Source organism: Citrobacter werkmanii, from assembly GCF_008693645.1.
Classification (GTDB): Bacteria; Pseudomonadota; Gammaproteobacteria; order Enterobacterales; family Enterobacteriaceae; genus Citrobacter; species Citrobacter werkmanii.
Map to the genome: position 1 here is coordinate 230,686 of NZ_CP044101.1, position 115,343 is coordinate 346,028.

Genomic DNA, 115,343 nt, shown 5'->3' on the forward strand with positions numbered 1-115,343 from the left:
GGTGACCACTTTGTCCATGGCGTCGGCGGCGTCGCCGGTGGTGAGCTTAATTTCGACGGAGGGATGCTCGGCGCGAAAACGATCGAGAATCGGCGGCAGATGGCTATAAGCCGCCGTCACCGAACAGAAAATGTGCAGTTCACCAGAAAGTGATGGCCCCTGCTGATCGAGGGTGTGGCGCAGTTGCTGATACTGCAACAACGTTTGCTGGGCAAATACCCGCAGTTCTTCCCCTGCTTCGGTCAGCGTGACCGTGCGGTTATCACGCACAAACAGCGCCTGACCGAGGTCCTCTTCCAGCCGCTGAATTTGCCGGGAGAGCGTGGAGGGGCTGACGTGCATCGCCCGCGCGCTGCGGCCAAAGTGGCGGCTTTCCGCCAGATGCAGGAAGGTTTTCAGATCGCGTAAATCCACCGATTTCACCTCACGGCTTTACATTGCAGAAATTGCAACATGACGTTGTGAATATATCAATTTCCGCAATAAATTTCCTGTTGTAATGTGGGTTTACTCTCGCTGAACAGCGAACCAAATAATAAGCACCACAACACAACATCACGGAGTACACCATCATGGCTAACTACTTTAATACACTGAATCTGCGCCAGCAGTTGGCGCAGTTGGGTAAATGCCGCTTTATGGGCCGCGACGAATTCGCCGACGGCGCGAGCTACCTTCAGGGTAAAAAAGTGGTCATCGTCGGCTGTGGCGCTCAGGGTCTCAACCAGGGCCTGAACATGCGTGACTCCGGTCTGGATATTTCCTACGCCCTGCGTAAAGAAGCCATTGCTGAGAAGCGCGCTTCCTGGCGTAAAGCGACCGAAAACGGCTTCAAAGTAGGCACTTACGAAGAGCTGATCCCGCAGGCGGACCTGGTGGTTAACCTGACGCCGGACAAACAGCACTCTGACGTGGTGCGTTCCGTACAGCCGCTGATGAAAGACGGCGCGGCGCTGGGTTATTCCCACGGCTTCAACATCGTGGAAGTGGGCGAGCAGATCCGTAAAGACATCACCGTGGTGATGGTGGCGCCGAAGTGTCCGGGTACCGAAGTACGTGAAGAGTACAAACGTGGTTTCGGCGTACCGACCCTGATCGCGGTTCACCCGGAAAACGATCCGAAAGGCGAAGGTATGGCGATTGCTAAAGCCTGGGCAGCAGCAACTGGCGGTCACCGTGCGGGTGTACTGGAATCTTCTTTCGTGGCGGAAGTGAAATCTGACCTGATGGGCGAGCAGACCATCCTGTGCGGCATGCTGCAGGCCGGTTCTCTGCTGTGCTTCGACAAGCTGGTGGCAGAAGGCACCGACCCGGCTTACGCCGAAAAACTGATTCAGTTCGGCTGGGAAACCATCACCGAAGCGCTGAAGCAGGGTGGTATCACCCTGATGATGGACCGTCTGTCTAACCCGGCGAAACTGCGTGCTTACGCGCTGTCTGAACAGCTGAAAGAGATCATGGCGCCGCTGTTCCAGAAACACATGGACGACATCATCTCCGGCGAATTCTCTTCCGGCATGATGGCTGACTGGGCCAACGACGATAAGAAACTGCTGACCTGGCGTGAAGAGACCGGCAAAACCGCGTTCGAAACCGCGCCGCAGTATGAAGGTAAAATCGGCGAGCAGGAGTACTTCGATAAAGGCGTGCTGATGATTGCGATGGTGAAAGCGGGCGTTGAGCTGGCGTTCGAAACCATGGTCGATTCCGGCATCATCGAAGAATCTGCTTACTACGAATCACTGCACGAACTGCCGCTGATTGCCAACACCATCGCCCGTAAGCGCCTGTATGAAATGAACGTCGTTATCTCCGATACCGCAGAATACGGTAACTACCTGTTCTCTTACGCTTGCGTACCGCTGCTGAAAGAGTTCATGACCACGCTGCAGACCGGCGATCTGGGCAAAGCGATTGCCGAAGGCGCGGTAGACAACGCGCAGCTGCGCGACGTGAACGACGCAATTCGCGGTCATGCTATCGAGAAAGTAGGCCAGAAACTGCGTGGCTATATGACTGATATGAAGCGCATTGCAGTAGCTGGATAAGAGGCTGCTGGAATCGCCGGATGGCGGCGTGAACGCCTTATCCGGCCTACAATAAAGTGACCATTATGTAGGCTGGATAAGCGTATCGCCATCCGATAAAAAAGCCCGGTGTTTAAACACCGGGCTTTTTATTAGTTGCGGTACAGCACTTTAATGATGTGGTAACCGAACTGAGTGTGCAGCGGGCCGGTTGGCTCCAGCACCGGGCAGGAGAAGACCACTTTGTCGAACGCCGGCACCATCTGGCCCTGGCGGAATTCACCTAAATCGCCGCCGCGTTTGCCCGATGGGCAGATGGAATGCTTCTTCGCCAGCTTGCCGAAGTCGGCGCCGTTTTTAATCTGCTCCAGAAGATCCAGTGCCAGTTTCTCTTCTTTTACAAGGATATGCACTGCTGCTGCTGTTTTTGCCATGATCGTGCCTTCAAAAGGGAATATATAAGGCTGGCGATTTTAGCATGGCTTATCGGCGATACAGCACCTTGATGATGTGATAGCCGAATTTGGTTTTGACCGGCCCGTAAGGTTTAAGCAGTGGGCAGCTAAACACGGCGGCATCAAATGGCCCGACCATCATCCCCTGTTTGAACTCACCCAAATCGCCGCCGTTGCGCCCGGATGGGCAGCGAGAGTAGCGTTTTGCCAGGTGATCGAAGCTAATACCGCGATCCAGCTTGCTCAGGATCTCCAGAGCAAGTTTTTCTTCTTTTACCAGGATGTGCAGGGCTGCCGCGCTCTTAGCCATTATTTTGTTCTCATGTCTCAAAGATATCTCGTTACTTTATCATCCGCCTTCGCCGTGAACATATACTCTTCGCCATCACGGGACAGATGTCTCGCCTGATGTATGGAAGCGAGAGATGAGCGACATTTTTATCTGTCCTGTTCCTTCTTGTCACGGACAGCCGTCCTGTCCCTACCGCTGTGGAGCGAGATAACATGGATACAATGAAAAAACCTGAATTTTCAGTCGGCTGGCTTTCCGGGCTTAGTGATATTGTTCGCGATCCACAGCTTTATGAATTACTGAAATATTGCCCTCTGGAAATCATGCAGCAATGGCGCTTTGAAGAGATCCCGCGTGGAGACTTTATTTGCCGGCAGGGGGAAATATGTCAGCGCTTTTCGCTGATTATTGCTGGCGAAGTGGATGTGTTCTATGAGGCTGAAGATGGACGTCGTTATCGTCAGGCCCGCTACCGGAAAGGCGACATGCTGGGCGAGCTCGAGATCTTTGAGTCACGTCATTACATCTGTTCGGTGGTGGCGGTAGGGCATGTGCAGCTCCTGAGTTTGTCGCAGGAATATTTTTGCCGCTGGCTGGCCTTAGATAACCATTTTAACCAGCGGATGCTGCGCTTCTTTAGTCAGCAATATTATCAGCTGTCAAAAAAGGCCAGCAGCGACAATCTTTACTCGCTGCATCAGCGAGTATGTCAGGCGTTATGGCTGCGTTATCAACAAGATGGCACCAACGCAATCTTGCTGGATAAGCTAAACCTCAGCGAGGAGCTGGCGGCGACGACCCGTAGTATTAATCGTATTTTACATGATCTGAAAGCGTTACAGATTATTGATACCGATGGTGAAAGCATTGTGTTGTTAGTCCCTGAAAAGTTAAAGCAGGAGGCTGATATCGGATAACCGCAAGAGTGAAGGAGGCGCGAGAATGTCGCTGCAACCCCATATCCAGTTAAGCAAGGAGATGACCGGCGCACGCTATGCGCTGCTGCCGGGCGATCCGTTGCGGGTGGACCGCATCGTCAATTTTCTTGATAACCCAGAACTGCTTGGTCAAAACCGGGAGTTTCGCGCCGCGCGAGGTTGGTATAAGGGCGTCGAGATTTTGGTGCTCTCTACCGGGATCGGCGGGCCGTCTACGGCGATTGCCATTGAAGAACTGCGCCAGATCGGCCTAACAACCCTGATTCGTATCGGTAGCTGTGGGGCGTTGCAGGATAATCTTGCGCTCGGTGACGTGATTATCGCCCATGCCGCAGTAACGGATGACGGGACCAGCCGTACCTATGCGCCAGCAGGCTATCCGGCCTGCGCCGACCCGCAGTTAACCTGGGAACTGATGGCGCAGGCTCGCCAGATGAATATCCCCGCCGTGTGCGGCCTGGTGCGTAGCCACGACAGTTTTTATACCGATCGGGAAGCAGAACTGGATGCGCATTGGTCGGCGCTTGGCGTTCTGGGCGCGGATATGGAGAGCGCCGCTCTGATGACTATCGGCGCGCTGCGAGGGTTACGTACGGCGTCATTACTCAACGTGGTGGTTGCCCACAACGGTTGTCTGGATAGCAGCATCAATGATTATGTCCAACAGGACGCGTTGTGCCAGCAGGGCGAAGAACGGCAAATTGCCCTGGCGCTCCGCGCCATTTATTCCGTCAGCCAGTCAGGAGGTCAGTGATGGACTTTTTTAGCATTAACAATGTGATGGTCAACATTCCTCTCGGCGAAGGCGGGTATGCGCTATCGTGGATTGAAGCCATTGGTACCGTATTTGGTCTGTTATGTATCTGGTGTGCCAGCCGGGAAAAAATCATCAATTACCTGTTTGGCTTGATTAACGTCACGCTGTTTGCCGCGATTTTCTTCCAGATTCAGCTCTATGCCAGCCTGCTGCTGCAGGTGTTTTTCTTCGCCGCTAACATTTACGGCTGGTATGCGTGGAGCCGGCAAAACGAGGCGCAGGAAGCTGCGCTCAAAGTACGTTGGCTTTCCCGCCAGCAAACCCTGGTACTGGGCGGCGTATGCGCGGTGGCGATAGTTCTGATGACGCTGTTTATCGACCCGGTGTTTTCGGCGCTCACCCGCATCATGATTGCCCTGCTGCAAACATTTGGTATGCAGGTCGCTATGCCTGACCTCCAGCCCGATGCCTTCCCGTTCTGGGATTCCACCATGCTGGTATTGTCGATTGCGGCCATGGTACTGATGACGCGTAAATATGTTGAAAACTGGCTGCTATGGGTACTTATCGATGTTATTAGCGTGGTTATATACGCGGTGCAGGGCGTTTACGCCATGTCGCTTGAGTATGTCCTCCTGACTGCGATTGCTGTCATGGGAGCGTACGGCTGGATCAAAAGTGCGCAGCGAAACGGCTATACACCGCTTGCCGCGACGGTCTCCTGATTGACCCGATTTTCTGGCTACCCGCAGAGGTAGCCAGTTACTCTTTCTCCCCCTCTTTCTGCTACAATCCACCTCCCCGTGTTTACAGATTGAGCAATCCTCTATGCGTTTGAACCCCGGACAACAACAAGCCGTCGAATTCGTCACCGGACCTTGCCTGGTGCTTGCGGGAGCTGGTTCCGGTAAGACGCGTGTTATCACCAATAAAATCGCGCATCTGATTCGTGAATGTGGCTACCAGGCACGACATATTGCGGCCGTAACCTTTACCAATAAGGCTGCGCGCGAGATGAAAGAGCGCGTGGCGCAAACGCTGGGGCGTAAAGAAGCACGTGGGTTGATGATCTCCACTTTCCACACACTGGGACTGGATGTCATTAAGCGCGAATATGCGGCGCTGGGGATGAAGTCGAACTTCTCGCTGTTTGACGATACCGACCAGGTGGCCCTACTTAAGGAACTGACCGAAGGGCTAATTGAAGACGATAAGCTTATTCTCCAACAGCTGATCTCGACGATCTCCAACTGGAAAAACGATCTGATGACCCCGGCGCAGGCGGCAGCCAGCGCGAAGGGCGAACGCGATCGTATTTTTGCCCACTGCTACGGTTTGTATGACGCCCATATGAAGGCGTGTAACGTTCTCGATTTTGACGATCTGATCCTGCTCCCGACGCTGCTGCTTCAGCGCAATGAAGAAGTGCGCGAGCGCTGGCAGAATAAAATCCGCTATCTGCTGGTGGATGAATATCAGGACACCAACACCAGTCAGTACGAGCTGGTGAAGTTGCTGGTGGGGAAACGGGCACGCTTCACCGTCGTGGGTGATGACGATCAGTCGATATACTCCTGGCGCGGCGCGCGTCCGCAGAACCTGGTGCTGCTGAGCAAAGACTTCCCGGACTTGCAGGTGGTTAAACTGGAGCAAAACTACCGCTCCTCCGGGCGCATTCTCAAGGCGGCGAATATTCTCATCGCTAATAACCCGCATGTGTTTGAAAAGCGACTCTTTTCTGAGCTGGGCTATGGTGCGGAGCTTAAGGTATTGAGCGCCAATAACGAAGAGCATGAAGCGGAGCGCGTCACCGGTGAACTGATCGCCCATCACTTCGTCAATAAGACGCAGTATAAGGACTATGCGATTCTGTATCGCGGCAACCATCAGTCGCGGGTGTTTGAAAAATTCCTGATGCAGAACCGCATCCCGTACAAAATTTCCGGCGGTACCTCGTTCTTCTCTCGTCCGGAGATTAAAGACTTGCTGGCCTATCTACGCGTACTCAGCAACCCGGATGACGACAGCGCGTTCCTGCGCATCGTTAATACGCCGAAGCGCGAGATTGGCCCGGCGACGCTGCAGAAATTGGGTGAATGGGCGATGACGCGTAATAAAAGCCTGTTTACCGCCAGTTTTGACATGGGCCTGAGCTCGACGCTGACCGGACGAGGATATGATTCACTGACCCGTTTTACGCACTGGTTGGGTGAAATTCAGCGCCTGGCAGAGCGTGAGCCCGTTGCGGCCGTACGCGATCTTATCCACGGCATTGATTACGAGTCCTGGCTGTATGAAACCTCGCCGAGTCCGAAAGCGGCAGAAATGCGCATGAAGAACGTCAACACGCTGTTTAGCTGGATGACAGAGATGCTGGAAGGCAGCGAGCTGGAAGAGCCAATGACCCTGACCCAGGTGGTTACTCGTTTTACCCTGCGTGACATGATGGAGCGCGGAGAGAGCGAAGAAGAACTGGATCAGGTGCAGTTGATGACGCTGCATGCTTCGAAAGGGCTGGAGTTCCCGTACGTGTTTATGGTGGGAATGGAGGAAGGATTTTTGCCGCACCAGAGCAGCATTGATGAAGACAATATCGATGAAGAGCGTCGTCTGGCTTACGTAGGGATTACTCGCGCGCAGAAAGAGCTCATCTTTACCCTGTGTAAAGAACGCCGTCAGTACGGTGAGCTGGTACGCCCGGAACCGAGCCGTTTCCTGTTAGAACTGCCACAGGATGACGTTATCTGGGAACAGGAGCGTAAAGTGGTAAGCGCTGAGGAACGGATGCAAAAAGGGCAGGCCAGTATTGCCAATATTCGGGCGATGATGGCAAAGGCGAAAGCGAAGCCGTAGGCCGGATAAGCGCAAGCGCCTTCCGGCAAATCAACGATTAACGTACTTCCAGCGGCCAGTGGACATAGCTTTGCCACTCGCTTTCCTGATCGATGAGCTCTTTACCTAGCGGGTGATGTTCCAGCCAGCCTTCAGGCAGTATGACCGTCAAGTGCTCATCTCTTGCATCCAGCTGAATTTCCGGCACCAAATCATCGCGGCGACGGCTGGCGAAAATAATCGCCAGACGCAGCAAACGGCAAAGGTGCTCCGCGATGCGCGGTGGCACGGCGTTTTGCTGATGGAGCGAAGAGAGATCGACCGGATTGGTCTGGTTAAGTAACAACGTGGCTAACAGTTTTTTCTGCGCCGGCGTAAAACCTGGAAGATCGAGATTGCGCACCAGATAAGCCGCATGCTGTGGTGCCTGTTTAAAATCAACGCTCAACCCAATTTCATGCAGCTGGCAGGCGCTAATCAGCAGTTCGCGGCTAATTGCTTCCAGATGCCACTTATTTTCCACTTGATCGAGGAATTTCGTTGCTAACATGGCAACGCGATGCGCTTGCTCTGTATCGACCATGAATCGACGCTGAATATTACGTAACGTGCGGCTGCGAATATCCTGATCCACCGCCAGATGTAGCATGCCATAGACCAGCCCTTCGCGTAATGCGCCGCCAGCAAGGGTCATGCACTGAATATTCAGTTCGGTGAAAATGGCAATCAGGATCGCCAGCCCGCTGGGGAAAACCAGCGCACGTTCCAGCGTTAAGCCTTCAATTTCCAGCTCTTCCAGACGGCCACAATGAATGGCTCGCTGCTTTAGCTGCTGAAGTTTCGCCAGCGTGATACGCTCATCCATGCCTTGCGCCATCATGATTTCCTGCAACGCCTGGACGGTACCAGAAGCACCAACGCAGACTTTCCAGCCATGAAAACGCAGTTTGTCAGCGACCGGACGCAGCACTTCGCGCGCAGCCTGCTCGGCCTGGTCGAAGTTTTCCTGCGCCAGATTACGATCGGTAAAATACCGTTCGAGCCAGGTGACGCAGCCCATTGACAGGCTAAACAAGGACGTCGTTTGTGCGCCGGAGCCGGTAACCAGTTCAGTGCTGGCGCCGCCAATATCAACGACCAGACGCTGATCGGCCCCGCCGGTAGTGTGGGCTACACCCTGATAAATCAGTCGTGCTTCTTCTTCGCCGCTAATGACCTGGACAGGACAGCCGAGGATATCTTGCGCTTTAGCGATAAACCCATCGGCATTTACAGCGATGCGTAATGTTGCCGTGGCGACCACGCGGATTTGCGGTTGAGGTATATCCTGCAGGCGTTCAGCAAACAGGCGCAAACATTGCCAACCGCGCTCCATCGCCTCTGCGGAGAGAACGTAGTCGCTATTGAGTCCAGCGGCCAGACGCACTTTGCGTTTAATACGCGTGAGCGTCTGGATGCTTCCCGCCACCTCGCGTACGACCAGCATATGAAAACTATTGGAGCCGAGATCGATTGCCGCATACAACGAGGTAGAGTTCATACACTTCATCCTTCAACCTGTATCTGTGTTGGCTGCGTTCTCTCACCCGAATCACTTACTTTAGTAAGCTCATCGGGATTCGTTTTCTTGCCGCCTTGATAAAGGCTGAATGATTTTGTGTATGGCATAACTTTTCTTAACCTGAACGACGACGATTACGCGGAGCGCCACCGGTACGACGTGGGCCATTACCTGTGCGCGGGCGCGTCAGGCGCAGCGGCTTCGGCAGATCGGTCATTAGCGCATCCGGGTTGTACTTGCTGACCGGAATCGAGTGGCCGATATAGGTCTCGATTGCAGGTAAATTCAGCGCGTATTCTTCGCAGGCCAGGCTGATAGAGTGACCGCTTGCGCCAGCACGACCCGTACGACCGATACGGTGAACGTAATCTTCACAGTCATCCGGCAGGTCATAGTTAAAGACGTGCGTTACGGCTGGGATATGCAGGCCACGCGCGGCCACGTCAGTCGCAACGAGAATGTCGAGATCGCCACGGGTGAACTCATCCAGGATACGCAGGCGTTTTTTCTGCGCCACGTCACCGGTCAACAGGCCGACGCGATGACCATCCGCAGCGAGGCTGCCCCAGATATCTTCACAACGATGCTTGGTGTTAGCAAAGACGATGGCGCGATCTGGCCACTCTTCTTCAATCAGCGTTTGCAATAAACGCATTTTTTCTTCGTTGGAAGGATAGAAGAGTTCTTCTTTAATGCGGTGACCTGTCTTCTGCTCTGGTTCGACTTCCACATACTCAGCGTTATTCATTTGTTCGAACGCCAGTTCGCGGACGCGATAAGAGAGGGTTGCAGAAAACAGCATGTTCAGACGTTGGGTGGTTGGCGGCATACGACGGAACAGCCAACGGATATCTTTAATAAAGCCCAGATCGTACATACGATCGGCTTCATCCAGCACCACGACCTGAATCGCGCCCAGGTTAATGTGGTTCTGCTTTGCATAGTCAATGAGACGACCGGTGGTGCCGATAAGAATATCGACGCCGCTTTCCAGCACTTTCAGCTGTTTGTCGTAACCGTCGCCGCCATAAGCCAGGCCTAATTTCAGACCGGTGGTCTGTGCCAGCGGCTCGGCATCGGCGTGGATTTGCACGGCTAACTCACGCGTTGGCGCCATAATTAACGCACGCGGTTGGTTCACCTTGCGATCGGCAATCGCGGGATGAGAGAGAAGATAATGAAACGTTGACGTCAGGAACGCCATCGTTTTTCCGGTACCGGTTTGCGCCTGCCCTGCAACATCACGACCTGCCAGCGTTAGCGGCAGCGCGAGGGCCTGAATGGGCGTGCAGTTATGAAACCCTTTATTTTCAAGGGCTTCTATCACCTTTGGGTGCAGGGCGAAGTCGGAAAACTTCTGTTCTGTTAAATGTGTTTTGCTCATAGTGTGGTAGAATATCAGCTTACTATTGCTTTACGAAAGCGTATCCGGTGAAATAAAGTCAACCTTTAGTTGGTTAATGCTACACCAACAGCCTACACCAACACGCCAGGCTTATTCCTGTGGAGTTATATATGAGCGATAAAATTATTCACCTGACTGACGACAGTTTTGACACGGATGTACTCAAAGCGGACGGAGCGATCCTTGTTGATTTCTGGGCAGAGTGGTGCGGTCCGTGCAAAATGATCGCTCCGATTCTGGATGAAATCGCTGACGAATATCAGGGCAAACTGACGGTTGCTAAACTGAACATTGACCAAAACCCAGGCACCGCGCCGAAGTATGGTATTCGTGGTATCCCGACCCTGCTGTTGTTTAAAAACGGCGAAGTAGCGGCGACTAAAGTCGGCGCACTGTCCAAAGGTCAGTTGAAAGAATTCCTCGACGCGAATTTGGCGTAAGGAAGTCTCATGATCGGGCGACCATACTTCGAATTGATTCGGATGACTGGACGCCCGACTTGAGTCGTGCTAAGTTAGTGTTGACTTCGTATTAAACATACCTTATTAAGTTTGAATCTGGTTATATCCCATACTTCCCGTAGTTTCTCGCGCGAGAAGTGGACAGATTCAGGGCCTTATCACTCAATCCGTCTTGTCGTTTCAGTTCTGCGTACTTTCCTGTGACCAGACAGCGAACAGACATGAGTCGATGGCCGTAAACAGGCATGGATGACCCTGCCATACCATTCACAACATTAAGTTCGAGATTTACCCCAAGTTTAAGAACTCACACCATTATGAATCTTACCGAATTAAAGAATACGCCGGTTTCTGAGCTGATCACTCTCGGCGAAAATATGGGCCTTGAAAACCTGGCTCGTATGCGCAAGCAGGACATTATTTTTGCCATCCTGAAGCAGCACGCAAAGAGTGGCGAGGATATCTTTGGTGACGGTGTGCTGGAGATATTGCAGGACGGATTTGGTTTCCTCCGCTCTGCAGACAGCTCCTACCTCGCCGGTCCTGATGACATCTACGTTTCTCCCAGCCAAATCCGCCGTTTCAACCTCCGCACTGGTGATACCATTTCTGGTAAGATTCGCCCGCCGAAAGAAGGTGAACGCTACTTTGCGCTGTTGAAAGTTAACGAAGTTAACTACGACAAACCAGAAAACGCCCGTAACAAAATCCTCTTTGAGAACTTAACCCCGCTGCACGCAAACTCTCGTCTGCGTATGGAACGTGGTAATGGTTCTACTGAAGACTTAACGGCGCGCGTACTGGATCTGGCATCGCCGATCGGTCGTGGTCAGCGCGGTCTGATCGTTGCTCCGCCGAAAGCGGGTAAAACCATGCTGCTGCAGAACATCGCGCAGAGCATTGCTTACAATCATCCAGACTGTGTGCTGATGGTGCTGCTGATTGACGAACGTCCGGAAGAAGTAACCGAGATGCAGCGTCTGGTGAAAGGTGAAGTTGTTGCGTCTACTTTTGACGAACCCGCCTCTCGTCACGTTCAGGTTGCGGAAATGGTCATCGAGAAGGCGAAGCGTCTGGTTGAACACAAGAAAGACGTTATTATTCTGCTTGACTCCATCACCCGTCTGGCGCGTGCTTATAACACCGTAGTTCCGGCTTCCGGTAAAGTTCTGACTGGTGGTGTGGACGCTAACGCCCTGCACCGTCCGAAACGTTTCTTCGGTGCTGCGCGTAACGTGGAAGAGGGCGGCAGCCTGACCATCATCGCGACTGCGCTGATCGATACCGGCTCTAAAATGGATGAAGTTATCTACGAAGAGTTTAAAGGTACCGGCAACATGGAACTGCACCTCTCTCGTAAGATTGCTGAAAAACGCGTCTTCCCGGCTATCGACTACAACCGTTCCGGTACCCGTAAAGAAGAGCTGCTCACCACCCAGGAAGAGCTGCAGAAAATGTGGATCCTGCGCAAAATTATCCATCCGATGGGTGAAATCGACGCGATGGAATTCCTCATTAATAAGCTGGCGATGACCAAGACCAACGACGACTTCTTCGATATGATGAAGCGTTCCTGATTCTGGCATCATCTGAAAACGCCACGTTTTTACGTGGCGTTTTGCTTTTACGATTCATCCTAATGTTTGGTCAGATAAAATTGTCAATATTATCGGCGTCATGGATTGTCACAATGTGCGGCATGACCTACAAGAGGTAGGAAGTGTAATGTTTTAGCTGCTCTCTTCAAGGGGGAGTCTTAACGCATTATACTTTAAGGAAATGATATATGCTGAGAACACATACACTGTGAATCTACTCGCTGCTTTCTCTGAGCTAGTTAGTATTTTTTTATTCACAACCATTTTTATTTTTTTGGCGCGAAAAGTAGCCATAAAAATAGGTTTAGTGGATAAGCCAAACTTCCGCAAACGTCACCAAGGGATTATTCCTTTAGTGGGCGGGATTTCTGTGTTTGCAGGGATCAATTTTATGTTTGGTCTTTCGGATTATTACATTCCCCATGCCTCGTTATACCTCTTTTGTGCAAGTGTGCTGGTGTTTGTTGGCGCGCTTGACGATCGTTTTGATATCAGCGTAAAAATTCGGGCAGTCGTTCAGGCGGCGATTGCTATTGTGATGATGGTAAAAGGTGAGCTTTACCTAAGTAGCCTGGGGTATATTTTTGGCCCGTGGGAGTTGTTGTTGGGTCCCTTTGGTTATTTTCTCACCCTTTTTGCCGTCTGGGCGGCGATTAACGCCTTTAATATGGTTGATGGCATTGATGGCTTGTTAGGCGGGCTATCCAGCGTCTCATTCGCTGCGATGGGGTTTATCCTGTGGTTCGATGGTCAGACAAGCCTGGCTATCTGGTGTTTTGCCATGATTGCCGCCATCCTGCCTTACATCATGCTGAATCTGGGCATTCTTGGACGCCGCTATAAAGTCTTTATGGGCGATGCGGGGAGTACGCTGATTGGCTTTACAGTCATTTGGATCCTGCTGGAGACCACACAAGGTGCAACACACCCTATTAGCCCGGTCACTGCACTGTGGATTATCGCCATTCCGTTAATGGATATGGTGGCGATTATGTATCGTCGTTTACGTAAAGGCATGAGTCCTTTCTCGGCAGATCGCCAGCATATTCATCATTTAGTGATGCGCGCAGGGTTTACTTCCCGACAGGCATTTGTTCTGATCACGCTGGCTGCAGCGATTCTGGCCTCTATCGGCGTACTGGCTGAATATTTTCGTTTAGTCCCTGAATGGGCCATGTTGGTGCTCTTTTTACTGGCATTCGGTCTTTACGGTTACTGTATTAAGCGGGCATGGAAGGTGGCGAGATTTATTAAGCGTGTTAAGCGCAGGCTGCGAAGGCACCGCGAAGGCAAACCAAACTTAACCAAGTGAATTGAGGATGCGATGACACAACCATTACCGGGGGAACACGCCGTGAGCGCAGAAAATGAACTGGATATCCGTGGGTTGTTTCGTGCCTTATGGGCAGGGAAAGTGTGGATTATTGGTATCGCGCTTGCCTTTGCGATAGTCGCTCTCGCCTATACGTTCTTTGCTCGTCAGGAGTGGAGTGCTACGGCGATTTCAGACAAGCCAACGGTTAATATGTTGGGCGGTTACTACTCTCAACAGCAGTTTTTGCGTAACCTGGATATTAAGGCCAGCCTCGCATCTGCGGACCAGCCGTCGGTAATGGACGAAGCCTATAAAGAATTCATCATGCAGCTCGCCTCCTGGGATACGCGTCGTGAATTCTGGCAGCAGACTGATTACTATAAGCAGCGTATGGTAGGTAACAGTAAAGCCGATGCGGCGATGCTGGATGAACTGATTGGTAACATCCAGTTTATGCCTGGCGATGCGTTACGTAATACCAATGACAGTGTGAAGCTGATTGCGGAGACGGCTCCTGATGCCAACAATCTACTGCGTCAGTACGTCGCCTTTGCCAGCCAGCGCGCGGCGCATCATCTGAACGAAGAGTTAAAAGGGGCCTGGGCTGCGCGCACTGTGCAGATGAAGGCGCAGGTTAAACGCCAGGAAGAAGTGGCGAAATCACTATTCTCCCGCCGTGTTCACAACATTGAGCAGGCACTCAAAATTGCCGAACAGCATAACATTTCGCGTACCTCCACTGATGTTCCTGCTGATGAGTTGCCGGATTCTGAACTGTTCTTACTTGGACGTCCTATGCTGCAGGCGCGACTTGAAAACTTGCAGTCTGTTGGTCCGGACTTCGATCTGGACTACTTCCAAAACCGAGCCATGCTGAACACACTGAACGTTGGGCCAACTCTGGATCCGCGTTTTCAGACCTATCGTTATCTGCGTACGCCGGAAGAGCCAGTAAAACGTGACAGCCCTCGCCGTGCCTTCCTGATGATTATGTGGGGCATTGTTGGGGCTCTGATTGGTGCTGGCGTCGCGTTAACCCGTCGCCGCGCGATTTAGCAATACCGTTGCAGTGAGGGGCTGGGCCCTTACTGCCAATCCGAAGAGAATCGATGTGAAAGTACTGACTGTATTTGGCACGCGACCGGAGGCTATAAAAATGGCACCTCTGGTTCATGCGTTGGCAAAAGATCCTGATTTTGAGGCAAAAGTTTGCGTCACAGCGCAGCATCGGGAGATGCTCGATCAGGTGTTGAACCTCTTTTCCATAGTACCTGACTACGATCTCAATATTATGCAGCCAGGTCAGGGGCTAACAGAAATTACCTGCCGAATTCTTGAAGGGTTAAAGCCAATTCTGGCTGATTTCAAACCTGATGTGGTGCTGGTTCACGGTGATACCACGACCACTATTGCTACCAGTTTGGCTGCGTTCTATCAGCGCATCCCGGTGGGGCATGTCGAGGCGGGGTTACGTACTGGCGATCTTTACTCTCCCTGGCCGGAAGAGGCGAACCGTACGCTGACCGGGCGTCTGGCTATGTATCATTTTGCGCCGACAGAAAACTCGCGGCAGAATTTGTTACGGGAAGCTATTCCTGATAATCGTATTTTCGTCACGGGCAATACGGTTATTGATGCGTTGATCTGGGTACGCGACCGCGTACTGGCGAGTGATGCATTGCGGGCTGAACTGGCCGAACATTACCCTTTCCTCGACGCTAATAAAAAGATGATACTGGTGACCGGTCATCGTCGGGAAAGCTTCGGTCGCGGCTTTGAAAACATTTGCCACGCGCTGGCGGAAATTGCCGCGGCTAATCAGAATGTGCAGATTGTCTATCCGGTACACCTGAATCCTAACGTCAGCGAGCCGGTCAACCGCATCCTGGGGCACGTTGAAAACGTGATTCTGATTGAACCGCAGGACTACATGCCGTTTGTCTGGCTGATGAATCACGCCTGGCTGATCCTGACCGATTCCGGCGGGATTCAGGAAGAAGCCCCATCCCTGGGGAAACCTGTGCTGGTGATGCGTGAAACAACGGAACGGCCTGAAGCTATTACCGCAGGCACTGTACGCCTGGTGGGGACTGACCCACAGCGTATCGTAGAAGAAGTCACGCGTTTGCTGCATGACGACAATGAATATCAGACCATGAGCCGTGCCCATAACCCATATGGTGACGGGCTGGCGTGTGGCCGCATTTTACACGCGTTAAAAAATAATCGGGTATCGCTATGAGTTTTACGACCATTTCTGTCATTGGGCTGGGTTATATCGGACTGCCAACGGCGGCTGCCTTTGCTTCCCGTCAAAAACATGTAATTGGCGTAGATGTAAATCAACATGCAGTGGATACCATTAATCGCGGCGAAATTCACATTGTTGAGCCCGATCTGGCCGCTGTGGTGAAAACGGCGGTCGAAAACGGATTTCTTCGTGCAACCACCACTCCCGTAGACGCTGATGCGTATCTGATTGCTGTGCCTACCCCGTTCAAGGGAGAGCATGAACCCGATATGGTCTACGTTGAAGCTGCGGCGAAGTCTCTTGCGCCAGTGCTGAAAAAAGGCGCGTTGGTGATACTTGAATCGACGTCACCTGTCGGGGCAACTGAACAGATGGCCGCATGGCTTGCAGAAATGCGGCCTGATCTGACTTTCCCGCAGCAGGTCGGTGAAGAGGCCGATGTGAATATTGCGTATTGTCCGGAGCGCGTGCTGCCAGGCCAGGTCATGGTCGAACTGATAAAAAACGACCGCGTGATCGGCGGGATGACCGCCGTCTGCTCCGCGCGTGCCAGTGAGTTGTATAACATCTTCCTTGAGGGCGAATGTGTCGTGACCAACGCCCGCACCGCGGAAATGTGCAAGCTGACTGAGAATAGCTTCCGCGACGTCAATATCGCCTTTGCGAATGAATTATCGCTAATTTGCGCCGATCAGGGGATTAACGTCTGGGAACTGATTCGCCTGGCAAACCGTCATCCGCGAGTCAATATTCTGCAACCAGGACCTGGCGTTGGTGGACACTGTATCGCGGTCGATCCGTGGTTTATCGTGGCGCAGAACCCGCAGCAGGCGAAACTGATCCGTACCGCACGCGAAGTTAATGATGGTAAGCCTCATTGGGTCGTCGAGCGGGTAAAAGCCGCTGTGGCCGACTGTCTGGCAGATACCAACAAACGGGCCAGTGAAGTGAAAATCGCCTGCTTTGGTTTGGCTTTTAAACCGAATATTGATGATTTACGTGAAAGCCCGGCGATGGGAATTGCGCAAAGCATCGCGCATTGGCACAAAGGTGAAATGCTGGTGGTGGAACCGAATATCCATCAACTGCCGAAAAAACTGGACGGCATTTGCCAACTGGCGACATTGGACGATGCGCTGGCAAGCGCCGATGTGCTGGTCATGCTGGTCGACCATAATGAATTTAAAGCCATTAAAGGCGATGCGGTTCTTCAGCAGTACATCGTTGATACCAAAGGGGTCTGGCGCTAATGAAACGAATTCTGGTTACCGGTGGCGCGGGGTTTATCGGCTCGGCAGTGGTACGGCATATTATTCAAGAGACCCAGGATGCGGTGGTTGTGGTCGATAAGCTGACCTATGCCGGAAACCTGATGTCGCTGACGCCGGTTGCACAGAATGACCGTTTTGCCTTTGAGAAAGTGGATATCTGCGATCGGGCATCGCTCGACAAGGTGTTTCAACACTACCAGCCAGACTGCGTGATGCATCTGGCGGCAGAAAGCCATGTCGATCGCTCCATTGATGGTCCGGCTGCTTTTATCGAAACCAACATTGTGGGCACCTACACGCTGTTGGAAGCGGCACGCGCTTACTGGAGTGCATTGGCCAGCGAGAAAAAATCGGCGTTTCGCTTCCACCATATCTCAACTGATGAGGTGTATGGCGATCTCCATTCGACAGATGATTTCTTTACTGAAAGCACGCCTTATGCGCCGAGTAGCCCTTATTCCGCGTCGAAAGCCAGCAGCGATCATCTGGTACGCGCGTGGTTGCGAACCTATGGCCTGCCAACGCTCATTACCAACTGCTCTAACAACTATGGCCCCTACCATTTCCCGGAAAAACTCATCCCGCTGATGATCCTCAACGCATTGGCTGGGAAACCGCTGCCGGTATACGGCAATGGGCAACAGATCCGCGACTGGTTGTATGTAGAAGATCATGCCAGGGCGCTCTATTGCGTGGCGACAACGGGCGCGATTGGGGAAACCTATAATATTGGTGGTCACAATGAGCGTAAAAACCTGGACGTTGTCGAAACGGTTTGTAGCCTGTTGGAAGAGCTGGCGCCGCAAAAACCACAAGGCATTGCACAGTACCGAGACTTGATCACTTTTGTTGACGATCGCCCGGGTCATGATGTGCGGTATGCCATTGACGCGTCGAAGATTGCGCGTGAATTAGGCTGGATACCGCAGGAAACGTTTGAAAGCGGAATGCGCAAAACCGTGCAGTGGTATCTGGATAATCAGGCATGGTGGAAACCCGTGCAGGATGGCAGCTATCAGGGTGAACGTTTAGGTCTGAAGGGCTAACAGCCTGGTTTTGGCTCCCGGAGGAGACAACGCATGAAAGGTATCATTCTGGCGGGCGGTTCAGGTACTCGCCTGTATCCCATTACGCGTGGCGTATCGAAGCAGCTATTGCCTATTTACGATAAGCCGATGATTTACTACCCGCTATCAGTGCTAATGCTGGCGGGGATTCGCGAAATTCTGATTATTACCACGCCGGAAGATAAAGGTTATTTCCAGCGTTTGTTAGGCGATGGCTCTGAGTTCGGCATTGAATTGCACTATGCCGAGCAACCCAGCCCGGATGGATTAGCGCAGGCATTTATCATTGGTGAAACGTTCCTTAACGGTGAACCGTCATGTCTGGTATTAGGGGATAATATCTTCTTTGGTCAGGGCTTCAGTCCAAAACTACGTCATGTAGCCGCCCGCACAGAAGGTGCGACGGTGTTTGGTTACCAGGTCATGGATCCTGAACGTTTTGGTGTTGTGGAGTTTGACGACAATTTTCGCGCTATCTCTCTGGAAGAGAAGCCGAAAGCACCGAAATCTAACTGGGCGGTAACAGGGCTCTATTTCTATGACAGTAAAGTGGTGGAATACGCAAAACGCGTGAAACCTTCTGAGCGTGGAGAACTGGAGATTACGTCGATCAACCAGATGTATCTTGATGATGGGCATCTGACGGTGGAATTGCTTGGACGTGGCTTTGCCTGGCTGGATACCGGTACGCATGACAGTCTGATCGAAGCGAGTACTTTTGTGCAGACGGTAGAAAAACGTCAGGGTTTTAAAATAGCCTGTCTGGAAGAGATCGCCTGGCGTAACGGTTGGCTGGATGATGAAGGCGTGAAACGTGCCGCCAGCTCGCTGGCTAAAACGGGCTATGGCCAATATTTGCTGGAGCTGCTCCGTGCTCGTCCGCGCCAGTATTGAGCCGCTTAGCTGGGAAAATACGTTTTTTGGCGTGAATAGCGCCATTATACGGTTTGACCAACACGCGCCGGTTCTGACGGTGGATGCGTTACATCCCTGGTCGCGGGTACAGGCAAAAATTCCTGCCGCAAATATTCATGAATTGGATGCCTTGCAGCGGTTGGGTTTCTCACTGGTCGAAGGCGAAGTGGATTTTGTACTGCCAGTGACGTGTGCCAGCGGCAACTCTGACGCGCAGATCGCGCAAACTACGGATATCCCGGCATTACGCTGCCTGGCAGAACAGGCATTCGCGCAAAGTCGTTTTCGCGCTCCGTGGTACGCCGCAGATGCCAGTTCGCGTTTTTATGCGCAGTGGATTGAAAATGCGGTGCTGGGGACGTTCGATCATCAATGCCTCGTTTTACGCACGCCGACAGGTGAAATTCGTGGTTATGTCTCGCTGCGCGAACTGAATGCGACCGAGGCGCGAATAGGCCTACTGGCTGGGCGTGGCGCGGGTGAAGAACTAATGCTGGCTGCGCTTTGCTGGGCGCAGGCCCGCGGTAAAACAATATTGCGCGTGGCAACCCAAATGGGTAACACCGCCGCGCTTAAACGTTACATACACAGTGGTGCGAATGTGGAAAGCACCGCGTATTGGTTATACAGGTGACACGATGATTCCATTTAATGCACCGCCGGTGGTGGGAACTGAACTCGATTACATGCAGTCTGCGATGAACAGCGGCAAACTGTGTGGCGACGGCGGCTTTACCCGTCGCTGTCAGCAGTGGCTGGAGCAGCATTTTGGCAGCGAGAAAGTTCTGTTGACGCCATCTTGTACCGCATCGCTTGAGATGGCGGCATTGCTGTTGGACATTCAGCCCGGCGATGAAATCATCATGCCGAGCTACACATTTGTCTCCACGGCTAACGCATTCGTTTTACGCGGGGCGAAAATCGTCTTTGTTGATATCCGTCCGGATACCATGAACATTGACGAAACGCTGATTGAAGCGGCGATCACCGACAAAACCCGCGCTATTGTGCCGGTACATTACGCGGGCGTGGCCTGCGAAATGGATACCATTATGGCGCTGGCCAGCAAACATAACCTGTATGTGGTCGAAGATGCGGCTCAGGGCGTGATGTCGACCTACAAAGGCCGGGCGCTGGGGACAATTGGTCACATCGGCTGCTTTAGCTTCCATGAAACCAAAAACTACACTGCAGGCGGTGAAGGCGGCGCGACGTTGATTAATGATAAAAAATTAGTCGAACGTGCCGAGATTATTCGTGAAAAAGGGACAAACCGTAGTCAATTTTTCCGTGGCCAGGTAGATAAGTATACCTGGCGCGATATCGGCTCCAGCTATCTGATGTCCGATCTGCAGGCTGCCTATTTGTGGGCGCAACTGGAAGCGGCCGACCGTATTAACCAGCAGCGTCTGGCGCTGTGGCAGAATTACTATGATGCCCTCGAACCGCTGGCGCGTGCCGGACGTATTGAGCTGCCTGCTGTCCCGGAAAACTGCGTGCAGAATGCCCATATGTTTTATATCAAGCTGCGCGATATCGACGATCGCACCGCGTTGATTAATTTCCTCAAAGAAGCCGAAATTATGGCGGTGTTCCACTATATTCCGCTGCATGATTGCCCGGCTGGCGATAAATTTGGCGAGTTTGCCGGTGTTGATCGTTACACCACCAAAGAGAGCGAGCGTCTGCTGCGTTTACCGCTGTTCTATAACCTGTCACCGGTTAACCAGCGAACGGTAATTTCGACCTTACTCAATTACTTCTCCTGATATGTCGCTTGCTAAAGCGTCCTTATGGACGGCGGCCAGTACGCTGGTAAAAATTGGGGCGGGTTTGCTGGTGGTGAAACTATTGGCCGTCTCCTTTGGCCCGGCAGGTGTGGGCCAGGCGGGTAATTTTCGCCAAATGGTCACCGTGCTGGGCGTGTTGGCGGGGGCTGGCATTTTCAACGGTGTCACGAAATACGTTGCGCAGCACCATGACGATCCGGCCCGGCTCCGTAAGGTGGTCGGTACATCTTCCGCAATGGTGCTGGGATTCTCTACGCTGATGGCGGCGGTTTTTCTGCTGGCGGCCGCGCCGATCAGTCAGGGGTTGTTTGGCCATACGCATTATCAGGGGCTGGTTCGACTGGTTGCGCTGGTGCAGATGGGCATCGCCTGGGCTAACCTGCTGCTGGCGCTGATGAAAGGCTTCCGCGATGCGGCAGGCAACGCGCTGTCGCTGATTGTGGGTAGCCTGGTTGGCGTAGTGGCTTACTATGGCTGCTATCGCCTGGGGGGCTATGAAGGCGCCTTGCTGGGCCTGGCTCTGGTGCCTGCGCTGGTCGTTATCCCTGCCATTATTATGCTGCTTAAGCGTGGAACTATTCCGCTGCATTACCTGAAGCCCTCGTGGGACAATGGTCTGGCAGGGCAGTTAAGCAAGTTTACGCTGATGGCGCTGATTACCTCTGTAACGCTGCCTGTGGCATACGTGATGATGCGAAACCTGCTGGCGGCACAGTACAGCTGGGATGATGTGGGGATCTGGCAGGGGGTCAGCAGTATCTCCGATGCGTATCTGCAATTTATTACCGCCTCATTCAGCGTTTACTTGCTGCCGACGTTGTCGCGGCTGACAGAAAAGCATGACATTACCCGCGAGGTCATTAAGTCGCTGAAGTTCGTGCTGCCGGCGGTTGCCGCCGCGAGCTTTACGGTTTGGCTATTGCGTGATTTTGCGATCTGGCTGCTCTTTTCCGCAAAATTTACCGCCATGCGCGACCTGTTTGCCTGGCAACTGGTCGGCGATGTACTGAAAGTTGGCGCCTACGTTTTTGGGTATCTGGTGATCGCGAAAGCGTCGCTGCGGTTTTATATTTTGGCTGAAATTAGCCAGTTCATGTTATTGACGGCGTTTGCCCACTGGCTGATCCCGGCACATGGTGCTCTGGGCGCAGCGCAGGCGTATATGGCAACATACATCGTCTATTTTTCTCTTTGTTGTGGCGTGTTTTTACTCTGGCGTAGGCGGGCATGACTGTACTGATTCACGTTCTGGGATCGGATATCCCTCACCATAACCACACCGTGCTGCGGTTTTTTAACGATTCGCTGGCTGCGACGAGCGAGCATGCGCGCACGTTTATGGTTGCAGGCCAGGATGCTGGGTTCAGTGAGAGCTGCCCGGCGTTATCGCTGAGTTTCTACGACGGAAAAAAGGCGCTGGCCCAGGCGGTTATTGCGAAGGCGAAAGCGGATCGCCAACAGCGCTTCTTCTTTCATGGTCAGTTCAACACCAGCCTGTGGCTGGCGCTGCTGAGTGGGGGAATTAAACCGGAGCAGTTTTACTGGCACATCTGGGGCGCGGATTTATATGAAGTTTCCAGTGGGCTGAAATTCCGCCTGTTTTACCCGATTCGTCGCATGGCGCAGAATCGCGTGGGCTGCGTGTTTGCTACGCGAGGCGATTTACGTTATTTCGCCGGGCAGCATCCGCACGTTCGCGGCGAACTGCTCTATTTCCCAACGCGGATGGATCCCTCGCTCAATAATATGAGCAGTGAAAGCCAGCGCAGCGGTAAGATGACGGTGTTGGTTGGCAACTCTGGCGATCGCAGCAATGAGCATATTGCCGCGCTACGTGCTGTTCACCAGCAGTTTGGTGACACGGTGAATGTGATAGTGCCAATGGGGTATCCGGCCAATAATACGGCCTATATCGACGAGGTTCGTCAGGCGGGTCTGGCATTATTTAGCGCGGATAATTTGCAAATATTGAGTGAAAAACTGGAGTTTGATGCCTATCTGGCACTATTGCGTCAGTGCGATCTGGGCTACTTTATTTTTGCTCGTCAGCAAGGGATCGGCACCTTATGTTTGTTGATCCAGGCCGGTATCCCGTGCGTACTCAACCGTGAAAATCCTTTCTGGCAGGATATGGCAGAGCAAAATATCCCGGTTCTGTTTACGACAGATCAACTCAATGAAGGTCTCGTACGCGAAGCGCAGCGGCAACTGGCGTTGGTAGATAAAAATACGATCACCTTCTTTAGTCCGAATTATCTGCAGCCGTGGCATAACGCGCTGCGCATTGCTTCAGGAGAAACTAAATGAGCCTGATGCAATTCAGCGGGCTGCTGGTGGTCTGGCTGCTCTCCACTTTGTTTATCGCCACGCTGACCTGGTTTGAATTTCGCCGCGTGCGTTTTAACTTCAACGTCTTTTTCTCGTTGCTGTTTTTGCTAACGTTCTTCTTCGGATTCCCGCTGACCAGCATCCTGGTGTTTCGTTTTGATGTGGCGGTAGCGCCCCCGGAGATCCTGCTGCAGGCTTTGCTGTCAGCCGCTTGCTTCTATGCCGTTTACTACGTGACGTATAAAACGCGTTTACGTAAGCGCGTAGAGGATAAGCCGCGCAGGCCGCTATTTACCATTAATCGCGTTGAAGCCCATTTAACCTGGGTTATTCTGATGGCGATTGCGTTGGTGAGCGTGGGCGTCTTCTTTATGCACAATGGGTTCCTGCTGTTCAGACTGCAATCCTACAGCCAGATTTTTTCCAGTGAAGTCTCTGGCGTGGCGTTAAAGCGCTTCTTCTACTTCTTCATTCCGGCGATGCTGGTGGTCTACTTTCTGCGTCAGGACAGCAAAGCGTGGCTGTTCTTCCTGGTAAGCACCGTCGCTTTTGGCTTGTTGACCTATATGATTGTCGGCGGAACGCGCGCCAATATTATTATCGCGTTTGCCATCTTCCTGTTTATCGGCATTATTCGCGGTTGGATTTCGCTGTGGATGCTGGCCGCCGCAGGCGTGTTGGGCATCGTCGGTATGTTCTGGCTGGCGCTGAAACGCTACGGGATGAACGTGAGCGGTGACGAGGCGTTCTATACGTTCCTGTACCTGACGCGTGATACTTTCTCGCCGTGGGAAAACCTGGCGCTGTTGCTGCAGAACTACCACAATATTGAGTTCCAGGGGCTGGCGCCGATCGTCCGTGATTTCTACGTCTTTATCCCCACCTGGCTGTGGCCCGGGCGGCCGAGTATCGTTCTCAACTCCGCGAACTACTTTACCTGGGAAGTGTTGAACAACCACTCGGGGCTGGCGATTTCACCCACGTTAATTGGTTCGCTGGTGGTGATGGGCGGGGCGCTGTTTATACCGTTAGGCGCGATTGTCGTCGGGTTAATCATTAAATGGTTCGACTGGCTATATGAATTAGGTAACCGCGAAACCAATCGCTACAAGGCGGCCATTTTGCACAGTTTCTGTTTTGGCGCCATTTTCAATATGATCGTTTTGGCACGTGAAGGACTGGATTCGTTTGTCTCGCGAGTGGTCTTTTTCCTCGTGATTTTTGGCGTTTGTCTGCTGGTGGCAAAACTGCTGTTCTGGCTATTCGATAGCGCGGGACTTATCCATAAACGAATTAAATCGCTGCCCCGGACACAGATTGAAGGATCGTAATGACGGATAACACAACTGCGCCACTCTATTCGCTGCGCGGACTACAACTGATTGGCTGGCGCGATATGCAACACGCGCTAAATTACCTGTTTGCCGAAGGACGCCTCAGGCCTGGGACGCTGGTGGCTATCAATGCCGAGAAAATGCTGACGGCAGAAGATAACCCTGAAGTACGGGATCTGATTAACGCCGCTGAGTTCAAATATGCGGATGGTATTAGCGTGGTGCGTTCGGTGCGTAAAAAATTCCCGCAGGCTCAGATTTCACGCGTAGCGGGGGCCGATCTCTGGGAAGCGCTAATGGCGAGAGCCGGGCAGGAGGGAACGCCGGTTTTCCTGATTGGCGGCAAGCCTGAGGTTCTGGCGCAAACCGAAGCCAAATTGCGTGCGCAGTGGCATGTGAACATTGTGGGTAGCCAGGACGGTTATTTTACGCCGGAGCAGCGTCAGGCATTGTTTGAACGTATCCACGCCAGCGGTGCGCAAATTGTGACGGTAGCGATGGGATCGCCGAAACAAGAAATTTTTATGCGTGATTGCCGGAAGATCCACCCTGAAGCGCTGTATATGGGGGTAGGGGGGACCTACGACGTCTTTACCGGTCACGTTAAGCGTGCGCCTAAACTCTGGCAAAATCTGGGGCTGGAGTGGCTGTATCGCTTACTGTCACAGCCGAGCCGTATCACCCGTCAACTTCGTTTGTTGCGCTATCTCCGCTGGCACTATACCGGCAACCTCTGATGCTCTCTCCTCTGATAAGTAGCGTGATCTGCTAATCACGCTACTTATTCACAACATAATCGCTGCTTTCTCGCACAATCTATTCATTTTTTGAATGCTTTAATTGCCATTTAAGCGATTTTAGGAAACCATTCGCAACAATCATTACAGTGCCGTGGTGTTTTTGGCGCCAACCGTTAAGCGGTCGGTGCCGTATGGCCTGTTATGGAATAACAAGATGTACCCATAACGAGAACCGGTAATACCGGACAGCATGCAAACACATCAAGAGGATTTATGGCCGAGAACAAACCTGAGCTACAGCGTGGGCTGGAGGCTCGTCACATCGAATTAATTGCCCTTGGAGGCACTATTGGCGTCGGACTGTTTATGGGCGCCGCCAGTACCCTGAAATGGGCGGGGCCTTCGGTACTGCTGGCGTATATCGTCGCGGGGCTGTTCGTCTTTTTCATTATGCGTTCCATGGGGGAGATGTTATTCCTCGAGCCGGTTGCCGGTTCATTCGCGGTTTACGCGCACCGTTACATGAGCCCCTTCTTTGGCTATCTCACCGCCTGGTCATACTGGTTTATGTGGATGGCGGTAGGGATATCAGAGATTACCGCCATCGGGGTGTACGTACAGTTCTGGTTCCCGGAAATGGCGCAATGGATACCTGCCCTGATTGCTGTCGGGCTGGTTGCGCTGGCAAACCTCGCCGCGGTTCGCCTGTATGGTGAAATTGAATTCTGGTTTGCCATGATCAAAGTGACCACCATCATTGTGATGATCGTTATTGGGTTAGGGGTCATTTTCTTCGGCTTTGGCAATGGCGGTCAGGCGATTGGCTTTGGCAACCTGACCGACCACGGCGGCTTCTTTGCCGGCGGCTGGAAGGGTTTTCTGACGGCATTGTGTATTGTCGTGGCTTCCTACCAGGGCGTAGAGCTGATCGGCATTACTGCGGGTGAGGCGAAGAACCCCCAGGTCACGCTGCGTAGCGCGGTGGGGAAGGTGCTGTGGCGTATCCTGATTTTCTACGTCGGCGCGATCTTTGTTATCGTCACTATTTTCCCGTGGAACGAGATCGGCAGCAACGGCAGCCCGTTTGTTCTCACCTTTGCCAAGATTGGTATTACCGCCGCGGCAGGGATTATTAACTTTGTGGTCCTGACGGCGGCACTGTCTGGCTGTAACAGCGGCATGTACAGCTGCGGGCGTATGCTCTACGCGCTGGCAAAGAATCGCCAGCTACCAGCCGCTGTTGGAAAAGTCTCTCGCCATGGCGTGCCGGTTGCCGGTGTAGCGATTTCTATCGCGATCCTGCTGATTGGTTCGTGCCTGAACTACATCATTCCCAATCCGCAACGGGTGTTCGTTTATGTCTATAGTGCCAGTGTGTTGCCGGGGATGGTGCCGTGGTTTGTGATCCTGATAAGCCAGTTGCGTTTCCGTCAGGCGCATAAAGCGGCGATCGCCAGTCATCCTTTCCGCTCGATTCTGTTCCCGTGGGCGAATTATTTGACGATGGCGTTCCTGATTTGCGTATTAATCGGTATGTACTTTAATGAAGATACCCGAATGTCGCTGTTTGTTGGGATTATCTTCTTACTGGCTGTGACGCTCATTTATAAGGTTTTTGGTCTGAATCGTCATGGCACAGCCCATAAATTGCGGGAATAAGCGACAAAACGCACAAACCATGACCAAACGATAATTTATTTTAAAAAAGCACTAGACAGAAGACCGAGACCTCCGTAATATCCAGCCCCGCAACGGCGCTAAGCGCCCGTAGCTCAGCTGGATAGAGCGCTGCCCTCCGGAGGCAGAGGTCTCAGGTTCGAATCCTGTCGGGCGCACCATTTAGTTAGGTGCCGGAGCTGCGGTGGTTTTAATACCGCGTAAAAGATTTGCAGTGGTGGCTATAGCTCAGTTGGTAGAGCCCTGGATTGTGATTCCAGTTGTCGTGGGTTCGAATCCCATTAGCCACCCCATTAATTTAAAGTTGTGAAATGCGAAGGTGGCGGAATTGGTAGACGCGCTAGCTTCAGGTGTTAGTGTCCTTAGGATGTGGGGGTTCGAGTCCCCCCCCTCGCACCACGACTTAAAGAATTGAACTAAAAATTCAAAAAGCAGTAAAACGGCGAGTAGCGCAGCTTGGTAGCGCAACTGGTTTGGGACCAGTGGGTCGGAGGTTCGAATCCTCTCTCGCCGACCAATTTTGAACCCCGCTTCGGCGGGGTTTTTTGTTTTCTGATTTTTCCTCCTCAGCCCTTATTCCCGCGAATTACCTGATGTCTTAAAAAGTTCGAATCCATAGTTTTTGCAGTGCAATCGTGGCATGCGTTGTGCAATAATATACGGGTAGATGCTCATTCCATCTCTTATGTTCGCCATCAGGCCTCATAAACTCAGGAATGATGCAGAGCCGTTTACGGTGCTTATCGTCCACAGACAGATGTCGCTCATGCCTCATCAAACACCATGGACATAACGTTGAGTGAAGCACCCATTATGTTGTCATACAGACCTGTTTAACGCCTGCTCCTTACCGAGCGGGCGTTTTTTTATGCATATACACGTCATCCTTCAAGCTGCCTCTTTGTTGGCTACGTCTGCTCACCCCAGTCACTTACTTATGTAAGCTCTTGGGGATTCCCAGACTTGCCGCCTTGATGCATCTTGAATGATTTTGTGTATACAATTGCCCGGTAAGCGAAGCGCCACCGGGCAAGAGGGAATTACTGCGGGGGATTGTTGTTCTGCAGCGTCAACATCAGGCCATCACGGCGCATGGTGGCGGCTTCTTCCGGCTGATGCAGTCTGTCCAGCGCGTCAGCAAGCCAGGCGTAGTCGTAGGCGTCCGGGCGCTGTTTGAGCGCAGCACGGAAGGCGAGCGTGGCTTCCTGCCATTCGCCATGCTTCATTAACGATTGCCCCAGCGTGCTCCACAGCAACGGGCGATCGCCAACGGCCTTAATCTGCTGGCGCAACACTTTTTCTATCTGTTCCGGGTTGTTGGTTTTCAGGCGCGGGATCGGCAGCACCAGACGGTCGTCATACTGACGTTTCAGACCGTCAATGATGACCTGCTGCGCCGTATCGTGATCGTCGCACTCAATCAGATGTTCAGCCATCGCGACCTGCAGGGCAACCTGATGACGGGTTTTACGGTTCTGGTTTTTCCACCACGTACGTAGCCCCTCACTGCCCTGATCGGCGCGAACCTGATCCATCAGACCCACCCATGCCTGTTGTTCCAGCATTGCGCGGTGCTCTTCATCACCCACATGCGCTTTAGCCATAGATGGAATGATATCCAGTAACGAACTCCATGCGCCGGTGCGAATGTAGGCTTGCTCAGCCAGACGCAGCACTTCCGGATGACGTGGCGTCACCTCCAGCAGCTTATCTACGCTGTGGCGCGCGGCGTGATTTTCATTACGCGCCAGTTGCAGACGAACGCGAGCGATTTCTACCGGGATCGTATCATTCCCGGCCAGTTCAGCTGCACGCTCAAGGTGTTGATTCGCACGCGCTTCATCGCCACGTTGCTGGGCCGCTTCTGCCGCCAGCAGGTAATTCACTACCGGTTGCTCAGCGTGATCGGCGTTTTTCGACATCAGCTTTTCAACCTGCTGATAATCGCCTTCTGCCAGCTTGAGCAGCGCTTGTTCAGTCTGCTTGCGGGCGCGGCGACGTTTACGGCCGACAAACCATCCGCGGGTATGCGCGCCGGTGCGGAAAATTCGGCGCAGCAGCCATTCAATCGCAAACAGGACGACCATCGCGACGATCAGGATGATCACCAGGCCCGTCACGCTGGTTTCAATGTTGTAATTATCGGTTTGGATCAGCACGTAGCCCTGATGACCGGCAATCATTGGACCAACGACGATCCCGGCAATCAACAGTACAAAGAGTAATAATACTTTTAGCATCATTATTCTCCTTGCGGCGCGGTTGCCGGGGTGTCTGCCGAAGGAGCAGGAGCGGCGGCAACCGGCGCTGTGACAGGCTGCGCCAGTAAATTACGCACGCGGGTCTGCATTAATTTGTCGAGAATAGCCTGGCTCTGCAGTGTTTCTGGCACATCCATACTGATGCTTTGTTGGCTCAGCTGGTCTACCTCTTCCAGGAAAGCTTTGGTGGTTGCATCGTCGGTGTCGTAGTAGGCGCGTACCCAGGTAGAGACATTTTCCAGCGCCTGACGGTATGTCTCTTCCTGATGACGCGGTACGGCCTGGGCGGCTACTAACAGGCGAGAACGAATGTTCTCACGTAAGTAAACGTCCTGGTTCGGTGCCAGCAGCGGGACGGCGGTTTCATCTCGACGGCGAACAGTGATAAAGCTGTCCATAAAATTCTGCCAGCTTTTTTGCAGGTTGACGCGCCATTCACTAATTGAGCTGGACAGCTCGCTGCTGTCGGAGTCCATCGGTGAATCGTCGGTGTCGTTGTCGGCCAGACGCAGGTTATCAATCTGGTTAGAGAGCTGATTCACTTTCAGGATAATGCCGTCATAGTCGACCTGAGTTACCGCGGAGAGGCTCGCGATGTCGTCAGTAATCGCGCGACGGGCGGCAATTAAGCTCGGGTCGTTCATATCCGCCAGACTGGCGTCGGCGCTTTTCAGCAGCGCCGCGGCGGTGGTAACGTCCTGATCGCTCCATAATTTACGACCAGCCAGTTTTACCAGAAAATCAGCCTGCGCCAGCAGCCATGTCCCAGCATCGCTGCCGGAGATAGTGGCGACTTTTTGCTGTACTTCATCAAGCTGTTTGACCAGCGCGGCTTGCTGGCGAGTGGCTTCATCAAGCTGCGTTGCCTGCTGTTTAATGATGCCTTCCAGCTCAGCTTTTTGGCTTTCTTGCGCTTTTTGCAGCGCCGTCAGCTGGTTCGCCAGCGCATCGCTGGTTGCCGTCTGCGTTGTTGCCTGCTGTTTCCCCCAGCCATACAGACCCACACCTGCTGCCAGCGCAATAGCAATCGCCACCGCGCTCAGAATCAGCGCCGTGCTGTTGTTACCCTTTTTTTCAGTATTGACTGGCTGTGCTGTGGTTTCCACGGCCTCCCTGGTCTCTTCAACCACGGCGGAGGATTTTTCTTGTTCCGTCATTATGGCATCCCATTATGAGAGTTATTGTAATGCGCGTAGTAGCGCATCGTTGTCGGCGTTATCAGCGACCTTAATATCTTGCCAGCCCAGTTCCCGGGCGAGGTGCGCCAGACGCTCACTGACGACCAGCAGCCGACAGCGTAGTAACCAGTGCTCACGATACCACTGCGGAATGAGCGACCAGAGCTGTTGTAACATCTCACCGCTGGTGACCACCACCGTGGTCACGCCGCGAGATTGCCAGCGCATTGCTTCTTCCGCACCATCGTAATTTTTTGCACTGCGTTGATAACATTCACAAAAATCAACATCGGCTCCGCGCGCCGTCAGGGTTTCACCTATCAGTTCCCGACCGCCGTTACCGCGTAAAATAAGCGCGCGTTTTCCCGCAATATTTTGTAATTCAGGTAATTGTAGCAAGACTTCGCTGATTTCCCGATCCAGAGGATAGTGAATATTGCAGCCGCTAACAGTATGCAGTGCCAGCGCCGTTGTACGACCAATGGCAAAATAATGCGGAAGGGAAGGCCAGCTTTTCCCTTGTTGCTGAAGTTCGGCATCGGCAAAGGTGACAGCGTGCTGCGAGAGGGCAAAAACCAGATCGTTATCCGTCAGCGCCGACAGTCGGGAGGCGAGTGTTGCCAGTTCCCGACCCGGGGAAAACTCGATGAGCGGAAAACTCCAGGCCACCTGCCCCAGTGTGCGCAGACGGCTCACTAACTCTTCCCCTGCGGGAGACGGGCGGGTGACCAGAATACTCATGCGGGTGCTTCTCCGTTATAAACTTCAGCCAGAATGGCGCGCGCACCATTCTCCAGGAGCTCTTCTGCCAGAGAGATGCCCATCTGTTCAGCATCCTGCGCGGCACCGCGACGTTCCCCGCATACCATCTGCGATCCGTCAGGCGCGCCGACCAGCGCGCGTAGCCAAATCTCACCGTTGATGAGTTCGGCATAACTGCCGATAGGCACCTGACATCCCCCTTCGAGGCGAGTGTTCATGGCGCGTTCGGCTGTTACGCGTAGCGCGGTCTCTTCGTGGTTGAGCGGCGCTAACAACGCCTGAGTACGCATATCGTCCAGTCGGCACTCTATGCCGACGGCGCCTTGCCCGACAGCGGGCAGGGAGACTTCCGGCGGCAGTGCGGTACGGACTCGCGATTCAAGCCCTAAACGTTTTAACCCGGCGACCGCCAGGATAATGGCGTCGTAATCGCCGTTATCCAGTTTGCCGAGACGCGTACCGACGTTGCCACGCAGCGAACGGATGACGAGATCCGGGCGACGCTTTGCCAACTGGCACTGGCGACGCAAACTGGATGTCCCGACAATACTACCTGCGGGAAGGTCATCCAACGTGTTGTACTTATTTGAGACGAAAGCATCACGCGGATCCTCTCGCTCGCAAATGGTGACCAGTCCAAGACCGTCAGGGAATTCAACCGGCACATCCTTCATGGAATGCACGGCGATATCGGCGCGTTTTTCCAGCAGCGCGACTTCCAGCTCTTTAACAAACAACCCTTTCCCCCCGACCTTCGCCAGCGGGGTATCAAGGATCACATCGCCACGGGTTACCATAGGAACCAGTTCCACGATCAGACCGGGGTGATTTGCCATTAAGGCGTCTTTGACATAATGTGCCTGCCAGAGCGCAAGGGGGCTTTGGCGTGTGGCAATTCTCAAAACATTGTCTAACATGCTTGTTACCGTCATTATCAATCATTGACCATCCTAACATCCTTATCAAAGGGATGTCAGCGTTACGCTCAAACGTAAGTGAGAGGAAAAGCTGCTGCATCATCAGTGGCAGTGAATAATGACGAGAAACCTTCCGACCGTATGAAGGAATTTACACGTAACGAACGGTGCTACACTTGTATGTAGCGCATCTTTCTTTACGGTCAATGAGCAAGGTGTTAAATTGATCACGTTTTAGACCATTTTTTCGGCTGTACCGCACAAAAAAATACGGGCGAAAAACAGGTAACGGTTATTTTTGACATACGGTTTATCCGAATTGATGACGATTATTGTGAGCGCTTGCGCCGCAGTAATCGACAACATGACGGATAGCAACATCAGGCGATACGTCTTGTACCTCTATATTGAGACTCTGAAACAGAGACTGGATGCCATAAATCAACTGCGTGTGGATCGCGCGCTTGCTGCCATGGGACCTGCTTTCCAGCAGGTATACAGTCTGCTGCCGACATTATTGCACTACCACCACCCTCTGATGCCGGGTTACCTCGATGGTAACGTTCCCAAAGGCATATGCTTTTACACGCCTGATGAAACCCAACGCCACTACCTCAACGAACTCGAACTGTACCGCGGTATGTCACCGCAGGAACCTCCCAAGGGCGAACTGCCGATCACCGGCGTCTACTCAATGGGCAGCACCTCTTCGGTAGGGCAAAGCTGTTCTTCCGACCTCGATATCTGGGTCTGCCACCAATCCTGGCTGGATAGCGAAGAGCGCCAGCTGTTGCAGCGTAAATGTAGCCTGCTCGAAAGCTGGGCCGCTTCGCTGGGCGTGGAAGTCAGTTTCTTCCTGATTGATGAAAACCGTTTCCGTCACAATGAAAGCGGCAGTCTTGGTGGTGAAGACTGTGGCTCGACGCAGCATATCCTGTTGCTTGATGAATTCTATCGCACCGCTGTGCGCCTCGCGGGCAAACGTATTCTGTGGAATATGGTGCCGGGCGACGAAGAAGAGCATTACGACGATTACGTCATGAAGCTCTACGCGCAGGGCGTATTAACGCCAAACGAATGGCTGGATCTCGGCGGACTCAGTTCGCTCTCCGCCGAAGAGTACTTTGGCGCCAGCCTCTGGCAGTTATACAAAAGTATCGATTCCCCGTACAAAGCGGTGCTGAAGACGCTGCTGCTGGAAGCCTACTCCTGGGAATATCCCAATCCTCGCCTGTTGGCGAAAGACATTAAACAGCGCCTGCACGATGGCGAGATCGTCTCTTTTGGTCTCGATCCCTACTGCATGATGCTGGAGCGTGTGACCGAATATCTCACGGCGATCGAAGACCCGACGCGCCTGGATTTAGTGCGTCGATGTTTCTACTTAAAAGTGTGTGAGAAACTGAGCCGCGAGCGCGCCTGCGTGGGCTGGCGTCGTGAAGTATTAAGTCAGTTAGTGCAAGAATGGGGCTGGGACGAAGCCCGTCTGACAATGCTGGATAACCGCGCTAACTGGAAGATTGATCAGGTACGTGAAGCGCATAACGAACTGCTTGATGCGATGATGCAGAGCTATCGTAATCTGATCCGTTTTGCGCGGCGCAATAACCTCAGCGTTAGCGCCAGTCCGCAGGATATCGGCGTGCTGACCCGTAAGCTGTATGCCGCGTTTGAAGCGTTGCCGGGTAAGGTAACGCTGGTGAACCCGCAAATATCTCCGGACCTCTCAGAACCGAACCTGACCTTTATCCATGTGCCGCCGGGCCGCGCCAACCGTTCGGGTTGGTATCTCTACAACCGCGCGCCAAATATGGATTCGATCATCAGCCATCAGCCACTGGAATATAACCGCTACCTCAACAAGCTGGTGGCGTGGGCCTGGTTCAACGGTCTGCTGACATCGCGTACGCATTTGTTTATTAAGGGCAACGGCATTGTCGATTTGCCGAAGCTGCAGGAAATGGTCGCCGATGTATCGCACCACTTCCCGCTGCGCCTGCCGGCACCAACGCCGAAAGCGCTCTACAGCCCGTGCGAAATTCGCCATCTGGCGATTATCGTTAACCTTGAATATGACCCGACGACCGCATTCCGTAATCAGGTGGTGCATTTTGATTTCCGTAAGCTGGACGTCTTCAGCTTTGGCGAAGAGCAAAATTGCCTGGTAGGGAGCGTCGACCTGCTGTACCGCAACTCGTGGAATGAAGTACGTACGCTGCACTTCAACGGCGAGCAGGCGATGATTGAAGCGTTAAAAACGATTCTGGGCAAAATGCACCAGGATGCCGCGCCGCCGGATAGCGTCGAAGTGTTCTGCTACAGCCAGCATCTGCGTGGGTTAATCCGTACCCGCGTGCAGCAACTGGTTTCTGAGTGTATCGAGCTGCGCCTTTCCAGTACCCGCCAGGAAACCGGGCGTTTCAAAGCGCTGCGCGTGTCTGGTCAGACGTGGGGACTGTTCTTCGAGCGTCTGAACGTATCGGTACAGAAACTGGAAAACGCCATCGAATTCTATGGGGCGATTTCACACAATAAACTGCACGGCCTTTCCGTCCAGGTTGAAACGAACCACGTGAAACTCCCGTCGGTGGTGGATGGCTTTGCCAGTGAAGGGATCATTCAGTTCTTTTTCGAAGAAACGGGCGATGAGCAGGGCTTTAATATTTATATCCTGGATGAGAGTAACCGCGCGGAGGTGTATCACCACTGCGAGGGAAGCAAAGAAGAGCTGGTACGTGATGTCAGCCGCTTCTATTCATCGTCGCACGATCGCTTTACCTACGGCTCCAGCTTCATCAACTTTAACCTGCCGCAGTTCTATCAGATTGTGAAAACCGACGGACGTGCGCAGGTGATTCCGTTCCGTACCCAGCCGCTCAACCCGGTCCCGCCAGCTAATCAGGATAACGACACGCCGATGTTGCAGCAGTATTTCTCCTGAGGCTTTTCGCCCGGTGGCGGCTACGCCTTACCGGGCCTACTGTAGGCCGGATAAGCAAAGCGTATCCGGCAAAAAATCAACGGAAGCTCACCTCTTCACCCGACTGCTGCGTTGCCGCCTGCTCCAGCAAATCCCAGAACGTTTCGCCGCTACGGTCGCAGATCCACTCGTCGCCTTTCAGGTCAAAGTGGTAGCCGCCTTGTTTGGTTGCCAGCCACACCTGGTGCAGCGGCTCCTGACGGTTAATAATGATTTTGCTGCCGTTTTCGAAGCTGATGGTCAGCACGCCGCCGTTGATCTCACAATCGATATCGCTGTCGCCGTCCCAGTCATCCAGACGCTCCTCAATGGTCATCCACAGGGTGTCGGCAAGGCGATGAAATTCACTGTCGTTCATTTTCTTATCCTGTTTTTCGTGATGACGGCAGTATAACCTGAAACAAAACGCGTTGCAGATTACAGGCTAACTCTTGCTTTTACGCCTTCTCCTGCGATGATAGAAAACAGAAAGCATGAACTTTACAGGCAATCCATAATGAAAAACGTGTTAAAGCCACTCGCTGTCATTTTAACTCTGTTCAGCCTGACGGGCTGTGGGCTAAAAGGCCCGCTCTATTTCCCGCCAGCAGATAAAACCGCGCCGCCCCCGACCAAGAGCGTTCAGCCGCAATCGCAATCCACCACGCCCGAGAAAAACGATCGTGGGATCAGCGACGGCCCTTCTCAGGTGAATTACTGACGGCAGGAATAGATTTACATTTCTGTACCCGCGTGAACGGAGTGAATGATGCAATTCTCTAAAATGCATGGCCTTGGCAACGATTTTATGGTCGTCGACGCGGTAACGCAGAATGTTTTTTTCTCACCAGAGCTGATCCGCCGCCTGTCCGACAGGCATCTCGGCGTTGGGTTTGATCAGTTGCTGGTGGTTGAACCTCCGTATGATCCGGAGCTGGATTTCCACTACCGTATTTTTAATGCCGACGGCAGTGAAGTGTCACAGTGTGGCAATGGCGCCCGTTGTTTTGCTCGCTTTGTTCGCCTGAAAGGGCTGACCAATAAACGTGATATTCGCGTCAGTACCGCGAATGGTCGTATGGTGTTAACCGTAACCGACGACGAACTGGTGCGGGTGAATATGGGGGAACCCAACTTTGAACCTTCGCAGGTTCCGTTTCGCGCCAACAAAGCAGAGAAGACCTATATTATGCGCGCGGCCGAACAGACAATATTGTGCGGCGTGGTTTCAATGGGGAACCCACACTGCGTGATTCAGGTTGATGATGTTGATACGGCCACGGTGGAAACGCTGGGACCGGTGCTGGAAAGCCACGAACGCTTTCCTGAACGCGCCAACATCGGCTTTATGCAGGTGGTAAAGCGCGAGCATATCCGGCTGCGCGTCTATGAACGCGGGGCGGGTGAAACGCAGGCCTGCGGCAGCGGAGCGTGCGCCGCTGTTGCGGTAGGTATTCAGCAGGGCCTGCTGGCAGAAGAGGTGAGGGTGGAGTTACCTGGCGGTCGACTTGATATCGCCTGGAAAGGTCCGGGTCATCCGCTGTATATGACTGGCCCGGCGGCACATGTCTACGACGGATTTATTCACTTATGAAGCAACCAGGGGAAGAACTACAGGAAACGCTCATGGAGCTCGACGATCGGGCGGTCGTCGATTACCTGCAACGTAATCCTGAGTTTTTTATCCGTAATGCCCGGGCAGTTGAAGCGATGCGCGTCCCACACCCTGTGCGGGGCACGATCTCTTTAGTTGAATGGCATATGGCGCGGGCACGTAATCATATTAATGTGCTTGAAGAGAACATGGCGTTATTGATGGAACAAGCCAACGCCAATGAAAGCCTGTTCTATCGTCTGCTAAATCTGCAAAGTCGCCTGGTGTCGGCCAGCAGTCTTGACGATATGCTGATGCGATTTCATCGCTGGGCGCGTGAGCTGGGGCTGGCCGGCGCGACGGTGCGTCTGTTTCCGGACCGGTGGCGACTTGGCGCGCCATCCAAATTTACGCATCTGGCATTAAGCCGTCAGGCCTTTGAACCGTTGCGTATTCAGCGTCTGGGGCAGTCGCAGCACTATCTTGGGCCACTCAATGGTCCGGAATTGCTGGTTATGATGCCGGAGGCGAAAGCGATAGGCTCGGTGGCGATGTCGATGCTGGGGCAAGATGGTTCCCTGGGCGTGATGCTGTTCAGCAGCCGTGACGTTAACCATTACCAGCAGGGGCAAGGTACACAATTACTGCAAGAAATCTCGCTGATGTTGCCGGAGCTGCTGGAGCGCTGGATTGAACGCGTATGACCGATTCACCCCTTTCTCAGGATGTGGCGCGCTTTTTGCGCTATCTGGGCGTTGAGCGCCAGCTTAGCCCGATCACGCTACTCAATTATCAGCGTCAGCTTGATGCCATCATCGCGTTAGCCGGAGAAACCGGTCTGCAAAGCTGGCAACAATGTGACGCTGCAATGGTACGCAGCTTTGCTGTGCGCAGCCGTCGAAAAGGGCTGGGAGCGGCGAGTCTGGCATTGCGTCTCTCCGCACTACGCAGTTTCTTCGACTGGCTGGTTAATCAGGGCGAGCTGAAAGCCAACCCGGCAAAAAGCGTTTCCGCGCCGAAAGCGCCACGCCACTTACCTAAAAATATCGACGTCGATGATGTTAATCGTCTGCTGGATATCGATCTCAACGATCCCCTTGCCGTGCGCGACCGGGCGATGCTGGAAGTGATGTACGGCGCGGGACTGCGTTTATCTGAACTGGTTGGGCTGGATATTAAACATCTCGATCTCGACACCGGCGAAGTGTGGGTGATGGGCAAGGGCAGTAAAGAACGTCGTCTGCCGATCGGCCGCAATGCGGTGGCGTGGATTGAGCACTGGCTGGATCTGCGCGGTTTATTTGGCGGGGATGACGATGCGTTGTTCCTGTCTAAACTGGGCAAGCGCATCTCTGCGCGTAACGTGCAGAAACGCTTTGCGGAATGGGGTATCAAACAGGGGCTGAACAGCCACGTCCATCCCCACAAATTGCGCCACTCTTTTGCGACGCATATGCTGGAGTCGAGCGGCGATCTGCGCGGAGTGCAGGAGTTATTGGGTCATGCCAATCTCTCCACTACTCAAATCTATACCCATCTTGATTTTCAACACCTGGCTTCAGTGTACGATGCGGCGCATCCGCGCGCCAAACGGGGGAAATAATGCGTTTTTACCGGCCTTTGGGGCGTATTTCTGCGCTCACCTTTGACCTTGATGACACCCTTTACGATAACCGTCCCGTTATCACACGCACCGAGCAGGAAGCGCTCGCGTTTGTACAGAATTATCATCCGGCGTTGAATTCGCTGCAAAATAGCGACCTGCAGCGCTTACGTCAGGCCGTTCGTGACGCCGAGCCGGAAATCTACCACGACGTTACCCAATGGCGTCACCGCGCCGTAGAACGCGCTATGCTGGAGGCTGGTCTGTCAGCGGCAGAAGCCTTGATGGGGGCGAATGCGGCGATGATGAATTTCGCCAAATGGCGTAGCCGCATTGATGTTCCGCAGGCGACGCATGACACGCTGAAGGCGCTGGCCCGCAAATGGCCGCTGGTGGCGATCACCAATGGTAACGCGCAGCCAGAACTGTTTGGTCTGGGTGATTATTTTGAGTTTGTGCTGCGCGCCGGTCCCGACGGGCGCTCAAAACCGTTCAGCGACATGTACGCGCTGGCGGCGGAAAAACTGAAAATGCCGGTAGGTGAAATTCTGCATGTGGGTGATGACCTGACGACAGACGTTGCAGGCGCTATTCGTTGTGGTATGCAGGCTTGCTGGATCAAACCGGAAAATGCCGACCTGATGCAAACCGCAGACAGCCGTTTGCTGCCGCATATTGAAATTTCACAGTTGGCATCTCTGACCTCGCTGATATAATCACCAGCAGAACTCTGTATATATACCCAGCTTTTTGGCGGATGGCGCTACGCTTCTCCGCCTTACCTACTTTTACGCGGCGGTGCCAATGGACGTTTCTTACCTGCTCGACAGCCTTAATGATAAACAGCGTGAAGCGGTGGCCGCGCCACGCAGCAACATGCTGGTTCTGGCAGGCGCGGGGAGTGGTAAAACTCGCGTACTGGTGCACCGTATCGCCTGGTTACTGACGGTAGAGAACAACTCGCCGTACTCCATTATGGCGGTGACCTTTACCAACAAAGCGGCGGCGGAAATGCGCCACCGTATTGGTCAGATCATGGGAACCAGCCAGGGCGGAATGTGGGTGGGGACCTTCCATGGCCTGGCGCACCGTCTGTTGCGCGCGCACCATATGGATGCCAACCTGCCGCAGGATTTCCAGATCCTCGACAGCGAGGACCAACTGCGTCTGCTCAAGCGCCTGATCAAAGCGATGAACCTTGACGAAAAGCAGTGGCCGCCGCGTCAGGCAATGTGGTTTATCAACAGCCAGAAAGATGAAGGGCTGCGCCCGCACCATCTGCAAAGCTACGGCAACCCGGTCGAACAGACCTGGCAGAAGGTCTATCAGGCTTATCAGGAAGCCTGCGATCGCGCGGGGCTGGTGGATTTCGCCGAACTGCTGCTGCGCGCACATGAATTGTGGCTCAACAAGCCGCACATTCTGCAGCACTACCGCGAACGCTTTACCAATATCCTGGTGGACGAATTCCAGGATACCAACAACATTCAGTACGCCTGGATCCGTCTGCTGGCGGGCGACACCGGCAAGGTGATGATCGTGGGCGATGATGACCAGTCGATCTACGGCTGGCGCGGCGCGCAGGTGGAGAACATTCAGCGCTTCCTCAATGATTTCCCGGGCGCAGAAACCATTCGTCTGGAGCAGAACTACCGTTCGACCAACAATATTCTTAGCGCAGCTAACGCCCTGATTGAAAATAACAACGGGCGCCTGGGTAAAAAACTGTGGACCGACGGCGTCGACGGCGAGCCGATCTCGCTGTATTGCGCCTTCAACGAACTTGATGAAGCGCGCTTCGTGGTCAATCGCATTAAAACCTGGCAGGACAACGGCGGCGCGCTGGAACAGTGCGCGATTCTGTATCGTAGCAACGCCCAGTCACGCGTGTTGGAAGAAGCCTTACTACAGGCCAGCATGCCGTATCGTATCTATGGCGGTATGCGCTTCTTTGAACGTCAGGAAATTAAAGACGCGCTCTCCTACCTGCGTCTGATCGCTAATCGCAATGACGATGCCGCGTTTGAGCGTGTGGTGAATACGCCAACGCGCGGGATTGGCGATCGTACTTTAGATGTCGTACGCCAGACTTCCCGTGACCGCCAGCTAACGTTGTGGCAGGCCTGTCGTGAACTGCTGCAGGAAAAAGCCCTGGCCGGTCGCGCCGCCAGCGCCTTACAGCGCTTTATGGAATTGATTGACGCGCTGGCGCAAGAGACTGCCGATATGCCGCTGCACGTGCAGACTGACCGGGTGATTAAAGATTCCGGCCTGCGCATGATGTACGAGCAGGAAAAAGGCGAGAAGGGTCAGACGCGTATCGAAAACTTAGACGAACTGGTGACGGCAACGCGCCAGTTCAGCTACAACGAAGAAGACGAAGACTTAATGCCGCTGCAGGCGTTCCTCTCCCACGCCGCGCTGGAAGCAGGCGAAGGGCAAGCGGATACCTGGCAGGACGCGGTACAGCTGATGACCCTGCACTCGGCGAAAGGGCTGGAGTTCCCGCAGGTATTTATCGTGGGTATGGAAGAAGGCATGTTCCCGAGCCAGATGTCGCTGGATGAAGGCGGCCGTCTCGAAGAAGAACGTCGCCTGGCCTATGTTGGCGTCACCCGCGCGATGCAGAAACTGACGCTCACCTACGCCGAAACGCGTCGTTTGTACGGTAAAGAGGTTTACCATCGTCCGTCGCGCTTTATCGGCGAACTGCCGGAAGCGTGCGTTGAAGAGGTGCGTCTGCGCGCCACGGTTAGCCGTCCGGTGAGCCATCAGCGGATGGGCACGCCAATGGCGGAAAACGATACCGGCTACAAACTTGGCCAGCGGGTACGCCACGCGAAGTTCGGCGAGGGCACCATCGTCAACCTCGAAGGTAGCGGTGAGCACAGTCGTTTGCAGGTCGCGTTCCAGGGGCAGGGCATTAAATGGCTGGTGGCGGCTTACGCCAGACTGGAAACGGTGTGATCGCCTGATGTCGTTGCGCGTATCAGATCTACTGACCGGGTAACATTTTGATTTGTAGGCCGGATAAGGCGAAGCCGCCATTCGGCTATCTGCCGGTTAATATTCTGAAATCATAGATAAATAATTCCCCTCTGCTAACCTTTCTGTATAAGGGGAAATTATTACTTTTTCGCCATCCGTTGCGTGTTGACGTCAAAATTTTGCTGGCGTAACATGCGCGCACGATTACGCTAAGAGGACATTCGCCTTGGACACACCCAGTAGATACTGGCTCATTATCCTGTCATCCAGGATCAACTCCTAAGGCTATCCCTTTTTGCTGATAGCCTTCGCGGTTGTCAGCGACCTTCTGTTTTTTCCCGTCGCGCTGAGTCAGGCTGTTTAATGGTCTGAAACCCAATTTGTTTCTGTGTGCCCTCCGAACTGTCCGATAATTTTTTGCATTGGGAGTCCCGGTCATGCTGAGCGCATTTCAACTGGAAAACAATCGTTTAACTCGCCTTGAGGCAGACGAGATCGAGCACCTGGCCAGTTCGGTTTGGGTCGATTTAGTCGAGCCGGATGACGAAGAACGAAACCGTGTGCAAAAGGACTTGGGCCAGAATCTGGCCACGCGCCCTGAACTGGAAGACATCGAAGCATCCGCACGTTTTTTTGAAGACGAGGATGGACTGCACATTCACTCCTTCTTCTTCTATGAAGACGCCGACGATCACGCGGGTAACTCAACCGTCGCATTTACCATTCGCGAAGGCCGCCTGTTTACCCTGCGCGAACGCGAACTGCCGGCGTTTCGTCTGTATCGCATGCGTGCGCGTAACCAGGCGATGGTGGATGGTAACGCTTACGAGCTGCTACTCGATCTGTTCGAAACCAAAATTGAACAGTTGGCGGATGAGATTGAAAACATCTATAGCGACCTGGAAAAACTCAGCCGTGTGATCATGGAAGGGCGTCAGGGCGATGAGTATGACGAAGCGCTTTCCACGCTGGCGGAACAGGAAGATATCGGCTGGAAGGTACGCCTGTGTCTGATGGATACCCAGCGCGCACTGAACTTTCTGGTGCGTAAAGCGCGTCTGCCGGGTGGTCAACTGGAGCAGGCGCGTGAGATCCTGCGCGATATCGAGTCTCTGCTGCCACATAACGAATCGCTGTTCCAGAAGGTTAACTTCCTGATGCAGGCGGCGATGGGCTTTATCAATATTGAGCAGAACCGCATCATCAAGATCTTCTCGGTGGTCTCGGTGGTATTTCTGCCGCCGACGCTGGTGGCTTCCAGCTACGGCATGAACTTTGAATTCATGCCGGAACTGCACTGGAGCTTCGGTTATCCTGGCGCGATTGTCTTCATGATGCTCGCAGGTCTGGCGCCGTATCTGTACTTTAAACGTAAGAACTGGCTTTAATGGCGGTGTCTTATCAGGCCTACAGATCCCGTAGGCCTGATAAGCGTAGCGCCATCAGGCAAAAAGCCTTCACATCCCCATACGCGTTCTGCGTTGCGTATAAATCGCATCCATCACGAAAATCGCCAGCGCCACCCAGATAAAGGCGAACGTCACCATTTTATCCGCTCCTGGCACTTCACCGTAAAAGGTGATCGCCAGCAGGAACATCAACGTGGGTCCGATATATTGGAAGAAACCCAGTGTGGAAAGACGCAGACGTGTCGCTGCGCCGGTAAAGCACAGCAACGGAATGGTGGTCACGATACCGGCGGCAATCAGTAGCAGATTGAGTGACATCGGGTTTTGCCCCATATGGCTGGTTGGGCTATCCGCAATGCCAAACAGGTAGATAGCGGCAACGGGTAAGAGCCACAGGGTTTCAATCAACATGCCGGTTTGCGCTTCAACGGCAATCTTCTTACGCACCAGACCATAAAAAGCAAAGCTGAACGCCAGTCCCAGCGCGATTATCGGCAATGAGCCGAAGGTCCACAGCTGTACCAGTACGCCGCAGGCGGCTAACAGTACCGCCAACCACTGCATGCGACGAAAGCGCTCGCCGAGGAAAAGCATCCCCAGCACGATATTCACCAGCGGGTTAATAAAATAGCCGAGACTGGCTTCCAGCATATGGTGATTATTGACCGCCCAAATGAACAGCAGCCAGTTTCCGCCGATGAGCACCGCAGAGAGCGCCAGCAGGAAGATCTTCTTTGGCGTTTGTAGCAGCGTTTTAACACCCGACCACTGGCGGCTGATGCTCATCAGCACCACCATAAAGAAAAATGACCAGATGACGCGGTGCGTCAGGATCTCATCCGCCGGGACATAGTAAATCAGCTTGAAGTAGGCGGGAGCGATACCCCAAATAAAATAGGCAGCCAGAGCGAGTAACACGCCCTGCCGCGTTTGTTTAGCATCCATCGGGAAAACTCATTGCAGAAATGTAACAGCAGTTTACCTTTTTTTAAGCGCTTACCCCACCATATAAGTGGCGGTTGCGCTGGCGATATAGAGCTGTTCTTCGTTATGCAGTTCCACGCGCGCAACGGCTACTTTATTACCCGCCCGCAGCAGGCTGCTGGTGGCGGTAAAGCGATTCCCTCTCCCCGGGCGCAGGTAATCAACGCGTAAATCGATGGTGCCCATACGTGACATGCGCTGACGCAGTTCGTCCTCACTGATCGTTTCGTGACGGGTTAGCGTACTGCCTACACACACCAGTCCGGCGGCGACGTCGAGTGCTGAGGCGATCACTCCGCCATGCAGAATGCTTTGCGCCCAGTTACCGACCATCATCGGTTGATTATTAAACGCTAATTGCGCAAATTCTTTTTCATAGCGTTCCAGTTCCAGCCCCAGCGCACGGTTAAACGGCATATGATAAACAAACATTTCACCCACTAACTTCAGGGCTTCTTCAGCGGTCAGTACAGCAGACATACGATCTTAATACCTCATTGGTTAATGAAATGTTGATATTATGCTTATTATTTGTTGTTTTCTACTTTAGGACGGGATAACTAACGAGGAACGAGCTAAGTATGTAGAATGCTTGTCAGAAAATTATACAATTCATCAATATTTTGGTTCAGGAGAACATTACCGATGCGGGCGATTCTGGGATGGTTACTACCAGCAGTCATGCTGCCGTTGACCGCGTATGCGCAGGAAGCGACAGTAAAAGAGATTCATGATGCACCAGCAGTTCGGGGCAGTATCATCGCTAATATGCTGCAAGAGCATGACAACCCTTTCACGCTTTACCCTTATGACACCAACTACCTTATCTACACCAATACCAGCGACATGAACAAAGAGGCGATCAGCAGCTATAGCTGGTCGGACAATGCGCGCAAAGATGAGGTGAAGTTTCAGCTAAGCCTGGCGTTTCCCCTTTGGCGAGGAATATTGGGTCCGAACTCGGTTCTTGGCGGTTCCTATACGCAGAAATCCTGGTGGCAGCTTTCGAACAGTGAAGAATCTTCACCGTTTCGCGAAACCAACTACGAGCCGCAGTTGTTCCTTGGTTTCGCCACCGACTATCGCTTTGCCGGGTGGACGCTACGTGATGTCGAAATGGGTTATAACCATGATTCCAACGGGCGCTCCGACCCCACTTCACGTAGCTGGAACCGCCTGTATACCCGCCTGATGGCAGAAAACGGCAACTGGCTGGTGGAAGTAAAGCCGTGGTACGTCATTGGCAGTACCGATGATAACCCCGACATCACCAAATACATGGGCTATTATCAGCTGAAAATGGGGTATCACCTGGGCGACGCCGTTATCAGCGTGAAAGGTCAGTACAACTGGAATACCGGCTACGGCGGCGCAGAGTTAGGGGCAAGCTATCCTATTACGAAGCATGTTCGTCTCTACACCCAGGTCTACAGTGGTTACGGAGAATCGCTGATTGACTACAACTTCAATCAGACCCGTGTTGGCGTGGGTGTAATGCTTAACGATATCTTCTGACAGATATTGAGAGTATTTTAATCATTGCAGTTTCTTTCTCAGGCGCTGAAAATAGCGCCTGTTTTTATTTCAGGTTAATGGGGTTAATGTGGCGCAGGCGGAAGTGTTGAATCTGGAAATGGGCGCTAAACAGGTTTTGCAGGAAACCTTTGGCTACCAACAGTTTCGCCCAGGCCAGGAAGAAATTATCGACACCGTGCTCTCTGGTCGCGACTGCCTGGTCGTTATGCCCACCGGTGGCGGCAAATCCCTGTGCTATCAAATTCCCGCATTATTACTCAACGGACTCACCGTTGTTGTTTCGCCGCTGATTTCCCTGATGAAAGACCAGGTCGATCAACTGCTGGCCAACGGCGTGGCGGCGGCGTGCCTGAACTCCACCCAAAGTCGTGAGCAGCAGCTTGAGGTGATGGCCGGCTGCCGCAGCGGGCAGGTTCGCTTGCTGTATATTGCCCCTGAACGCCTGATGCTGGATAACTTCCTTGAGCATCTTGGGCACTGGAATCCGGTGCTGCTGGCGGTGGATGAAGCGCACTGTATTTCGCAGTGGGGGCATGACTTCCGCCCTGAATACGCCGCGCTGGGCCAACTGCGTCAGCGTTTCCCAACGCTGCCGTTTGTGGCGTTAACCGCGACCGCGGATGAAACCACCCGGCTGGATATCGTGCGCCTGCTGGGCCTCAACGATCCGTTAATTCAGATCAGCAGCTTTGATCGGCCGAATATTCGCTACATGCTGATGGAGAAGTTTAAGCCGCTCGATCAACTGATGCGCTACGTGCAAGAACAACGCGGTAAATCCGGCATTATTTACTGTAACAGCCGCGCCAAAGTCGAAGACACCGCTGCGCGCCTGCAAAGCCGCGGCATCAGCGCCGGGGCTTATCATGCCGGGCTGGAAAACAGCGTGCGCGCCGAGGTGCAGGAAAAATTCCAGCGCGATGACCTGCAAATTGTGGTGGCGACCGTAGCGTTCGGCATGGGGATCAACAAACCTAACGTGCGCTTCGTGGTGCATTTTGATATCCCGCGCAACATTGAGTCCTATTATCAGGAAACCGGTCGTGCCGGGCGTGATGGCCTGCCGGCGGAAGCGATGCTGTTTTACGATCCGGCTGATATGGCGTGGCTCCGCCGTTGCCTCGAAGAGAAACCTGCCGGACAACTGCTGGATATCGAACGCCATAAGCTCAATGCGATGGGGGCGTTTGCCGAGGCGCAAACCTGTCGTCGTCTGGTTCTGCTGAATTATTTTGGCGAGGGGCGTCAGGAGCCGTGTGGTAACTGCGATATCTGTCTCGATCCGCCAAAACAGTACGACGGCTTAAACGATGCGCAGATTGCGCTTTCCACGATTGGCCGGGTCAATCAGCGCTTTGGTATGGGATATGTGGTGGAGGTTCTGCGCGGAGCGAATAATCAGCGTATCCGCGAGTTGGGCCACGATAAACTCAAGGTTTATGGCATGGGGCGCGATAAAAGCCATGAACACTGGGTGAGCGTAATTCGCCAGCTTATCCATCTTGGGCTGGTGACGCAAAATATCGCGCAGCATTCCGCACTGCAGATGACCGATGCCGCGCGTCCGGTTCTGCGCGGCGAAGTCCCGTTGCAGCTTGCGGTACCGCGAATCGTGGCGCTGAAACCGCGCGCTATGCAGAAATCCTTCGGCGGCAATTACGATCGCAAACTGTTTGCCAAATTGCGTAAGCTGCGTAAAGCCATTGCCGATGAAGAGAATATCCCGCCGTATGTGGTGTTCAACGACGCCACGTTGATTGAAATGGCCGAGCAGATGCCGGTTTCGCCGAGCGAAATGCTGAGCGTCAACGGCGTGGGAATGCGTAAACTTGAACGTTTTGGCAAAGAGTTTATGGCACTTATTCGCGCCCACGTCGATGGTGACGACGAAGAGTAGTCAGCCAGGCAAAAAAGTGCCAGGATGGTGACTCTCTGAACTATTTCCCCGCGAGTCATTTTTATGTTAACGCTATTTTTTACCGTTGCGTTGGTGCATATCGTTGCGCTGATGAGTCCCGGTCCCGATTTCTTCTTTGTTTCTCAAACGGCCGTTAGCCGTTCGCGCAAAGAAGCCATGATGGGCGTGCTGGGTATTACCTGTGGCGTCATGGTCTGGGCTGGCGTGGCGCTGCTTGGCCTGCATCTGATTATCGAAAAAATGTCCTGGCTGCACACCATTATCATGGTGGGCGGCGGCCTGTATCTGTGCTGGATGGGTTACCAGATGCTGCGCGGCGCGTTTAAAAAACAGGACGTAGCGGCCCCTGCCCCACAGGTTGAACTGGCGCAGAGCGGACGCAGCTTTTTAAAAGGCCTGTTGACCAACCTCGCCAACCCGAAAGCGATTATCTATTTTGGCTCCGTGTTCTCATTGTTTGTTGGCGATAGTGTAGGAACGGGCGCGCGTTGGGGCATTTTCGCGCTGATCATCGTGGAAACGCTGGCGTGGTTTACCGTGGTTGCCAGCCTGTTTGCATTACCGAAAATGCGTCGCGGCTATCAGCGTCTGGCGAAGTGGATCGATGGCTTTGCCGGCGCGCTGTTCGCGGGCTTCGGTATCCATCTGATCATTTCGCGCTAAGCTTCCTTTATGCCGGATAAGCGCTAACGCCATCCGGCACCGTTATCAGGCATGCCTTGCCGACGCAAGCAGGGCGCCTATCAGCATAAACAGTGAACCAAACACTTTGTTCAGCGCTTTCATTTGCTTTGGCCCTTTAATCCAGCCAGCAATGCGCGTAGCCAGCGTCGCGTAACCGATCATCACAATGATATCGACCACAATGGTCGTGACGCCAAGCACCACATACTGCATCAACTGCGGTTCCTGCGGCAGGATAAACTGCGGGAACAGGGCGGCAAGAAAAACAATGCTTTTGGGGTTGGTCAGATTAACAAAGACCGCGCGTTTGAACAGGCGGCTGCGCGATTGCGTATTCGCCATGGTGTTCAGATCGATAGCGCCCGCCGCCCGCCATTGCTGAATTCCTAGCCAAATCAGGTAAGCCGCGCCCGCCCACTTCAGCACTTCAAACGCGATCGCTGAACGTGAAAATAGCGTTCCCAGCCCTACGCCAACCAAAACGATATGAATGCCCAGTCCGGTCTGTAGACCCGCAATCGATGCGCTGGCACCGCGATAACCGTGGCTGATGGCGGTGGTCATGGTGTTGATTGCGCCAGAGCCTGGAGACAAGCTCAAAATAATAGAGGTCAGCAGGTAGGCGAACCACCATTCAAAGGTCATGAGAAACTCCCGGATTGTCTATTTTTATGCCACAATACGCTACTGTCGGTACGTTGTATCAGACATGGCAAAAAAAACGATTTTACTTGGTCAACGAGGCTGGATACCCGATGTTTCAGCAGCAAAAAGACTGGGAAACAAGAGAAAACGCGTTTGCTGCTTTTTCCATGGGACCACTGACAGATTTCTGGCGTCAGCGGGAAGAAGCGGAGTTTACGGGCGTAGATAATGTCCCCGTACATTTTGTGCGCTTTCACGCAGAGAAAAACGATCGCGTCATCGTCGTCTGTCCTGGACGCATTGAAAGCTATGTAAAATACGCTGAACTGGCGTACGACCTGTTTCATTCTGGTTTTGACGTTCTCATTATCGATCACCGTGGCCAGGGGCGTTCCGGCCGTATGCTTTCGGATCCGCATCGCGGTCATGTGGATAACTTTAATGACTATGTCGACGATTTAACCGCTTTCTGGCAGCAGGAAGTGTCACCCGGTCCGTGGAGAAAACGCTATATACTGGCGCATTCTATGGGCGGGGCGATTGCCACGTTGTTCCTGCAGCGTTACCCGAATCAGTGTGATGCCATTGCGCTTTGCGCGCCGATGTTTGGTATTGTGATGCGCTTTCCCGACTGGATGGTGCGTCAAATTCTGGACTGGGCTGAAGGGCATCCACGGATCCGCGAGGGTTATGCCATGGGGACCGGGCGCTGGCGGGCGCTGCCATTCGGGATGAATGCGGTAACCCACAGTCGACAGCGCTATCGGCGCAATCTGCGTTTCTATGCAGATGAACCTCGGCTGCGCGTGGGCGGTCCCACTTACCACTGGGTACGTGAAGGCATTCTGGCGGGTGAACAGGTCCTGGCCGGGGCGGGAGATGACGCGACGCCAACATTGCTTATCCAGGCCGAAGAAGAGCGTTTGGTTGATAACCGTATGCACGATCGCTTTTGTGAACTCCGCGCTGCAGCGGGCCATCCAGTAGAGGGAGGCCAGCCGCTTGTCATCAAAGGCGCGTACCATGAGATCCTTTTTGAAAAGGACGCAATGCGCTCAGTCGCGCTTAACGCTATTGTCGAATTTTTCGACAAGCATAACTCATCCAGCGGAAACCGCTTTGCCTAGAGGTTTAATTTTCTTATGTATCAGGTTGTTGCGTCTGATTTAGACGGTACGCTGCTTTCCCCCGACCATACGTTGTCCCCTTATGCTAAAGAGACACTGAAATTATTGACCGCACGTGGCGTTAACTTCGTGTTTGCGACTGGCCGTCATCATGTTGATGTGGGGCAAATTCGCGATAACCTTGGCATTAAAACCTACATGATCACATCCAACGGCGCGCGCGTGCACGATTCTGCCGGGAATCTGGTGTTTACCCATAACCTGGATCGCGACATTGCCAGCGACCTGTTCGGCGTGGTAAATGCAAATCCGGACATCGTAACCAACGTTTATCGTGATGATGAATGGTTTATGAATCGCCATCGCCCGGACGAAATGCGCTTCTTTAAAGAAGCGGTATTTAACTATTCTCTGTTTGAACCTGCGCTACTGGAGCCTGAAGGCGTCAGCAAAGTGTTTTTTACCACCGATTCTCATGAAAGGCTGCTGCCGCTGGAGCAGGCGATTAACGCCCGCTGGGGCGATCGCGTCAACGTCAGCTTCTCTACGCTTACCTGTCTGGAAGTTATGGCTGGCGGCGTGTCGAAAGGTCATGCGCTGGAAGCAGTGGCGAAAGCGATGGGCTACAGCCTGCAGGACTGCATCGCTTTCGGCGATGGCATGAACGATGCGGAAATGCTCTCCATGGCTGGTAAAGGCTGCATCATGGGCAACGCGCACCAACGCCTGAAAGATCTTCATCCGGAACTGGACGTGATTGGACTCAACGCCGATGATGCCGTGCCGCACTATCTGCGTAAGCTCTTTTTACAGTAACGTCATCGTTCGTTAGTTGACCAGTTGTCAACTAAAAACTTCGCTACAATGGGTGTACCTTTTGTTAAGAGACATCCATTGTGGCGTTACTCATCATTACCACAATTCTGTGGGCCTTTTCCTTTAGCCTGTTTGGCGAGTACCTTGCCGGTCATGTCGATAGCTATTTTGCGGTGCTGGTGCGTGTTGGGCTGGCGGCGCTGGTGTTCCTGCCATTTTTACGCACCCGTGGGCACAGTGTAAAAACGATCGCGCTGTATATGCTGGTAGGGGCCATGCAGCTTGGCATTATGTATATGCTGAGTTTTCACGCCTATCTGTACCTGACAGTTTCAGAACTGCTGCTCTTTACCGTACTGACGCCGCTCTACATTACGCTGATTTATGATCTCATGAGCGGACGTCGTCTGCGCTGGAGCTACGCCTTCAGTGCGTTGCTGGCGGTGATCGGTGCGGGGATCATTCGTTACGACCAGGTGACCAGCCACTTCTGGACCGGCCTGCTGCTGGTACAGTTGTCCAATATCAGCTTTGCCATTGGCATGGTGGGCTACAAGCGTCTGATGGAAACACGGCCAATGCCGCAGCACAACGCCTTCGCCTGGTTTTACATGGGGGCATTTATGGTGGCGATAGTGGCCTGGTCCATGCTGGGTAACGCGCAGAAAATGCCTGCAACTACGCTACAGTGGGGCATCCTGGTGTTTCTTGGCGTGGCGGCGTCCGGCATCGGTTACTTTATGTGGAACTATGGCGCGACGCAGGTGGATGCGGGTACGCTGGGCATCATGAACAATATGCATGTGCCGGCCGGGCTGCTGGTTAACCTGGCTATCTGGCATCAACAGCCTCACTGGCCGAGCTTCATCATTGGTGCGGCTGTGATAGTGGCCTCACTGTGGGTACATCGAAAGTGGGTCGTTCCGCACTCCGCACAAACGGCAGGTGATCGCAGGCGTGATTCCGCGCTGAGCGAATAAACGCTTCCGTGACCGGCTGTCGCTGTTCGCCATCGCGCACGGCGGCGTACAGTCGGCTCCACAATCCATCACCCAGGGTTTTGGTTACCACCAGACCCTGGCGCTCAAAACTCTCCACCACCCAGTGCGGTAAAGCCGCGATACCCATTTTGGCTGCAACCATCTGAATCAGCAGCAGGGTGTTATCCACGCTCTTCAGTGACGGGCTAACGCCCGCAGGCTGCAGGAAATGCCGCCAGACATCCAGCCGACTCCGTTGCACCGGATAAATAAGCAGCGTCTCGCTGGCTAAATCCTCCGGGGTGATTTGCGTTTTGCTGGCCAGCGGATGGTCCGGCGCCAGGACCAGGCGTACTTCAAAATCAAACATCGGCGAGTAGTGCAATCCGCTGCGCGGCAGAATGTCGGAGGTCAACACCAGATCCAATTCATCCTGCTGTAGCGCAGGTTGCGGATCGAACGTCACGCCGGATTTAAAGTCCATTTCCACCTGCGGCCAGTTGGCACGAAAATTCTCCAGCGCGGGCGTCAGCCATTGGATACAGCTGTGGCATTCAATCGCGATGCGTAGCCGGGTTTGCTGCGGTTCGTTGCAGGCCTGCAGCGCGCGACCGATTTGCGGCAACACCTGGTTTGCCAACTGGAGCAAAATTTCGCCCTGCGGCGTAAAGCGCAGAGGCTGACTTTTACGGATAAAAAGACGAAAGCCGAGGCGTTGCTCCAGATCGCTGAACTGGTGAGAAAGGGCGGATTGGGTCTGATGCAACGTCGCCGCTGCGGCTGCCAGCGAACCACTATTCCGCAACGCCTGGAGCGTTTTCAGGTGTTTAATCTCGATCATGAAAGTCCTTCACTTCGGCATGAACAAATTGCGCTTGAGGAATATACAGTAACCGCCAATTATGGATGTGTAAACATCTGGACGGCTAAAATCCTTCGTCTTTTAAATTTATGGTGCGTTGGCTTCGTTTCCTCACCCCAGTCACTTACTTCAGTAAGCTCCTGGGGATGAGCAAACTTGCCGCCTTCCCTAAATTCAAAATCCATAGGATTTACATATAATTAGAGGAAGAAAAATGACAATATTGAATCACACCCTCGGTTTCCCTCGCGTTGGCCTGCGTCGCGAGCTGAAAAAAGCGCAAGAAAGCTACTGGGCGGGAAATTCTTCCCGTGAGGAATTGCTGGCCGTTGGCCGCGAGCTACGCGCCCGCCACTGGGATCAGCAGAAGCAGGCGGGCATTGACCTGCTGCCGGTGGGCGATTTTGCCTGGTACGATCACGTGCTAACCACCAGCCTGCTGCTCGGTAACGTTCCGGCGCGTCATCAAAATAAAGACGGCTCGGTTGATATCGATACCTTATTCCGCATTGGTCGTGGTCGCGCCCCGACGGGTGAGCCAGCGGCGGCGGCAGAAATGACTAAATGGTTTAACACCAACTATCACTACATGGTGCCGGAGTTCACCAAAGGTCAGCAGTTCAAACTGACCTGGACCCAACTGCTGGATGAAGTGGACGAAGCGCTGGCGCTCGGCCACAAGGTGAAGCCTGTACTGCTTGGGCCGGTAACTTACCTGTGGCTGGGGAAAGTGAAGGGCGAACAGTTTGACCGCCTGACCCTGCTCAACGACATTCTGCCGGTTTACCAGCAGGTGCTGGCCGAGCTGGCGAAACGCGGTATTGAGTGGGTACAGATTGATGAACCTGCGCTGGTACTGGAGCTGCCGCAGGTTTGGCTGAACGCCTTCAAACCCGCGTATGACGCGCTGGCAGGGCAGGTAAAATTACTGCTGACCACTTATTTTGAAGGCGTAACGCCGAACCTGGATACCATTACCGCGCTGCCGGTGCAGGGTCTGCACGTTGATTTCGTTCATGGCAAAGATGACGTTGCCGAGCTGCACCAACGCCTGCCTGCCGACTGGCTGCTGTCAGCCGGTTTGGTAAACGGTCGTAACGTCTGGCGCGCCGATCTCAGCGAAAAATATGCACAAATTAAAGACATCGTCGGGAAACGTGCTCTGTGGGTGGCTTCTTCCTGCTCTCTGCTGCACAGCCCAATCGATCTCAGTGTGGAAACCCGCCTTGATGCCGAAGTGAAGAGCTGGTTTGCCTTCGCGCTGCAAAAGTGCGGCGAGCTGGCGCTGCTGCGCGATGCCCTGAACAGCGGCGATACGGCGGCAATTGTGGAATGGAGCGCACCGATCCAGGCGCGTCGTCACTCTACCCGCGTACACAACGCCGCAGTGGAAAAACGTCTGGCGGCGATCACCGCCCAGGACAGCCAGCGCGCCAACGCTTACCCGGTTCGCGCCGAGGCGCAGCGTGCCCGCTTTAATCTACCGGCATGGCCGACCACTACGATCGGTTCATTCCCGCAAACCACCGAAATTCGCGGTCTGCGGCTGGATTTCAAAAAGGGCAACCTGGATGCTGGTCACTACCGTACCGGTATCGCCGAACATATAAAACAGGCGATCGTTGAACAGGAACGTCTGGGCCTCGATGTGCTGGTGCACGGTGAAGCCGAGCGTAATGACATGGTGGAATACTTTGGCGAGCATCTGGATGGTTTTGTCTTTACCCAGAACGGTTGGGTGCAGAGCTATGGTTCTCGCTGCGTGAAGCCGCCGGTGGTAATTGGCGACGTCAGCCGCCCGGAAGCGATCACCGTGGAGTGGGCGAAGTACGCGCAGTCGCTGACCGACAAGCCGGTAAAAGGTATGTTGACCGGTCCGGTGACCATTCTTTGCTGGTCATTCCCGCGTGAAGACGTGACGCGTGAAACCATCGCCAAGCAGATTGCGCTGGCGCTGCGTGATGAAGTGGCGGATCTGGAAGCGGCGGGTATCGGTATTATTCAGATTGATGAACCGGCGCTGCGCGAAGGTCTGCCGTTGCGTCGCAGCGACTGGGCCGCGTATCTGGCGTGGGGGGTAGAAGCCTTCCGCATTAACGCGGCGGTGGCGAAGGATGAAACTCAGATCCACACCCACATGTGTTACTGCGAGTTCAACGACATCATGGATTCCATTGCGGCGCTGGACGCGGATGTGATCACCATTGAGACCTCACGCTCCGACATGGAGTTGCTGGAATCGTTTGAAGAGTTCGACTATCCGAATGAAATTGGGCCGGGTGTCTACGATATTCACTCGCCGAACGTCCCGAGCGTGGAGTGGATTGAGGCCCTGCTGAAGAAGGCGGAGCAGCGTATTCCGGCGGAGCGGCTGTGGGTGAACCCGGACTGCGGCCTGAAAACCCGAGGCTGGCCGGAAACCCGTGCCGCACTGGCGAATATGGTGAAGGCCGCGCAGAACTTGCGTCAGGCTTAAAAACAAAACGGAGGCTAACGCCTCCGTTTTGATGATCGGTTTACCTGGCGATACTTATTTCTTCTCGCCGTATTGCGCGAACCACTCCAGCATTCTCTGCCAGCCATCTTTGGCGGACTCTTCGTGGTAGCTCGGGCGGTAATCGGCATTAAATGCATGCCCGGCATCGGGATAAACCACAATTTCCGCTTTTGCATTAGCGGCGCGTAGCGCCTGACGCATCGTTTCGACGGTAACCTGAGGAATACTGGTGTCCTGACCACCATAAAGCCCCAGAACAGGAGCGTTAAGATCGGTGGCGATATCAACCGGATGTTTCGGCGAGTTGAGGGTCTTATCGCCTACCAGTTTGCCATACCACGCTACCGCTGCTTTTAACTGCGGATTGTGCGCTGCATACAGCCAGGTGATGCGTCCACCCCAGCAAAAACCTGTGATCATTAATCGATGCGCGTCACCGCCGTTGCGGGAGGCCCAACTGGCGACGTGGTCCAGATCGGCCAGTACCTGAGCGTCAGGCACTTTGGCGACAAGGCCGCTGAGCAGCGTGGGGATATCGGCAAAGTCATTGGGATCGCCTTCGCGGAAATAGAGCTCTGGCGCGATAGCCAGATACCCTTCCAGGGCCAGACGGCGGCAAACGTCACGAATGTGTTCATGAATGCCAAAAATCTCCTGCACGACAATGACCACGGGCAGGGGGCCATCGGTCTGTTTTGGTCGTGCGTGATACGCTGGCATATCATCGCCTTGTGAAGGTATGGACGTTACACCGGCGATAATTGCGTTATCCGGTGTGTGAACCGTAGTAGACGTCGGTGGAGATACAGCAGGTGCAAAGCCAGATTGTCGTGTGGTCATGGTATTCTCCGTACCCTTAAATATTCAGCCAAAAAGCGCATTATTAACTATAGACATATGCAACGAACCACATTGCCTTAAACGGTCTATCTTTTGTGCAAGGCGTCCTTACATCACGTCGTTTATGTGATGCGTATCACTATTTCATGGTAATCGAATGCAATTGATTTACATCATGGTGATGTCTGTCACGAAAATTTGTTTATGCCTTCGGTAAAGTGTGTTTTTGCTTCTTCTGACAAAACCGATTCACAGAGGAGTTTTTATGTCTAAGTCTGATGTTTTTCATCTCGGCCTCACTAAGAACGATTTACAAGGGGCCCAGCTCGCTATCGTCCCTGGCGACCCGGAGCGTGTGGAAAAGATCGCCGCGCTGATGGATAAGCCGGTTAAGCTGGCATCCCATCGCGAGTTCACGACCTGGCGTGCTGAGCTGGATGGTAAAGCCGTGATCGTTTGCTCTACCGGTATCGGCGGCCCGTCCACCTCTATTGCCGTAGAAGAACTGGCGCAACTGGGCATTCGTACCTTCCTGCGTATCGGTACGACTGGCGCAATTCAGCCGCACATCAATGTTGGCGACGTGCTGGTCACCACTGCGTCTGTCCGTCTGGATGGTGCAAGCCTGCACTTCGCGCCAATGGAATTCCCGGCCGTTGCCGACTTCGAGTGCACCACTGCGCTGGTGGAAGCGGCGAAATCTATCGGTGCGACTACCCACGTGGGCGTCACCGCGTCATCTGACACCTTCTACCCGGGCCAGGAGCGTTATGACACCTTCTCTGGTCGCGTAGTGAGTCGTTTCAAAGGCTCGATGGAAGAGTGGCAGTCCATGGGGGTCATGAACTACGAAATGGAATCCGCAACGTTGCTGACCATGTGTGCCAGCCAGGGCCTGCGTGCCGGTATGGTTGCTGGTGTTATCGTGAACCGTACTCAGCAAGAGATCCCCAATGCGGAAACGATGAAACAAACGGAAAGCCACGCGGTGAAAATCGTGGTGGAAGCTGCCCGCCGTTTACTGTAATTCTCACTTCTGTTCAAAAAGGCCGACGTGTTCGGCCTTTTTATTTTGCGTAGTGCCTCGCAGGAAATTCCTTTTAAACTGGACGTTTATACAGCACAATTCTATTTTGTGCGGGTAAGCCGTTGCTGTAAGGGGGCGTTGTGGATATTTCAATTATGATGAGTGCTGTGTTGGCGTTAGCCGCAGGGCTGCTGGTGGGGTGGCTGGCGACAAAAGCGCGGGCCGATCAGATCCGTGCCGACCTCATCGAAGAGCGACGTGAACTGGATATTGCGTTAAGCGCTGCCCGGCAACAACTCGCACAGGAAGCCCACTGGCGCGACGAGTGCGAGCTACTCAATAACGAATTACGCAGCCTGCACAGCATCAACACCTCTCTGGAAGCCGATCTCCGTGAAGTCACTACCCGGCTGGAAGCGACGCAGCAGCATGCGGAAGATAAAATCCGCCAGATGATCAACAGCGAACAGCGCCTGAGTGAACAGTTTGAAAACCTGGCGAACCGCATTTTTGAGCACAGCAACCGCCGCGTCGATGAGCAAAACCGCCAAAGCCTGAACAGCCTGCTGGCGCCGCTTCGTGAACAGCTGGACGGTTTTCGTCGTCAGGTTCAGGATAGCTTCGGCAAAGAGGCGCAGGAACGTCATACTCTGGCGCATGAAATTCGTAATCTTCAGCAACTGAACGCGCAGATGGCGCAGGAAGCGGTAAACCTGACGCGGGCGTTAAAAGGCGATAACAAAACGCAGGGCAACTGGGGGGAGGTGGTACTCACGCGGGTGCTTGAAGCCTCCGGTCTGCGTGAAGGTTATGAATACGAAACTCAGGTTAGCATTGAAAACGATGCCCGTTCGCGTATGCAGCCCGATGTCATTGTCCGGCTACCCCAGGGGAAAGATGTGGTGATCGACGCAAAAATGACGTTGGTTGCCTATGAGCGCTATTTTAACGCGGAAGATGAATATACCCGCGAGAGCGCGTTGCAGGAGCACATCGCCTCAGTGCGAAACCATATTCGTCTGCTGGGCCGAAAAGATTATCAACAGCTTCCCGGGCTGCGTTCGCTTGACTACGTGCTGATGTTTATTCCCGTCGAGCCTGCTTTTTTGCTGGCGCTGGACAGGCAACCTGAACTGATAACCGAGGCGCTTAAAAATAACATTATGCTGGTCAGCCCCACCACGTTGTTAGTGGCATTGCGCACGATCGCCAACCTGTGGCGCTACGAGCATCAGAGCCGTAATGCGCAACAAATTGCCGATCGGGCCAGTAAACTTTATGACAAGATGCGCTTGTTTGTGGATGATATGTCGGCGATTGGCCAAAGTCTGGATAAAGCCCAGGACAACTACCGACAAGCGATGAAAAAACTCTCTTCAGGCCGTGGAAACGTCCTGTCACAGGCAGAGGCGTTTCGCAGTTTAGGTGTGGAAATTAAGCGCGAGATAAATCCTGAGCTGGCTGAACAAGCCACTACGCAGGATGAAGAGTACCGCTTGCGCTCGGTCCCTGAGACGCAACAGGATGCGCCTTACCCTGATGACGAAGCGGTAAATCAGCAATCAAACTAGTCCGTTTGGGGTAGTTGAACGGGGTAGAAGGGTAGGGCAAATTGGCCCAATCTGTTACACTTCTTGAACATTTTTTGAATGAGCAGGCACTGAGATGGTGGATAATTCACAAGAAACGACGCACTTTGGCTTTCAGACCGTCGCTAAAGAGCAGAAAGCTGACATGGTGGCCCACGTTTTTCATTCTGTGGCCTCGAAATATGACGTTATGAATGACTTAATGTCATTTGGCATTCATCGTTTGTGGAAGCGCTTCACCATTGATTGCAGTGGCGTGCGTCGCGGTCAAACCGTACTGGATTTGGCAGGCGGTACGGGCGACCTGACGGCGAAATTCTCTCGCATGGTGGGTGAAACCGGTAAAGTCGTACTGGCGGATATCAATGACTCAATGCTCAAAATGGGTCGCGAAAAGCTGCGTAATATCGGCGTAGTGGGTAACGTTGAGTACGTTCAGGCGAACGCGGAAGCACTGCCTTTCCCTGACAACACGTTTGACTGCATTACCATTTCTTTCGGTCTGCGCAACGTAACGGATAAAGACAAAGCTTTGCGATCCATGTATCGCGTGTTGAAGCCGGGCGGACGTTTACTGGTGCTGGAGTTCTCCAAGCCGATTATCGAACCGCTGAGCAAGGCCTACGATGCTTATTCTTTCCATGTTCTGCCGCGCATCGGTTCCATGGTCGCAAGCGATGCGGACAGTTACCGCTATTTGGCGGAGTCTATTCGCATGCATCCCGATCAGGACACGCTAAAAGCAATGATGCAAGATGCCGGGTTCGAAAGCGTTGATTACTACAACCTGACGGCTGGTGTCGTTGCGCTGCATCGTGGTTACAAGTTCTGACAGGAGATTGGGGATGCCTTTAAAACCCTTAGTGACCGCAGGTGTTGAAAATCTGCTCAATACCTTTCTGTATCGTTCTCCTGCGCTGAAATCAGCCCGAACGCGTTTACAGAGCAAGGTGCTGCGTGTTGATCTTAAAGGATTTTCAACACCCTTAGTCCTGGTGTTTAGTGAGCGCCAGCTCGATGTGCTGGGGGCATGGGAAGGCGAAGCCGATTGCACAGTAATCACACATGCCAGCGTGTTGCCGAAATTACGCGACCGCCAGCAACTTACCACGCTTATTCGCAGCGGTGAGCTGGAAGTTCAGGGTGATATCCAGGTGGTGCAGAACTTTGTGGCGCTGGCCGATCTGGCTGAGTTTGATCCCGCAGAGCTGTTAGCGCCCTATACCGGCGATATCGTCGCGGAGGGGGTCAGCAAAGTCTTGCGTGGCGGCGCGAAGTTCTTGCGCCATAACATTCAGCGCCAGCAGCGCTATGTAGCCGAAGCGATCACCGAAGAGTGGCGTATGGCTCCCGGCTCGCTCGAGGTTGCATGGTTTGCAGAAGAAACGGCAGCCGTTGAACGTGCGGTCGAATCTCTGGCCAAACGGCTGGAAAAACTGGAGGCCAAATGACGCCAGGTGAAGTACGGCGCCTTTATTTCATCATTCGCACTTTCTTAAGCTACGGTCTTGATGAACTCATCCCTAAAATGCGTATCACGCTGCCGCTTCGGTTGTGGCGTTACTCGCTGTTCTGGATGCCCAACCAACATAAAGACAAACCGCTGGGAGAAAGGCTGAGACTGGCTTTACAGGAGCTCGGCCCGGTGTGGATCAAATTTGGGCAAATGCTCTCTACCCGTCGTGACCTTTTCCCACCGCACATCGCCGATCAGCTTGCGCTATTGCAGGATCGCGTTGCCCCATTCGATGGGCAGCGAGCGAAAGAACAAATCGAAGAAGCCATGGGCGGGCTGCCCGTCGAGGAGTGGTTTGATGATTTTGAGATCACGCCGCTGGCATCCGCGTCTATTGCTCAGGTCCATACCGCACGACTGAAGTCCAATGGTAAAGAGGTGGTGATCAAAGTTATCCGCCCGGACATACTGCCGGTCATTAAAGCGGATTTAAAACTGATTTACCGCCTTGCGCGCTGGGTTCCTCGTCTGCTACCGGATGGCCGTCGTCTACGGCCAACAGAAGTGGTCCGCGAGTATGAAAAAACGTTGATTGATGAGCTGAACCTGCTGCGCGAATCGGCGAACGCAATTCAGCTGCGACGTAATTTTGAAGATAGCCCGATGCTGTACATCCCGGAAGTGTATTCCGACTATTGCAGTCAGAACATGATGGTGATGGAGCGCATATATGGTATCCCCGTATCTGATGTCGCAACGCTTGAGAAGAATGGCACCAACATGAAGTTGTTGGCTGAACGCGGCGTGCAGGTCTTCTTTACTCAGGTATTTCGCGACAGTTTTTTCCATGCGGACATGCATCCTGGGAATATTTTCGTGAGTTATGAGCACCCTGAAAACCCGAAATACATTGGTATTGATTGCGGGATTGTGGGTTCTTTAAATAAAGAAGATAAGCGCTATCTTGCTGAAAACTTTATTGCGTTCTTTAACCGAGACTACCGCAAAGTTGCCGAACTGCACGTGGATTCAGGTTGGGTTCCGCCTGATACCAACGTTGAAGAGTTTGAATTTGCAATCCGTACCGTGTGCGAGCCGATATTCGAAAAACCGCTGGCGGAGATTTCCTTTGGCCACGTGCTGTTGAATCTGTTTAACACCGCGCGTCGATTCAATATGGAAGTCCAGCCTCAGTTGGTTTTGCTCCAGAAGACGCTGCTGTACGTTGAAGGTGTCGGACGACAACTCTATCCGCAGTTAGATTTGTGGAAAACGGCCAAGCCGTTTCTCGAATCATGGATTAAAGATCAGGTCGGTATTCCTGCGCTCGTCAGGGCATTTAAAGAAAAAGCTCCGTTCTGGGTCGAAAAAATGCCAGAAATACCTGAACTGGTGTATGACAGTTTGCGCCAGGGCAAATATTTACAGCACAGTGTTGATAAGATTGCCCGCGAGCTTCACGCGAATCATGTGCGTCAGGGACAATCCCGTTATTTATTGGGCATTGGCGCAACATTGTTGCTAAGTGGAACATTCCTGCTGGTAAGCCGCCCTGAGTGGGGGCTTATGCCGGGCTGGTTAATGGCGGGAGGCGTCATAGCCTGGATAATCGGCTGGCGCAAAATGCGCTGAATTTTTCATCGCCCAAGGCAGGCCGTGTAACGTATACTACGGCCTTATTAATTCATCATCTATGACAGAGGAACATGTATGGGTGGTATCAGTATTTGGCAGTTGTTGATCATTGCCGTCATCGTTGTACTGCTATTTGGCACCAAGAAACTCGGCTCCATCGGTTCCGATCTTGGCGCGTCTATTAAAGGCTTCAAAAAAGCGATGGGTGATGATGAACCTAAGCAAGATAAAACCAGCCAGGACGCTGATTTTACTGCTAAATCCATTACCGATAAGCAGGGCGAAGTGAAAAAGGAAGACGCCAAAAGCCAAGATAAAGAGCAGGTATAATCCGTGTTTGATATCGGTTTTAGCGAACTGTTATTGGTATTCGTGATCGGCCTCATTGTCCTGGGGCCGCAACGATTACCCGTGGCGGTAAAAACGGTTGCTGGCTGGGTTCGCGCTTTGCGTTCCCTTGCAACTACTGTTCAGAACGAACTGACCCAGGAGCTTAAGCTTCAGGAATTCCAGGACAGCCTGAAGAAAGTAGAGAAAGCGAGCCTGACAAATCTGACCCCGGAGCTGAAAGCATCAATGGATGAGCTGCGTGAAGCGGCGGAGTCGATGAAGCGTTCTTATAGCGTGCACGATCCTGAGAAAGCCAGCGATGAAGCGCACACTATCCATAATCCGGTGGTGAAAGACGGTGAAGCGCAGCGAGAAGGGGTCACCCCAGCTGCCGCTGAAAACCAGGCCAGTTCGCCGGAGCAAAAACCGGAATCCACGGGTGCTAAAACGCCAGAGCCGACGGAAAACACTTCCGCCACGTTGATGGATGCAGAAAAGAAAGCTGCCGCACCTGTTGTCGAATCCTCCCCCTCGTCGAGTGATAAACCGTAAACATGGCTGTAGAAGATACCCAACCGCTCATCACGCATCTTATTGAGCTGCGTAAGCGACTCCTGAACTGCATTATTGCTGTGTTCGTGATCTTTCTGGCATTGGTGTACTTTGCCAACGACATTTACCATATGGTTGCGGCGCCGTTGATCAAACAGATGCCGCAGGGCGCAACAATGATCGCCACCGATGTGGCCTCGCCGTTCTTTACCCCGATAAAGTTAACCTTCATGGTGTCGCTGATTCTGTCAGCGCCAGTGATCCTCTATCAGGTCTGGGCATTCATTGCGCCTGCTTTGTACAAACATGAACGTCGCCTGGTTGTGCCGTTGTTGGTCTCCAGTTCGTTATTGTTCTACATCGGTATGGCATTCGCCTATTTTGTCGTCTTCCCGTTGGCGTTTGGTTTCCTTGCCAATACGGCTCCGCAAGGCGTACAGGTATCGACAGACATTGCCAGCTATCTCAGTTTCGTAATGGCGCTGTTTATGGCTTTCGGTGTCTCTTTTGAGGTTCCTGTCGCCATTGTGCTGCTATGCTGGATGGGCATTACGACGCCTGAAGACTTACGCAAGAAACGCCCTTACGTTGTAGTGGGGGCATTTGTCGTCGGGATGCTATTGACCCCGCCAGATGTCTTCTCGCAAACGCTGTTGGCGATACCGATGTACTGCCTGTTTGAGGTGGGTGTGTTCTTCTCTCGATTCTATGTCGGTAAGCGACGTACGCGAGATGAGGATAACGAGGCTGAAGAAGCAAAAGAAGCTGAAGCCACCGAGAAAACTGAAGAATAAACGCAACCGCCCGTCAGGGCGGTTGTCATATGGGAGGAAGCATGTTTGATATTGGCGTTAATTTAACCAGTTCACAATTTGCGAAAGACCGGGATGAGGTCGTGGCGCGCGCCTTTGCTGCGGGCGTAAACGGTATGCTCCTGACCGGAACAAACCTGCACGAAAGCCAGCAGGCTTTAACGTTGGCGCAGCATTATCCGCATTGCTGGTCCACGGCTGGCGTGCACCCGCATGACAGCAGCCAATGGCAGTCCTCAACAGAAGCAGAAATTATTGCGCTGGCAAACCATTCGAAGGTGGTCGCTATTGGTGAGTGCGGCCTGGATTTTAATCGCAATTTCTCCACGCCGCAGGAGCAGGAGCGTGCTTTTGAGGCGCAACTGCGCATTGCTGCTGAACTGCAGATGCCGGTTTTCATGCATTGTCGGGACGCCCATGATCGTTTTCTGACGTTGCTGGAGCCGTGGCTGGACAGCCTGCCCGGTGCGGTGCTGCACTGCTTTACTGGCTCGCGTCAGGAGATGCAGGACTGTGTAGACCGCGGGCTTTATATTGGTATCACCGGGTGGGTCTGTGATGAGCGCCGGGGCATGGAACTGCGTGAGCTGCTGCCCTTTATCCCGGTTGAGAGATTGCTGATCGAAACCGATGCGCCCTACTTACTTCCCCGGGATTTAACGCCTAAACCAGCGTCACGGCGCAATGAACCTGCGCACCTACCCCATATTCTTGAGCGTATTGCCCACTGGCGCGGCGAGGATCCTCAATGGTTGTCAGCAACCATTGATGCGAACGTCAGAACGCTGTTTGAAGTGACTTTCTAAGGCGACTTAAATTTTTCGAAAGCCGGTGTTTTTCACGCTCTGCTTAACCTCTTTATTCAATAGGTTAAGCAGCAGCATGGAACGCGCTTCGCCATCGGGTTCGGTAAAGATCGCTTTCAAACCCTCAAACGCACCTTCGGTAATAATCACACTGTCCCCCGGATGAGGGGTTTCAGGGTCAACAATACCTTCAGGTTTATAGATGGAAAGTTGATGAATGACGGGAGAAGGAACGGTCGCCGGCGTCGCACCGAAACGGACGAAATGGCTAACACCACGCGTGGCATTGATGGTGGTGGTGTGGATCACTTCCGGGTCGAACTCGACAAACATATAATTAGGGAATAGGGGTTCACTGACTGTGGTCCGTTTACCGCGCACCATTTTTTCCAGGGTGATCATAGGCGTCAGGCAGTTCACCGCCTGTCTTTCCAGATGTTCCTGGGCTCGCTGAAGTTGCCCACGTTTGCAGTACAGTAAATACCAGGATTGCATAATAACTCTTATCCGCTTGTTCTGAGCGCCAGCATAGCAAAAGCCATGAGTTAAGTTAATTATACCCGCCGCAAAGCAGGCTGAAACCCAATGGGTATATACTCCCAGGCCTTATATGTATCGCCAGAGTTCACGCTAATTTAACAAAAATACAGCATCACAATGATGAACGCCGTATAATGAAGCGCTTACGAAGAGGCCACAATGGACGCCATGAAATATCACGATTTACGCGACTTCCTGACGCTGCTTGAACAGCAGGGCGAGCTCAAACGCATTTCGCTTGAGGTGGATCCCCATCTGGAGATCACTGAAATTGCCGATCGCACCTTGCGTGCCGGTGGGCCTGCGTTACTGTTTGAAAATCCTAAAGGCTATACAATGCCGGTGCTGTGTAACCTGTTTGGCACACCGAAGCGTGTGGCGATGGGGATGGGGCAAGAAGATGTCTCGGCGCTACGGGAAGTGGGTAAGCTGTTGGCGTTTTTGAAAGAGCCTGAGCCACCGAAAGGATTTCGCGATCTGTTCGATAAGCTGCCGCAGTTTAAGCAGGTGTTGAACATGCCGACTAAGCGGTTACGCGGCGCGCCTTGCCAGCAAAAAATCTATTCAGGCGATGAAGTCGATTTAAACCGTATTCCGATTATGACCTGCTGGCCAGAGGATGCTGCGCCGCTGATTACCTGGGGGCTGACCGTTACGCGCGGCCCGCATAAAGAGCGGCAGAATCTCGGTATCTATCGTCAGCAACTGATTGGCAAAAACAAGCTCATTATGCGCTGGCTTTCCCATCGCGGCGGCGCGCTTGATTATCAGGAGTGGCGCGCGGCGCATCCTGGTGAACGGTTCCCGGTTTCTGTGGCCTTGGGAGCAGACCCGGCAACAATTCTGGGCGCTGTTACACCTGTCCCGGATACATTATCTGAGTACGCATTTGCCGGGCTGTTGCGTGGCACCAAAACTGAAGTGGTCAAATGTATTTCCAACGATCTGGAAGTGCCTGCCAGCGCTGAAATTGTGCTGGAAGGCTATATCGAACCGGGTGAAATGGCCCCGGAAGGACCATATGGCGATCATACTGGTTACTACAATGAAGTAGATAGCTTCCCGGTCTTTACCGTCACGCACATTACTCAGCGTGAAGATGCAATTTATCACTCTACCTACACCGGACGCCCGCCTGATGAGCCCGCAGTGCTTGGCGTGGCGCTGAATGAAGTCTTCGTGCCTATTCTGCAAAAGCAGTTTCCGGAAATCGTCGACTTTTACCTGCCTCCCGAAGGCTGCTCATATCGCCTGGCCGTGGTGACGATGAAAAAACAGTACGCTGGTCATGCCAAACGCGTCATGATGGGTGTCTGGTCGTTTTTGCGTCAGTTTATGTACACCAAATTTGTTATTGTCTGCGATGATGACGTCAACGCACGCGACTGGAATGATGTGATTTGGGCGATTACGACGCGTATGGACCCGGCCCGGGATACTGTACTGGTAGAGAATACACCCATTGATTACCTGGATTTTGCCTCGCCGGTTTCCGGTCTTGGTTCAAAAATGGGGCTGGATGCCACCAATAAATGGCCGGGCGAAACCCAACGCGAATGGGGACGTCCGATAAAAAAAGATCCTGAAGTCACTGCACGTATTGACGCAATTTGGGATGAACTGGCCATCTTTAATGACGGCAAAAGCGCCTGAGGCGCGATCGTTTTGCCTATTGATCCGACAGAGAGAGCGCATGACAACCTTAAGCTGTAAAGTGACCTCGGTAGAAGCTATCACTGACACCGTATATCGCGTTCGTTTAGTGCCAGACGCGGCGTTTTCCTTTCGTGCCGGCCAGTATTTAATGGTCGTGATGGACGAACGAGATAAGCGCCCGTTCTCCATGGCATCTACGCCGGACGAGCAGGGGTTCATTGAACTGCACGTTGGCGCTTCTGAGCTAAATCTGTACGCCATGGCCGTGATGGACCGCATTCTGAAAGACCGGGAAATTAAGGTCGACATTCCGCATGGCGAAGCCTGGCTACGTGATGAGGACGAACGACCGTTGCTCCTGATTGCCGGCGGGACGGGATTCTCTTACGCGCGTTCCATTCTGCTTACCGCGCTGGCGCGCAATCCAAATCGCGATATCACTATTTACTGGGGCGGGCGCGAAGAGAAGCATCTCTACGATCTCTCTGAGCTGGAAGCGCTGTCAGTAAATCATCCGAATCTGCGCGTTGAGCCAGTGGTAGAACAGCCTGAAGAAGGCTGGCGTGGCCGTACGGGCACCGTATTAACGGCAGTATTACAGGATTACGGTACCCTGGCGGAACACGATATCTACATTGCCGGACGTTTTGAAATGGCTAAAATCGCGCGCGATCTGTTCTGCAATGAACGCAGTGCGCGTGAAGACCGCCTGTTTGGCGACGCGTTCGCGTTTATTTAAGCGCTGTGCGCCGGAGCCCTTCCGGCGCATTCATTACTCACCTTACTTCTACTAACAGGGTGCAAGCCCGGTCTCGTTGCCTTTCTTTCTTCACCAGTTTTTAGTAAACATTTTTTTCTATCTATTAATCATAAAAATAAGCTTTTGTGACGGAGCTCTTTTTGTTTAGTAAACAAGGTTGGCAAGCTATGCAGCATCACATTACAAGGCGCAAACGAGGGAAAAAACATGAGGCTTGGCCTGGATATTGGCGGGACTAAAATCGAAGCGGTAGTGATTGATAATACGGGGGAAATTGTTTATCGCGAGCGATGCGCAACCCCAAAGCAGAGCTATGGCGATTTTTTCCACGCCGTAACGGAGATGATTGCTAAGGCCAGGCAGGCCGTTAATCAGCCTTTCTCGGTTGGCGTTGGGGTGCCCGGTGCGGTGGATAGCGAAGGGTTAATCAAAAACTCCAACATTCTGGTGCTGAATCAGCAGAGCTTTGCGCAAGATCTTGAGCAAGCGTTAGGGATGGCAGTGCCCGTCACCAACGATGCTAACTGCTTTACGCTGTCAGAGGCGATGGACGGCAGCGGATATGGGCACAGCGTCGTTTTTGGCGTCATCCTCGGTACCGGTTGCGGCGGCGGTGTGTGTATCGATAACCGCCTGATTTCCGGTCCTAACGCCTGCGCAGGCGAGTGGGGGCATAATGCCTTGCCGCGTTATCATGAATCCCGAGATGGGGCCGCAGTGACATGCTATTGCGGACAGTTGAACTGTATCGAAAGCTTTATTTCCGGCAGCGGTCTGGAACGCCAGTATTTGAACCACACCGCGCAACATGCGGGTGTGCCACAAATTATGCGACAGGTAGAATCGGGTGATGCAGATGCCTGTTTGTTATGGGAACGCTATTGCGATCAACTGGCGCGAGCGTTGGCAAGCGTGGTGAATACGCTCGATCCCGATGTGATTGTGTTGGGGGGCGGGGTATCTAATATCGATTTACTGTATTCTGGCTTGCAGGCGCGAGTAGCACAGTACGTATTTGGTAAACAGTGCCGTACACCGATCGTTCCGGCCAGACACGGCGACAGCAGCGGCGTACGTGGTGCCGCCTGGCTGGGGGCGCAACGAGCCTGCGTAGAATCAATGAGAGTGAAATGACGAAACCTGTACGTATCAGAGACATTGCCGAAGCATGTGGGGTCTCAGTTGGCGCTGTTTCCCGCGCCCTAAAAGGGCAGCCGGGGCTGCGTGAGGATACCCGGTTGCGCATTATTTCTGTGGCGCAGCAGCAGGGTTATGATTTTTCCCGCTTGCGCAGCGACAAGATCAAACGCGTCCTGTTTTTGCTGCATCGTCAGCACAATATCAGCCGCGCATTACCGTTTTACTCCCAACTGCTGTTAGGTATAGAAGATCTTTGTCGCGAGAATGGTATTGCGCTGAGCTTTCTGTCTATCGGTCCGGGTGATACGGTGAGTGAGCAGGTGATGCTGCACCAGCCGGATGCGCTGATCTGCGCCGGATTTTTTGAGCCTGAATTGCTTGGGCTGCTGCAACAGATGAAACTGCCGCTGGTACTGGTGGATCTCTGGGCGCCTGGCCTGCCTTGTGTCAATCCGGACAATACCCAGGGCGGCTATCTGGCCACGCAACACCTGATTGCACAAGGTCGCAACCGCATCGCGTTTCTTGCCAGTACACTTTCTCACTACAGTATTCGTCAGCGTGAGAAGGGCTATCGTCAGGCATTGTATGAAGCCCGGTTGCTGATGCCGCCAGAGTACGAAGCCATCGCGCCGCCGTTGCTCGATACCGAGCAATCTTTGGTAGAGGCGGTTAATGAGCTGCTCAGGTTGCCGGAGCCACCCGATGCCATTTTTGCCTATAACGATGCGGCAGCGATGGTTGTTCAAAGAGTGTGCGCGCAGCAGGGCATACGTATCCCGGAAGACCTTGCGCTGGTAGGGTTTGATGATATTGATGCCGCAGCCTGGTCACATCCGCCGCTGAGCACTATCGCGGTTGATAAGCAACAGCTGGGTCGGGAAGCGCTGCGTTTACTGTTGGAAGAGAAGCAGGAAGAGAATCTGCTGCTGCCGGTGCAGTTAGTGGTACGTGGTAGTTCAGGGAAATAAAAAACCCGCCCCTGACAGGCGGGAAGAACGGCAACTAAATTTTCTCTCTTCGCCATTGGCACCATAACTGTGTTGGCTGCGCTCATTCACCCGAATCACTTACTACACGTAAGCTCATCGGGATTCATTCACTTGCCGCCTTGTTCTGGCACCAATGGCTTTGAGATAACATTTCGTAGGCCGGGCAAGCGAAGCGCCCCCGGCGTGCCTTGATTAAACTCGCTCGAATACCGTCGCGATGCCCTGACCTAACCCGATACACATCGTCGCCAGACCAAACTGTACGTCTTTGCGTTCCATCAGATTGAGCAGGGTAGTGCTGATACGCGCACCGGAACAACCCAGCGGGTGACCCAATGCGATCGCCCCGCCGTTGAGGTTGATCTTCTCGTCGATCTGCTCCATCAGCCCCAGATCTTTAATACACGGCAGGATCTGGGCGGCAAAAGCTTCATTCATCTCAAACAAGCCGATGTCGCTGGTGGAGAGCCCCGCTTTTTTCAGCGCCAGCTTTGAAGCCGGAACCGGACCGTAACCCATGATGGAAGGGTCGCAGCCGACAACGGCCATTGAACGAATTCGGGCACGTGGCGTCAGACCCAGATCACGGGCACGGCTTTCGCTCATGACCAGCATCGCGGCAGCACCATCGGAAAGCGCGGAAGAGGTACCGGCCGTCACCGTGCCGCTAACCGGATCGAATGCCGGGCGCAGGGTAGAAAGCGCTTCAACCGTGGTCTCCGGGCGGATAACTTCATCGTAGTTAAACTGCTTCAGCACGCCGTCTGCATCATGACCGCCAGTCGGGATGATTTCATTTTTAAATGCGCCAGACTGTGTAGCAGCCCAGGCGCGAGCGTGTGAACGTGCGGCGAAGGCATCCTGCATTTCACGGCTAATACCGTGCATGCGGGAGAGCATTTCCGCCGTCAGGCCCATCATCCCCGCGGCTTTCGCCACGTTGCGGCTCATACCCGGGTGGAAATCAACCCCGTGACTCATCGGCACATGGCCCATATGTTCCACGCCGCCAATCAGGCACGCCTGAGCATCGCCGGTCATGATCATGCGTGCTGCATCATGCAGCGCCTGCATGGATGAACCACACAGACGGTTAACGGTCACTGCCGGTACTGAATGTGGGATTTCCGCCAGTAGTGACGCGTTACGAGCGATATTGAAACCCTGCTCCAGCGTTTGCTGCACGCAGCCCCAGTAAATATCATCAAGCGCGGATGGCTCCAGCGCCGGATTACGCGCCAGCAGGCTACGCATTAAATGTGCGGAGAGGTCTTCTGCCCGCACGTTACGAAACGCTCCCCCTTTTGAACGGCCCATCGGGGTACGGATCGCATCAACAATTACAACCTGTTCCATTGTGACTCCTTAAGCCGTTTTCAGGCTGCCAACCGGGCGGGCAGGCTCAACCTGGGGATAATACGGTTCGTTATGGCGCGCTTTATCACGCAGACCGGCCGGAACTTCATACAGTGGGCCTAGGTGCTGATACTGTTGGGCCATATCGAGATACTTCGCGCTGCCGAGCGTATCCAGCCAGCGGAACGCACCGCCGTGGAACGGAGGGAAGCCCAGGCCATACACCAGCGCCATATCGGCTTCTGCCGGGCTGGCGATAATGCCTTCTTCCAGACAACGCACCACTTCGTTGATCATTGGGATCATCATGCGGGCGATAATCTCGTCATCGCTGAAGTCGCGTTTCGGTTGGCTGACCTCTGCCAGCAGACCATCAACGGCGGTATCTTCTTCTTTCTTCGGCTTGCCCTTGTTGTCTTCTTTATAACGCCAGAACCCGAGACCGTTTTTCTGTCCGAAACGGTTAGCATCAAACAGGGCATCGATCGCATCGCGATAATCTTTCTGCATACGCTGTGGGAAGCCCGCAGACATCACCGCCTGTGCGTGATGCGCGGTATCAATCCCCACCACGTCCAGCAGATAAGCCGGGCCCATCGGCCAGCCAAACTGTTTTTCCATCACTTTGTCGACTTTGCGGAAATCCGCTCCGTCGCGCAGCAACTGGCTGAAACCGGCAAAATAGGGGAACAGCACGCGGTTGACGAAGAAACCAGGGCAGTCATTGACCACAATTGGCGTTTTGCCCATCTGGCTTGCCCAGGCGACAACCTTAGCGATGGTTTCATCTGAGCTTTTTTCGCCGCGAATGATCTCAACCAACGGCATGCGGTGCACCGGGTTAAAGAAGTGCATGCCACAGAAGTTTTCCGGGCGTTTGAGCACGCTGGCCAGTTCGTTGATTGGAATGGTTGAGGTGTTCGAAGCCAGTACGGTGTCCGGGCGTACCTTATCTTCGGTTTCCGCCAGTACCGCTTTTTTCACTTTCGGGTTTTCCACAACCGCTTCGACTACCACGTCCACACGCTCGAAGCCGCTATAGTCGAGGGTTGGATGGATAGTGGAAATCACGCCCGCCATTTTCAGGCCGTCAATTTTGCCGCGCTCGAGCTGTTTGTTCAGCAGCTTGGCCGCTTCGGTCATGCCCAACGTTAATGATTTGTCGTTGATATCTTTCATCACAACCGGCACGCCTTTCCAGGCCGACTGGTAAGCGATACCGCCGCCCATAATCCCCGCGCCCAGCACCGCCGCTTGCTTTGGCGCCTCAATATTTTTGGTGAGCTTTTTGGCTTTGGCTTTCACGAACTGATCGTTAAGGAAGATCCCAACCAATGCGCGAGCTTCACTGGTGTGCGCCAGTGGAACAAAACTTTTATTTTCCAGGTTCAGTGCTTCTTCACGGCCAAAACGGGCTGCCGCCTCAATCGTTTTCACGGCAGTGATTGGTGCGGGATAATGCTTCCCGGCCGTCTGCGCCACCATACCTTTGGCGATAGTAAAGCTCATCGCCGCTTCAATTTTGCTGAGTTTCAACGGTTCCAGCTTCGGCTGGCGTTTGGCTTTCCAGTCGAGATCGCCGTTAATCGCTTGACGTAATATGGCGATCGCGCCATCAAGCAGTTTCTCGTGTTTCACGACGCCATCGACCAGGCCGATTTTCAGCGCCTGCTCAGCACCAACATCTTTACCCGCAGCAATGATTTCCAGCGCGCTGTCCGCACCCAGCATACGTGGCATACGTACGGATCCGCCAAAGCCTGGCATGATGCCCAGCTTGGTTTCCGGCAGGCCGATGCGCAGGTCCGGCGTTGCCAGACGGTAATCGGTCGCCAGCACACACTCGCAGCCGCCGCCCAGCGCATAACCATTTACCGCTGAGAGGGTCGGAACAGGTAGATCTTCCAGACGATTAAAGACGCTGTTGGCAAAATGCAGCCACTGGCTCAACTGTTCTTCAGGCACGAGGAACAATGAAAGGAATTCGGTGATATCGGCACCGACAATAAAGGCTGCTTTGTTAGAGCGCAGCAGCAGCCCTTTTAAATTCGGTTGTTTTTCCAGCACGTCAAGCGCATGGCCCAGGCTGGCAACGGTGGCTGTGTCGAGTTTATTGACCGAACCAGGGGCATCGAACACCAGTTCGGCGATGCCATCTTCCAGCCAGTCGAGGTACAGGGTGTCGCCTTTGTAAAGCATGTCAGTCTCCTGAATCCGCAAGGTGATCTGGTCATACCAGATGAATCGAAGTGTGTGTTTTATGTTAAAAAAATGCAAATGAATGATTAAAGAAATGACGATTCGATCACGCTCGGCAGAAATCACGCACTCACAAAGCGATGTGCTAAGATGCGGAGTCTTGAGGTCAAAAACAGAAGGATAGAAAATGGAATCACTGGCCGCACTCTATAAAAATCATATCGTTACCTTACAAGAGCGGGCGCGCGACGCGCTGGAACGCTTCAAGCTGGATGCGTTACTTATTCACTCTGGCGAACTTGTTAACGTCTTTCTTGACGACCATCCGTACCCGTTTAAGGTCAATCCGCAATTCAAAGCCTGGGTACCCGTAACGCAGGTCCCTAACTGCTGGTTGCTGGTGGATGGTGTGAATAAGCCAAAATTGTGGTTCTATCTGCCGGTCGACTACTGGCATAACGTTGAGCCGCTGCCGACCTCCTTCTGGACAGAAGAAATCGAGATCATCGCGCTGCCAAAAGCGGACGGTATCGGTAGCCAACTGCCAGCTGCTCGCGGCAATATCGGTTATATTGGTCCGGTTCCGGAACGTGCGTTGCAACTGGACATCGCGGCCAGCAACATCAACCCGAAAGGGGTGATCGACTACCTGCATTATTACCGCGCCTTTAAAACGGATTACGAACTGGCCTGTATGCGCGAAGCGCAGAAAATGGCGGTGAATGGACACCGTGCCGCGGAAGAAGCGTTCCGTTCCGGGATGAGCGAGTTTGACATCAACCTGGCTTATCTGACCGCGACCGGTCACCGCGACACTGACGTGCCATACAGCAACATCGTTGCGCTTAATGAGCATGCGTCGGTTCTTCATTACACCAAACTGGATCATCAGGCGCCGTCTGAAATTCGCAGCTTCCTGCTGGACGCTGGTGCGGAATATAACGGCTATGCGGCAGACCTGACGCGTACCTGGTCGGCGAAAAGCGACAACGACTATGCGCATCTGGTGAAAGATGTTAACGACGAAGAGCTGGCGCTTATCGCGACCATGAAAGCAGGTACCAGCTACGTGGATTACCACATTCAGTTCCATCAGCGCATCGCGAAGCTGCTGCGTAAGCATCAAATCATCACCGATATGAGTGAAGAGGCGATGGTGGAAAACGATCTTACTGGACCGTTTATGCCGCACGGTATTGGTCACCCGTTGGGTCTGCAGGTGCATGATGTCGCTGGCTTTATGCAGGATGACAGCGGTACCCACCTTGCTGCCCCGTCGAAGTATCCTTACCTGCGCTGCACCCGTGTTCTGCAGCCGGGCATGGTTCTGACCATCGAACCGGGCATCTACTTTATTGAATCACTGCTGGCGCCGTGGCGTGAAGGGCAGTTCAGCAAACACTTCAACTGGCAGAAAATTGAAGCTCTGAAACCGTTCGGCGGTATTCGTATTGAAGACAACGTGGTGGTCCATGAGAACAATATCGAAAACATGACGCGGGATTTAAAACTGGCGTAATGGACAGTTGGTTAATCCCTGCGGCGCCGGTTAGCGTCGTTGAAGAGATCAAAAAAAGCCGCTTCATTACGCTGCTCGCCCATACGGACGGCGTAGAAGCGGCGAAAGCATTCGTTGAGTCCGTCAAAACGGAACACCCGGACGCCCGCCACCATTGTGTGGCATGGGTGGCGGGTGCGCCGAATGACTCGCAGCAGTTGGGCTTTTCAGACGATGGCGAACCGGCGGGAACGGCAGGCAAGCCGATGCTCGCGCAGCTGATGGGCAGCGGTGTCGGTGAGATTACCGCAGTGGTGGTGCGCTACTACGGCGGTATCCTTCTCGGTACGGGTGGGCTGGTAAAAGCCTACGGTGGCGGTGTGAATCAGGCGTTGCGTCAGTTAACGACACAGCGCAAGACGCCATTAACCGAATATACTTTGCAGTGTGAGTACGGTCAGCTGGCAGGCATAGAAGCTTTGCTGGGTCAGTTTGACGGTAAAGTCGTTGCCAGTGATTACCAGGCTTTTGTTCGGCTCAGGGTGGCGCTTCCTTATGCCAAAGTGGATGAATTTTCGGCAAAACTGGCGGATTTTAGTCGTGGTTCATTGCAATTGTTAGCGATTGAAGAATAATCCCCACCTCATTTTAAAGAACTAAGGAAGCGGTAGAGATGCATTTTCGCGCCATTACCCGAATCGTTGGACTACTGGTCATCTTATTCTCGGGGACAATGATTATCCCCGGACTGGTGGCTCTCATCTATCGTGATGGGGCAGGGCGTGCATTTACCCAAACTTTCTTCGTTGCTCTGGCGATCGGCTCCATGCTGTGGTGGCCGAACCGCAAAGAGAAAGGCGAGCTGAAATCTCGCGAAGGTTTTCTGATTGTCGTCTTGTTCTGGACCGTGCTGGGTAGCGTGGGTGCGCTGCCGTTCATCTTTGCGGAAAGCCCTAACCTGACGATTACCGATGCATTTTTTGAATCCTTTTCCGGATTGACCACCACCGGGGCAACAACGCTGGTGGGGCTGGATTCATTGCCACACGCTATCCTCTTTTATCGACAGATGCTGCAATGGTTCGGCGGGATGGGGATCATCGTGCTGGCGGTGGCTATTCTGCCTATTCTTGGCGTCGGGGGGATGCAGCTCTACCGGGCAGAAATGCCGGGGCCGCTGAAAGATAATAAAATGCGCCCGCGTATTGCCGAAACGGCGAAAACCCTGTGGCTTATCTATGTATTGCTGACGGTGGCATGTGCACTGGCGCTATGGTTTGCCGGGATGCCAGCGTTTGACGCCATTGGGCACAGCTTTGCCACGATTGCGATTGGCGGCTTTTCCACGCACGATGCCAGCGTGGGATATTTCGACAGTCCCACGATCAACACCATCATTGCTATCTTCTTGCTGATCTCCGGCTGTAACTATGGCCTGCACTTCTCTTTATTAAGCGGCCGTAGCCTGAAGGTCTACTGGCGCGATCCGGAATTTCGCATGTTCATCGGCGTGCAGTTGACGCTAGTGGCTGTCTGTACGCTGGTACTGTGGATACACAATACCTACGGTTCAGCGCTCACGACCATCAACCAGGCCTTTTTCCAGGTGGTATCAATGGCGACGACCGCCGGATTTACCACCGACAGCATTGCCCGCTGGCCGCTGTTCCTGCCGGTGTTGTTGTTGTGTTCTGCCTTTATCGGCGGCTGTGCCGGGTCTACGGGCGGTGGCTTGAAAGTGATTCGTATCCTGTTGCTGTTTAAGCAAGGTAACCGCGAGTTGAAACGTCTGGTTCACCCGAATGCTGTTTACAGTATCAAGCTGGGTAACCGTGCGCTGCCGGAGCGAATTCTTGAAGCCGTCTGGGGATTCTTTTCTGCCTATGCACTGGTCTTTATTATCAGTATGCTGGCGATTATTGCGACCGGTGTTGATGACTTCTCCGCGTTTGCCTCCGTGGTGGCGACGCTGAATAACCTCGGTCCTGGGCTGGGCGTTGTCGCCGACAACTTTGCCAGTATGAACCCCGTGGCGAAGTGGATCCTGATTGCCAATATGCTGTTTGGTCGTCTGGAGGTCTTTACTCTGCTGGTACTCTTTACCCCTACTTTCTGGCGTGAATAATGGAGTAACACGTGAAAACACTGATTCTTTTTTCTTCCCGGGACGGGCAAACGCGTGAAATCGCCGAGTATCTGGCTTCTGAACTCAAAGAGCTGGGCGTTTGGACGGATGTTGTTAATTTGCATCGCACCGCGGAGCCTGACTGGCAAAATTATGACAGCGTGGTGATTGGCGCCTCGATTCGCTATGGTCATTATCATGCCGCATTTCAGGAGTTTGTGAAAAAGCATGCCACGCGGCTGAATGCGATGCCGAGTGCGTTCTACTCCGTTAACCTGGTTGCCCGTAAACCGGAGAAGCGTACGCCGCAAACCAACAGCTATGCGCGTAAGTTCCTGATGAGTTCGCCGTGGCGGCCTGATCGCAGTGCGGTTATTGCCGGCGCTTTGCTGTATCCCCGCTATCGCTGGTATGACCGTGTGATGATCCAACTGATAATGAAGATGTCAGGCGGTGAAACGGATACGCATAAAGAAGTGGTGTATACCGATTGGGAACAGGTCGCGGGTTTTGCACGGGAAATTGCCCAATTAACCCACAAAACGTTGCCAAAATAAGCGTAAAGAATAAAAAATAATCACTCGGAAAATTATTTTGAATTTCCCCTTGTCAGCCTGAAATAAGTCCCTATAATGCGCCTCCACTGACACGGAACAACGGATTACACGCCGCCGGGTCAGCGGAGAAAAGCGTAAATAAACGCTTGACTCTGAAGCGGGATAGCGTAATATGCACACCCCGCGCCGCTGAGAAAAAGCGAAGCGGCACTGCTCTTTAACAATTTATCAGACAATCTGTGTGGGCACTCGAGGATACGGATTCTTAACGTCGCAAGACGAAAAATGAATACCAAGTCTCTGAGTGAACACGTAATTCATTACGAAGTTTAATTCACGAGCATCAAACTTAAATTGAAGAGTTTGATCATGGCTCAGATTGAACGCTGGCGGCAGGCCTAACACATGCAAGTCGAACGGTAGCACAGAGAGCTTGCTCTCGGGTGACGAGTGGCGGACGGGTGAGTAATGTCTGGGAAACTGCCCGATGGAGGGGGATAACTACTGGAAACGGTAGCTAATACCGCATAATGTCGCAAGACCAAAGAGGGGGACCTTCGGGCCTCTTGCCATCGGATGTGCCCAGATGGGATTAGCTAGTAGGTGGGGTAACGGCTCACCTAGGCGACGATCCCTAGCTGGTCTGAGAGGATGACCAGCCACACTGGAACTGAGACACGGTCCAGACTCCTACGGGAGGCAGCAGTGGGGAATATTGCACAATGGGCGCAAGCCTGATGCAGCCATGCCGCGTGTATGAAGAAGGCCTTCGGGTTGTAAAGTACTTTCAGCGAGGAGGAAGGCGTTGTGGTTAATAACCACAGCGATTGACGTTACTCGCAGAAGAAGCACCGGCTAACTCCGTGCCAGCAGCCGCGGTAATACGGAGGGTGCAAGCGTTAATCGGAATTACTGGGCGTAAAGCGCACGCAGGCGGTCTGTCAAGTCGGATGTGAAATCCCCGGGCTCAACCTGGGAACTGCATCCGAAACTGGCAGGCTAGAGTCTTGTAGAGGGGGGTAGAATTCCAGGTGTAGCGGTGAAATGCGTAGAGATCTGGAGGAATACCGGTGGCGAAGGCGGCCCCCTGGACAAAGACTGACGCTCAGGTGCGAAAGCGTGGGGAGCAAACAGGATTAGATACCCTGGTAGTCCACGCCGTAAACGATGTCGACTTGGAGGTTGTGCCCTTGAGGCGTGGCTTCCGGAGCTAACGCGTTAAGTCGACCGCCTGGGGAGTACGGCCGCAAGGTTAAAACTCAAATGAATTGACGGGGGCCCGCACAAGCGGTGGAGCATGTGGTTTAATTCGATGCAACGCGAAGAACCTTACCTACTCTTGACATCCACGGAATTTGGCAGAGATGCCTTAGTGCCTTCGGGAACCGTGAGACAGGTGCTGCATGGCTGTCGTCAGCTCGTGTTGTGAAATGTTGGGTTAAGTCCCGCAACGAGCGCAACCCTTATCCTTTGTTGCCAGCGATTCGGTCGGGAACTCAAAGGAGACTGCCAGTGATAAACTGGAGGAAGGTGGGGATGACGTCAAGTCATCATGGCCCTTACGAGTAGGGCTACACACGTGCTACAATGGCATATACAAAGAGAAGCGACCTCGCGAGAGCAAGCGGACCTCATAAAGTATGTCGTAGTCCGGATTGGAGTCTGCAACTCGACTCCATGAAGTCGGAATCGCTAGTAATCGTGGATCAGAATGCCACGGTGAATACGTTCCCGGGCCTTGTACACACCGCCCGTCACACCATGGGAGTGGGTTGCAAAAGAAGTAGGTAGCTTAACCTTCGGGAGGGCGCTTACCACTTTGTGATTCATGACTGGGGTGAAGTCGTAACAAGGTAACCGTAGGGGAACCTGCGGTTGGATCACCTCCTTACCTTAAAGAACCGACCTTTGCAGTGCTCACACAGATTGTCTGATGAAAATTAGCAGTAAGAAAATCTCTGCAGGCTTGTAGCTCAGGTGGTTAGAGCGCACCCCTGATAAGGGTGAGGTCGGTGGTTCAAGTCCACTCAGGCCTACCAAATTCTTTCTGATACCGCGTTGTGAAACGACTCACATACTGAAGTATGCTTCGCCGTTCCACGCCTTGTCTCAGCAAGAATTAAGGTGAATGAGATAACTACGATGGGGCTATAGCTCAGCTGGGAGAGCGCCTGCTTTGCACGCAGGAGGTCTGCGGTTCGATCCCGCATAGCTCCACCATCTTTACTGCAACAACCCAAGAAAACTTCAGAGTGTACCTGAAAAGGTTCACTGCGAAGTTTTGCTCTTTAAAAATCTGGATCAAGCTGAAAATTGAAACGACACACTGTGTCTGTTCTCCGTAATAAGAACAGATAAAAGGTGTGTTCGAGTCTCTCAAATTTTCGCAATCAGAAGTGAAACATCTTCGGGTTGTGAGGTTAAGCGACTAAGCGTACACGGTGGATGCCCTGGCAGTCAGAGGCGATGAAGGACGTGCTAATCTGCGATAAGCGCCGGTAAGGTGATATGAACCGTTATAACCGGCGATTTCCGAATGGGGAAACCCAGTGTGATTCGTCACACTATCGTTAACTGAATACATAGGTTAACGAAGCGAACCGGGGGAACTGAAACATCTAAGTACCCCGAGGAAAAGAAATCAACCGAGATTCCCCCAGTAGCGGCGAGCGAACGGGGAGCAGCCCAGAGTCTGAATCAGCATGTGTGTTAGTGGAACGGTCTGGAAAGTCCGACGGTACAGGGTGATAGTCCCGTACACAAAAATGCACAGGTTGTGAACTCGAAGAGTAGGGCGGGACACGTGGTATCCTGTCTGAATATGGGGGGACCATCCTCCAAGGCTAAATACTCCTGACTGACCGATAGTGAACCAGTACCGTGAGGGAAAGGCGAAAAGAACCCCGGCGAGGGGAGTGAAAAAGAACCTGAAACCGTGTACGTACAAGCAGTGGGAGCACCTTAGGGTGTGACTGCGTACCTTTTGTATAATGGGTCAGCGACTTATATTCTGTAGCAAGGTTAACCGTATAGGGGAGCCGAAGGGAAACCGAGTCTTAACTGGGCGTTAAGTTGCAGGGTATAGACCCGAAACCCGGTGATCTAGCCATGGGCAGGTTGAAGGTTGGGTAACACTAACTGGAGGACCGAACCGACTAATGTTGAAAAATTAGCGGATGACTTGTGGCTGGGGGTGAAAGGCCAATCAAACCGGGAGATAGCTGGTTCTCCCCGAAAGCTATTTAGGTAGCGCCTCGTGAACTCATCTTCGGGGGTAGAGCACTGTTTCGGCTAGGGGGTCATCCCGACTTACCAACCCGATGCAAACTGCGAATACCGAAGAATGTTATCACGGGAGACACACGGCGGGTGCTAACGTCCGTCGTGAAGAGGGAAACAACCCAGACCGCCAGCTAAGGTCCCAAAGTCATGGTTAAGTGGGAAACGATGTGGGAAGGCACAGACAGCCAGGATGTTGGCTTAGAAGCAGCCATCATTTAAAGAAAGCGTAATAGCTCACTGGTCGAGTCGGCCTGCGCGGAAGATGTAACGGGGCTAAACCATGCACCGAAGCTGCGGCAGCGACACTATGTGTTGTTGGGTAGGGGAGCGTTCTGTAAGCCGTTGAAGGTGGCCTGTGAGGGTTGCTGGAGGTATCAGAAGTGCGAATGCTGACATAAGTAACGATAATGCGGGTGAAAAACCCGCACGCCGGAAGACCAAGGGTTCCTGTCCAACGTTAATCGGGGCAGGGTGAGTCGACCCCTAAGGCGAGGCCGAAAGGCGTAGTCGATGGGAAACAGGTTAATATTCCTGTACTTGGTGTTACTGCGAAGGGGGGACGGAGAAGGCTATGTTGGCCGGGCGACGGTTGTCCCGGTTTAAGCATGTAGGCGGAGGTTCCAGGTAAATCCGGTACCTTTTAACGCTGAGGTGTGATGACGAGGCACTACGGTGCTGAAGTGACAAATGCCCTGCTTCCAGGAAAAGCCTCTAAGCATCAGGTAACACGAAATCGTACCCCAAACCGACACAGGTGGTCAGGTAGAGAATACCAAGGCGCTTGAGAGAACTCGGGTGAAGGAACTAGGCAAAATGGTGCCGTAACTTCGGGAGAAGGCACGCTGATAGGTAGGTGAAGCGGTTTACCCGTGGAGCTGAAATCAGTCGAAGATACCAGCTGGCTGCAACTGTTTATTAAAAACACAGCACTGTGCAAACACGAAAGTGGACGTATACGGTGTGACGCCTGCCCGGTGCCGGAAGGTTAATTGATGGGGTTATCCGTAAGGAGAAGCTCTTGATCGAAGCCCCGGTAAACGGCGGCCGTAACTATAACGGTCCTAAGGTAGCGAAATTCCTTGTCGGGTAAGTTCCGACCTGCACGAATGGCGTAATGATGGCCAGGCTGTCTCCACCCGAGACTCAGTGAAATTGAACTCGCTGTGAAGATGCAGTGTACCCGCGGCAAGACGGAAAGACCCCGTGAACCTTTACTATAGCTTGACACTGAACACTGGTCCTTGATGTGTAGGATAGGTGGGAGGCTTTGAAGTGTGGACGCCAGTCTGCATGGAGCCATCCTTGAAATACCACCCTTTAATGGCTGGTGTTCTAACGTGGGCCCGTAATCCGGGTTGCGGACAGTGTCTGGTGGGTAGTTTGACTGGGGCGGTCTCCTCCCAAAGAGTAACGGAGGAGCACGAAGGTTAGCTAATCCTGGTCGGACATCAGGAGGTTAGTGCAAAGGCATAAGCTAGCTTGACTGCGAGAGTGACGGCTCGAGCAGGTGCGAAAGCAGGTCTTAGTGATCCGGTGGTTCTGAATGGAAGGGCCATCGCTCAACGGATAAAAGGTACTCCGGGGATAACAGGCTGATACCGCCCAAGAGTTCATATCGACGGCGGTGTTTGGCACCTCGATGTCGGCTCATCACATCCTGGGGCTGAAGTAGGTCCCAAGGGTATGGCTGTTCGCCATTTAAAGTGGTACGCGAGCTGGGTTTAGAACGTCGTGAGACAGTTCGGTCCCTATCTGCCGTGGGCGCTGGAGAATTGAGGGGGGCTGCTCCTAGTACGAGAGGACCGGAGTGGACGCATCACTGGTGTTCGGGTTGTCATGCCAATGGCACTGCCCGGTAGCTAAATGCGGAAGAGATAAGTGCTGAAAGCATCTAAGCACGAAACTTGCCCCGAGATGAGTTCTCCCTGAGACTTTAAGTCTCCTGAAGGAACGTTGAAGACGACGACGTTGATAGGTCGGGTGTGTAAGTGTAGTGATACATTGAGCTAACCGATACTAATGAACCGTGAGGCTTAACCTTACAACGCCGAAGATGTTTTGGCGGATTTGAGAAGACAGATTTTCAGCCTGATACAGATAAGATTAACCGGCGAAAAGCGGGTTAATAAACAGAATTTGCCTGGCGGCTGTAGCGCGGTGGTCCCACCTGACCCCATGCCGAACTCAGAAGTGAAACGCCGTAGCGCCGATGGTAGTGTGGGGTCTCCCCATGCGAGAGTAGGGAACTGCCAGGCATCAAATAAAGTGAAAAAGCCCATCCTGCCGGATGGGCTTTTTTGCGTCTGTGGTGAACACAGCCGTTGTGACCTGGATGTAGGCCTGATAAGCGCAGCGCATCAGGCACATTGCGGCACCGTGGTTATCTTCTTACCCATTGCATAACAAAATCAGCAAGTTGCTGTATATCATTAATATCTAATGATGGAACATCCACAGGTAACGGAACATCACTGGCAACCGCGATAACAAACTCATCCATCGCCAACTCTTCAGAACTATGCCCGCAGCCCTCGCGAAAAAGCAGGATCTTCGCAACAGGTTCATGCTTAAATCCCTCAACCAGTACCATATCCAACGTCGAAGCATCCATCCTGCTTACCAGATACGCTAAATCCAGTTCGGGTTCTTCCGGTGTTTCTACCATTAACGCCCAACGTTGCTGACTGGCGACCAGTGTTTGTGCCGCCCCTGCCTTGCGCAGCTCATAGCTATCTTTGCCGGGCTTGTCGATATCCATATTATGGTGAGTATGCTTAATCAATCCGGGTCTAATACCTCTGGCGCGCAGCTCAGGGATCAGTTTCTTTAGCAGCGTGGTTTTTCCCGTACCGCTCCATGCCGCAATGGCAAGTAATGGGATCATGATTTTTCCTGCCATTTTGCGAGTTCTTCAGGTGTGTTCACGTTTACGAATGCATCTTTATGATCGCTGAAATCGACGGCATGACCGCCAGCCTGACGCATAAAAACCATGACGCGTCGTTCACCTGACTGAAGATAATCCTGTAGCAAGGGCTGCAAGGAACGGTGCATCAGGGCAATGGTCGGGTGATCTCTTTCCCCATCATGCACCCAGACGATTGGTGCAGCTTTGCGCTGCTCTTTTAAACGAGAGACCAGATCGTGAGGAATATAGGGCATATCGCACGGGCAGAACAAAAACCAGTCTCCCGCTTGCTGCAGGAATACCGACAGCATCCCGGCCAGTGGGCCAGGGAAATCGGCCAGGGCATCGGGAATCACTTTCAGGCCGCTTTGTTGGTAGATATCCCGGTGGCGATTGGCATTAACGACTACGGTTTCGACCTGCAAAGCGAGGGTATCGGCTACATGTCGCCAAAGCGGTTTACCGTCCAACTCAAGCAAACCTTTATCCGTTCCGCCCATCCGTCTGGCCTTACCGCCCGCCAGCACAACCCCTGTTATTGCACTATCCAGAATCACTGATATCGCCTCTTTTAATGTGGGATTGACCCTGCTAACGTATCCGTATTGAGCCTAAGGAGCACAACCATGAAATGTAAACGCCTGAATGAAGTTATTGAACTCCTCCAGCCAGCCTGGCAGAAAGAACCCGATCTTAACCTGATGCAATTTTTACAGAAACTGGCGCAAGAGTCAGGTTTTGACGGTGAACTGGCGGATTTAACTGATGACATTCTGATCTATCACCTGAAAATGCGTGACTCGGCGAAAGACGCCGTCATCCCAGGTATTCAGAAAGATTATGAAGAAGATTTTAAAACAGCCCTTCTCCGCGCACGTGGCGTAATTAAAGAGTAAAAGCTTGTAATCGCCGCCACCGAAAGCGCTGCGAAATGATATCCTGAATCATTCGTAGTATTTTCCGGATGATGGGATGAACGACAACGCTTTTACTTTCCAGACGCTACACCCGGATACCATCATGGATGCGCTGTTTGAGCAGGGGATCCGGGTGGACTCCGGGCTTACCCCGCTTAACAGCTATGAAAACCGTGTCTATCAGTTTCAGGACGAAGACCGCAGACGCTTTGTCGTTAAGTTTTATCGCCCTGAGCGTTGGTCCGTCGATCAGATCCAGGAGGAGCACCAGTTTGCTCTGGAGCTGGTGAGCGATGAAGTGCCGGTTGCTGCGCCGCTGGTACTGAACGACCAAACACTGTTAAGCCATCAGGGTTTTCATTATGCAATCTTCCCAAGCGTCGGCGGACGCCAGTTTGAGGCAGATAACATCGATCAGATGGAGGCGGTTGGGCGCTATCTGGGGCGTATGCACCAGACTGGCGGCAAGCGTAATTTCGCTTTCCGTCCCACGATTGGCCTTGAAGAGTATCTGACCGAACCGCGTAAACTGTTTGAACAGGCCCAACTTATTCCATCAGGGCAAAAAGCAGCCTTCCTGAAAGCAACGGATGCACTTATTACAGTAGTTTCCGAATGCTGGCATACGCGTTTTACCACATTACGCCTGCACGGTGATTGTCATGCCGGCAATATTCTGTGGCGTGACGGCCCAATGTTTGTCGATTTAGATGATGCCCGCAATGGTCCGGCTGTTCAGGATTTATGGATGCTCCTCAATGGTGATAAAGCTGAACAACGCATGCAGCTTGAAACCATTATCGAGGCTTATGAAGAGTTTAGTGAGTTCGACACGACAGAAATCGGACTGATCGAACCTTTACGTGCTATGCGTTTAGTTTATTATCTTGCATGGCTGATTCGACGTTGGGGTGACCCTGCGTTTCCAAAAAACTTCCCGTGGTTAACCGGGGAAGATTACTGGCATCGTCAGACCGCAACTTTTATTGAGCAGGCAAAAATTCTGCAAGAGCCCCCCTTACAATTAACGCCAATGTATTAATCGGAGAAACTTGAACATGAAAAAAATATGGCTGGCGCTGGCTGGTATGGTTTTAGCTTTTAGCGCATCTGCGGCGCAGTTCCAGGATGGCAAACAATACATCACTCTGGAAAAGCCTGTTGCGGGTGAACCGCAAGTGTTGGAGTTCTTCTCCTTCTACTGCCCGCATTGCTACCAGTTTGAAGAAGTGCTTCATGTGTCTGATAACGTGAAGAAAAAACTGCCGGAAGGCACCAAGATGACCAAATACCACGTCGAGTTTCTTGGGCCTTTGGGTAAAGATCTGACGCAGGCCTGGGCTGTTGCTATGGCACTTGGCGTTGAAGATAAGGTCACTGTTCCGCTGTTTGAAGGGGTTCAGAAAACCCAGACCGTTCAGTCTGTTGCAGATATCCGTAAAGTGTTTGTCGACGCGGGTATTAAAGGTGAAGACTACGATGCGGCATGGAACAGCTTTGTGGTGAAATCACTCGTGGCGCAGCAGGAAAAAGCGGCGGCTGATTTACAGCTGCAGGGCGTTCCGGCGATGTTCGTGAATGGTAAATACCAGGTAAACCCGCAAGGCATGGATACCAGCAGCATGGATATCTTTGTACAGCAGTATGCGGATACCGTGAAATTCCTGGTTAGTCAGAAGTAAAAGCGAAAGCCGGTCATTGACCGGCTTTTTTGTTTGTGGCTTTAATCGCATCTATTTGCGCGTCTTTCTCGCTCCAGAGCGTATTCAACCATAGCTGAAACCGACGCTTGAAACCTTTATCGTTCACGTAATCACCGTGCAACTCTTCTTGAATTTGCTCCAGGTTCACCCGCACGACAATACGCGTTAATTTGCCGCTCAGCATATCGTAGAAAGGGCGGCGGCTATTTTCCGGGTAGCACAACGTGACGTTCAGCAACTTATCAAACTGCGACCCCAGTACATTCAATGCCATAGCGATACCGGCCGCCTTAGGTGGGAGCAGGTTTTGATAGGGGGAGCGGGTTTGCTCACGTTTCTCGTTAGTAAAGCGTGAACCTTCGACAAAATTCACGATAGTTGTCGGGTGTACGCGAAACTTCTCGCAGGAACGACGCGTTGTTTCCACATCTTTACCGCGCCGTTCCGGGTGACGGAGCAGATAGCCGCGTGAATAACGTTTCATAAACGGCATATCCAGCGCCCAGCAGGCCAGACCAATAAACGGCACCCAGGCCAGCTGTTGCTTGAGAAAATATTTATTCATCGGGATGTGCTTACGGAACAAAACGCAAAGCACAACGATATCGGCCCAGCTGTAGTGATTACAAATGAGCAGATACCAGTTTTTTTTGCTAAGACCTTCCAGCCCTTCGACGTCCCACTTCAATCGTGGATTGAGGTGCAGAAGTAGCGCCAGACCTTCACACCAGCAATACATCATGAAATTACAGAAGATGGAAACCTTGCGCCAGACGACAGGAACAGGCAAAAGGAGTTTTACAACCCCGGCAAGGATGATCGGCACAGAACAAAAAATCGTGACCAATATGGTCAATACGATACTCAGCAACAGCGTTATCGCAGCGAGTATTCTTGTCATAATTAAATTATTCAAAAGGTTAGCCATAGACAGTGCGCTAAAGAGGCGCAAGGGGCTAATTTTATCAGAAAACGAACCAAATGATGGATCTTCCCTGAATAGAAAAAAAAGGAATATCTATCCACATCAGGAGACAAGCGATAAAAATGGGATAAAATGCTGTAAGTTTCTTTAATTAACTGAAATATATGAAAAAATGTAATTGTTCAATAATTAACTTGCTATATTTAAAGCGCTGAAAATTATTTATTCACAAAGTTATCCACAGTTTGATTTGCGATCAAAGCAGAAGAACTGCAAAAGTTTTTCGACAAAAACGGCGAAAAACTCATGTTTTCATCCCGTCTGTGGCATCCTTTACCCATAATCTGATAAACAGGCACGGACATTATGGTTCAGATCCCAGAAAACCCACTTATCCTTGTAGATGGCTCATCTTACCTTTATCGCGCATATCACGCGTTTCCGCCGCTGACTAACAGCGCAGGAGAACCTACTGGTGCGATGTACGGTGTTCTCAACATGCTGCGTAGCTTGATTCTACAATATCAGCCGACCCATGCTGCTGTGGTATTTGACGCTAAGGGTAAAACCTTCCGTGATGAATTATTCGAGCATTACAAGTCACACCGCCCGCCAATGCCTGACGATCTGCGCGCGCAGATTGAACCACTACATGCGATGGTAAAAGCAATGGGGTTGCCATTACTGGCTGTTTCAGGCGTGGAAGCGGATGATGTTATCGGTACGCTGGCGCGTGAAGCGGAAAAGGTTGGTCGTCCGGTGCTGATCAGTACCGGTGATAAAGACATGGCTCAGCTGGTGACACCGAACATCACCCTGATCAACACCATGACCAATACTATCCTTGGCCCGGATGAAGTGGTGAATAAGTACGGTGTGCCACCTGAGCTGATCATTGATTTCCTCGCGCTGATGGGCGACTCCTCCGATAACATTCCTGGCGTACCTGGCGTGGGTGAAAAAACGGCTCAGGCTCTGCTCCAGGGCTTGGGGGGGCTGGATACCCTTTATGCCGAATCTGACAAAATTGCGGGGCTGACTTTCCGTGGTGCGAAAACCATGGCGGGCAAACTTGAGCAAAATAAAGAGGTGGCGTACCTCTCTTATCAATTAGCGACCATTAAAACAGATGTTGAGCTGGAGTTAACCTGCGAGCAACTGGAAGTGAAGCAGCCCGCAACAGATGAACTGCTTGGCCTGTTTAAACAGTACGAATTTAAGCGTTGGGTTGCAGACGTAGAATCCGGTAAATGGCTACAGGCGAAAGGAACGAAGCCAGCGGCTAAACCGCAGGAAACAATCGTCGTCGAGGCTACGCCGGAAGAACCTGCGACGGCTCTTTCCTACGATAATTACGTGACGATTCTGGATGAAGCGACGCTGGAAGAGTGGATCGCGAAGCTGAAAAAAGCGCCCGTCTTCGCCTTTGATACAGAAACTGATAGCCTGGACAATATCTCCGCGAATCTGGTTGGACTGTCTTTTGCCATTGAACCGGGCGTGGCGGCGTATGTTCCTGTTGCCCATGACTACCTGGACGCCCCCGATCAGATCGCGCGCGACCGTGCGCTGGCGCTGCTAAAGCCGCTGCTGGAAGATGAGAACGCGCACAAAGTCGGGCAAAACCTGAAGTACGATCGCGGTATCCTGGCGAATTATGGCATCGAGCTGCGCGGCATCACCTTTGACACCATGCTCGAGTCCTACATTCTTAACAGCGTTGCCGGTAGACACGATATGGACAGCCTGTCGGACCGCTGGCTGAAACATAAAACTATCACCTTTGAAGAGATCGCCGGAAAAGGCAAAAACCAGCTGACCTTTAACCAGATAGCGCTGGAAGAGGCCGGTCGTTACGCTGCGGAAGACGCCGACGTTACGCTACAGCTGCATCTGAAGATGTGGCCAGAATTGCAGCAGCATAAAGGGCCGCTGAACGTCTTTGAAAATATTGATATGCCGCTGGTGCCGGTTTTGTCTCGCGTTGAGCGCAACGGTGTGAAAATCGATCCGGCTGTTCTGCACAAGCATTCAGAAGAGCTGACGCTGCGTTTGAACGAGCTGGAGCAAAAAGCGCACGAGATTGCCGGCGAAGCGTTTAACCTCTCTTCCACCAAGCAACTGCAAACCATCCTGTTTGAAAAGCAGGGCATTAAGCCGCTGAAGAAAACGCCTGGCGGCGCACCATCAACGTCGGAAGAGGTACTGGAAGAGCTTGCGTTGGATTACCCATTGCCGAAAGTGATCCTGGAATATCGCGGGTTAGCAAAACTGAAGTCGACCTATACGGACAAGCTTCCGTTGATGATTAACAAGAAAACCGGGCGCGTACATACCTCCTATCATCAGGCGGTTACCGCGACCGGGCGCTTGTCTTCAACGGATCCGAACCTGCAAAACATCCCGGTACGTAATGACGAAGGTCGTCGTATTCGCCAGGCGTTTATTGCGCCGGAAGACTACGTGATTGTTTCCGCGGACTACTCGCAGATTGAACTGCGTATCATGGCGCACCTCTCGCGTGATAAAGGCTTGCTTACCGCATTTGCCGAAGGGAAAGATATTCACCGCGCAACGGCCGCTGAAGTCTTTGGCTTACCGCTGGATTCAGTAACTAACGAACAACGCCGCAGCGCGAAAGCTATCAACTTCGGTCTGATCTACGGGATGAGCGCCTTTGGTCTTGCTCGCCAGTTAAATATTCCGCGCAAGGAAGCACAGAAGTACATGGATCTCTACTTCGAACGCTATCCTGGCGTGCTGGAATATATGGAACGCACGCGTGCACAGGCAAAAGAGCAGGGTTACGTTGAAACGCTGGAAGGTCGTCGCCTCTATTTGCCGGATATTAAATCCAGTAATGGCGCTCGTCGCGCGGGTGCTGAACGTGCCGCTATCAACGCCCCGATGCAAGGTACTGCCGCAGACATTATTAAGCGAGCCATGATAGCCGTAGACGGATGGCTGCAAACCGAGCAACCGCGCGTGCGCATGATCATGCAGGTTCACGATGAACTGGTGTTTGAAGTGCACAAAGATGACCTGGAAAGTGTGTCGAAAAAGATCCATCAACTGATGGAAAACGAGACCCAGATTGACGTGCCGCTATTAGTGGAAGTCGGTAGTGGTGAAAACTGGGATCAGGCGCACTAAGGGGTGACTGAATAACGGCCTTTTTTCGTAACTAAGCAACATAAGATAGAACTTTTTGTGATGTCCATTAGAATTCCCTATGTAAGGAATGAAAAAAAATTACAAAAAGTGCTTTCTGAGCTGCTCAAAAAAGAGTAAAGTTATTCTCGTAGGGTACAGAGGTAAGATGTTCTATCTTTCAGACCTTTTACTTCACGTAATCGGATTTGGCTGAATATTTTAGCCGCCCCAGTCAGTAATGACTGGGGCGTTTTTTATTGTGCGCAAGAAAAGTTTCGCTCACGCCGTAGGCCGGATAAGACGCGCAGCGACGCCATCCGGCATAGCGGGAGATTATTCCCCGTCCTGAATCTCTTCAACCGGTGCCAGTTCACTAAACCAGCTATCCAGCTTCTGACGCAGTTTGTCTACGCCCATTTTTTTCAGTGATGAAAAGGCTTCTACCTGCACATCGCCATTAAATGCCAGCACGGCTTCACGTACCATATTCAGTTGAGCTTTGCGCGCGCCGCTGGCCAGCTTGTCTGCTTTGGTCAGCAGCACCAGAACCTGAACGTTGCTCTCTACCGCCCATAGGATCATCTGCTGGTCCAGATCTTTAAGCGGGTGACGAATATCCATTAACACGACCAGGCCTTGCAGGCTCTGACGTTTTTCCAGATATTCCGCCAGTGCGCGCTGCCATTTGCGCTTCATCTCTTCCGGCACTTCGGCGTAACCGTACCCCGGCAGATCAACCAGACGTTTGCCGTCAATGACTTCAAACAGGTTGATGAGCTGAGTACGGCCCGGTGTTTTAGATGTACGCGCCAGACTCTTTTGATTAGTCAGGGTATTTAGCGCACTGGATTTGCCTGCGTTGGAACGGCCAGCAAAAGCCACTTCGATTCCGGTATCGGAAGGTAAGTGGCGAATATCAGGCGCACTCATCACAAAATGCGTCTGTTGATAATTCAAGTTAGTCAAAGCGGTCCTCTCCATCAATCAAGGCTTTGCAGCGATTATACCTGAACACCAGCAAAAGGCTGGTTTTTCGACGCGTAGCCAGTGTAAGTAAAAACCACTCACTTTGTGAGACATTGCCGATAGTATCTATACGAGATGACAGGGTAAAAAATGATATGGCCTAAATAAATCATAGGGTTACGGTTAGGCAGTATTCTTAAAATCCGAAATTGTTACCTTGGTTACTTGTACGTTTAAGCCAAAACGGTAAAGTAGTGCCCATAGCGAGGAAGCTGACAGGATAGACGACTCAGGATGAGGGTCAGGAGCGCCAGGAGGCGAAGACACAGGATTGTCAGGAAGACAAACGTCCGGAGACGTTAGTAAAAGGAAATGGAAACAACACGGAATGTTTCAGGCTAAGGGAAAAACAGGGTGTGTTGATAGCCAACAGGGATAGTAGAGCCCGTAAGGGTTGAGAGTCAGGAAAAAAGGCGACAGATTACTCTGTCGCCTTTTTTCTTTATTTCTGCTAGATTCCGGCGCAAATATATACTGAATAAAAACAGCCAAAGACGAATCATGATGAAACCAACTTCTACACCACGCGGTAAAGGTCCTGCAAAAGCGCGTCGTAAAACACGCGAAGAAATTAACCAGGAAGCTCGCGACCGTAAGCGCCAGAAAAAACACCGTGGCCATGCGGCGGGTAGCCGTGCGTCCGGAAGCGATGGCGCATCTGGTGGCGGAAAGCAAAATAAGCAACAAGATCCTCGTATTGGCAGTAAAACCCCCATTCCATTGGGCGTGACCGAAAAAGTCACCAAACAGCACAAACCGAAGAGTGAGAAACCTATGCTTTCACCACAGGCTGAGTTGGATTTACTGGAAACGGATGAGCGCCTGGATGCGCTGTTGGAACGTCTCGAAGCAGGAGAAACCCTGAGTGCGGAAGATCAGACCTGGGTTGATGCCAAGCTGGATCGCATTGATGAGCTGATGCAAAAGCTGGGTCTCTCTTACGATGATGAGGAAGACGAGGAAGAAGAAGAAAAACAGGAAGACATGATGCGCCTGCTGAAAGGCGGCAATTAACGGTTTTACACCGTGGGTCTTCCCGTCCTGCTTATAACCCTTCCGGTTATATGTTATCTGGTGTGGTTATTCGTTAAACTACAGCGGTTGTCGCGGCGACAGAAGTGGCTGCGCAACCGGCTTATTACTCGCACAGGGGTTAAGCCGGTACGCCGTACCCGCCAGAGACGCCATCGGAAGGAGTGAGCATGTCAGAGCAGCTAATAGACTGGGACCTGGCCCTGATCCAGAAATATAACTATTCCGGGCCACGATATACCTCGTACCCAACCGCGCTGGAGTTTTCTGAAGACTACGGCGCCGAGGCGTTTTTAAACGCTGTGGCGCGTTACCCTGAGCGTCCGCTCTCGTTGTACGTTCACATCCCGTTCTGCCATAAACTGTGTTACTTCTGCGGCTGCAACAAGGTTGTGACGCGTCAGCAGCATAAAGCCGATCAATACCTCGATGTGTTAGAACAAGAGATCATTCATCGCGCACCGCTGTTTGCCGGACGCCATGTCAGCCAACTGCACTGGGGCGGCGGCACGCCAACGTACCTGAATAAAGCGCAAATCAGCCGTTTGATGTCGTTGCTGCGTGGCAACTTCAACTTTAATGCGGACGCGGAAATCTCGATCGAAGTTGATCCACGTGAAATTGAGCTGGATGTACTCGATCACTTACGTGCTGAAGGTTTTAATCGCCTGAGCATGGGCGTACAGGATTTCAATAAAGAAGTTCAGCGTCTGGTTAACCGTGAGCAGGATGAAGAATTTATCTTTGCGCTGCTGAATCATGCGCGGGAGATTGGCTTTACCTCGACGAACATCGATCTGATTTATGGCCTGCCAAAGCAGACGCCGGAGAGCTTCGCCTTTACCCTGAAACGTGTGGCTGAGCTAAATCCAGACCGATTGAGCGTTTTTAACTACGCGCATTTGCCAACGCTGTTTGCTGCTCAGCGCAAAATCAAAGATGCCGATCTGCCCAGCGCGCAACAGAAGCTGGATATCCTGCAGGAGACTATCTCGTCACTGACCGAAACCGGTTATCAGTTCATTGGCATGGATCACTTTGCTCGCCCGGATGACGAACTGGCGGTTGCTCAACGCAAAGGTGTGCTGCATCGTAATTTCCAGGGGTATACCACCCAGGGGGATACCGATCTTTTGGGGATGGGCGTATCGGCCATCAGTATGATTGGCGACAACTACGCGCAGAACCAAAAAGAGCTGAAGCGCTATTATCAGCAGGTAGACGAGCAGGGGAACGCGTTATGGCGTGGAATTGCGCTGACCCGCGATGACTGTATTCGTCGGGATGTGATTAAGCTGCTGATCTGCAACTTCCGCCTCGACTATGCCGCCGTGGAACAGCAATGGGATCTGAATTTTGCTGACTATTTTGCCGAAGACCTGAAACTGCTGGCGCCGCTGGCGAAGGATGGGCTGGTGGATGTGAATGAGAAGGGGATTCAGGTTACGCCTAAGGGCCGCCTGCTGATTCGGAATATTTGCATGTGCTTTGATGCCTATCTGCGCCAGAAAGCGCGGATGCAGCAGTTCTCACGCGTCATTTAGCCGTGTTGCCCGATGGCGCTGCGCTTACCGGGCCTACACGTTGCGACAACCTGTAGGCCGGATAAGCGTTAGCGCCATCCGGCACATTGTCAGCTGAACAGTCCAACCAGCGCCGCGCACAGCACTGCGGCAACCGCAGTTTGTGGCGTATGGCTTTCGACCGCACCGCTCGACAGCAGATTAATCATTGATTCCAGCATGATGACTTCCCCCCGTTAGCCGGGCACGATCATACTTAACTCATCGGAACAGTAAAGCGCAAAATAGCAGCAATTTGCGCTCAATTATCAATCTTTACACAGCGACCGATCGTCACTCCATTCCGAGTTCTTTTAACTTACGCGTCAAGGTATTACGGCCCCAGCCGAGCAAACGCGCTGCTTCCTGTTTATGCCCCTGGGTATGACGCAGCGCGGTGGTCAACAGCGTGCGCTCCATCTCTGGTTGAGCTTCAGAAAGCAAGTTTTGATGACCGGAACGTAATGCCCGGTCTGCCCACTGCGCTAACAGCGTTGCCCAACTGTCCGGCTGCATAGGGGACGGCGCGTCTGGCACGCTGGTTTCAAAAAGCTCGGTCGGCAAGTCCTGAATCAATACTTCCTGTCCGGCAGCCATGACGGTTAACCAGCGGCAGGTGTTTTCAAGCTGGCGTACGTTGCCCGGCCAGGCCAGACGCGTAAGCGCTGCCTCGGTTTCGGGATGTAATTGCTTGGCTTCCACCCCCAGCTCGCGGGCCGCTTCCTGCAGGAAATGACGTGCCAGGCGAGGGATGTCTTCCCGACGTTCACGCAGCGGGGGCAAATGAACGCGAATGACATTCAGACGGTGGAATAAATCCTCACGGAATTTGCCTTCCTGTACGCGCAGTTCCAGATTCTGATGCGTGGCGGCGATGATGCGTACATCCACTTTCACCGGCGCATAACCACCCACACGGTAGAACTGTCCATCGGCTAATACGCGCAATAAACGCGTTTGCACGTCCAGCGGCATATCGCCGATTTCGTCGAGGAACAGCGTACCACCGTCAGCCTGCTCAAAACGCCCCTGACGAATGGTATTTGCCCCGGTAAACGCCCCTTTCTCATGACCGAACAGTTCAGACTCGATCAAATCTTTCGGGATAGCCGCCATGTTCAGCGCGATAAACGGCGCTTTGACGCGTGGGCTGTGGCGGTGTAGGGCATGAGCGACCAGCTCTTTACCGGTGCCGGACTCTCCATTAATCAATACGCTGATTGAAGAACGTGAAAGCCGGCCAATAATGCGAAAAACATCCTGCATCGCCGGCGCTTCGCCAATGATGTCGGTCGTTGGACCGTGGATTTGTACATTACGCGGCTGCTGCTGTTCCTGATAATGACTGATGGCGCGTTCGACCAGCGCCACAGCTTCGTCAATATCAAAAGGTTTGGGCAGATAATCAAACGCCCCTTGCTGGTAGGCGCTGACGGCGGCATCCAGATCGGAATGCGCCGTCATTATGATGACCGGAAGCATCGGATGACGCTGTTTGATCTGTTTTAACAGGGTCAGACCATCCATACCCGGCATGCGAATGTCTGACAACAGTACGTCCGGTGTTTTGCTGGCCAGTGCATCCAGTACCTCTTTACCGCTTTCAAATGCGGTACAGCTCAGACCAGCTCCTGCGAGCGCACGTTCTAGCACCCAACGGATGGAACTATCGTCATCAACGACCCAGACTATTCCTCGTTGCATAAACGTCACCTTTATTTCCTGATAGGCAGGTAAACCGAGAACTCGGTATGACCCGGCCAACTGGTAAATTCAATTTTGCCGGAATGCTGATCAATTAAATTACGGGCGATGGATAACCCAAGGCCGGTACCGCCCTCGCGACCGCTGACCATTGGGTAGAACAGCGTGTCCTGCAAATGAGGGGGAATACCCGGGCCGTTATCCTCAACATCGATCCGCGCCGCCAGACGGTAACGCACGCCGTGCAGCGTGAGCTGAAACGCAGTGCGGGTACGCAGTACGATCTCGCCGCCTTCCGGCCCTAACGCTTGCAGGGCATTGCGCACGATATTCAGCAGAACCTGTTCTATTTGGTCCGGGTCGTGCAATAACTCAGGCAGGCTCGGATCGTAATCACGAATTAGCGTAACGTTTTCTGGCACTTCCATCGAAACCAGCGCCACCACACGCTCCGCCACTTTGTGAATACTTTCCGTGATATGCATGCCCGGTTGTTGCGGTCCTAACAGACGGTCGACCAGATTACGCAGGCGGTCGGCCTGCTCAATAATAACTTTGGTATATTCGGTCAGCGCCGGGTCCGGGAGCGCTTTACTGAGAAGCTGCGCCGCGCCGCGTAAACCGCCCAACGGGTTTTTAATTTCATGCGCCAGACCGCGTACCAGATCCCGGGCGGCAATTTGTTGGGCATGCTGGAGCTGTTCCTGACTCAGACGGCGCTGGTTATCCATTGGCGCCATCTCCAGCAGGATAAGCCCATCAGGCAGCCTCTGGGCGGTCACAGAGAGAATATGCGAGTGGCTGTCTATCACCAGCGTCACTTCGTTATCCGTAAAGCCCTGACCAGCTTCCAGGCTCTCACGCATCAGTCCGATGTTTAACGAAAAATAACTCAACAGATCGGGCAGCGGTGTACCAAACAGTTTGCGGGAGCTTTGGGCGAGCAGTTGTTGCGCCGCCGGGTTGGCGTAATGTATCGACAGCTCATCGTCGACGAGTAAGATGCTATTGATTAAAGAATTGAGGATCTGCCCAGCATCGGGCAGCGTGCCGGTTGCCATTCAGCAGTCTCCTGAAAAGTGTTGCACCATTTTAGTGCATTATAGCTTTTTATGGATAAAAAGCGCGAGAAAGCAGGTTGTTAGTGGAGAAAAAAGCCCATCCAGAGATGGGCTAAAAGTTCCACGGCAACTAAAACCTTCGTCTTTCTCCCTACAGCTGTGTTGGCTGCTTTTGCTCACCCCAGTCACTTACTTATGTAAGCTCCCGGGGATTCACTCAATTGCCGTCTTGCAGTAGCAAGAAATCCATTGGTTATTACACCCTCTGCACGTTTTTATGTGAGAGTGTAAAAGTTAAATTAAACGCTGTAGTACAGCTCAAACTCTACCGGGTGCGGCGTCATGCGCACACGGTCATCTTCTTCACGACGCAGCGCAATGTACGCATCGATCGCTTCATTGGTGAACACGCCGCCTGCAGTCAGGAACTCGCGGTCCAGATCCAGTTCTTTCAGTGCTTCTTCCAGAGAACCTGCAACCTGTGGGATCTCCTTCGCTTCTTCAGGCGGCAGGTCGTACAGGTTTTTGTCCATCGCTTCACCCGGATGGATCTTGTTCTTAATACCGTCAAGACCCGCCATCAGCAGCGCGGCGAAGCACAGGTACGGGTTAGCAGCCGGGTCCGGGAAGCGCACTTCGATACGACGCGCTTTCGGAGAAGCCACTACCGGAATACGGATAGAAGCAGAACGGTTACGGGCAGAGTAAGCCAGCATTACCGGCGCTTCGTAACCCGGGACCAGACGCTTGTAGGAGTTGGTGGTCGGGTTCGCCAGGGCGTTGATCGCTTTAGCGTGTTTGATAACGCCGCCGATGTAGTACAGCGCCTGCTCAGACAGACCCGCATATTTGTCACCGGAGAACAGGTTTACGCCGTTCTTGGACAGGGACATGTGGCAGTGCATGCCGGAACCGTTATCGCCAAACATTGGTTTTGGCATAAAGGTCGCAGTTTTACCGAAACGGTGAGCGACGTTGTGAACCACATATTTGTAGATCTGAATTTCGTCCGCTTTTTTGGTCATGGTGTTGAAGCGGGTCGCGATTTCGTTCTGACCAGCAGTCGCTACTTCGTGGTGATGCGCTTCAACGACCAGGCCCATTTCTTCCATGATCAGACACATGGTAGAACGGATGTCCTGAGAAGAATCTACCGGAGGAACCGGGAAGTAACCGCCTTTCACGCCCGGACGGTGACCTTTGTTACCACCTTCGTATTTGGTGGAGGAGTTCCATGCGCCCTCGATATCATCGATAGCCACGTGGGAACCGGAAATGGACGCGCCGAAACGGATGTCGTCAAACAGGAAGAACTCTGGCTCTGGCCCGAACAGAACGGTGTCTGCGATGCCGGTAGAACGCAGGTACTCTTCAGCGCGTTTAGCGATGGAGCGCGGGTCGCGGTCGTAGCCCTGCAGCGTACCGGGTTCCAGGATATCACAACGGATGATCAGGGTGGACTCTTCATAGAACGGGTCAATGAGTGCAGTAGACGCATCTGGCATCAGAACCATGTCTGATTCGTTAATGCCTTTCCAGCCACCGATTGAGGAGCCGTCAAACATTTTGCCTTCTTCAAAGAATTCGGCATTTACCTGATGAGCAGGAATAGTGACGTGCTGTTCTTTACCTTTAGTATCAGTGAAGCGCAAATCAACAAACTTCACTTCGTGTTCGTTCAGCATCGTCAAAACGTGTTCAGCGGACATACTTACTCTCCCGGATTGGTCATGGTCGTCGTGGTAACGAAGTCTTCAATTCTGCAAAAAATTGGCCGTGTCGCCGTAAAAAAGATAAAGCGAAATCTGTGCCAACTTTTAAATTGCCCCTAAAAGGCGTTATCATGCGCACTATCGTGCAAAGGGGCTGCACCATGAAGGATGTATTGCACCATTATAGTGCTTTAATGTGAACATTAAGCACCATATTGGTGCAACGCACCCCAGATTACCCCTTTTAACGCTCCGTGAATGTGATCACAAAGAAACTCTGCAATACTTGTTTGCGGAGGATGTTTGTGATCCTGTTTTGTACTGCGATTAATCCGTGTACAATAACGCGCTATTTCTAAAATGCCTGAGGCAAAGTTGTGATCGAAAATTTGCGTAACATCGCCATCATCGCGCACGTAGACCATGGTAAAACGACCCTGGTAGACAAGCTGCTCCAACAATCCGGTACGTTCGATGCACGTGCTGAAACCCAAGAGCGCGTGATGGACTCCAACGATTTGGAGAAAGAGCGTGGGATTACCATCCTCGCTAAAAACACCGCTATCAAATGGAATGACTACCGTATCAACATCGTTGACACCCCGGGGCACGCCGACTTCGGTGGTGAAGTTGAACGTGTAATGTCCATGGTCGACTCCGTGCTGCTGGTGGTGGATGCAATGGATGGTCCGATGCCGCAGACGCGCTTCGTGACCAAAAAAGCCTTTGCCCATGGCCTGAAGCCAATTGTTGTTATCAACAAAGTTGACCGTCCTGGCGCGCGCCCTGACTGGGTTGTTGATCAGGTATTCGACCTGTTCGTTAACCTCGACGCTACCGACGAACAACTGGACTTCCCGATCGTTTACGCTTCCGCGCTGAACGGTATCGCAGGTCTGGATCACGAAGATATGGCGGAAGACATGACCCCGCTGTATCAGACCATCGTTGATCGCGTACCGGCTCCGAACGTAGACCTTGACGGCCCGCTGCAGATGCAAATCTCTCAGTTGGACTACAACAACTACGTTGGCGTTATCGGTATCGGCCGCATCAAACGCGGTAAAGTTAAACCGAACCAGCAGATCACTATCATTGATAGCGAAGGCAAAACCCGCAACGGTAAAGTCGGTAAAGTTCTGACCCACCTGGGTCTGGAACGTATCGAGAGTGATATTGCCGAAGCAGGCGATATCATCGCGATCACCGGTCTGGGCGAACTGAACATCTCCGACACCATCTGCGACCCGCAGAATGTCGAAGCGCTGCCGGCTCTGTCCGTTGATGAACCGACCGTAACCATGTTCTTCTGCGTAAACACCTCTCCGTTCTGTGGTAAAGAAGGTAAATATGTTACCTCTCGTCAGATCCTTGACCGCCTGAACAAAGAGCTGGTGCACAACGTTGCGCTGCGCGTTGAAGAAACTGAAGATGCGGATGCGTTCCGTGTGTCCGGTCGTGGTGAGTTGCACCTGTCTGTTCTGATCGAAAACATGCGTCGTGAAGGTTTCGAAATGGCGGTTTCCCGTCCGAAAGTTATCTTCCGCGAAATCGATGGCCGTAAACAAGAGCCGTTCGAAAACGTAACGCTGGACGTTGAAGAGCAGCATCAGGGTTCTGTGATGCAGGCTCTGGGTGAGCGTAAAGGCGATCTGAAAAACATGAATCCAGATGGCAAAGGCCGCGTACGTCTTGACTACGTGATCCCAAGCCGTGGTCTGATCGGCTTCCGTTCAGAATTCATGACCATGACCTCCGGTACCGGTCTGCTGTATTCCACCTTCAGCCACTACGACGACGTTCGTGCGGGTGATGTGGGTCAGCGTCAGAACGGCGTACTGATCTCCAACGGCCAGGGTAAAGCAGTTGCGTTCGCACTGTTCAGCCTGCAGGACCGCGGTAAGCTGTTCCTGGGTCACGGTGCTGAAGTTTACGAAGGCCAGATCATCGGTATTCACAGCCGCTCTAACGACCTGACCGTAAACTGCCTGACCGGTAAGAAACTGACCAACATGCGTGCGTCCGGTACTGACGAAGCAACGGTTCTGGTTCCGCCGGTTAAGATGACTCTGGAGCAGGCTCTGGAATTCATCGATGACGACGAACTGGTAGAAGTGACTCCAACCTCTATCCGTATCCGTAAGCGTCACCTGACTGAAAACGATCGTCGCCGTGCAATGCGTGGCGCGAAAGAAGAGTAATTAACGCTCTTTCTCAGGTAAGCATAAAAAAGCCGCTGGTTATCAGCGGCTTTTTATTATCTCGGGAGTATCAGAAGAAATACTTTGCCCCAATACGAATCTGATTTTGCTCGCGATGATAAGGTTCCACATTGCGATCTAACCAGCGTAACTCCAGATAGGGTAGCCAGTGTTCATTGATACGATACTTAAAGGTATTTGTAATTTCCCAGTGATGATCTTTTCCGTTACTGCTGTTGAAGTCATTAACTCGTATAAAATAGTGCGGCTCAAAGGTATAGGAAAACTTATCGGTGATAGTAAAATTCCAGTAGTTACCTATTTCATAGGTATCGTTATTATCCTGATCACCGTTTAGGTCGGTTGAACTGTAGTTATTATGGTTATAACGATTACGCACGGTAAGATTAAACCACGGGGTAAATTTATAATTAACATCCAGGTAGGCAGCGCCACCGGAACCCGTACTCTTATCATTGATCAACCCACCGGGCTGGATAGTTAATTTATCCGTTGGTTTAAATAAAGGATACCAACCTTCTATTTCGTTATAGCCGTGTTTTAACTCATCCTTGCGTTGCATGGTGTAGGTGTTGGTGAGCATGATACCTGCGCCCATATCGGAGTTATAGCCAACGCGCATCATCACTTCTATCTGATCGGATGCCAGATTATATGCCTCGCGGTTCTCGACATAGGCGCCTGCAAAAACAGAAGTAGACATAACAGAGGATAAGAGAATTATTGTTGTTAACTTTTTCATAATAAATCCATTTTTTAAGCGTAGGGAGGCCGCCATCCATTAAGATGGAATAAGCGGCAATTATTTTTATACGTTTACAGCAGAGGTATTATTTTTAGTGGTAACAGGATCCGCTTGAGTGTTGTTTTTCTTCCGTTGGCTGATTTCCTCAATAATAAAAGCAAAACGCGTTTCATTGAGTTTATAAAATAAACCCATCGTGAATGCAGCGATAATAGCCAGCCCGCAAGGCCACAGAAAAATAAGCTGACGCAGGCCAAGCAGGGTGGCATCGCTCTGGGTTATGTTGGGAATATAACCGATTTGCGTCAGCATGATGCCTGGCAGGAAGCCCGCGAGCGCAGCGGAAATTTTGCGAGAAAAGGTATAACCCGTATACACCGAACCTTCCGCGCGGATCCCCGTTTTCCATTCGCCATAATCGACCGTATCCGGAACCAACGCCCAGTTCAGGCTGTTGACGAATGCTGTCCCGAAGAAGGCCATACAGGAGAATGTTACGAACAAAAATGACGTACTGCCCCAGAAAAAGTTCAAAACATCACCGACAGCCCATAATGCCAAACCGCCGAGATAAACCTGCTTTTTACCGAAGCGTTTCACGGTCGCGGGAACCAGCAACACGCCGACCAGAATGCATCCCATGCTGAAAAAACCCATCCACGACAGCAGATGAATATCATTGAGCACGTACTGGGTGTAATACACCTGGATTGCCAGTTTGATGTTGAATGCGGCCAGTGTACACAGGTTGGCGACACACAGCACCAGCAGCGGGGGATTACGGAAAATGGCACAGAATGATTTGAGAATGCTGGGCTTATGGTGATCCGGCACGATTTCGATATAACGTTCTTTCACACCGCTAAAGCACCACCACATGCTGAACAGCCCGCAGACTGAAAAGATCAATGCGGCAATCAGATAACCCAATGAGGGGGAACTGACAAACAGCGCCTGAATCGGCATAAAGCCAACGGTACACAATAGCAGACCCATGGTTGCGCCGCCCTGACGCCAGGCGGCGAGCTGAGCGCGTTCATGTGGGTTTTTCGTGATAGCTGGCACCATCGCGCCGTAGGAGCAGTTCATCAGGCTATAGAACAGACCAAACAGCATAAACAGCACCGTCGCCAGCCCGGTTTTCACCGTGAGCGTAAAATCTGTCGCTAAAAACTGCGCGCTGGCAACGATTGCGACAGGGAATGACGCATATAAAATAAAGGGTCTGAATTTTCCTTTTGTGCCAATATTTCGCCTTGAGTCCAGCAATACACCGGTCAGCATATCGGTAAAGGCGGTGAAGAACTTCGCCACCAGAAAGATAATCCCACCGTAATATGCAGGCATCCCTAGTTCATCGGTATAAAATTTAAGCAGATACAGCGTGCCGATACACAGCATCAAATTTGAGCCGAAGTCACCCACTCCGTAGGCGAATTTTTCACGCAGGCTCAGTTTTAGCGTTAGCGGATCATGAAAAGACATAATCGCTCCTCAATAGCGCCCCGTAGAGCGCTATTCATTATTATCAAACGGGTTGTTTACGTGCTTCTATCTCTTCAACGATGCGGACATACATCTTTTCGTTGAGATTGTAGAAACAGCCCATTGCCACGATGGTGATAACTGCCAGGGCACACGGATAAATAAAGATAAGCTGCCGCAAACCTTCGACCGTGCTCGCAGATTGCACCACGTTGGGGACGTAGCCGATTTGCGTCAGCATCCAGCCAGGGAAGAAGCCTGCCAGCGCCTGTGAAACTTTACGGAAGAAGGTGAAGCCAGTGTATACCGTGCCTTCAGAGCGTACGCCGGTACGCCATTCGCCATATTCCACCGTATCGGAGACCAGCGCCCAGTTCAGACTATTAACGAAGGCTGAGCCGAAGAACGCCAGACAAGAGAAGGCGACAAAGCTGACTGAGCCACCGCCAAGGAAGTAGTTAAGCAGATCGCCCGCGACCCAAATCAGCAGTCCGCCAATATAAACTTTCTTCTTACCAAAACGTCTGACCATCCCAGGCATCAGGAAGACGCCAATGAAGATACAGCCCATGCTGAAAAAACCCATCCAGGAAAGGAGGATCGGATCGTTCAGTACGTACTGGGTGTAATAGACCTGAATCGCCAGCTTGACGTTAAATGCGCCCAGCGTACAAAGGTTGGCAATGCACAGAATAAATAGCGGGCGGTTACCGGCGATGGCGCGGAAGGATTGCAGCAATCCCGGTTTTTGCGCGGCATCCACAGGTTTCACTTCCACGTAGCGTTCTTTTACACCGGCATAGCACAACCACATGAATAACAGGCCAAACAGCGAAAACAACGTGGCTGCGAAAATATAAGCCAGCTGTGAATTGCCTTCGATCAGGTTCATTACCGGTACAAAGCCGACGGTGCACAGCAGCAGCCCGAGAGTTGCGCCTCCTTGTCGCCAGGCGGCCAGCGACGCGCGTTCGTCCGGGTTTTTCGTGATTGCAGGCACCATCGCGCCGTAAGAGCAGTTCATCATGCTGAAGAACAGCCCGTACAGCATAAACAGCACCGTTGCCATGACCGTTTTACCGGTGACTTCAAACGGTGTACCGACAAAGTTGGCAATCGCCAGCAAGGTAACCGGAAATGCGGCATAAAGGACGAATGGACGGAATTTACCTTTCGGGCCGATTTTGCGGCGCGAATCGAGCATAATCCCGGTGCCCATATCAGTAAACGCGGTAAAAAACTTGGCGATAAGGAAAATGATACCGCCATAAGTTCCCGGTAAACCAAGGACATCAGTATAAAACTTGAGTAAATAGAGCGTACCAATGTCCAGCAGGATATTGGAGCCTAAATCACCCATCCCATAGGCGAGTTTTTCTTTGAACGGCAAGCGTAGGGTTGCCGGATTAGAGGAAGTCTGACTCATTATTATTCTCCATGTGCCCGCGAGTTGCCCCGCGGGCGAGCCGTGTTAGATGTTGCGTAAAGTGGCAAACAGTGATGCCCATTCACTCTTCGCGCGATAAAACACCGGAGGCTGGCCAATAGGCGCATCCACGGTAATTTCACCCCCCTGGTAAGTTTCCCCGGTCCAGACGTTGATCCAGCTATCCTCTGGCAGATACAGCGTCCAGTCGCTGCGTCCCTGTTCGTGAACTGGCGCTACCAGCAAATCTTGTCCCAGCAGGTACTGATACTTCAGGGTGTAAGTACGCGCATCGTCTTCGTAATGCAGGAACAGCGGGCGCATCACCGGCAGACCGGTGGCGCTGTTTTGCGCGACGGCCTGTTTGAGATACGGCTTCAGGGTGGTGAAGACGGTGGTCATGCGGGCAAAGTGGGCAATGGTTTCTACATCGCCATCAAACTGCCAGTTATCGCCCGGGCGGTTACCTTCATGGGTGCGCATCATCGGGGTGAAGGCGCTGAAATCACACCAGCGTAGCAACAGCTCTTTGCTGCGTTTCATGTCAAACAACGTGGTGTAACCACCGATATCGCTGTGGTGCAGACCGTGGCCGGTCATCGCCAGCGACAGCGCGGCAGAAACGACCGAGGCCAGACCATCGTCGAGGCTCCAGTCAACGTTCTGATCGCCCGCCCACATCATGGTGGAGTATTTCTGGCTGCCGGTGTAGCCCGCACGCATAAAGAACAGGATCTCGCCGAGCTTGCCGGTCTCCTGTAGCGCTTCGTAGTTACATTTCGCCCACAGTGCGGGCCACGCGTTATGCATAATTTCGGCGCTGACGCCGTTGTGCAGGTAAGTGTCGGTTGGCAGGTATTCGCCAAAGTCGGCCATCCAGCCGCCGCAGCCCAGCGCGATCATGTTCTTTTTGATCACTTCTTTGAACCAGCCGTAAGCTTCGGGGTTGGTCAGATCGACTACGCCGCCGTAAAACTCGCCGAACTCAACCAGATAGTCATCGCCAGAAGCATCTTTCGCCAGATAACCGTGTTTGGCTGCTTCAGCGCAGAGATCTTTGTCGCTGGCGACGTACGGGTTGATATAGGAGAGGAACTGCACGCCTTCTTCTTTCCACTGCTTAATACGACTGTCCAGTTGCGGGTAGTTGTCGCTGTTCCATTTCCAGTTCCACATCACGCGCTTACCAAAGGAGGTCATGCGGATCCCGGACCAGTCCTGTGCCCAGATGCCGTTAACTTTCACGCCAGCGTTACGCATGGTGTCCAGTTTGTTCTGGCAAATCTCAGTCCCGCCCTGAATGCCCAGCGTGACGCCGTCGTAAATCCAGTCCGGCAGCTCCGGCTGGCGGCCTAACAATGCGGTTAATTTCTCCAGCAGGGAGATGTAAGTGTCAGCGCACTCAAAGCGCAGGGTGGTTTTATCCTCCCACAACGCCAGTTCGTGATACTCCGGCGCGCTGAAGTCGAAATTCATATAGCAGCTGTTATCAACGTGGCAATAATACTTCTGCGTACTGACAAAGGTTGGTTGTGGGAAGAAGGTCCAGTAGTAGTCACCGCCAGCATTTTCTTTGCAGTCGGCCTGCCAGGTGACATAGCTTTTTTTGTTGCGGCCCACGCCCTGTTCGCTGGTCCACAGTGGGAATGGCTTACCGCGCAAATCGAAATAAGAGAACTGTTCGCCGCAGCCGTAAATATGGTCGTCTGGGTTAGCGGCCAGACGCAGCCATATACGGTTATGGCTGCGTTCCTCGTTATGAAGGTCGAGCTTCAAACGACCCTGTTCATCGGTAGAGATGTGCAGCGTGGCGTTGATAGTATTACCGCGGCTGAAATCTACCCGCCAGCCTTCAGGAGACTCGCTTACCGTGGCGTCGGTCAGGGCAATCTTCTCATTGAGCTTGTCTTTAATGCTGAAGTTACCGCGGAACATATCAATGTCGGCAACGCCAGCGCCAATCCACAGGCAAGGGGTCTCTGCGCTGTGACGTAAGATCGGGCGCTGGTGGTACGTCAGTGTAAATCCATTTTGTAACGTCGTCAGTTCTAATGCGGTGGACCGTTGTTGTAGCGAATTCATTTTCGTCTCCGTAAAAATAGGGTATTTCGGTAATTTGTCGGAAATCTGTTATTCACTGCCGATTAAAAAATGCATTTGATGCGTTTCTCCGGGCGCGAGATGAATCAGGCTAATCCCGGAGTTAAAGGCGTCGGGCGGGCAGGTCATCGGTTCTACCGCCAGGCCGCGGCGTGCTAATTTTTCGCCGGTATACACCTGCAGCCAGGGCTGGTGGCTGCGTAAATACGTCGACATGTTTTGAGCGGGGCTGGTCATCCTGACCTCCCACCCAGCGTCAGGCTGCAAGCTCCTGAATGTATGATCGAGAGTGGTTTGCGCGATTAAGCGCGGCGTTGTGAAATTGCGTTCATCACACATTTCTGTACTCATCGGGAGCATTAATTCGCAGCTATCGATGGGTTGCAAATTGCAGGTCAGGTAGGGATGTGCTCCCGCGCCATACGGTGCAGTTTCATCGCCCACATTCTGGGTACGAATAAAAACGTGCAGTCCGCGGGGAGCATCCAGCCGATAATTCACCTCTGAATACAGCGCAAAGGGATAACCATAAGAAGGCGGTAGAAAAATCGTCAGCGACACTTCCGTGTTCGACAGTTGGTTAATCTGCCAGTCGCGCCAGGCCAGTAATCCATGAATGGCGGTATGCGAAACAGGGTCGTTAACGGCAAGCTGATAGGTCTTGCCGTTATGTTGATAGCAGCCGTCTGCAACGCGGTTTGGCCAGGGAATTAACACTTTTCCCAAATGCGCCAGCGGCATCTCTTCCGGCTTATGTGGAATAACGACGTGACGCCCACGGTGCGTCAATTCTGCTAACCCAGCGCCAACCGTGACGATTTTCGCCTGGTAATGGCCAGCCTGAAGATGAAGGGTTTTTCCACCGCTATGCATGACTGCTCACCTCGTGATTTATTTGGCGTTGATATCCAGCAGACCGGCTGCCACCGCCGGAGCAAGACCCGGAGCCAGCGGCAAACGTGGGATCACGAGGCAGTGCAGCAGATGGTAAATATCCTGCTTACCGTCCCAGACTTTGGTAGTTACCTTGTTATCGGTATCCAGCTCCTGCCACCATGAACCGGTCTCGTAATCCATCAGATACGTGATGCAGTAATCCCACCACTTCTGATACCAGGCTTCGTACTGGCTGTCGCCAGTGAGGGTGTAGAGGGCGTAAGCGGTGCCCATGGCCTCGACTATCGGCCAACGCACTCTTTCACGCACGATGGGTTTTCCGTCCCAGTCCACCGAGTAGACAAAGCCGTCTGCGCCGTCCGGCGCCCAGGCATCGCGGATAGTGGCGTGGAACAGACCCTTGGCATCTTCCAGCAACCAGGCGGGAGGCGTTTCAAAGCGGGCCTCCAGCGCGGCATGCAGATGCAACATCAGGCGGCCCCATTCGATCCAGTGGCCCGGCGTGCCGCCGTAGGCGCGGAAACGATGCGCTGGATTATCTTTGTTGTAATCGCGGATTGGGTTCCACTGTGAATCGAAGTGTTCGTTGACGCGATACTCACCCCTGCGAGCCACATCGTGAATAATTACCGATGCGATACGTAGCGCGCGATCAAGCCATTTGCGGTCATGGGTAACGTCATAAACGATCAGGAAGGCTTCAACCGCGTGCATGTTGGCGTTGCCGCCGCGGTAATCTTCCGTCTGGCTGAAGGCTTCGTCCCAGGACTCCAGACACATCTGCTCATCTTCGCTCCAGAAGTACTTCTCAATCACTTCGATAGCGTCATCCAGCAATTGTCTGGCCTGTGGATGCCCGGTAGTGACCGCGCTGGCTGCACCAAGCAAGACGAAGAAATGCTGATAGCCCTGTTTGGAGGCATCCATCACGCCTTCGTCATTTACGCAGGCGTACCAGCCTCCGTAACGTGTGTCGCGTAGCGCGCCATTCAGCGCTTTAATTCCGTGATCGACTAGCTGATATGCGCCGGGGCGACCCATGGATGCGGCAACGGAGTAAACGTGCAGCATGCGGGCGGTGATCCACAGATGTGTTCCCATATCCGCTCTGACCTGACCACTATTTCCCAGCCAGCCAAAACCGGTAGGAACAGCAGCATTTTTACCAAAGTTAAAGATGCGGTCAGTTTCCTGCTCCAGCCAGCGATTGTGGCTTAAGGTGTTAAACCATTTCATGTTTTGATCCTCGATTAACGGCGGGCCATCATTTCGTCGACGATATCGCCCAGACGCTGCAACTTAGGTGCGGAAACGTCGCGCAGCATTAGTTCGGTGTCCGGCAGGCCAATAACTGATGACCAGACAGCACGCCCAGCCAGGAAGCCGGATGCGCCAGCGGTCATCGCCACACTGACCGCGCGTGGGAACAGTTTTTCATCCACACCAGAGGAGAGGATGACCCACGGCATGTTGATGTTTTCATGCAGACGCTGAGAGGCGCTGAGCAATTCCTGTTGGGGCCCTTTGCCGTACAGCGGCATCTCGACCTTGTAGAGATCGGCACCGCTATCGCCCAGCTCTTTCGCGGCATCGATAATGGCCTGTTCGCGATCGAACTTATCGCCACGACGCGGTGGACGAACAACCGGCTCAATGATGCTCAGCAGACCATTGGAATGGCATAGCTCATTGAATTCTTTGACCATATCCAGACGCTGCTGGGCATCTTCATCACTACGCCACAGCACCAGCAGTTTGAGAGCCTTGGCGCCATCTTGCTTCACGGCCTGTGGATTAATTTTTTTATCAATCACCACGCTATCGACCGGAATGCCATTACCCGGAATAAAGTCATCAGCGGCAACAATCATGGCGCAGCTTTTGGCGACCGCATTTTGCTCTACGACCTGGCGGTAGCAGAACTGCTGATCGACCAGAATGGCGGATGCATAGGGAGAAAGGATCTTCGCCGCATTGACTTTAAAGTCGGTCAGCACGCTGTCATTGATCGGGGATTTTGCACCCGCTGCGGCAAACATTAAGCGCATGGCTTCGCGCTGATCGACCGCCAGCATGGCAAAACCGCCGGAAGCGCGGGTGATATCTTTCAGGGTGTACTTCGTCATTGTTCAGTCCTTACTTATCTGTGTGTTTATTTAGCCCGGCGGATGCGCGAACCTGTTCAAGAATTGCGGTCCAGTCTTCCCGTCCACGGCCAGCGGCGCGTGCCTGGTTATAGACTTCGCGGGAGGCGGCGCCGAGCGGCATCGGCACATGCAGAAGGTTTGCGACATCCAGCGCGATGCCAAGATCTTTGTGAGCTAAATCGATCATGAAGGCGGGAGAAAGATCGCCTTTCAGCACTTTGTTCGGCCAGGAGGTAGTGAAATGGCCTTTTCCGGCAGGGGTGCCGCTCATTACCTTCAGAGCCACATCGAAGGAGAGACCGAGCGCTTCGCACAACACGGCTGCTTCGGCTGAGAGGGCGTTCAGCGCGATACTCATGTAATTGTTGATGAGCTTCACGCGGATCCCCATGCCGGGCCCCCCTGCGTTGATCAGCTCATTCCCCATCGCCATCAGCACCGGTGTGGCGCGTTCCACCTGTTCTGGTGTTCCGCCCGCCAGCAGCAGCAGCGTTCCCGCGATGGCGTGATCGGAGGTGCGTCCAACCGGGCAATCCATCATGTCAAAGCCTTTGGCACGCATATCGGTAATCAGTTTGTCGGTTTGCAGCGGGTGAATGGTGGACATATCAATCACCAACGCCTGCGGGGAGAGGCTTTCGCAGATGCCCTGTTCGCCGAACAGTACGCTGCGTACCAGATCGCCGTTGGGGAGCATAGTGATGACAAATTCCGCCCCTTTTGCTGCCTGAGCCGGGCTGCTGGCAGGCTGTGCACCTTTTTCCACCAGGCGCTGAACGGCATCCGGGTTAACGTCAAAGACGCTGAGTTGATGGCCCTGCTTCAGCAAGTTGCTCGCCATGGGGGAACCCATCTGACCTAATCCGATAAATGCTATAACTGCCATAACGTTCTCCTGAGACGTGGATGTCATTTTTTGTCATTTAAGGTCGTTTGTTTTTGTCTGTTTTTGATCGTATTTGTAATTTATGGTCAAAAAATTGACAGCCGTCACTTTTTAAACATTTTGTGAAATTAAAATGATCCCATCTTGAAACGCCTAAGGAATGACCATGATTCGTATTGCTTGTGTAGGGATTGCCGTAATGGATCGCATCTATTACGTAGAGGGGTTACCGACTGAAGGGGGGAAATATGTGGCGAAGCGTTATACGGAAGTGGGCGGCGGGCCTGCGGCAACGGCCGCTGTGGCTGCAGCGAAACTGGGGGCGCAGGTGGATTTTATTGGCCGTGTGGGCGACGATGACACCGGAAATAGCCTGCTGGCGGAGCTGGAATCCCTGGGGGTGAATACCCGCTACACCCGACGCTACGTGGGGGCGCAATCCTCCCAATCGGCAATTCTGGTTGATGCACAAGGGGAACGAATTATCGTTAACTATCCCAGCCCAGATTTACTGCATGACGCTGACTGGCTCAATGAGATCGATTTTTCCCAGTGGGATGTGGTGTTGGCGGATGTTCGCTGGCACGAGGGGACTAAACAGGCGTTCACGCTGGCACGCCGGGCGGGAGTCATGACGGTACTGGATGGCGATGTAACGCCGCAGGATATCCGTGAGCTGGTGACGTTAAGCGATCATGCCGCGTTCTCTGAACCAGGTCTGGCGCGTATGACCGGGATAAACGATCCACTGGTAGGACTGAAAAAAGCAAAAACGCTCACAAATGGACATGTCTATGTGACAAGGGGCAGTGACGGTTGCGACTGGATAGAAAATAATACATTGCAGCATCAATCAGGTTTTACCGTTGACGTTGTTGACACCACCGGGGCCGGAGATGTTTTTCACGGTGCGCTCGCATTCAGTCTGGCCAACGGAAATACTCCGGAAGACGCTGTCAGGTTCGCCAGTGGTGTTGCGGCGCTTAAATGCACGCGCCCGGGAGGACGAGCCGGAATCCCTGACTGTGATCAAACCCGATCTTTTCTGTCACTTTTTGTATAAAATGCCAGGGCAATGGTTTTTCGAGGAAATTTCATGAGTCTTACCGAACTGACCGGTAATCCGCGACACGATCAGCTACTGATGCTGATTAGCGAGCGCGGTTATATGAATATTGATGAGCTGGCCAGCCTGCTGGATGTGTCCACGCAGACCGTGCGTCGAGATATTCGTAAACTCAGCGAGCAGGGATTAATTACGCGTCATCATGGTGGCGCGGGCAGAGCCTCCAGCGTGGTGAATACGGCGTTCGAGCAGCGTGAAGTCTCGTGGACGGAAGAGAAAAAGGCCATCGCCGAAGCGGTGGCCGACTACATTCCTGATGGGTCAACGGTGTTTATTACTATTGGCACCACCGTTGAGCAGGTGGCGCGGGCGCTGTTAAACCATAATCATTTGCGCATTATCACCAACAGCCTGCGGGTGGCACACATTCTGTATAACAATCCACGTTTTGAAGTTATGGTGCCAGGTGGAACGTTACGCCCGCATAACAGTGGCATTATCGGTCCTTCCGCCACGGCATTTGTCGCTGATTTTCGCGCTGATTACCTGGTAACCAGCGTGGGGGCGATCGAAAGCGATGGTGCGCTGCTGGAGTTTGATGTCAACGAGGCCAGCGTCGTGAAAACGATGATGGCCCATTCAAGGCATATTCTGCTGGCTGCGGATCATACGAAATACACGGCTTCTGCCGCGGTAGAGATTGGCAATGTGTCTCAGGTGACCGCGTTGTTTACCGATGAATACCCTGGTCCCGCATTGCATAATTTACTCCAGTCTCAGCAGGTGGAAATTGTGCAGGTGAGTCCGTCACAGGATGATGCTCAGGTCGGGTAATTCTCTCCAATGATGGCTCGATAAATTCGCAGCCATCATTCGCGCATAGTCAAACTTCTTCTTTCCCGCTACAGTTATTCATCCACGGCGAATAAGGAGAAGGGCATGCTCTATATCTTTGATTTGGGTAATGTGATTGTCGATATCGACTTCAATCGCGTGTTAGGCACATGGAGCGATCTGAGCCGTGTACCGCTAGCTTCGCTAAAGCAAAGTTTCAGTATGGGCGAGGCTTTTCACCAGCATGAGCGAGGTGAAATAACCGATGAAGCGTTTGCTGAGGCACTATGCCACGAGATGGCGCTGCCGCTAAGCTACGAGCAATTTTCCCACGGCTGGCAGGCGGTTTTTGTCGCCTTGCGCCCAGAGGTTATCGATATCATGCACAAACTGCGTGAGCAGGGGCATCGGGTAGTCGTCTTGTCGAATACCAACCGTCTGCACACAACGTTTTGGCCGGATGAATACCCCGAGATCCGTCAGGCTGCTGACCATATTTATCTTTCCCAGGATCTGGGCATGCGTAAACCGGAAGCGCGGATTTACCAGCATGTCCTGCAGGCTGAAGGTTTTTCTGCGCATGATGCGGTCTTTTTTGACGATAACGCCGATAATATTGAAGGGGCTAACCGGTTAGGTATTACCAGTATCCAGGTCATCGATAAAGCGACCATTCCAGACTATTTCGCGAAGTTGTTATGCTAAAAAATGTTCAGCAACAAGCCAGGCATCATACGCGGCCCGTACGAGCCTGGCTGAAGCTGCTATGGCAGCGCATTGATGAGGACAACATGACGACGTTGGCAGGAAATCTTGCCTACGTTTCATTGCTTTCATTAGTACCGCTTATTGCCGTCGTTTTTGCGCTTTTCGCCGCATTTCCGATGTTTTCCGACGTCAGTATTCAGTTACGCCATTTTATTTTTGCGAACTTTATCCCGGCGACGGGAGACGTCATCCAACGTTATATCGAACAGTTTGTCGCCAACTCGAACAAAATGACCGCCGTCGGGGCATGTGGGCTGATTGTGACGGCGTTATTACTGATGTATTCCATTGATAATGCGCTGAATACTATCTGGCGTAGTAAGCGTACTCGGCCCAAAGTTTACTCTTTTGCCGTTTACTGGATGATTTTAACGCTGGGACCTCTACTGGCGGGGGCCAGCCTGGCGATCAGCTCTTATCTGTTGTCATTGCGCTGGGCCAGCGATCTCAACACGGTGATTGATAACATTCTGCGTATTTTCCCGCTGGTGCTTTCCTGGCTTTCATTCTGGCTGCTTTATAGCATCGTGCCGACCACGCGCGTCGCTAACCGGGATGCGGTTATTGGTGCCTTTGTAGCCGCCGTATTGTTCGAGGCCGGAAAGAAAGGATTTGCGCTCTACATCACGATGTTCCCGTCTTATCAGCTCATTTACGGTGTTCTTGCGGTGATCCCCATTTTATTTGTCTGGGTGTACTGGACGTGGTGTATCGTCTTGCTAGGCGCGGAAATAACTGTCACTCTCGGGGAATACCGCAAACTTAAACAAGCCGCAGAACAAGAAGAAGCAGAGCAACCATGATTGCATTAATTCAGCGCGTAACCCGTGCCAGCGTCACCGTGGAGGGCGAGGTGACGGGTGAAATTGGCCCAGGACTTTTGGTCCTGTTAGGTGTCGAAAGGGATGATGACGAACAAAAAGCGAACCGCCTGTGCGAACGCGTACTCGGCTATCGAATCTTTAGCGATGCTGAAGGCAAAATGAACCTGAATGTGCAGCAGTCAGGCGGCAGCGTGCTGGTGGTCTCGCAATTTACGTTGGCGGCAGATACTGAGCGCGGTATGCGCCCGGGCTTTTCAAAAGGCGCCGCGCCCGATCGGGCAGAAGCACTGTATGAGTACTTTGTTGAGCGTTGCCGCCAACAGGAAATGAATACGCAAACCGGTCGATTCGCTGCGGATATGCAGGTTTCGCTGGTTAATGATGGCCCCGTGACGTTCTGGTTACAAGTATGAACCAGCTACCGGTGTGGCCGCGGGCAACAAGAGAGAGTACAGCTATGTATCACCTTCGAGTACCGCAAACAGAAGAAGAGTTGGAGCGTTACTACCAGTTTCGCTGGGAGATGCTGCGTAAACCGTTGCACCAGCCAAAAGGCTCCGAACGGGATGCCTGGGACGCAATGGCGCATCACCAGATGGTGGTGGACGAAGAGGGGAATCTGGTCGCGGTAGGACGTCTGTATATCAATGCGGATAACGAAGCCTCTATACGCTTTATGGCCGTTGACCCTTCCGTGCAGGAGAAAGGACTGGGTACGCTGATGGCGATGACCCTGGAATCTGTAGCGCGTCAGGAAGGGGTAAAGCGGGTAACCTGTAGCGCCCGTGAAGATGCGGTCGAATTTTTCGCCAAACTGGGGTTTGTGAGCCAGGGAGAGATCACCACACCGCAAACCACGCCGGTGCGCCACTTTTTGATGATTAAGCCCATTGCTACATTGGACGATATTCTCCATCGCGGCGACTGGTGCGGACAGTTACAGCAAGCCTGGTACGAACATATTCCCTTGAGTGAGAAAATGGGCGTGCGTATTCAACAGTATACCGGGCAGAAATTTATTACGACGATGCCCGAGACGGGGAATCAGAATCCGCACCATACTCTGTTTGCCGGGAGCCTGTTTTCTCTGGCCACGTTAACGGGGTGGGGGCTGATCTGGCTGATGCTGCGCGAACGTCATCTGGGGGGAACCATTATCCTTGCCGATGCACATATCCGCTACAGCAGGCCGATCACCGGGAAGCCTACCGCCATCGCCGACCTGGGCTCGCTGAGTGGCGATCTCGACCGTCTGGCGAGAGGGCGTAAGGCGCGTGTGAAGATGCAGGTCGAGGTATTTGGCGATGACTCGCCAGGCGTCGTGTTTGAAGGCACGTATATTGTGCTACCCGCGAAACCGTTTGGCGCATATGAAGAGGGCGGGAATGAGGAAGAGTAGCTCCTCTAGCTGAAATGTAATATTGGGTTCATTTGCTGATGTAAAATGCGGATTATGAGAATGCCCATAATCCGCATTTTGATAAAAAATCGCATATTGTCGATGATTGTATTGACGGGTACCTTCCTTAATCTCAGAACGGTTGCGCCCCATCAAAGCGTTTTTCTCTAACAGTAAAAAAAGCTGTTCCATCTCAGTAGTGTATTTATCTGCCTGTTGATAACCGAATTTTCTCCAAGTGTATTCATAGATAGATTCAAAGTCTTCGACTGCCTGATTAGAGAGTTTATACATTCAGACTGCGCTTTTTCCTTTGCGCGACCTCCTGTAGAGTCAGGTCGCTTGTGCCGCTGTGTATCCCATCCCCCAGCGCGTCGCGTAATGCGCTATTTCGCAATTCTTGTTCCTCCAGTAAACGTAATGCCGAACGGACAACTTCGCTGGTGGAACCATAGCGCCCACTTTCAATCATTTCGTTAACAAAACGATCGAGATGCTCGCCAATTGTAATGCTGGTAGTTCTGGGCATAGGTTTGTCCTCTGTGTTATCTATTCACACAAGATAGCACCCGTGGACGAAAATATGAACAAACTTACTGACCAAGCCGCCAGGCCACATCTCGCATGGCGCTTCGTGCCGCCTGGCTCACACCTGCGAGCTGGAAAAAGCCATGAATGACACCGAGATAGCGCTGGCAAGTACATTCCACTCCCTGTTCCAGGAACCGTTGATACAGGGCCTCGCCTTCATCGCGCAGTGGGTCGAATTCGGCAGTAATGATGTGCGTGGGTGGCAGACCGGTGAAGTCTTCACGCCAGAGCGGACTGGCTTCAGGATGCAGTGGATCGGTTCGCGGCATATACATCTCGTAGCCTGAAAGCAGCGTGTCACGCGTGATAATGTAATCCTGCCCGTTACGGGCGTAGCTCTCAAATCTGGCGGTGGCGTCCAGCA

104 protein-coding genes, 6 tRNA genes, 3 rRNA genes and 2 pseudogenes (2 of these 115 only partly in view) are annotated in these 115,343 nt (G+C 52.8%); 78 read left to right on the top strand and 37 right to left on the bottom strand.

The genetic code is table 11. From position 1 onward, the window contains the following. Positions 1 to 414, bottom strand: partial view of an HTH-type transcriptional activator IlvY gene (gene ilvY / locus FOB24_RS01780; protein WP_038634600.1) — the 5' portion only. 489 nt of this gene lie to the left of the window's left edge; 414 of the gene's 903 nt are visible here — the first part of the coding sequence; it begins with the start codon at positions 412 to 414; its stop codon lies off the left edge, out of view. A gap of 158 nt (positions 415 to 572) precedes the next feature. On the opposite strand from ilvY, the gene ilvC reads away from it, so the two are divergent. Next, positions 573 to 2,048, top strand: coding sequence for a ketol-acid reductoisomerase (ilvC, locus tag FOB24_RS01785; RefSeq protein WP_069325102.1), 1,476 nt, complete (start codon positions 573 to 575; stop codon positions 2,046 to 2,048). A 131-nt stretch (positions 2,049 to 2,179) separates the two neighbouring features. Here the strand turns inward: ilvC and ppiC (FOB24_RS01790) are convergent, their stop codons facing one another. Continuing rightward, positions 2,180 to 2,461, bottom strand: coding sequence for a peptidylprolyl isomerase PpiC (gene ppiC / locus FOB24_RS01790; protein ID WP_003017999.1), 282 nt, complete (start codon positions 2,459 to 2,461; stop codon positions 2,180 to 2,182). Positions 2,462 to 2,510: 49 nt separating this feature from the next. Continuing rightward, on the bottom strand, positions 2,511 to 2,792 hold the full coding sequence (gene ppiC, locus FOB24_RS01795; RefSeq protein WP_038634595.1) for a peptidylprolyl isomerase PpiC: 282 nt from the start codon (positions 2,790 to 2,792) through the stop codon (positions 2,511 to 2,513). A 194-nt stretch (positions 2,793 to 2,986) separates the two neighbouring features. Here ppiC (FOB24_RS01795) and FOB24_RS01800 point away from each other — a divergent pair, with 194 nt between their 5' ends. From FOB24_RS01800 to rep, 4 genes are all read left to right on the top strand, one after another. After that, on the top strand, positions 2,987 to 3,691 hold the full coding sequence (locus FOB24_RS01800; RefSeq protein ID WP_085049762.1) for a Crp/Fnr family transcriptional regulator: 705 nt from the start codon (positions 2,987 to 2,989) through the stop codon (positions 3,689 to 3,691). A 25-nt stretch (positions 3,692 to 3,716) separates the two neighbouring features. Continuing rightward, on the top strand, positions 3,717 to 4,466 hold the full coding sequence (locus FOB24_RS01805; protein WP_190971851.1) for a nucleoside phosphorylase: 750 nt from the start codon (positions 3,717 to 3,719) through the stop codon (positions 4,464 to 4,466). Beyond that, positions 4,466 to 5,194 (top strand): nicotinamide riboside transporter PnuC, encoded by a 729-nt coding sequence (pnuC, locus tag FOB24_RS01810; protein WP_038634587.1) that lies wholly within the window; start codon positions 4,466 to 4,468, stop codon positions 5,192 to 5,194. The genes FOB24_RS01805 and pnuC overlap by 1 nt, the downstream gene beginning before the upstream one ends. A 103-nt stretch (positions 5,195 to 5,297) precedes the next feature. After that, a complete protein-coding gene (rep, locus tag FOB24_RS01815) occupies positions 5,298 to 7,322 on the top strand; it encodes a DNA helicase Rep (protein WP_121529756.1) in 2,025 nt (674 codons plus the stop codon). 37 nt (positions 7,323 to 7,359) lie between these two features. Here rep and gppA read toward each other — a convergent pair whose 3' ends face one another. Then, positions 7,360 to 8,841, bottom strand: a complete 1,482-nt coding sequence (gene gppA, locus FOB24_RS01820) for a guanosine-5'-triphosphate,3'-diphosphate diphosphatase (RefSeq protein WP_150344450.1) — start codon at positions 8,839 to 8,841, stop codon at positions 7,360 to 7,362. Between the two features lie 136 nt (positions 8,842 to 8,977). Beyond that, complete coding sequence (gene rhlB, locus FOB24_RS01825) at positions 8,978 to 10,246, bottom strand: ATP-dependent RNA helicase RhlB (protein ID WP_003829013.1); 1,269 nt, start codon at positions 10,244 to 10,246, stop codon at positions 8,978 to 8,980. Positions 10,247 to 10,377: 131 nt separating this feature from the next. Here rhlB and trxA point away from each other — a divergent pair, with 131 nt between their 5' ends. The 20 genes from trxA (at position 10,378) to FOB24_RS01925 (ending at position 27,531) form a co-directional block, all read left to right on the top strand. Beyond that, positions 10,378 to 10,707: a thioredoxin TrxA gene (trxA, locus tag FOB24_RS01830; protein WP_001280776.1), complete on the top strand. Its 330-nt coding sequence runs from the start codon at positions 10,378 to 10,380 to the stop codon at positions 10,705 to 10,707. A gap of 158 nt (positions 10,708 to 10,865) precedes the next feature. Beyond that, the gene (locus FOB24_RS01835) at positions 10,866 to 10,967 is read left to right on the top strand and encodes a rho operon leader peptide (RefSeq protein WP_110496374.1); all 102 of its coding nucleotides are present in this window, start codon (positions 10,866 to 10,868) and stop codon (positions 10,965 to 10,967) included. A 78-nt stretch (positions 10,968 to 11,045) separates the two neighbouring features. Further along, positions 11,046 to 12,305 (top strand): transcription termination factor Rho, encoded by a 1,260-nt coding sequence (gene rho / locus FOB24_RS01840; RefSeq protein ID WP_002437993.1) that lies wholly within the window; start codon positions 11,046 to 11,048, stop codon positions 12,303 to 12,305. A gap of 202 nt (positions 12,306 to 12,507) precedes the next feature. Then, positions 12,508 to 13,638 (top strand): UDP-N-acetylglucosamine--undecaprenyl-phosphate N-acetylglucosaminephosphotransferase, encoded by a 1,131-nt coding sequence (wecA, locus tag FOB24_RS01845; RefSeq protein ID WP_201745949.1) that lies wholly within the window; start codon positions 12,508 to 12,510, stop codon positions 13,636 to 13,638. 12 nt (positions 13,639 to 13,650) lie between these two features. Beyond that, the gene (wzzE, locus tag FOB24_RS01850; RefSeq protein WP_085049768.1) at positions 13,651 to 14,697 is read left to right on the top strand and encodes an ECA polysaccharide chain length modulation protein; all 1,047 of its coding nucleotides are present in this window, start codon (positions 13,651 to 13,653) and stop codon (positions 14,695 to 14,697) included. Between the two features lie 55 nt (positions 14,698 to 14,752). Beyond that, complete coding sequence (gene wecB / locus FOB24_RS01855; protein ID WP_085049769.1) at positions 14,753 to 15,883, top strand: non-hydrolyzing UDP-N-acetylglucosamine 2-epimerase; 1,131 nt, start codon at positions 14,753 to 14,755, stop codon at positions 15,881 to 15,883. Next, entirely contained in the window at positions 15,880 to 17,142 is a 1,263-nt protein-coding gene (gene wecC / locus FOB24_RS01860) for a UDP-N-acetyl-D-mannosamine dehydrogenase (RefSeq protein WP_087856742.1), read from the top strand. Before wecB ends, wecC begins: the two co-directional genes overlap by 4 nt. Then, a complete protein-coding gene (gene rffG / locus FOB24_RS01865; protein WP_137347642.1) occupies positions 17,142 to 18,209 on the top strand; it encodes a dTDP-glucose 4,6-dehydratase in 1,068 nt (355 codons plus the stop codon). Before wecC ends, rffG begins: the two co-directional genes overlap by 1 nt. A 33-nt stretch (positions 18,210 to 18,242) precedes the next feature. Further along, the gene (rfbA, locus tag FOB24_RS01870) at positions 18,243 to 19,124 is read left to right on the top strand and encodes a glucose-1-phosphate thymidylyltransferase RfbA (RefSeq protein ID WP_038634554.1); all 882 of its coding nucleotides are present in this window, start codon (positions 18,243 to 18,245) and stop codon (positions 19,122 to 19,124) included. After that, on the top strand, positions 19,102 to 19,779 hold the full coding sequence (gene rffC, locus FOB24_RS01875; RefSeq protein WP_150344451.1) for a dTDP-4-amino-4,6-dideoxy-D-galactose acyltransferase: 678 nt from the start codon (positions 19,102 to 19,104) through the stop codon (positions 19,777 to 19,779). The genes rfbA and rffC overlap by 23 nt, the downstream gene beginning before the upstream one ends. A 4-nt stretch (positions 19,780 to 19,783) precedes the next feature. Beyond that, positions 19,784 to 20,914, top strand: a complete 1,131-nt coding sequence (gene rffA, locus FOB24_RS01880) for a dTDP-4-amino-4,6-dideoxygalactose transaminase (protein WP_069325091.1) — start codon at positions 19,784 to 19,786, stop codon at positions 20,912 to 20,914. Position 20,915: 1 nt separating this feature from the next. Beyond that, the gene (gene wzxE, locus FOB24_RS01885) at positions 20,916 to 22,166 is read left to right on the top strand and encodes a lipid III flippase WzxE (protein ID WP_038634544.1); all 1,251 of its coding nucleotides are present in this window, start codon (positions 20,916 to 20,918) and stop codon (positions 22,164 to 22,166) included. Continuing rightward, positions 22,163 to 23,242: a TDP-N-acetylfucosamine:lipid II N-acetylfucosaminyltransferase gene (locus tag FOB24_RS01890; RefSeq protein ID WP_085049773.1), complete on the top strand. Its 1,080-nt coding sequence runs from the start codon at positions 22,163 to 22,165 to the stop codon at positions 23,240 to 23,242. The genes wzxE and FOB24_RS01890 overlap by 4 nt, the downstream gene beginning before the upstream one ends. After that, positions 23,239 to 24,594, top strand: a complete 1,356-nt coding sequence (gene wzyE / locus FOB24_RS01895; protein ID WP_038634539.1) for an ECA oligosaccharide polymerase — start codon at positions 23,239 to 23,241, stop codon at positions 24,592 to 24,594. Before FOB24_RS01890 ends, wzyE begins: the two co-directional genes overlap by 4 nt. Next, a complete protein-coding gene (gene wecG / locus FOB24_RS01900) occupies positions 24,594 to 25,334 on the top strand; it encodes a lipopolysaccharide N-acetylmannosaminouronosyltransferase (protein WP_069325088.1) in 741 nt (246 codons plus the stop codon). Before wzyE ends, wecG begins: the two co-directional genes overlap by 1 nt. A gap of 276 nt (positions 25,335 to 25,610) precedes the next feature. Continuing rightward, complete coding sequence (gene thrP / locus FOB24_RS01905; protein WP_087856738.1) at positions 25,611 to 26,996, top strand: bifunctional threonine/serine APC transporter ThrP; 1,386 nt, start codon at positions 25,611 to 25,613, stop codon at positions 26,994 to 26,996. A gap of 102 nt (positions 26,997 to 27,098) precedes the next feature. Then, a tRNA-Arg gene (locus tag FOB24_RS01910) sits at positions 27,099 to 27,175 on the top strand. A 56-nt stretch (positions 27,176 to 27,231) separates the two neighbouring features. Further along, positions 27,232 to 27,307: transfer RNA gene (locus FOB24_RS01915), tRNA-His, on the top strand. A 20-nt stretch (positions 27,308 to 27,327) separates the two neighbouring features. Beyond that, positions 27,328 to 27,413: transfer RNA gene (locus tag FOB24_RS01920), tRNA-Leu, on the top strand. Positions 27,414 to 27,454: 41 nt separating this feature from the next. After that, a tRNA-Pro gene (locus FOB24_RS01925) sits at positions 27,455 to 27,531 on the top strand. A gap of 523 nt (positions 27,532 to 28,054) precedes the next feature. On the opposite strand, the gene hemY is transcribed toward FOB24_RS01925, so the two are convergent. The 4 genes from hemY to hemC are packed head-to-tail and all read right to left on the bottom strand — an operon-like array spanning position 28,055 to position 32,132. Continuing rightward, positions 28,055 to 29,254, bottom strand: a complete 1,200-nt coding sequence (gene hemY / locus FOB24_RS01930) for a protoheme IX biogenesis protein HemY (RefSeq protein ID WP_038634530.1) — start codon at positions 29,252 to 29,254, stop codon at positions 28,055 to 28,057. 2 nt (positions 29,255 to 29,256) lie between these two features. Then, positions 29,257 to 30,432 carry a uroporphyrinogen-III C-methyltransferase gene (gene hemX / locus FOB24_RS01935; RefSeq protein ID WP_038634526.1) on the bottom strand — a complete coding sequence of 392 codons (1,176 nt, stop codon included), beginning with the start codon at positions 30,430 to 30,432 and terminating at the stop codon, positions 29,257 to 29,259. 21 nt (positions 30,433 to 30,453) lie between these two features. After that, positions 30,454 to 31,194, bottom strand: coding sequence for a uroporphyrinogen-III synthase (gene hemD, locus FOB24_RS01940; protein ID WP_042314019.1), 741 nt, complete (start codon positions 31,192 to 31,194; stop codon positions 30,454 to 30,456). Beyond that, the gene (gene hemC, locus FOB24_RS01945) at positions 31,191 to 32,132 is read right to left on the bottom strand and encodes a hydroxymethylbilane synthase (protein WP_038634520.1); all 942 of its coding nucleotides are present in this window, start codon (positions 32,130 to 32,132) and stop codon (positions 31,191 to 31,193) included. The genes hemD and hemC overlap by 4 nt, the downstream gene beginning before the upstream one ends. 394 nt (positions 32,133 to 32,526) lie before the next feature. Here hemC and cyaA point away from each other — a divergent pair, with 394 nt between their 5' ends. Beyond that, positions 32,527 to 35,073 (top strand): class I adenylate cyclase, encoded by a 2,547-nt coding sequence (gene cyaA / locus FOB24_RS01950; protein WP_038634518.1) that lies wholly within the window; start codon positions 32,527 to 32,529, stop codon positions 35,071 to 35,073. 76 nt (positions 35,074 to 35,149) lie between these two features. Here the strand turns inward: cyaA and cyaY are convergent, their stop codons facing one another. Then, positions 35,150 to 35,470: an iron donor protein CyaY gene (gene cyaY, locus FOB24_RS01955; protein ID WP_038634515.1), complete on the bottom strand. Its 321-nt coding sequence runs from the start codon at positions 35,468 to 35,470 to the stop codon at positions 35,150 to 35,152. A gap of 138 nt (positions 35,471 to 35,608) precedes the next feature. On the opposite strand from cyaY, the gene lptM reads away from it, so the two are divergent. From lptM to corA, 8 genes are all read left to right on the top strand, one after another. After that, positions 35,609 to 35,812 carry an LPS translocon maturation chaperone LptM gene (gene lptM, locus FOB24_RS01960; protein ID WP_032940199.1) on the top strand — a complete coding sequence of 68 codons (204 nt, stop codon included), beginning with the start codon at positions 35,609 to 35,611 and terminating at the stop codon, positions 35,810 to 35,812. A 48-nt stretch (positions 35,813 to 35,860) separates the two neighbouring features. Further along, a complete protein-coding gene (dapF, locus tag FOB24_RS01965; protein ID WP_038634512.1) occupies positions 35,861 to 36,685 on the top strand; it encodes a diaminopimelate epimerase in 825 nt (274 codons plus the stop codon). Further along, positions 36,682 to 37,389, top strand: a complete 708-nt coding sequence (locus tag FOB24_RS01970; RefSeq protein WP_038634510.1) for a DUF484 domain-containing protein — start codon at positions 36,682 to 36,684, stop codon at positions 37,387 to 37,389. Before dapF ends, FOB24_RS01970 begins: the two co-directional genes overlap by 4 nt. Next, complete coding sequence (gene xerC / locus FOB24_RS01975) at positions 37,386 to 38,288, top strand: tyrosine recombinase XerC (protein WP_038634507.1); 903 nt, start codon at positions 37,386 to 37,388, stop codon at positions 38,286 to 38,288. The genes FOB24_RS01970 and xerC overlap by 4 nt, the downstream gene beginning before the upstream one ends. Continuing rightward, on the top strand, positions 38,288 to 39,004 hold the full coding sequence (gene yigB, locus FOB24_RS01980; protein WP_069325085.1) for a 5-amino-6-(5-phospho-D-ribitylamino)uracil phosphatase YigB: 717 nt from the start codon (positions 38,288 to 38,290) through the stop codon (positions 39,002 to 39,004). The genes xerC and yigB overlap by 1 nt, the downstream gene beginning before the upstream one ends. 88 nt (positions 39,005 to 39,092) lie before the next feature. Next, positions 39,093 to 41,255, top strand: coding sequence for a DNA helicase II (gene uvrD / locus FOB24_RS01985; protein ID WP_038634502.1), 2,163 nt, complete (start codon positions 39,093 to 39,095; stop codon positions 41,253 to 41,255). 247 nt (positions 41,256 to 41,502) lie between these two features. After that, the gene (ysgD, locus tag FOB24_RS24375; RefSeq protein ID WP_212723238.1) at positions 41,503 to 41,559 is read left to right on the top strand and encodes a YsgD/CorL family protein; all 57 of its coding nucleotides are present in this window, start codon (positions 41,503 to 41,505) and stop codon (positions 41,557 to 41,559) included. 154 nt (positions 41,560 to 41,713) lie between these two features. Next, on the top strand, positions 41,714 to 42,664 hold the full coding sequence (corA, locus tag FOB24_RS01990) for a magnesium/cobalt transporter CorA (protein ID WP_038634499.1): 951 nt from the start codon (positions 41,714 to 41,716) through the stop codon (positions 42,662 to 42,664). A 69-nt stretch (positions 42,665 to 42,733) separates the two neighbouring features. Here corA and rarD read toward each other — a convergent pair whose 3' ends face one another. Continuing rightward, entirely contained in the window at positions 42,734 to 43,630 is an 897-nt protein-coding gene (rarD, locus tag FOB24_RS01995) for an EamA family transporter RarD (RefSeq protein ID WP_038634496.1), read from the bottom strand. 51 nt (positions 43,631 to 43,681) lie between these two features. Then, positions 43,682 to 44,149, bottom strand: coding sequence for an acyl-CoA thioesterase YigI (gene yigI / locus FOB24_RS02000; protein ID WP_003017917.1), 468 nt, complete (start codon positions 44,147 to 44,149; stop codon positions 43,682 to 43,684). Positions 44,150 to 44,314: 165 nt separating this feature from the next. Between yigI and pldA the strand changes: the two genes are divergently transcribed. The 3 genes from pldA to rhtC all read left to right on the top strand — a co-directional run bounded on the left by pldA (position 44,315) and on the right by rhtC (position 47,786). After that, positions 44,315 to 45,184 (top strand): phospholipase A, encoded by an 870-nt coding sequence (gene pldA, locus FOB24_RS02005; protein ID WP_038634493.1) that lies wholly within the window; start codon positions 44,315 to 44,317, stop codon positions 45,182 to 45,184. 88 nt (positions 45,185 to 45,272) lie between these two features. Continuing rightward, positions 45,273 to 47,102 (top strand): ATP-dependent DNA helicase RecQ, encoded by a 1,830-nt coding sequence (gene recQ / locus FOB24_RS02010; protein ID WP_038634489.1) that lies wholly within the window; start codon positions 45,273 to 45,275, stop codon positions 47,100 to 47,102. Positions 47,103 to 47,165: 63 nt separating this feature from the next. Next, positions 47,166 to 47,786: a threonine export protein RhtC gene (gene rhtC / locus FOB24_RS02015; RefSeq protein ID WP_150344452.1), complete on the top strand. Its 621-nt coding sequence runs from the start codon at positions 47,166 to 47,168 to the stop codon at positions 47,784 to 47,786. Positions 47,787 to 47,831: 45 nt separating this feature from the next. Here rhtC and rhtB read toward each other — a convergent pair whose 3' ends face one another. Continuing rightward, positions 47,832 to 48,452, bottom strand: a complete 621-nt coding sequence (rhtB, locus tag FOB24_RS02020; RefSeq protein ID WP_069325083.1) for a homoserine/homoserine lactone efflux protein — start codon at positions 48,450 to 48,452, stop codon at positions 47,832 to 47,834. Positions 48,453 to 48,562: 110 nt separating this feature from the next. Between rhtB and pldB the strand changes: the two genes are divergently transcribed. From pldB to FOB24_RS02035, 3 genes are all read left to right on the top strand, one after another. Further along, positions 48,563 to 49,579, top strand: a complete 1,017-nt coding sequence (gene pldB, locus FOB24_RS02025) for a lysophospholipase L2 (RefSeq protein ID WP_150344453.1) — start codon at positions 48,563 to 48,565, stop codon at positions 49,577 to 49,579. A gap of 15 nt (positions 49,580 to 49,594) precedes the next feature. Next, a complete protein-coding gene (yigL, locus tag FOB24_RS02030; RefSeq protein ID WP_038634479.1) occupies positions 49,595 to 50,395 on the top strand; it encodes a sugar/pyridoxal phosphate phosphatase YigL in 801 nt (266 codons plus the stop codon). 80 nt (positions 50,396 to 50,475) lie between these two features. Next, a complete protein-coding gene (locus tag FOB24_RS02035; RefSeq protein ID WP_071888045.1) occupies positions 50,476 to 51,375 on the top strand; it encodes a carboxylate/amino acid/amine transporter in 900 nt (299 codons plus the stop codon). Here the strand turns inward: FOB24_RS02035 and metR are convergent. Further along, positions 51,263 to 52,216, bottom strand: a complete 954-nt coding sequence (metR, locus tag FOB24_RS02040) for an HTH-type transcriptional regulator MetR (protein ID WP_038634477.1) — start codon at positions 52,214 to 52,216, stop codon at positions 51,263 to 51,265. The genes FOB24_RS02035 and metR overlap by 113 nt on opposite strands. Before the next feature lie 235 nt (positions 52,217 to 52,451). Here metR and metE point away from each other — a divergent pair, with 235 nt between their 5' ends. Beyond that, entirely contained in the window at positions 52,452 to 54,713 is a 2,262-nt protein-coding gene (metE, locus tag FOB24_RS02045) for a 5-methyltetrahydropteroyltriglutamate--homocysteine S-methyltransferase (RefSeq protein ID WP_150344454.1), read from the top strand. A 54-nt stretch (positions 54,714 to 54,767) separates the two neighbouring features. Here metE and FOB24_RS02050 read toward each other — a convergent pair whose 3' ends face one another. After that, entirely contained in the window at positions 54,768 to 55,574 is an 807-nt protein-coding gene (locus FOB24_RS02050) for a dienelactone hydrolase family protein (RefSeq protein WP_038634473.1), read from the bottom strand. A gap of 265 nt (positions 55,575 to 55,839) precedes the next feature. On the opposite strand from FOB24_RS02050, the gene udp reads away from it, so the two are divergent. The 9 genes from udp (at position 55,840) to tatD (ending at position 63,781) form a co-directional block, all read left to right on the top strand. Beyond that, positions 55,840 to 56,601: a uridine phosphorylase gene (gene udp / locus FOB24_RS02055; protein ID WP_006686084.1), complete on the top strand. Its 762-nt coding sequence runs from the start codon at positions 55,840 to 55,842 to the stop codon at positions 56,599 to 56,601. A 140-nt stretch (positions 56,602 to 56,741) separates the two neighbouring features. Continuing rightward, a complete protein-coding gene (rmuC, locus tag FOB24_RS02060) occupies positions 56,742 to 58,172 on the top strand; it encodes a DNA recombination protein RmuC (RefSeq protein ID WP_087856731.1) in 1,431 nt (476 codons plus the stop codon). A gap of 94 nt (positions 58,173 to 58,266) precedes the next feature. Then, positions 58,267 to 59,022, top strand: a complete 756-nt coding sequence (gene ubiE, locus FOB24_RS02065; RefSeq protein ID WP_003017897.1) for a bifunctional demethylmenaquinone methyltransferase/2-methoxy-6-polyprenyl-1,4-benzoquinol methylase UbiE — start codon at positions 58,267 to 58,269, stop codon at positions 59,020 to 59,022. 13 nt (positions 59,023 to 59,035) lie between these two features. Then, entirely contained in the window at positions 59,036 to 59,641 is a 606-nt protein-coding gene (ubiJ, locus tag FOB24_RS02070; protein ID WP_150344455.1) for a ubiquinone biosynthesis protein UbiJ, read from the top strand. After that, positions 59,638 to 61,278 carry a ubiquinone biosynthesis regulatory protein kinase UbiB gene (ubiB, locus tag FOB24_RS02075; protein WP_069325080.1) on the top strand — a complete coding sequence of 547 codons (1,641 nt, stop codon included), beginning with the start codon at positions 59,638 to 59,640 and terminating at the stop codon, positions 61,276 to 61,278. Before ubiJ ends, ubiB begins: the two co-directional genes overlap by 4 nt. A 78-nt stretch (positions 61,279 to 61,356) precedes the next feature. After that, the gene (gene tatA, locus FOB24_RS02080; RefSeq protein WP_003017888.1) at positions 61,357 to 61,611 is read left to right on the top strand and encodes a Sec-independent protein translocase subunit TatA; all 255 of its coding nucleotides are present in this window, start codon (positions 61,357 to 61,359) and stop codon (positions 61,609 to 61,611) included. A 3-nt stretch (positions 61,612 to 61,614) separates the two neighbouring features. Continuing rightward, on the top strand, positions 61,615 to 62,163 hold the full coding sequence (gene tatB / locus FOB24_RS02085; protein ID WP_085049780.1) for a Sec-independent protein translocase protein TatB: 549 nt from the start codon (positions 61,615 to 61,617) through the stop codon (positions 62,161 to 62,163). Positions 62,164 to 62,165: 2 nt separating this feature from the next. After that, positions 62,166 to 62,957, top strand: coding sequence for a Sec-independent protein translocase subunit TatC (gene tatC, locus FOB24_RS02090; RefSeq protein WP_038634459.1), 792 nt, complete (start codon positions 62,166 to 62,168; stop codon positions 62,955 to 62,957). Positions 62,958 to 62,998: 41 nt separating this feature from the next. Then, positions 62,999 to 63,781, top strand: coding sequence for a 3'-5' ssDNA/RNA exonuclease TatD (gene tatD / locus FOB24_RS02095; RefSeq protein ID WP_150344456.1), 783 nt, complete (start codon positions 62,999 to 63,001; stop codon positions 63,779 to 63,781). A gap of 6 nt (positions 63,782 to 63,787) precedes the next feature. Here tatD and rfaH read toward each other — a convergent pair whose 3' ends face one another. Further along, positions 63,788 to 64,276, bottom strand: coding sequence for a transcription/translation regulatory transformer protein RfaH (gene rfaH / locus FOB24_RS02100; protein ID WP_038634455.1), 489 nt, complete (start codon positions 64,274 to 64,276; stop codon positions 63,788 to 63,790). A 204-nt stretch (positions 64,277 to 64,480) separates the two neighbouring features. On the opposite strand from rfaH, the gene ubiD reads away from it, so the two are divergent. The 4 genes from ubiD to FOB24_RS02120 all read left to right on the top strand — a co-directional run bounded on the left by ubiD (position 64,481) and on the right by FOB24_RS02120 (position 68,848). Then, positions 64,481 to 65,974: a 4-hydroxy-3-polyprenylbenzoate decarboxylase gene (gene ubiD / locus FOB24_RS02105; protein WP_150344457.1), complete on the top strand. Its 1,494-nt coding sequence runs from the start codon at positions 64,481 to 64,483 to the stop codon at positions 65,972 to 65,974. A 40-nt stretch (positions 65,975 to 66,014) separates the two neighbouring features. Then, positions 66,015 to 66,716 (top strand): NAD(P)H-flavin reductase, encoded by a 702-nt coding sequence (gene fre / locus FOB24_RS02110; RefSeq protein WP_038634448.1) that lies wholly within the window; start codon positions 66,015 to 66,017, stop codon positions 66,714 to 66,716. A 228-nt stretch (positions 66,717 to 66,944) separates the two neighbouring features. Continuing rightward, complete coding sequence (locus FOB24_RS02115) at positions 66,945 to 67,871, top strand: ROK family protein (protein ID WP_087856728.1); 927 nt, start codon at positions 66,945 to 66,947, stop codon at positions 67,869 to 67,871. Continuing rightward, the gene (locus tag FOB24_RS02120; RefSeq protein WP_137347630.1) at positions 67,868 to 68,848 is read left to right on the top strand and encodes a LacI family DNA-binding transcriptional regulator; all 981 of its coding nucleotides are present in this window, start codon (positions 67,868 to 67,870) and stop codon (positions 68,846 to 68,848) included. Before FOB24_RS02115 ends, FOB24_RS02120 begins: the two co-directional genes overlap by 4 nt. 213 nt (positions 68,849 to 69,061) lie before the next feature. On the opposite strand, the gene fadA is transcribed toward FOB24_RS02120, so the two are convergent. Then, entirely contained in the window at positions 69,062 to 70,225 is a 1,164-nt protein-coding gene (gene fadA / locus FOB24_RS02125; protein WP_150344458.1) for an acetyl-CoA C-acyltransferase FadA, read from the bottom strand. 9 nt (positions 70,226 to 70,234) lie between these two features. Further along, the gene (gene fadB / locus FOB24_RS02130) at positions 70,235 to 72,424 is read right to left on the bottom strand and encodes a fatty acid oxidation complex subunit alpha FadB (protein WP_150344459.1); all 2,190 of its coding nucleotides are present in this window, start codon (positions 72,422 to 72,424) and stop codon (positions 70,235 to 70,237) included. Between the two features lie 187 nt (positions 72,425 to 72,611). Here fadB and pepQ point away from each other — a divergent pair, with 187 nt between their 5' ends. From pepQ to rrf, 9 genes are all read left to right on the top strand, one after another. Beyond that, entirely contained in the window at positions 72,612 to 73,943 is a 1,332-nt protein-coding gene (pepQ, locus tag FOB24_RS02135; RefSeq protein WP_038634435.1) for a Xaa-Pro dipeptidase, read from the top strand. After that, positions 73,943 to 74,557, top strand: coding sequence for an IMPACT family protein (locus tag FOB24_RS02140; RefSeq protein ID WP_085049785.1), 615 nt, complete (start codon positions 73,943 to 73,945; stop codon positions 74,555 to 74,557). The genes pepQ and FOB24_RS02140 overlap by 1 nt, the downstream gene beginning before the upstream one ends. 38 nt (positions 74,558 to 74,595) lie before the next feature. Next, positions 74,596 to 76,047, top strand: coding sequence for a Trk system potassium transporter TrkH (gene trkH / locus FOB24_RS02145; RefSeq protein ID WP_003017848.1), 1,452 nt, complete (start codon positions 74,596 to 74,598; stop codon positions 76,045 to 76,047). A gap of 11 nt (positions 76,048 to 76,058) precedes the next feature. Further along, a complete protein-coding gene (gene hemG, locus FOB24_RS02150; RefSeq protein ID WP_038634428.1) occupies positions 76,059 to 76,604 on the top strand; it encodes a menaquinone-dependent protoporphyrinogen IX dehydrogenase in 546 nt (181 codons plus the stop codon). 351 nt (positions 76,605 to 76,955) lie between these two features. Continuing rightward, a 16S ribosomal RNA gene (locus tag FOB24_RS02155) occupies positions 76,956 to 78,495 on the top strand. Between the two features lie 71 nt (positions 78,496 to 78,566). Continuing rightward, positions 78,567 to 78,643, top strand: a tRNA-Ile gene (locus FOB24_RS02160). Between the two features lie 105 nt (positions 78,644 to 78,748). Further along, positions 78,749 to 78,824: transfer RNA gene (locus tag FOB24_RS02165), tRNA-Ala, on the top strand. 198 nt (positions 78,825 to 79,022) lie between these two features. Continuing rightward, positions 79,023 to 81,927 (top strand): 23S ribosomal RNA (locus FOB24_RS02170). A 98-nt stretch (positions 81,928 to 82,025) separates the two neighbouring features. Further along, positions 82,026 to 82,141: ribosomal RNA gene (gene rrf, locus FOB24_RS02175) — 5S ribosomal RNA — on the top strand. Together the 16S, 23S and 5S rRNA genes with 2 tRNA genes alongside form the textbook arrangement of a ribosomal RNA operon. 125 nt (positions 82,142 to 82,266) lie before the next feature. Here rrf and mobB read toward each other — a convergent pair. Together mobB and mobA are read right to left on the bottom strand one after the other, a co-directional pair. Then, on the bottom strand, positions 82,267 to 82,770 hold the full coding sequence (gene mobB / locus FOB24_RS02180; RefSeq protein ID WP_137347109.1) for a molybdopterin-guanine dinucleotide biosynthesis protein MobB: 504 nt from the start codon (positions 82,768 to 82,770) through the stop codon (positions 82,267 to 82,269). Beyond that, complete coding sequence (mobA, locus tag FOB24_RS02185; RefSeq protein WP_232067088.1) at positions 82,767 to 83,294, bottom strand: molybdenum cofactor guanylyltransferase MobA; 528 nt, start codon at positions 83,292 to 83,294, stop codon at positions 82,767 to 82,769. Before mobA ends, mobB begins: the two co-directional genes overlap by 4 nt. 126 nt (positions 83,295 to 83,420) lie before the next feature. Between mobA and FOB24_RS02190 the strand changes: the two genes are divergently transcribed. The 3 genes from FOB24_RS02190 (at position 83,421) to dsbA (ending at position 85,393) form a co-directional block, all read left to right on the top strand. Next, positions 83,421 to 83,690, top strand: coding sequence for a YihD family protein (locus FOB24_RS02190; protein WP_003028616.1), 270 nt, complete (start codon positions 83,421 to 83,423; stop codon positions 83,688 to 83,690). Between the two features lie 76 nt (positions 83,691 to 83,766). Further along, positions 83,767 to 84,753, top strand: coding sequence for a serine/threonine protein kinase (locus FOB24_RS02195; protein WP_150344460.1), 987 nt, complete (start codon positions 83,767 to 83,769; stop codon positions 84,751 to 84,753). A 16-nt stretch (positions 84,754 to 84,769) separates the two neighbouring features. After that, positions 84,770 to 85,393: a thiol:disulfide interchange protein DsbA gene (gene dsbA, locus FOB24_RS02200; protein WP_038635827.1), complete on the top strand. Its 624-nt coding sequence runs from the start codon at positions 84,770 to 84,772 to the stop codon at positions 85,391 to 85,393. Between the two features lie 13 nt (positions 85,394 to 85,406). On the opposite strand, the gene FOB24_RS02205 is transcribed toward dsbA, so the two are convergent. Further along, the gene (locus FOB24_RS02205; RefSeq protein ID WP_085049697.1) at positions 85,407 to 86,342 is read right to left on the bottom strand and encodes an acyltransferase; all 936 of its coding nucleotides are present in this window, start codon (positions 86,340 to 86,342) and stop codon (positions 85,407 to 85,409) included. Between the two features lie 363 nt (positions 86,343 to 86,705). Between FOB24_RS02205 and polA the strand changes: the two genes are divergently transcribed. After that, positions 86,706 to 89,492 carry a DNA polymerase I gene (gene polA, locus FOB24_RS02210; RefSeq protein WP_085049698.1) on the top strand — a complete coding sequence of 929 codons (2,787 nt, stop codon included), beginning with the start codon at positions 86,706 to 86,708 and terminating at the stop codon, positions 89,490 to 89,492. Between the two features lie 166 nt (positions 89,493 to 89,658). After that, complete coding sequence (locus tag FOB24_RS24680) at positions 89,659 to 89,706, top strand: spot 42 RNA, inhibition of DNA synthesis (RefSeq protein ID WP_071892919.1); 48 nt, start codon at positions 89,659 to 89,661, stop codon at positions 89,704 to 89,706. A 119-nt stretch (positions 89,707 to 89,825) separates the two neighbouring features. On the opposite strand, the gene yihA is transcribed toward FOB24_RS24680, so the two are convergent. Further along, on the bottom strand, positions 89,826 to 90,458 hold the full coding sequence (gene yihA / locus FOB24_RS02215; protein ID WP_150344461.1) for a ribosome biogenesis GTP-binding protein YihA/YsxC: 633 nt from the start codon (positions 90,456 to 90,458) through the stop codon (positions 89,826 to 89,828). Positions 90,459 to 90,667: 209 nt separating this feature from the next. Between yihA and FOB24_RS02220 the strand changes: the two are divergent. From FOB24_RS02220 to hemN, 3 genes and pseudogenes are all read left to right on the top strand, one after another. Next, positions 90,668 to 90,916 (top strand): annotated as a pseudogene (locus FOB24_RS02220) (hypothetical protein). Between the two features lie 103 nt (positions 90,917 to 91,019). Continuing rightward, complete coding sequence (yihI, locus tag FOB24_RS02225) at positions 91,020 to 91,532, top strand: Der GTPase-activating protein YihI (RefSeq protein ID WP_038635839.1); 513 nt, start codon at positions 91,020 to 91,022, stop codon at positions 91,530 to 91,532. Positions 91,533 to 91,720: 188 nt separating this feature from the next. Then, positions 91,721 to 93,094, top strand: coding sequence for an oxygen-independent coproporphyrinogen III oxidase (gene hemN, locus FOB24_RS02230; protein ID WP_121529775.1), 1,374 nt, complete (start codon positions 91,721 to 91,723; stop codon positions 93,092 to 93,094). An 89-nt stretch (positions 93,095 to 93,183) separates the two neighbouring features. On the opposite strand, the gene FOB24_RS02235 is transcribed toward hemN, so the two are convergent. The 4 genes from FOB24_RS02235 to glnA all read right to left on the bottom strand — a co-directional run bounded on the left by FOB24_RS02235 (position 93,184) and on the right by glnA (position 97,586). Next, positions 93,184 to 93,294, bottom strand: coding sequence for a YshB family small membrane protein (locus FOB24_RS02235; protein ID WP_003028631.1), 111 nt, complete (start codon positions 93,292 to 93,294; stop codon positions 93,184 to 93,186). Between the two features lie 112 nt (positions 93,295 to 93,406). Next, positions 93,407 to 94,816, bottom strand: a complete 1,410-nt coding sequence (gene glnG, locus FOB24_RS02240; protein WP_150344462.1) for a nitrogen regulation protein NR(I) — start codon at positions 94,814 to 94,816, stop codon at positions 93,407 to 93,409. An 11-nt stretch (positions 94,817 to 94,827) separates the two neighbouring features. Beyond that, positions 94,828 to 95,877: a nitrogen regulation protein NR(II) gene (gene glnL, locus FOB24_RS02245; protein WP_038635845.1), complete on the bottom strand. Its 1,050-nt coding sequence runs from the start codon at positions 95,875 to 95,877 to the stop codon at positions 94,828 to 94,830. Positions 95,878 to 96,176: 299 nt separating this feature from the next. After that, positions 96,177 to 97,586, bottom strand: coding sequence for a glutamate--ammonia ligase (glnA, locus tag FOB24_RS02255; RefSeq protein ID WP_038635848.1), 1,410 nt, complete (start codon positions 97,584 to 97,586; stop codon positions 96,177 to 96,179). 380 nt (positions 97,587 to 97,966) lie between these two features. Between glnA and typA the strand changes: the two genes are divergently transcribed. Continuing rightward, on the top strand, positions 97,967 to 99,790 hold the full coding sequence (typA, locus tag FOB24_RS02260) for a ribosome-dependent GTPase TypA (RefSeq protein WP_003028641.1): 1,824 nt from the start codon (positions 97,967 to 97,969) through the stop codon (positions 99,788 to 99,790). A 70-nt stretch (positions 99,791 to 99,860) separates the two neighbouring features. On the opposite strand, the gene ompL is transcribed toward typA, so the two are convergent. The 8 genes from ompL to yihU form a co-directional block, all read right to left on the bottom strand. After that, complete coding sequence (gene ompL / locus FOB24_RS02265) at positions 99,861 to 100,553, bottom strand: porin OmpL (protein ID WP_085049701.1); 693 nt, start codon at positions 100,551 to 100,553, stop codon at positions 99,861 to 99,863. A gap of 66 nt (positions 100,554 to 100,619) precedes the next feature. Further along, positions 100,620 to 102,041 (bottom strand): MFS transporter, encoded by a 1,422-nt coding sequence (locus FOB24_RS02270; RefSeq protein ID WP_085049702.1) that lies wholly within the window; start codon positions 102,039 to 102,041, stop codon positions 100,620 to 100,622. A 43-nt stretch (positions 102,042 to 102,084) separates the two neighbouring features. Then, positions 102,085 to 103,467 carry an MFS transporter gene (locus FOB24_RS02275; protein WP_038635856.1) on the bottom strand — a complete coding sequence of 461 codons (1,383 nt, stop codon included), beginning with the start codon at positions 103,465 to 103,467 and terminating at the stop codon, positions 102,085 to 102,087. Positions 103,468 to 103,512: 45 nt separating this feature from the next. Further along, positions 103,513 to 105,549, bottom strand: coding sequence for an alpha-glucosidase (locus tag FOB24_RS02280; protein ID WP_150344464.1), 2,037 nt, complete (start codon positions 105,547 to 105,549; stop codon positions 103,513 to 103,515). Positions 105,550 to 105,597: 48 nt separating this feature from the next. Beyond that, a complete protein-coding gene (locus FOB24_RS02285) occupies positions 105,598 to 106,440 on the bottom strand; it encodes an aldose-1-epimerase (protein ID WP_150344465.1) in 843 nt (280 codons plus the stop codon). A gap of 18 nt (positions 106,441 to 106,458) precedes the next feature. Continuing rightward, positions 106,459 to 107,700, bottom strand: a complete 1,242-nt coding sequence (gene yihS, locus FOB24_RS02290; protein WP_137347103.1) for a sulfoquinovose isomerase — start codon at positions 107,698 to 107,700, stop codon at positions 106,459 to 106,461. 14 nt (positions 107,701 to 107,714) lie between these two features. Beyond that, positions 107,715 to 108,590, bottom strand: coding sequence for a sulfofructosephosphate aldolase (gene yihT / locus FOB24_RS02295; protein WP_087856642.1), 876 nt, complete (start codon positions 108,588 to 108,590; stop codon positions 107,715 to 107,717). Between the two features lie 10 nt (positions 108,591 to 108,600). After that, complete coding sequence (gene yihU, locus FOB24_RS02300) at positions 108,601 to 109,497, bottom strand: sulfolactaldehyde 3-reductase (protein WP_085049707.1); 897 nt, start codon at positions 109,495 to 109,497, stop codon at positions 108,601 to 108,603. Between the two features lie 166 nt (positions 109,498 to 109,663). On the opposite strand from yihU, the gene FOB24_RS02305 reads away from it, so the two are divergent. The 6 genes from FOB24_RS02305 (at position 109,664) to fabY (ending at position 114,388) form a co-directional block, all read left to right on the top strand. After that, positions 109,664 to 110,560 (top strand): sugar kinase, encoded by an 897-nt coding sequence (locus FOB24_RS02305; RefSeq protein ID WP_069324891.1) that lies wholly within the window; start codon positions 109,664 to 109,666, stop codon positions 110,558 to 110,560. A 33-nt stretch (positions 110,561 to 110,593) separates the two neighbouring features. Next, entirely contained in the window at positions 110,594 to 111,397 is an 804-nt protein-coding gene (locus tag FOB24_RS02310; RefSeq protein ID WP_038635877.1) for a DeoR/GlpR family DNA-binding transcription regulator, read from the top strand. A 105-nt stretch (positions 111,398 to 111,502) separates the two neighbouring features. Next, entirely contained in the window at positions 111,503 to 112,102 is a 600-nt protein-coding gene (yihX, locus tag FOB24_RS02315) for a glucose-1-phosphatase (protein WP_038635879.1), read from the top strand. Next, positions 112,096 to 112,968 carry a virulence factor BrkB family protein gene (locus FOB24_RS02320; RefSeq protein ID WP_085049708.1) on the top strand — a complete coding sequence of 291 codons (873 nt, stop codon included), beginning with the start codon at positions 112,096 to 112,098 and terminating at the stop codon, positions 112,966 to 112,968. Before yihX ends, FOB24_RS02320 begins: the two co-directional genes overlap by 7 nt. Then, a complete protein-coding gene (gene dtd, locus FOB24_RS02325) occupies positions 112,965 to 113,402 on the top strand; it encodes a D-aminoacyl-tRNA deacylase (protein ID WP_003825289.1) in 438 nt (145 codons plus the stop codon). The genes FOB24_RS02320 and dtd overlap by 4 nt, the downstream gene beginning before the upstream one ends. A gap of 44 nt (positions 113,403 to 113,446) precedes the next feature. Then, entirely contained in the window at positions 113,447 to 114,388 is a 942-nt protein-coding gene (gene fabY, locus FOB24_RS02330; RefSeq protein WP_032940213.1) for a fatty acid biosynthesis protein FabY, read from the top strand. 5 nt (positions 114,389 to 114,393) lie between these two features. Here fabY and FOB24_RS02335 read toward each other — a convergent pair. The 3 genes and pseudogenes from FOB24_RS02335 to FOB24_RS02345 all read right to left on the bottom strand — a co-directional run. Continuing rightward, positions 114,394 to 114,682, bottom strand: a pseudogene (locus tag FOB24_RS02335) (type II toxin-antitoxin system RelE/ParE family toxin). Beyond that, positions 114,675 to 114,917: a type II toxin-antitoxin system ParD family antitoxin gene (locus FOB24_RS02340; RefSeq protein WP_150344466.1), complete on the bottom strand. Its 243-nt coding sequence runs from the start codon at positions 114,915 to 114,917 to the stop codon at positions 114,675 to 114,677. The pseudogene FOB24_RS02335 and the gene FOB24_RS02340 overlap by 8 nt, the downstream one beginning before the upstream one ends. A gap of 64 nt (positions 114,918 to 114,981) precedes the next feature. Next, positions 114,982 to 115,343, bottom strand: the end of a protein-coding gene (locus tag FOB24_RS02345) for an alpha/beta hydrolase (protein WP_150344467.1). 547 nt of this gene lie beyond the right edge of the window; 362 of the gene's 909 nt are visible here — the last part of the coding sequence; its start codon lies off the right edge, out of view; it ends in the stop codon at positions 114,982 to 114,984.

What these genes read in the sequence shown, in the direction of transcription:
- ilvC (WP_069325102.1), top strand. Translation starts at nt 573, where the DNA reads ATGGCTAACTACTTTAATACACTGAATCTGCGCCAGCAGTTGGCGCAG.
- ppiC (WP_003017999.1), bottom strand. Translation starts at nt 2,461, where the DNA reads ATGGCAAAAACAGCAGCAGCAGTGCATATCCTTGTAAAAGAAGAGAAA.
- ppiC (WP_038634595.1), bottom strand. Translation starts at nt 2,792, where the DNA reads ATGGCTAAGAGCGCGGCAGCCCTGCACATCCTGGTAAAAGAAGAAAAA.
- FOB24_RS01800 (WP_085049762.1), top strand. Translation starts at nt 2,987, where the DNA reads ATGGATACAATGAAAAAACCTGAATTTTCAGTCGGCTGGCTTTCCGGG.
- FOB24_RS01805 (WP_190971851.1), top strand. Translation starts at nt 3,717, where the DNA reads ATGTCGCTGCAACCCCATATCCAGTTAAGCAAGGAGATGACCGGCGCA.
- pnuC (WP_038634587.1), top strand. Translation starts at nt 4,466, where the DNA reads ATGGACTTTTTTAGCATTAACAATGTGATGGTCAACATTCCTCTCGGC.
- rep (WP_121529756.1), top strand. Translation starts at nt 5,298, where the DNA reads ATGCGTTTGAACCCCGGACAACAACAAGCCGTCGAATTCGTCACCGGA.
- gppA (WP_150344450.1), bottom strand. Translation starts at nt 8,841, where the DNA reads ATGAACTCTACCTCGTTGTATGCGGCAATCGATCTCGGCTCCAATAGT.
- rhlB (WP_003829013.1), bottom strand. Translation starts at nt 10,246, where the DNA reads ATGAGCAAAACACATTTAACAGAACAGAAGTTTTCCGACTTCGCCCTG.
- trxA (WP_001280776.1), top strand. Translation starts at nt 10,378, where the DNA reads ATGAGCGATAAAATTATTCACCTGACTGACGACAGTTTTGACACGGAT.
- rho (WP_002437993.1), top strand. Translation starts at nt 11,046, where the DNA reads ATGAATCTTACCGAATTAAAGAATACGCCGGTTTCTGAGCTGATCACT.
- wecA (WP_201745949.1), top strand. Translation starts at nt 12,508, where the DNA reads ATGATATATGCTGAGAACACATACACTGTGAATCTACTCGCTGCTTTC.
- wzzE (WP_085049768.1), top strand. Translation starts at nt 13,651, where the DNA reads ATGACACAACCATTACCGGGGGAACACGCCGTGAGCGCAGAAAATGAA.
- wecC (WP_087856742.1), top strand. Translation starts at nt 15,880, where the DNA reads ATGAGTTTTACGACCATTTCTGTCATTGGGCTGGGTTATATCGGACTG.
- rffG (WP_137347642.1), top strand. Translation starts at nt 17,142, where the DNA reads ATGAAACGAATTCTGGTTACCGGTGGCGCGGGGTTTATCGGCTCGGCA.
- rfbA (WP_038634554.1), top strand. Translation starts at nt 18,243, where the DNA reads ATGAAAGGTATCATTCTGGCGGGCGGTTCAGGTACTCGCCTGTATCCC.
- rffA (WP_069325091.1), top strand. Translation starts at nt 19,784, where the DNA reads ATGATTCCATTTAATGCACCGCCGGTGGTGGGAACTGAACTCGATTAC.
- wzxE (WP_038634544.1), top strand. Translation starts at nt 20,916, where the DNA reads ATGTCGCTTGCTAAAGCGTCCTTATGGACGGCGGCCAGTACGCTGGTA.
- FOB24_RS01890 (WP_085049773.1), top strand. Translation starts at nt 22,163, where the DNA reads ATGACTGTACTGATTCACGTTCTGGGATCGGATATCCCTCACCATAAC.
- wzyE (WP_038634539.1), top strand. Translation starts at nt 23,239, where the DNA reads ATGAGCCTGATGCAATTCAGCGGGCTGCTGGTGGTCTGGCTGCTCTCC.
- wecG (WP_069325088.1), top strand. Translation starts at nt 24,594, where the DNA reads ATGACGGATAACACAACTGCGCCACTCTATTCGCTGCGCGGACTACAA.
- thrP (WP_087856738.1), top strand. Translation starts at nt 25,611, where the DNA reads ATGGCCGAGAACAAACCTGAGCTACAGCGTGGGCTGGAGGCTCGTCAC.
- hemY (WP_038634530.1), bottom strand. Translation starts at nt 29,254, where the DNA reads ATGCTAAAAGTATTATTACTCTTTGTACTGTTGATTGCCGGGATCGTC.
- hemX (WP_038634526.1), bottom strand. Translation starts at nt 30,432, where the DNA reads ATGACGGAACAAGAAAAATCCTCCGCCGTGGTTGAAGAGACCAGGGAG.
- hemD (WP_042314019.1), bottom strand. Translation starts at nt 31,194, where the DNA reads ATGAGTATTCTGGTCACCCGCCCGTCTCCCGCAGGGGAAGAGTTAGTG.
- hemC (WP_038634520.1), bottom strand. Translation starts at nt 32,132, where the DNA reads ATGTTAGACAATGTTTTGAGAATTGCCACACGCCAAAGCCCCCTTGCG.
- cyaY (WP_038634515.1), bottom strand. Translation starts at nt 35,470, where the DNA reads ATGAACGACAGTGAATTTCATCGCCTTGCCGACACCCTGTGGATGACC.
- lptM (WP_032940199.1), top strand. Translation starts at nt 35,609, where the DNA reads ATGAAAAACGTGTTAAAGCCACTCGCTGTCATTTTAACTCTGTTCAGC.
- dapF (WP_038634512.1), top strand. Translation starts at nt 35,861, where the DNA reads ATGCAATTCTCTAAAATGCATGGCCTTGGCAACGATTTTATGGTCGTC.
- FOB24_RS01970 (WP_038634510.1), top strand. Translation starts at nt 36,682, where the DNA reads ATGAAGCAACCAGGGGAAGAACTACAGGAAACGCTCATGGAGCTCGAC.
- xerC (WP_038634507.1), top strand. Translation starts at nt 37,386, where the DNA reads ATGACCGATTCACCCCTTTCTCAGGATGTGGCGCGCTTTTTGCGCTAT.
- yigB (WP_069325085.1), top strand. Translation starts at nt 38,288, where the DNA reads ATGCGTTTTTACCGGCCTTTGGGGCGTATTTCTGCGCTCACCTTTGAC.
- uvrD (WP_038634502.1), top strand. Translation starts at nt 39,093, where the DNA reads ATGGACGTTTCTTACCTGCTCGACAGCCTTAATGATAAACAGCGTGAA.
- corA (WP_038634499.1), top strand. Translation starts at nt 41,714, where the DNA reads ATGCTGAGCGCATTTCAACTGGAAAACAATCGTTTAACTCGCCTTGAG.
- rarD (WP_038634496.1), bottom strand. Translation starts at nt 43,630, where the DNA reads ATGGATGCTAAACAAACGCGGCAGGGCGTGTTACTCGCTCTGGCTGCC.
- yigI (WP_003017917.1), bottom strand. Translation starts at nt 44,149, where the DNA reads ATGTCTGCTGTACTGACCGCTGAAGAAGCCCTGAAGTTAGTGGGTGAA.
- pldA (WP_038634493.1), top strand. Translation starts at nt 44,315, where the DNA reads ATGCGGGCGATTCTGGGATGGTTACTACCAGCAGTCATGCTGCCGTTG.
- rhtC (WP_150344452.1), top strand. Translation starts at nt 47,166, where the DNA reads ATGTTAACGCTATTTTTTACCGTTGCGTTGGTGCATATCGTTGCGCTG.
- rhtB (WP_069325083.1), bottom strand. Translation starts at nt 48,452, where the DNA reads ATGACCTTTGAATGGTGGTTCGCCTACCTGCTGACCTCTATTATTTTG.
- pldB (WP_150344453.1), top strand. Translation starts at nt 48,563, where the DNA reads ATGTTTCAGCAGCAAAAAGACTGGGAAACAAGAGAAAACGCGTTTGCT.
- yigL (WP_038634479.1), top strand. Translation starts at nt 49,595, where the DNA reads ATGTATCAGGTTGTTGCGTCTGATTTAGACGGTACGCTGCTTTCCCCC.
- metR (WP_038634477.1), bottom strand. Translation starts at nt 52,216, where the DNA reads ATGATCGAGATTAAACACCTGAAAACGCTCCAGGCGTTGCGGAATAGT.
- metE (WP_150344454.1), top strand. Translation starts at nt 52,452, where the DNA reads ATGACAATATTGAATCACACCCTCGGTTTCCCTCGCGTTGGCCTGCGT.
- FOB24_RS02050 (WP_038634473.1), bottom strand. Translation starts at nt 55,574, where the DNA reads ATGACCACACGACAATCTGGCTTTGCACCTGCTGTATCTCCACCGACG.
- udp (WP_006686084.1), top strand. Translation starts at nt 55,840, where the DNA reads ATGTCTAAGTCTGATGTTTTTCATCTCGGCCTCACTAAGAACGATTTA.
- ubiE (WP_003017897.1), top strand. Translation starts at nt 58,267, where the DNA reads ATGGTGGATAATTCACAAGAAACGACGCACTTTGGCTTTCAGACCGTC.
- ubiJ (WP_150344455.1), top strand. Translation starts at nt 59,036, where the DNA reads ATGCCTTTAAAACCCTTAGTGACCGCAGGTGTTGAAAATCTGCTCAAT.
- ubiB (WP_069325080.1), top strand. Translation starts at nt 59,638, where the DNA reads ATGACGCCAGGTGAAGTACGGCGCCTTTATTTCATCATTCGCACTTTC.
- tatA (WP_003017888.1), top strand. Translation starts at nt 61,357, where the DNA reads ATGGGTGGTATCAGTATTTGGCAGTTGTTGATCATTGCCGTCATCGTT.
- tatC (WP_038634459.1), top strand. Translation starts at nt 62,166, where the DNA reads ATGGCTGTAGAAGATACCCAACCGCTCATCACGCATCTTATTGAGCTG.
- tatD (WP_150344456.1), top strand. Translation starts at nt 62,999, where the DNA reads ATGTTTGATATTGGCGTTAATTTAACCAGTTCACAATTTGCGAAAGAC.
- rfaH (WP_038634455.1), bottom strand. Translation starts at nt 64,276, where the DNA reads ATGCAATCCTGGTATTTACTGTACTGCAAACGTGGGCAACTTCAGCGA.
- ubiD (WP_150344457.1), top strand. Translation starts at nt 64,481, where the DNA reads ATGGACGCCATGAAATATCACGATTTACGCGACTTCCTGACGCTGCTT.
- fre (WP_038634448.1), top strand. Translation starts at nt 66,015, where the DNA reads ATGACAACCTTAAGCTGTAAAGTGACCTCGGTAGAAGCTATCACTGAC.
- FOB24_RS02115 (WP_087856728.1), top strand. Translation starts at nt 66,945, where the DNA reads ATGAGGCTTGGCCTGGATATTGGCGGGACTAAAATCGAAGCGGTAGTG.
- FOB24_RS02120 (WP_137347630.1), top strand. Translation starts at nt 67,868, where the DNA reads ATGACGAAACCTGTACGTATCAGAGACATTGCCGAAGCATGTGGGGTC.
- fadA (WP_150344458.1), bottom strand. Translation starts at nt 70,225, where the DNA reads ATGGAACAGGTTGTAATTGTTGATGCGATCCGTACCCCGATGGGCCGT.
- fadB (WP_150344459.1), bottom strand. Translation starts at nt 72,424, where the DNA reads ATGCTTTACAAAGGCGACACCCTGTACCTCGACTGGCTGGAAGATGGC.
- pepQ (WP_038634435.1), top strand. Translation starts at nt 72,612, where the DNA reads ATGGAATCACTGGCCGCACTCTATAAAAATCATATCGTTACCTTACAA.
- FOB24_RS02140 (WP_085049785.1), top strand. Translation starts at nt 73,943, where the DNA reads ATGGACAGTTGGTTAATCCCTGCGGCGCCGGTTAGCGTCGTTGAAGAG.
- trkH (WP_003017848.1), top strand. Translation starts at nt 74,596, where the DNA reads ATGCATTTTCGCGCCATTACCCGAATCGTTGGACTACTGGTCATCTTA.
- mobB (WP_137347109.1), bottom strand. Translation starts at nt 82,770, where the DNA reads ATGATCCCATTACTTGCCATTGCGGCATGGAGCGGTACGGGAAAAACC.
- mobA (WP_232067088.1), bottom strand. Translation starts at nt 83,294, where the DNA reads ATGGGCGGAACGGATAAAGGTTTGCTTGAGTTGGACGGTAAACCGCTT.
- FOB24_RS02190 (WP_003028616.1), top strand. Translation starts at nt 83,421, where the DNA reads ATGAAATGTAAACGCCTGAATGAAGTTATTGAACTCCTCCAGCCAGCC.
- FOB24_RS02195 (WP_150344460.1), top strand. Translation starts at nt 83,767, where the DNA reads ATGAACGACAACGCTTTTACTTTCCAGACGCTACACCCGGATACCATC.
- dsbA (WP_038635827.1), top strand. Translation starts at nt 84,770, where the DNA reads ATGAAAAAAATATGGCTGGCGCTGGCTGGTATGGTTTTAGCTTTTAGC.
- FOB24_RS02205 (WP_085049697.1), bottom strand. Translation starts at nt 86,342, where the DNA reads ATGGCTAACCTTTTGAATAATTTAATTATGACAAGAATACTCGCTGCG.
- polA (WP_085049698.1), top strand. Translation starts at nt 86,706, where the DNA reads ATGGTTCAGATCCCAGAAAACCCACTTATCCTTGTAGATGGCTCATCT.
- yihI (WP_038635839.1), top strand. Translation starts at nt 91,020, where the DNA reads ATGATGAAACCAACTTCTACACCACGCGGTAAAGGTCCTGCAAAAGCG.
- hemN (WP_121529775.1), top strand. Translation starts at nt 91,721, where the DNA reads ATGTCAGAGCAGCTAATAGACTGGGACCTGGCCCTGATCCAGAAATAT.
- FOB24_RS02235 (WP_003028631.1), bottom strand. Translation starts at nt 93,294, where the DNA reads ATGCTGGAATCAATGATTAATCTGCTGTCGAGCGGTGCGGTCGAAAGC.
- glnG (WP_150344462.1), bottom strand. Translation starts at nt 94,816, where the DNA reads ATGCAACGAGGAATAGTCTGGGTCGTTGATGACGATAGTTCCATCCGT.
- glnL (WP_038635845.1), bottom strand. Translation starts at nt 95,877, where the DNA reads ATGGCAACCGGCACGCTGCCCGATGCTGGGCAGATCCTCAATTCTTTA.
- glnA (WP_038635848.1), bottom strand. Translation starts at nt 97,586, where the DNA reads ATGTCCGCTGAACACGTTTTGACGATGCTGAACGAACACGAAGTGAAG.
- ompL (WP_085049701.1), bottom strand. Translation starts at nt 100,553, where the DNA reads ATGAAAAAGTTAACAACAATAATTCTCTTATCCTCTGTTATGTCTACT.
- FOB24_RS02270 (WP_085049702.1), bottom strand. Translation starts at nt 102,041, where the DNA reads ATGTCTTTTCATGATCCGCTAACGCTAAAACTGAGCCTGCGTGAAAAA.
- FOB24_RS02275 (WP_038635856.1), bottom strand. Translation starts at nt 103,467, where the DNA reads ATGAGTCAGACTTCCTCTAATCCGGCAACCCTACGCTTGCCGTTCAAA.
- FOB24_RS02280 (WP_150344464.1), bottom strand. Translation starts at nt 105,549, where the DNA reads ATGAATTCGCTACAACAACGGTCCACCGCATTAGAACTGACGACGTTA.
- FOB24_RS02285 (WP_150344465.1), bottom strand. Translation starts at nt 106,440, where the DNA reads ATGCATAGCGGTGGAAAAACCCTTCATCTTCAGGCTGGCCATTACCAG.
- yihS (WP_137347103.1), bottom strand. Translation starts at nt 107,700, where the DNA reads ATGAAATGGTTTAACACCTTAAGCCACAATCGCTGGCTGGAGCAGGAA.
- yihT (WP_087856642.1), bottom strand. Translation starts at nt 108,590, where the DNA reads ATGACGAAGTACACCCTGAAAGATATCACCCGCGCTTCCGGCGGTTTT.
- yihU (WP_085049707.1), bottom strand. Translation starts at nt 109,497, where the DNA reads ATGGCAGTTATAGCATTTATCGGATTAGGTCAGATGGGTTCCCCCATG.
- FOB24_RS02305 (WP_069324891.1), top strand. Translation starts at nt 109,664, where the DNA reads ATGATTCGTATTGCTTGTGTAGGGATTGCCGTAATGGATCGCATCTAT.
- FOB24_RS02310 (WP_038635877.1), top strand. Translation starts at nt 110,594, where the DNA reads ATGAGTCTTACCGAACTGACCGGTAATCCGCGACACGATCAGCTACTG.
- yihX (WP_038635879.1), top strand. Translation starts at nt 111,503, where the DNA reads ATGCTCTATATCTTTGATTTGGGTAATGTGATTGTCGATATCGACTTC.
- FOB24_RS02320 (WP_085049708.1), top strand. Translation starts at nt 112,096, where the DNA reads ATGCTAAAAAATGTTCAGCAACAAGCCAGGCATCATACGCGGCCCGTA.
- dtd (WP_003825289.1), top strand. Translation starts at nt 112,965, where the DNA reads ATGATTGCATTAATTCAGCGCGTAACCCGTGCCAGCGTCACCGTGGAG.
- fabY (WP_032940213.1), top strand. Translation starts at nt 113,447, where the DNA reads ATGTATCACCTTCGAGTACCGCAAACAGAAGAAGAGTTGGAGCGTTAC.
- FOB24_RS02340 (WP_150344466.1), bottom strand. Translation starts at nt 114,917, where the DNA reads ATGCCCAGAACTACCAGCATTACAATTGGCGAGCATCTCGATCGTTTT.